The sequence below is a fragment of the Streptomyces sp. NPDC059718 genome, from assembly GCF_042733315.1.
Taxonomy (GTDB): Bacteria; Actinomycetota; Actinomycetes; order Streptomycetales; family Streptomycetaceae; genus Actinacidiphila.
Window position 1 is genome coordinate 175058 of the sequence record NZ_JBHWGA010000004.1, and the last position, 96186, is coordinate 271243.

89 protein-coding genes (1 of these 89 running past the window's edge) are annotated in these 96186 nt (G+C 73.3%); 50 read left to right on the forward strand and 39 right to left on the reverse strand.

Features of this window, described 5'->3' with window-relative positions; genetic code table 11:
- Positions 1–152 carry the 3' portion of an NCS2 family permease gene (locus ACFV3E_RS07365; RefSeq protein ID WP_500533825.1) on the forward strand. The gene continues 1309 nt to the left of window position 1, outside the view, so 152 of the gene's 1461 nt are visible here — the last part of the coding sequence; its start codon lies off the left edge, out of view; its stop codon occupies positions 150–152.
- Here the strand turns inward: ACFV3E_RS07365 and ACFV3E_RS07370 are convergent.
- Positions 122–331, reverse strand: a complete 210-nt coding sequence (locus tag ACFV3E_RS07370) for a ribbon-helix-helix protein, CopG family (protein ID WP_500330345.1) — start codon at positions 329–331, stop codon at positions 122–124. The two genes, ACFV3E_RS07365 and ACFV3E_RS07370, sit on opposite strands and share 31 nt — an antisense overlap.
- Before the next feature lie 205 nt (positions 332–536).
- On the opposite strand from ACFV3E_RS07370, the gene ACFV3E_RS07375 reads away from it, so the two are divergent.
- Both ACFV3E_RS07375 and ACFV3E_RS07380 read left to right on the forward strand, forming a co-directional pair.
- Entirely contained in the window at positions 537–929 is a 393-nt protein-coding gene (locus ACFV3E_RS07375) for a MarR family transcriptional regulator (protein WP_500372716.1), read from the forward strand.
- 18 nt (positions 930–947) lie between these two features.
- The gene (locus ACFV3E_RS07380) at positions 948–2405 is read left to right on the forward strand and encodes an MFS transporter (protein WP_500533827.1); all 1458 of its coding nucleotides are present in this window, start codon (positions 948–950) and stop codon (positions 2403–2405) included.
- A 64-nt stretch (positions 2406–2469) separates the two neighbouring features.
- Here the strand turns inward: ACFV3E_RS07380 and ACFV3E_RS07385 are convergent, their stop codons facing one another.
- Both ACFV3E_RS07385 and ACFV3E_RS07390 read right to left on the reverse strand, forming a co-directional pair.
- Positions 2470–2892: a hypothetical protein gene (locus ACFV3E_RS07385; RefSeq protein ID WP_500533828.1), complete on the reverse strand. Its 423-nt coding sequence runs from the start codon at positions 2890–2892 to the stop codon at positions 2470–2472.
- 115 nt (positions 2893–3007) lie between these two features.
- Positions 3008–3415, reverse strand: a complete 408-nt coding sequence (locus ACFV3E_RS07390; RefSeq protein WP_500533829.1) for a winged helix-turn-helix transcriptional regulator — start codon at positions 3413–3415, stop codon at positions 3008–3010.
- Positions 3416–3551: 136 nt separating this feature from the next.
- Between ACFV3E_RS07390 and ACFV3E_RS07395 the strand changes: the two genes are divergently transcribed.
- The gene (locus ACFV3E_RS07395) at positions 3552–4454 is read left to right on the forward strand and encodes an NADP-dependent oxidoreductase (RefSeq protein WP_500533831.1); all 903 of its coding nucleotides are present in this window, start codon (positions 3552–3554) and stop codon (positions 4452–4454) included.
- Positions 4455–4592: 138 nt separating this feature from the next.
- Positions 4593–5171, forward strand: coding sequence for a Uma2 family endonuclease (locus ACFV3E_RS07400; protein WP_500533833.1), 579 nt, complete (start codon positions 4593–4595; stop codon positions 5169–5171).
- A 28-nt stretch (positions 5172–5199) separates the two neighbouring features.
- On the opposite strand, the gene ACFV3E_RS07405 is transcribed toward ACFV3E_RS07400, so the two are convergent.
- Positions 5200–7980, reverse strand: a complete 2781-nt coding sequence (locus ACFV3E_RS07405) for an FAD-binding and (Fe-S)-binding domain-containing protein (protein WP_500533835.1) — start codon at positions 7978–7980, stop codon at positions 5200–5202.
- Positions 7981–8066: 86 nt separating this feature from the next.
- On the opposite strand from ACFV3E_RS07405, the gene serC reads away from it, so the two are divergent.
- Positions 8067–9185: a phosphoserine transaminase gene (gene serC, locus ACFV3E_RS07410; RefSeq protein ID WP_500368640.1), complete on the forward strand. Its 1119-nt coding sequence runs from the start codon at positions 8067–8069 to the stop codon at positions 9183–9185.
- Between the two features lie 73 nt (positions 9186–9258).
- Here serC and ACFV3E_RS07415 read toward each other — a convergent pair whose 3' ends face one another.
- Positions 9259–10275 (reverse strand): hypothetical protein, encoded by a 1017-nt coding sequence (locus tag ACFV3E_RS07415; protein ID WP_500533837.1) that lies wholly within the window; start codon positions 10273–10275, stop codon positions 9259–9261.
- Between the two features lie 25 nt (positions 10276–10300).
- On the reverse strand, positions 10301–10906 hold the full coding sequence (locus ACFV3E_RS07420; protein ID WP_500533841.1) for a mycothiol-dependent nitroreductase Rv2466c family protein: 606 nt from the start codon (positions 10904–10906) through the stop codon (positions 10301–10303).
- 242 nt (positions 10907–11148) lie between these two features.
- Between ACFV3E_RS07420 and ACFV3E_RS07425 the strand changes: the two genes are divergently transcribed.
- The 3 genes from ACFV3E_RS07425 to ACFV3E_RS07435 all read left to right on the forward strand — a co-directional run bounded on the left by ACFV3E_RS07425 (position 11149) and on the right by ACFV3E_RS07435 (position 13359).
- Entirely contained in the window at positions 11149–11841 is a 693-nt protein-coding gene (locus ACFV3E_RS07425) for a GDSL-type esterase/lipase family protein (RefSeq protein WP_500533930.1), read from the forward strand.
- Positions 11842–11874: 33 nt separating this feature from the next.
- On the forward strand, positions 11875–12870 hold the full coding sequence (locus ACFV3E_RS07430; protein ID WP_500533842.1) for an aldo/keto reductase: 996 nt from the start codon (positions 11875–11877) through the stop codon (positions 12868–12870).
- Between the two features lie 69 nt (positions 12871–12939).
- Entirely contained in the window at positions 12940–13359 is a 420-nt protein-coding gene (locus ACFV3E_RS07435; RefSeq protein ID WP_326575072.1) for a CBS domain-containing protein, read from the forward strand.
- A 141-nt stretch (positions 13360–13500) separates the two neighbouring features.
- Here ACFV3E_RS07435 and thpR read toward each other — a convergent pair whose 3' ends face one another.
- Both thpR and ACFV3E_RS07445 read right to left on the reverse strand, forming a co-directional pair.
- On the reverse strand, positions 13501–14070 hold the full coding sequence (gene thpR / locus ACFV3E_RS07440) for an RNA 2',3'-cyclic phosphodiesterase (protein ID WP_500533843.1): 570 nt from the start codon (positions 14068–14070) through the stop codon (positions 13501–13503).
- Between the two features lie 24 nt (positions 14071–14094).
- Positions 14095–15195, reverse strand: a complete 1101-nt coding sequence (locus ACFV3E_RS07445; RefSeq protein ID WP_500533844.1) for a citrate synthase 2 — start codon at positions 15193–15195, stop codon at positions 14095–14097.
- A gap of 308 nt (positions 15196–15503) precedes the next feature.
- Here ACFV3E_RS07445 and pdxH point away from each other — a divergent pair, with 308 nt between their 5' ends.
- On the forward strand, positions 15504–16103 hold the full coding sequence (gene pdxH, locus ACFV3E_RS07450; protein WP_500533931.1) for a pyridoxamine 5'-phosphate oxidase: 600 nt from the start codon (positions 15504–15506) through the stop codon (positions 16101–16103).
- Positions 16104–16507: 404 nt separating this feature from the next.
- Positions 16508–17839, forward strand: coding sequence for a PAS domain-containing protein (locus tag ACFV3E_RS07455; protein ID WP_500533845.1), 1332 nt, complete (start codon positions 16508–16510; stop codon positions 17837–17839).
- A gap of 20 nt (positions 17840–17859) precedes the next feature.
- Here ACFV3E_RS07455 and ACFV3E_RS07460 read toward each other — a convergent pair whose 3' ends face one another.
- The gene (locus ACFV3E_RS07460) at positions 17860–18609 is read right to left on the reverse strand and encodes an SIS domain-containing protein (protein ID WP_500368651.1); all 750 of its coding nucleotides are present in this window, start codon (positions 18607–18609) and stop codon (positions 17860–17862) included.
- 111 nt (positions 18610–18720) lie between these two features.
- Here ACFV3E_RS07460 and ACFV3E_RS07465 point away from each other — a divergent pair, with 111 nt between their 5' ends.
- Together ACFV3E_RS07465 and ACFV3E_RS07470 are read left to right on the forward strand one after the other, a co-directional pair.
- Complete coding sequence (locus tag ACFV3E_RS07465) at positions 18721–19413, forward strand: iron-dependent transcriptional repressor DtxR (RefSeq protein WP_500368653.1); 693 nt, start codon at positions 18721–18723, stop codon at positions 19411–19413.
- 353 nt (positions 19414–19766) lie between these two features.
- Positions 19767–20660 carry an alpha/beta fold hydrolase gene (locus tag ACFV3E_RS07470; protein ID WP_500533846.1) on the forward strand — a complete coding sequence of 298 codons (894 nt, stop codon included), beginning with the start codon at positions 19767–19769 and terminating at the stop codon, positions 20658–20660.
- Positions 20661–20711: 51 nt separating this feature from the next.
- Here ACFV3E_RS07470 and purU read toward each other — a convergent pair whose 3' ends face one another.
- A complete protein-coding gene (gene purU / locus ACFV3E_RS07475; RefSeq protein ID WP_500368656.1) occupies positions 20712–21590 on the reverse strand; it encodes a formyltetrahydrofolate deformylase in 879 nt (292 codons plus the stop codon).
- Positions 21591–21698: 108 nt separating this feature from the next.
- Positions 21699–22145 carry an SCO4402 family protein gene (locus ACFV3E_RS07480; RefSeq protein ID WP_500372719.1) on the reverse strand — a complete coding sequence of 149 codons (447 nt, stop codon included), beginning with the start codon at positions 22143–22145 and terminating at the stop codon, positions 21699–21701.
- 283 nt (positions 22146–22428) lie between these two features.
- On the opposite strand from ACFV3E_RS07480, the gene ACFV3E_RS07485 reads away from it, so the two are divergent.
- The gene (locus tag ACFV3E_RS07485) at positions 22429–23580 is read left to right on the forward strand and encodes an ABC transporter substrate-binding protein (RefSeq protein WP_500533847.1); all 1152 of its coding nucleotides are present in this window, start codon (positions 22429–22431) and stop codon (positions 23578–23580) included.
- 129 nt (positions 23581–23709) lie between these two features.
- Here the strand turns inward: ACFV3E_RS07485 and ACFV3E_RS07490 are convergent, their stop codons facing one another.
- Entirely contained in the window at positions 23710–24993 is a 1284-nt protein-coding gene (locus tag ACFV3E_RS07490; protein WP_500533848.1) for a hypothetical protein, read from the reverse strand.
- A gap of 204 nt (positions 24994–25197) precedes the next feature.
- Positions 25198–26580 carry an NsdA family TPR-like regulatory protein gene (locus tag ACFV3E_RS07495; protein ID WP_500533849.1) on the reverse strand — a complete coding sequence of 461 codons (1383 nt, stop codon included), beginning with the start codon at positions 26578–26580 and terminating at the stop codon, positions 25198–25200.
- 260 nt (positions 26581–26840) lie between these two features.
- Here ACFV3E_RS07495 and ACFV3E_RS07500 point away from each other — a divergent pair, with 260 nt between their 5' ends.
- The 3 genes from ACFV3E_RS07500 to ACFV3E_RS07510 are packed head-to-tail and all read left to right on the forward strand — an operon-like array spanning position 26841 to position 29975.
- Positions 26841–27506, forward strand: coding sequence for a bifunctional DNA primase/polymerase (locus ACFV3E_RS07500; RefSeq protein ID WP_500533850.1), 666 nt, complete (start codon positions 26841–26843; stop codon positions 27504–27506).
- A gap of 34 nt (positions 27507–27540) precedes the next feature.
- Positions 27541–28410 (forward strand): ABC transporter ATP-binding protein, encoded by an 870-nt coding sequence (locus ACFV3E_RS07505; RefSeq protein WP_500533852.1) that lies wholly within the window; start codon positions 27541–27543, stop codon positions 28408–28410.
- The gene (locus ACFV3E_RS07510) at positions 28407–29975 is read left to right on the forward strand and encodes a transporter (RefSeq protein WP_500533854.1); all 1569 of its coding nucleotides are present in this window, start codon (positions 28407–28409) and stop codon (positions 29973–29975) included. Before ACFV3E_RS07505 ends, ACFV3E_RS07510 begins: the two co-directional genes overlap by 4 nt.
- 52 nt (positions 29976–30027) lie before the next feature.
- Here the strand turns inward: ACFV3E_RS07510 and ACFV3E_RS07515 are convergent, their stop codons facing one another.
- Together ACFV3E_RS07515 and ACFV3E_RS07520 are read right to left on the reverse strand one after the other, a co-directional pair.
- On the reverse strand, positions 30028–31332 hold the full coding sequence (locus tag ACFV3E_RS07515; RefSeq protein WP_500533856.1) for a maleylpyruvate isomerase N-terminal domain-containing protein: 1305 nt from the start codon (positions 31330–31332) through the stop codon (positions 30028–30030).
- Positions 31329–31877, reverse strand: a complete 549-nt coding sequence (locus ACFV3E_RS07520; protein WP_500533858.1) for a sigma-70 family RNA polymerase sigma factor — start codon at positions 31875–31877, stop codon at positions 31329–31331. Before ACFV3E_RS07520 ends, ACFV3E_RS07515 begins: the two co-directional genes overlap by 4 nt.
- Positions 31878–32096: 219 nt before the next feature.
- Here ACFV3E_RS07520 and ACFV3E_RS07525 point away from each other — a divergent pair, with 219 nt between their 5' ends.
- The 3 genes from ACFV3E_RS07525 to ACFV3E_RS07535 all read left to right on the forward strand — a co-directional run bounded on the left by ACFV3E_RS07525 (position 32097) and on the right by ACFV3E_RS07535 (position 35691).
- Positions 32097–32474, forward strand: coding sequence for an STAS domain-containing protein (locus tag ACFV3E_RS07525; RefSeq protein WP_500330306.1), 378 nt, complete (start codon positions 32097–32099; stop codon positions 32472–32474).
- 239 nt (positions 32475–32713) lie between these two features.
- On the forward strand, positions 32714–34126 hold the full coding sequence (locus ACFV3E_RS07530; RefSeq protein ID WP_500533860.1) for a glycosyltransferase: 1413 nt from the start codon (positions 32714–32716) through the stop codon (positions 34124–34126).
- A gap of 92 nt (positions 34127–34218) precedes the next feature.
- Positions 34219–35691, forward strand: coding sequence for a cellulose binding domain-containing protein (locus tag ACFV3E_RS07535; protein ID WP_500533862.1), 1473 nt, complete (start codon positions 34219–34221; stop codon positions 35689–35691).
- Positions 35692–35719: 28 nt separating this feature from the next.
- Here the strand turns inward: ACFV3E_RS07535 and ACFV3E_RS07540 are convergent, their stop codons facing one another.
- Entirely contained in the window at positions 35720–36823 is a 1104-nt protein-coding gene (locus ACFV3E_RS07540; RefSeq protein WP_500533864.1) for a tetratricopeptide repeat protein, read from the reverse strand.
- 62 nt (positions 36824–36885) lie between these two features.
- Positions 36886–38385 carry a class I adenylate-forming enzyme family protein gene (locus tag ACFV3E_RS07545; RefSeq protein ID WP_500533865.1) on the reverse strand — a complete coding sequence of 500 codons (1500 nt, stop codon included), beginning with the start codon at positions 38383–38385 and terminating at the stop codon, positions 36886–36888.
- Positions 38386–38553: 168 nt separating this feature from the next.
- Here ACFV3E_RS07545 and ACFV3E_RS07550 point away from each other — a divergent pair, with 168 nt between their 5' ends.
- The 4 genes from ACFV3E_RS07550 to ACFV3E_RS07565 all read left to right on the forward strand — a co-directional run bounded on the left by ACFV3E_RS07550 (position 38554) and on the right by ACFV3E_RS07565 (position 42626).
- A complete protein-coding gene (locus ACFV3E_RS07550; RefSeq protein ID WP_500533866.1) occupies positions 38554–39750 on the forward strand; it encodes an amidohydrolase family protein in 1197 nt (398 codons plus the stop codon).
- Positions 39741–40862 carry an acyl-CoA dehydrogenase family protein gene (locus ACFV3E_RS07555; RefSeq protein WP_500533868.1) on the forward strand — a complete coding sequence of 374 codons (1122 nt, stop codon included), beginning with the start codon at positions 39741–39743 and terminating at the stop codon, positions 40860–40862. Before ACFV3E_RS07550 ends, ACFV3E_RS07555 begins: the two co-directional genes overlap by 10 nt.
- A gap of 6 nt (positions 40863–40868) precedes the next feature.
- Positions 40869–41774: an acyl-CoA dehydrogenase family protein gene (locus ACFV3E_RS07560; RefSeq protein WP_500533869.1), complete on the forward strand. Its 906-nt coding sequence runs from the start codon at positions 40869–40871 to the stop codon at positions 41772–41774.
- A 378-nt stretch (positions 41775–42152) separates the two neighbouring features.
- A complete protein-coding gene (locus tag ACFV3E_RS07565) occupies positions 42153–42626 on the forward strand; it encodes an ATP-binding protein (protein WP_500330292.1) in 474 nt (157 codons plus the stop codon).
- Positions 42627–42641: 15 nt separating this feature from the next.
- Here the strand turns inward: ACFV3E_RS07565 and ACFV3E_RS07570 are convergent, their stop codons facing one another.
- Positions 42642–43568, reverse strand: a complete 927-nt coding sequence (locus tag ACFV3E_RS07570) for a cyclase family protein (RefSeq protein ID WP_500533871.1) — start codon at positions 43566–43568, stop codon at positions 42642–42644.
- A 95-nt stretch (positions 43569–43663) separates the two neighbouring features.
- Here ACFV3E_RS07570 and ACFV3E_RS07575 point away from each other — a divergent pair, with 95 nt between their 5' ends.
- The 4 genes from ACFV3E_RS07575 to ACFV3E_RS07590 are packed head-to-tail and all read left to right on the forward strand — an operon-like array spanning position 43664 to position 48252.
- On the forward strand, positions 43664–44566 hold the full coding sequence (locus ACFV3E_RS07575; protein WP_500533872.1) for an SDR family oxidoreductase: 903 nt from the start codon (positions 43664–43666) through the stop codon (positions 44564–44566).
- A gap of 28 nt (positions 44567–44594) precedes the next feature.
- Positions 44595–45740 (forward strand): acyl-CoA dehydrogenase family protein, encoded by a 1146-nt coding sequence (locus tag ACFV3E_RS07580; RefSeq protein ID WP_500533873.1) that lies wholly within the window; start codon positions 44595–44597, stop codon positions 45738–45740.
- Positions 45737–47203 carry an aldehyde dehydrogenase family protein gene (locus ACFV3E_RS07585; RefSeq protein WP_500533874.1) on the forward strand — a complete coding sequence of 489 codons (1467 nt, stop codon included), beginning with the start codon at positions 45737–45739 and terminating at the stop codon, positions 47201–47203. The genes ACFV3E_RS07580 and ACFV3E_RS07585 overlap by 4 nt, the downstream gene beginning before the upstream one ends.
- Positions 47203–48252 (forward strand): Zn-dependent alcohol dehydrogenase, encoded by a 1050-nt coding sequence (locus ACFV3E_RS07590; RefSeq protein WP_500533875.1) that lies wholly within the window; start codon positions 47203–47205, stop codon positions 48250–48252. Before ACFV3E_RS07585 ends, ACFV3E_RS07590 begins: the two co-directional genes overlap by 1 nt.
- A 6-nt stretch (positions 48253–48258) precedes the next feature.
- On the opposite strand, the gene ACFV3E_RS07595 is transcribed toward ACFV3E_RS07590, so the two are convergent.
- A complete protein-coding gene (locus ACFV3E_RS07595) occupies positions 48259–49284 on the reverse strand; it encodes a GlxA family transcriptional regulator (RefSeq protein WP_500533876.1) in 1026 nt (341 codons plus the stop codon).
- A gap of 70 nt (positions 49285–49354) precedes the next feature.
- On the opposite strand from ACFV3E_RS07595, the gene ACFV3E_RS07600 reads away from it, so the two are divergent.
- The gene (locus ACFV3E_RS07600; protein ID WP_500533877.1) at positions 49355–50689 is read left to right on the forward strand and encodes an MFS transporter; all 1335 of its coding nucleotides are present in this window, start codon (positions 49355–49357) and stop codon (positions 50687–50689) included.
- Positions 50690–50776: 87 nt separating this feature from the next.
- Positions 50777–51103 carry a hypothetical protein gene (locus ACFV3E_RS07605; protein WP_500533878.1) on the forward strand — a complete coding sequence of 109 codons (327 nt, stop codon included), beginning with the start codon at positions 50777–50779 and terminating at the stop codon, positions 51101–51103.
- A gap of 36 nt (positions 51104–51139) precedes the next feature.
- On the opposite strand, the gene ACFV3E_RS07610 is transcribed toward ACFV3E_RS07605, so the two are convergent.
- Entirely contained in the window at positions 51140–51757 is a 618-nt protein-coding gene (locus tag ACFV3E_RS07610) for a flavin reductase family protein (protein ID WP_500533932.1), read from the reverse strand.
- An 83-nt stretch (positions 51758–51840) separates the two neighbouring features.
- Between ACFV3E_RS07610 and ACFV3E_RS07615 the strand changes: the two genes are divergently transcribed.
- Positions 51841–52467 carry a hypothetical protein gene (locus ACFV3E_RS07615; protein ID WP_500533879.1) on the forward strand — a complete coding sequence of 209 codons (627 nt, stop codon included), beginning with the start codon at positions 51841–51843 and terminating at the stop codon, positions 52465–52467.
- A gap of 12 nt (positions 52468–52479) precedes the next feature.
- Here the strand turns inward: ACFV3E_RS07615 and ACFV3E_RS07620 are convergent, their stop codons facing one another.
- From ACFV3E_RS07620 to ACFV3E_RS07630, 3 genes are all read right to left on the reverse strand, one after another.
- Entirely contained in the window at positions 52480–53316 is an 837-nt protein-coding gene (locus ACFV3E_RS07620) for an enoyl-CoA hydratase/isomerase family protein (protein WP_500533880.1), read from the reverse strand.
- Positions 53309–55516 (reverse strand): acetate--CoA ligase family protein, encoded by a 2208-nt coding sequence (locus ACFV3E_RS07625; RefSeq protein ID WP_500533881.1) that lies wholly within the window; start codon positions 55514–55516, stop codon positions 53309–53311. The genes ACFV3E_RS07620 and ACFV3E_RS07625 overlap by 8 nt, the downstream gene beginning before the upstream one ends.
- Before the next feature lie 280 nt (positions 55517–55796).
- On the reverse strand, positions 55797–56990 hold the full coding sequence (locus ACFV3E_RS07630) for a flavin-containing monooxygenase (RefSeq protein WP_500533882.1): 1194 nt from the start codon (positions 56988–56990) through the stop codon (positions 55797–55799).
- A 132-nt stretch (positions 56991–57122) separates the two neighbouring features.
- Between ACFV3E_RS07630 and ACFV3E_RS07635 the strand changes: the two genes are divergently transcribed.
- The 4 genes from ACFV3E_RS07635 (at position 57123) to ACFV3E_RS07650 (ending at position 59649) form a co-directional block, all read left to right on the forward strand.
- Complete coding sequence (locus tag ACFV3E_RS07635; protein ID WP_500533883.1) at positions 57123–57575, forward strand: DoxX family protein; 453 nt, start codon at positions 57123–57125, stop codon at positions 57573–57575.
- On the forward strand, positions 57572–58003 hold the full coding sequence (locus ACFV3E_RS07640; RefSeq protein WP_500533885.1) for a Zn-ribbon domain-containing OB-fold protein: 432 nt from the start codon (positions 57572–57574) through the stop codon (positions 58001–58003). Before ACFV3E_RS07635 ends, ACFV3E_RS07640 begins: the two co-directional genes overlap by 4 nt.
- An 8-nt stretch (positions 58004–58011) precedes the next feature.
- The gene (locus tag ACFV3E_RS07645) at positions 58012–58563 is read left to right on the forward strand and encodes a GNAT family N-acetyltransferase (protein ID WP_500368711.1); all 552 of its coding nucleotides are present in this window, start codon (positions 58012–58014) and stop codon (positions 58561–58563) included.
- Between the two features lie 255 nt (positions 58564–58818).
- Entirely contained in the window at positions 58819–59649 is an 831-nt protein-coding gene (locus ACFV3E_RS07650) for a glycoside hydrolase domain-containing protein (protein ID WP_500533887.1), read from the forward strand.
- Between the two features lie 60 nt (positions 59650–59709).
- On the opposite strand, the gene ACFV3E_RS07655 is transcribed toward ACFV3E_RS07650, so the two are convergent.
- The gene (locus tag ACFV3E_RS07655) at positions 59710–60876 is read right to left on the reverse strand and encodes a thiolase C-terminal domain-containing protein (RefSeq protein ID WP_500533888.1); all 1167 of its coding nucleotides are present in this window, start codon (positions 60874–60876) and stop codon (positions 59710–59712) included.
- 72 nt (positions 60877–60948) lie between these two features.
- On the opposite strand from ACFV3E_RS07655, the gene ACFV3E_RS07660 reads away from it, so the two are divergent.
- Positions 60949–62205, forward strand: coding sequence for an acyl-CoA dehydrogenase family protein (locus ACFV3E_RS07660; protein ID WP_500533889.1), 1257 nt, complete (start codon positions 60949–60951; stop codon positions 62203–62205).
- Positions 62202–62702 (forward strand): nitroreductase/quinone reductase family protein, encoded by a 501-nt coding sequence (locus ACFV3E_RS07665; RefSeq protein WP_500533890.1) that lies wholly within the window; start codon positions 62202–62204, stop codon positions 62700–62702. The genes ACFV3E_RS07660 and ACFV3E_RS07665 overlap by 4 nt, the downstream gene beginning before the upstream one ends.
- Positions 62703–62854: 152 nt before the next feature.
- On the opposite strand, the gene ACFV3E_RS07670 is transcribed toward ACFV3E_RS07665, so the two are convergent.
- Positions 62855–63502, reverse strand: coding sequence for a TetR/AcrR family transcriptional regulator (locus ACFV3E_RS07670; protein WP_499512412.1), 648 nt, complete (start codon positions 63500–63502; stop codon positions 62855–62857).
- A gap of 193 nt (positions 63503–63695) precedes the next feature.
- Here ACFV3E_RS07670 and ACFV3E_RS07675 point away from each other — a divergent pair, with 193 nt between their 5' ends.
- Together ACFV3E_RS07675 and afsK are read left to right on the forward strand one after the other, a co-directional pair.
- A complete protein-coding gene (locus tag ACFV3E_RS07675) occupies positions 63696–64496 on the forward strand; it encodes a VOC family protein (protein WP_500533891.1) in 801 nt (266 codons plus the stop codon).
- A gap of 135 nt (positions 64497–64631) precedes the next feature.
- Complete coding sequence (afsK, locus tag ACFV3E_RS07680; RefSeq protein ID WP_500533893.1) at positions 64632–67013, forward strand: protein serine/threonine kinase AfsK; 2382 nt, start codon at positions 64632–64634, stop codon at positions 67011–67013.
- Between the two features lie 358 nt (positions 67014–67371).
- Here afsK and ACFV3E_RS07685 read toward each other — a convergent pair whose 3' ends face one another.
- Genes ACFV3E_RS07685 through ACFV3E_RS07695 form a run of 3 tightly spaced genes read right to left on the reverse strand, consistent with a single transcriptional unit; the run spans position 67372 to position 69677 of the window.
- Positions 67372–68151, reverse strand: a complete 780-nt coding sequence (locus ACFV3E_RS07685; protein WP_500533894.1) for an enoyl-CoA hydratase/isomerase family protein — start codon at positions 68149–68151, stop codon at positions 67372–67374.
- Positions 68120–68527 (reverse strand): Zn-ribbon domain-containing OB-fold protein, encoded by a 408-nt coding sequence (locus tag ACFV3E_RS07690; RefSeq protein ID WP_499512408.1) that lies wholly within the window; start codon positions 68525–68527, stop codon positions 68120–68122. The genes ACFV3E_RS07685 and ACFV3E_RS07690 overlap by 32 nt, the downstream gene beginning before the upstream one ends.
- A 1-nt stretch (position 68528) precedes the next feature.
- On the reverse strand, positions 68529–69677 hold the full coding sequence (locus ACFV3E_RS07695) for a lipid-transfer protein (protein ID WP_500533895.1): 1149 nt from the start codon (positions 69675–69677) through the stop codon (positions 68529–68531).
- 57 nt (positions 69678–69734) lie between these two features.
- On the opposite strand from ACFV3E_RS07695, the gene ACFV3E_RS07700 reads away from it, so the two are divergent.
- Entirely contained in the window at positions 69735–71309 is a 1575-nt protein-coding gene (locus tag ACFV3E_RS07700) for a FadD3 family acyl-CoA ligase (protein WP_500533896.1), read from the forward strand.
- Between the two features lie 352 nt (positions 71310–71661).
- Here ACFV3E_RS07700 and ACFV3E_RS07705 read toward each other — a convergent pair whose 3' ends face one another.
- Together ACFV3E_RS07705 and afsR are read right to left on the reverse strand one after the other, a co-directional pair.
- Positions 71662–71796 carry a hypothetical protein gene (locus ACFV3E_RS07705; protein ID WP_500533897.1) on the reverse strand — a complete coding sequence of 45 codons (135 nt, stop codon included), beginning with the start codon at positions 71794–71796 and terminating at the stop codon, positions 71662–71664.
- A gap of 175 nt (positions 71797–71971) precedes the next feature.
- Positions 71972–74908 carry an SARP-family global regulator AfsR gene (gene afsR, locus ACFV3E_RS07710; protein WP_500533898.1) on the reverse strand — a complete coding sequence of 979 codons (2937 nt, stop codon included), beginning with the start codon at positions 74906–74908 and terminating at the stop codon, positions 71972–71974.
- 302 nt (positions 74909–75210) lie between these two features.
- Here afsR and ACFV3E_RS07715 point away from each other — a divergent pair, with 302 nt between their 5' ends.
- The 7 genes from ACFV3E_RS07715 (at position 75211) to ACFV3E_RS07745 (ending at position 83664) form a co-directional block, all read left to right on the forward strand.
- Positions 75211–75924 (forward strand): AMP-binding protein, encoded by a 714-nt coding sequence (locus ACFV3E_RS07715; RefSeq protein ID WP_500533899.1) that lies wholly within the window; start codon positions 75211–75213, stop codon positions 75922–75924.
- Between the two features lie 605 nt (positions 75925–76529).
- Positions 76530–77765, forward strand: a complete 1236-nt coding sequence (locus tag ACFV3E_RS07720; protein WP_500533900.1) for an amidohydrolase family protein — start codon at positions 76530–76532, stop codon at positions 77763–77765.
- Positions 77766–77970: 205 nt separating this feature from the next.
- Positions 77971–78843 carry a TIGR03619 family F420-dependent LLM class oxidoreductase gene (locus tag ACFV3E_RS07725; RefSeq protein ID WP_500533901.1) on the forward strand — a complete coding sequence of 291 codons (873 nt, stop codon included), beginning with the start codon at positions 77971–77973 and terminating at the stop codon, positions 78841–78843.
- A gap of 12 nt (positions 78844–78855) precedes the next feature.
- Positions 78856–79620: an SDR family NAD(P)-dependent oxidoreductase gene (locus ACFV3E_RS07730; RefSeq protein ID WP_500368732.1), complete on the forward strand. Its 765-nt coding sequence runs from the start codon at positions 78856–78858 to the stop codon at positions 79618–79620.
- 92 nt (positions 79621–79712) lie between these two features.
- The gene (locus ACFV3E_RS07735) at positions 79713–80834 is read left to right on the forward strand and encodes an LLM class flavin-dependent oxidoreductase (RefSeq protein WP_500331525.1); all 1122 of its coding nucleotides are present in this window, start codon (positions 79713–79715) and stop codon (positions 80832–80834) included.
- A 159-nt stretch (positions 80835–80993) separates the two neighbouring features.
- A complete protein-coding gene (locus ACFV3E_RS07740; protein ID WP_500533902.1) occupies positions 80994–82733 on the forward strand; it encodes an N-acyl-D-amino-acid deacylase family protein in 1740 nt (579 codons plus the stop codon).
- A 100-nt stretch (positions 82734–82833) separates the two neighbouring features.
- Positions 82834–83664 carry a TIGR03619 family F420-dependent LLM class oxidoreductase gene (locus tag ACFV3E_RS07745; RefSeq protein WP_500533903.1) on the forward strand — a complete coding sequence of 277 codons (831 nt, stop codon included), beginning with the start codon at positions 82834–82836 and terminating at the stop codon, positions 83662–83664.
- 35 nt (positions 83665–83699) lie between these two features.
- Here ACFV3E_RS07745 and ACFV3E_RS07750 read toward each other — a convergent pair whose 3' ends face one another.
- The 4 genes from ACFV3E_RS07750 to ACFV3E_RS07765 form a co-directional block, all read right to left on the reverse strand.
- Positions 83700–84806, reverse strand: coding sequence for an ADP-ribosylglycohydrolase family protein (locus ACFV3E_RS07750; protein WP_500533905.1), 1107 nt, complete (start codon positions 84804–84806; stop codon positions 83700–83702).
- A 151-nt stretch (positions 84807–84957) separates the two neighbouring features.
- On the reverse strand, positions 84958–85440 hold the full coding sequence (locus ACFV3E_RS07755) for a hypothetical protein (RefSeq protein WP_500533906.1): 483 nt from the start codon (positions 85438–85440) through the stop codon (positions 84958–84960).
- A gap of 17 nt (positions 85441–85457) precedes the next feature.
- The gene (locus tag ACFV3E_RS07760) at positions 85458–86198 is read right to left on the reverse strand and encodes an SCO2400 family protein (RefSeq protein ID WP_500533907.1); all 741 of its coding nucleotides are present in this window, start codon (positions 86196–86198) and stop codon (positions 85458–85460) included.
- 204 nt (positions 86199–86402) lie between these two features.
- Positions 86403–88976 carry a bifunctional FO biosynthesis protein CofGH gene (locus ACFV3E_RS07765; RefSeq protein ID WP_500533908.1) on the reverse strand — a complete coding sequence of 858 codons (2574 nt, stop codon included), beginning with the start codon at positions 88974–88976 and terminating at the stop codon, positions 86403–86405.
- Between the two features lie 123 nt (positions 88977–89099).
- Here ACFV3E_RS07765 and ACFV3E_RS07770 point away from each other — a divergent pair, with 123 nt between their 5' ends.
- Positions 89100–89519 carry a MerR family transcriptional regulator gene (locus ACFV3E_RS07770; RefSeq protein ID WP_500533909.1) on the forward strand — a complete coding sequence of 140 codons (420 nt, stop codon included), beginning with the start codon at positions 89100–89102 and terminating at the stop codon, positions 89517–89519.
- Positions 89516–89851 (forward strand): thioredoxin, encoded by a 336-nt coding sequence (trxA, locus tag ACFV3E_RS07775; RefSeq protein ID WP_500533911.1) that lies wholly within the window; start codon positions 89516–89518, stop codon positions 89849–89851. The genes ACFV3E_RS07770 and trxA overlap by 4 nt, the downstream gene beginning before the upstream one ends.
- Positions 89852–89910: 59 nt before the next feature.
- Here trxA and ACFV3E_RS07780 read toward each other — a convergent pair whose 3' ends face one another.
- The 3 genes from ACFV3E_RS07780 to ACFV3E_RS07790 all read right to left on the reverse strand — a co-directional run bounded on the left by ACFV3E_RS07780 (position 89911) and on the right by ACFV3E_RS07790 (position 93754).
- On the reverse strand, positions 89911–91443 hold the full coding sequence (locus ACFV3E_RS07780) for a sodium:solute symporter family protein (protein ID WP_499512392.1): 1533 nt from the start codon (positions 91441–91443) through the stop codon (positions 89911–89913).
- Between the two features lie 280 nt (positions 91444–91723).
- Positions 91724–92509, reverse strand: a complete 786-nt coding sequence (locus ACFV3E_RS07785; RefSeq protein WP_500533912.1) for an SDR family oxidoreductase — start codon at positions 92507–92509, stop codon at positions 91724–91726.
- A gap of 51 nt (positions 92510–92560) precedes the next feature.
- On the reverse strand, positions 92561–93754 hold the full coding sequence (locus ACFV3E_RS07790) for an aminotransferase-like domain-containing protein (RefSeq protein WP_500533913.1): 1194 nt from the start codon (positions 93752–93754) through the stop codon (positions 92561–92563).
- Positions 93755–93860: 106 nt separating this feature from the next.
- On the opposite strand from ACFV3E_RS07790, the gene ACFV3E_RS07795 reads away from it, so the two are divergent.
- Entirely contained in the window at positions 93861–94706 is an 846-nt protein-coding gene (locus ACFV3E_RS07795) for a hypothetical protein (protein WP_500533914.1), read from the forward strand.
- A gap of 79 nt (positions 94707–94785) precedes the next feature.
- On the opposite strand, the gene ACFV3E_RS07800 is transcribed toward ACFV3E_RS07795, so the two are convergent.
- Together ACFV3E_RS07800 and ACFV3E_RS07805 are read right to left on the reverse strand one after the other, a co-directional pair.
- Positions 94786–94995, reverse strand: coding sequence for a DUF397 domain-containing protein (locus ACFV3E_RS07800; RefSeq protein ID WP_499512388.1), 210 nt, complete (start codon positions 94993–94995; stop codon positions 94786–94788).
- A gap of 159 nt (positions 94996–95154) precedes the next feature.
- Positions 95155–96012, reverse strand: coding sequence for a helix-turn-helix domain-containing protein (locus tag ACFV3E_RS07805; RefSeq protein WP_500533915.1), 858 nt, complete (start codon positions 96010–96012; stop codon positions 95155–95157).
- Positions 96013–96186 lie beyond the last annotated feature (174 nt).

Below are 96186 nucleotides of genomic sequence, written 5' to 3' on the forward strand. Positions count from 1 at the left end.
ACTCGATCACCAACGGCATCGGCATCGGGTTCATCACCTTCTGCGTGCTGCGGCTGGTGGCGGGGCGCGGCCGTGAGGTGCCGTCCGCGCTCTACGCGGTGTCGGCGGTCTTCGCCTTCTACTACCTGATGCCGGCGCTCGGCCTGACGTAACCGGCCGTGTAGAACTGCTCGGTCTCGTCGACGGAGGCCTTGAGCCTCTCGTCGAAGTCATCGCGGATGAGCGTCCGGACGATGTAGTCCTGGACGCTCATCCCGCGTTTCGCGGCGTGAGCCTGGAGACGGTCCAGCAGGTCCCCGTCTATGCGCATGCTGAGCACTCTCGAAGCCATGGCCCAAGGGTCCGGCGGGCCCCTCGGGGCATGCGTCGTTTTCGGGGCGGAACTCACCCGGATGGGTGACTTCCTTGACGAATGTGTTTGGACGCGGCACGGTTACGGCAATTTTACTTAGCATAGGTAATGAGCTAATCTAACGAACGTGACCGAACTGTCCGAGGACGACCGCGCAGCGGTGAACACGCTGCGCGGTGCCGTGATGCGGCTCTCCCGCCGACTGCGCCACCACCGGGTCGACGAATCGCTGAGCCCGACGGAGATGTCCGTGCTGGGCACCCTCGCGCGCTGCGGATCCGCCACCCCCGGGGAGCTGGCCCGCAAGGAGCACGTACAGCCGCCGTCCATGACGAGGATCGTCGCCATGCTCGAGTCCAAGGGCCTGGTGCACCGGGACCCGCATCCGGACGACCGGCGCCAGGTCGTCGTCCGGCAGACCGAGCAGGCGGAGGCGATGCTCGAGGAGAGCCGGGCCCGGCGCAACGCGTTCCTGGCCGAACTCATGGCCACCCTCACGGAGGAGGAACGCGCCGTGCTCCGGGAGGCGGCGCCCGTCCTGGAGAAGCTCGCTCACGCCGACACAAGGACCCGATGACGAGGAGGCGAGACCGGATTGAGTTCGGCAGCCGCATCAGACGCCGCACCCGAACCGAACATCCCTGAGGGGGCCGGACCGGGCGGCACCGCCGACCCGGCCGATCTGCCCACCCCGGCGGGCGCCGACGCCGCCGCGGGGGCCGCCGGACCGTCCGGGACCCCCGGCACCGGCCGCCCCGCCGCGCCGCCGGCGCCCGGCGGCATGTTCAGCTCGCTCCGCAACCGCAACTACCGGCTCTTCGCCGGTGGGGCGATCGTCTCCAACACCGGCACCTGGATGTCGCGCATCGCGCAGGACTGGCTGGTGCTGAGCCTCACCGGGTCCTCCTTCGCCGTCGGCATCACGACCGCGCTGCAGTTCCTGCCCATGCTGCTCTTCGGGCTCTACGGCGGCGTCATCGCCGACCGCTACCCCAAGCGCCGCACCCTGCTGGCCACCCAGGCCGCCATGGGCCTGCTGGGCCTCGCCCTGGCCGCGCTGACCCTCAGCGGAGCCGTCCAGGTCTGGCACGTGTACGCCATCGCCTTCGGGCTCGGCATGGTCACCGTCGTCGACAACCCCAGCCGGCAGGCGTTCGTCGTCGAGATGGTCGGCCCGGCCGACGTCCGCAACGCGGTCTCCCTGAACTCCGCCAACTTCCAGAGCGCCCGCCTCATCGGCCCCGCCGTCGCGGGCGCGCTGATCACCGCGGTCGGCAGCGGCTGGGCCTTCCTCTTCAACGGCCTGTCCTTCCTGGCGCCGCTCGCCGGACTGCTGCTCATGCGCCGTTCCGAGCTCTACGAGGTGCCCACCGCGCCGCGCGGCAAGGGCCAGCTGCGCGAGGGCCTGCGCTACGTCGCCGGACGGCCCGAGCTGATCTGGCCCATCGTGCTGGTCGGCTTCATCGGCACCTTCGCGTACAACTTCCCGATCTGGCTCACCGCCTTCGCCGACCATGTCTTCCACGGCGACGCCGGGATGTACGGCCTGTTCAACTCGGTGCTCGCGGTCGGCTCCGTCGTCGGCGCGCTGCTGGCGGCCCGGCGCGGCAGCACCCGGCTGCGGCTGCTGGTCGGCGCGGCGCTCGGGTTCGGCCTGCTGGAGGTCGTGGCGGCGCTGGCGCCGACGTACTGGATCTTCCTGGCGCTCATGCTGCCGATCGGCATCTTCGGCCTGACCTTCAACACCACCGCCAACGCCAGCGTCCAGCTCGCGACCGACCCCGCCATGCGGGGCCGCGTCATGAGCCTGTTCATGATGGTCTTCGTGGGCGGCACGCCGCTGGGCGGCCCGCTCGTCGGCTGGATCACCGACGTCTTCGGGGCCCGGACCGGCTTCCTGGCCGGCGGCCTCGTCGCCGCGGTGGCGGCGGCCTGCGTCGGACTCTTCCTGGCCCGGCTGGGCGGTCTGCGGCTCAAGATCGACCTGCACCGCGGCAAGGACCACAAGCTGATCGAGTTCGTGCCGCGGGAGTCGGAGTCGGTGGCCGCCTGAGCGCGGCGACGGCCCGGGCGAGCGGTCAGGCGGTCCCGGGGACCGGCCCAGGCGGCGGGCACGGTCAGACGACGGCGGGTCGGCGCTGGTTGCGGAACTGCCGCATCAGCTCGGCCCACACCAGCAGGCCGGTCACCGGGGCGGTGGCCGCGAAGAGCATGTGCACGTAGTCCTCGCCGAGGCTCGACGAGGCCCACAGGCTCCACGCCAGCGCGGCCACCACGCCCACCGCGGTCAGGAACCACGAGGGCAGTTCGCGGCGGTCGTCGACGATCGCCGCGGCCGTGCCCAGCCCGCCGCCGATCACCAGTCCCATGACCAGGACGGCGCGGGTCCAGTCCGGGGCACCGATGACGTCCTGCAGCACGGGTTTCGTGTGCAGCTGGCGGTAGGTGATCAGCAGGCTGGCGACGTAGACGGTCACCAGCGTCCCCAGGCTGAGCGCCCTCACCAGCTGACCGAGCGCACCGCGCTCTCCACCGGGCATGATGTCCCCCCGCTGCCGGAAGTAGGCCGAAACGGCCGGTAACGGCTCTACAGAATGCCCGAAAACGGATGAACGGCACAGGGGATCGGTGAAACCGGGGCGACCCCGGGCCGCCTCAGGACGTGCCCGCTCCGGCGTCGTAGCGCTCGCGGGCCTCGACGACCTCCTCGATGTGCTCCTCCGCCCAGTCCTTCACGGCGGAGAACAGCACGGCCAGGCTCTCGCCCAGCGGCGTCAGCGCGTAGTCCACCCGCACGGGGACGGACGGCGTGACGGTCCGCGCGACCAGTCCGTCCCGCTCCAGGGTGCGCAGCGTCTGCGTGAGCATCTTCTGGCTGACGCCCGCGATACGGCGGCCCAGGTCGCTGTAACGCTGCGGGCCGTCCTTGAGTGCGGCCATGAGCAGGCCGGCCCACTTGTCGCTGATCCGGATGAGCAACTGGTTCGTCGGGCAGCCCTTCATGAACGCGTTGTAGGCTGCGCGGGCCTCCTCGCGCCGCTGGGACGCGGTGGTCGTCGCCATGGGGGCTCCCCTCCGGACTCCTCGGTTCGGTACGCACTTCCAGGTACGTACTTACCCGGAGAGAGTAGCTCTCCCTAGGTTTGTGATGACGGCGGGACCAGTCGCCGCACATCCTCAGGAACAGGGAGCTTCTGCCATGCGTGCTGTCGTGATCAGGGAATTCGGCGGGCCCGAGGTGCTGGAGGTCGCCGAGGTGCCGCTGCCCGAGCCGGGCCCGGGCGAGGTCCGGGTGCGGGTGGCCGCGGCCGGGGTCAACCCCGCCGACCTCGCCGTACGGGCCGGTCTGCTCGGGGCCGGGGCACTGGTGCCCGGCGCCTTCCTCGGGCTGGGCTGGGACGTCGCGGGGACCGTGGACGCGGTCGGCGCCGGGCTCTCCGTCCCCGTGCCGGGCACGGCCGTCGTGGGCGCGGTGGGCGGGTTCGGGCAGCGGACCAAGGCGCACGCCGAGTACGTCGTGCTGGGCGCGGACGCCCTCGCCGCGGCCCCCTCGTCCGTCGACCCCGTCCACGCCGCCACCCTCCCGACCAACGCCCTCACCGCCGACGAGGCGCTCGGCCTGCTGGCCGCCCGCCCCGGCGACCGCGTGCTGGTCACCGGCGCCGCGGGCGCGGTCGGGGCCTACGCCGTCCAGCTGGCCCGCCACGCGGGGCTGCACGTCGTCGCACTGGCCCGCCCCGCCGACCTCCCGCTGCTGCGGGAACTGGGCGCCGACGAGGCCGTGTCGTCCCTGGACGGCGTCCGGGCCGACGCCGCCCTCGACGCGGCGGCGCTCGGCGCCCCCGTCCTGGCGGCCGTACCGGACGGCGGCGGCTACGTCACCGTCCGGCCCGACGCGGTGCCCGCCGCCGAGCGCGGCATCCGCGTCGCCGCGGTCCAGGTCCAGCCGGACGGGGCCCGCCTCGCGGAGCTGGTGGCCCTGGTGGACGAGGGCGTGCTCACCACGCGGGTGGCCGACACCTACCCGTTGGCGGAGGTCGCCAAGGCCCACGCCCGCCTCGCGGAGGGGGGCCTGCGGGGGAGGCTCGTGCTGGTGCCGTGACCCTGGCGCCGGCGTCGGTGACCTCGGGGGTGCTTCATCGTTTCGAGTGAATGTGCGATCGGGGCGCCCCGGGCCGGCGGCGGCTGCGTGAGAATCGGGGGAGTCGTCAGTCGCGTGTGCGGAGCCCCTGGAGGACCGATGAGCTCACAGCCCCACTGGGCGCCTCGGGCGGCCGCCGGTTCGTACGCGCCGGACGACCCGGAAACCGCGCTCAAGTACGCGATCCGGCACCACGGGGGGGACCGGGTGCAGATCGTCGAGGGGGTCATCCGGCAAGTGGTGCCACCTACGTGGGGGCATGAGAAGGCCGCGGCCATGATCCGTCGGCAGATCGACGCCGTCGTGCAGAAGATGGGCTGCCTCTCAGGCTCGGGAAATCTGGACCTTCCCGGCAGTGGCAACTGGTACCTGCCGGACCTGGCGGTCGTGCCGGAAGACCTGGCGGAGGCCGACGCTCTCGTCGCCCACCAGACCCTGCTGGTGGTGGAGGTCACCTCGGAGTCCAACGGCGACACCGACCGGATCGTCAAACGCCGCCGCTACGCCGAGTACGGCGCCCCGCTGTACCTCCTCGTCGACCGTCAGGAGCGCAGCTGCACCCTGTATGCGGAGCCGGGGGAGCTCGGCTACCGGGCGGTGGACGGCCCGCATCCCTTCGGCACTCCGCTGCGGCTGCCCGAGCCCTTCGGACTCGAGCTGGACACCGCGGAGTTCTGAGGCCCCGCCCTCCGCACGGGCCGCCGCCTCACAGCCCGTCCGCCAGCAGCTCCGCGAGGTGCCGGGCGCGCACCCCGCCGAGCTGGGCGAGCTGGGTGCGGCAGGAGAAGCCGTCCGCGAGGACGGCCGTACCGGGGCGGGCGGCGCCGACGGCGGGCAGCAGACGCTCCTCGGCGCAGGCGACGGAGACCTCGTAATGGCCGCGCTCGAAGCCGAAGTTCCCGGCCAGGCCGCAGCAGCCGGAGGCCAGGGTGCCGCCGAGCCCGGCGCGGGCGCGCAGCCGGCGCTCGGCGGCGTCTCCCAGGACGGCATGCTGGTGGCAGTGGGTCTGGCCGGTGACCGCCCGGTCGAGGCGGGGCGGCGTCCAGCCGGGGGCCCGCTCCTCCAGCACCTGCGCGAAGGTGCGTACGGAACCGGCCAGGGCCGCCGCCTCGTCGGTGCCCAGGAGTTCGGGCAGATCGGTGCGGAGCGCCGCCGCGCAGCTCGGTTCCAGGACGACGACGGGATGACCGGCGGCCACCACGGGAGCCATCCGCAGGACCGTGCGGCGCATCACCTGCCGCGCCCGGTCGAGGCGGCCGGTCGAGACCCAGGTCAGGCCGCAGCAGACGCGTCCCGGCGGCAGCACGACGCGCAGTCCGGCCGCCCGCAGGACGTGTACGGCGGCGCGGCCGACCTCGGGGGAGAAGCGGTCGGTGAAGGTGTCCGGCCACAGCACCACGGTCCCTCCCGCCTCCGCTGCGGGTTCCTGCCGCCGCCACCAGCGCACGAAGGACTCCTCGGCCAGCGGCGGCAGTTCCCGCTCGGGCGCGACACCCGCCGTCCGCTTGGCCAGGGCGGCCAGCGGCCGTACCCGTGCCAGGGCGTTCACGGTCCCGGCGAGCGGGGTCGCCGCGCGCAGCCACGTCGGCAGCCCGCCCATCAGGTAGTGCGAGGCGGGCCGGGGCCGCCGCCGGTAGTGGTGGTGGAGGAACTCCGCCTTGTAGGTGGCCATGTCGACGCCGACCGGGCAGTCCGAGCGGCAGCCCTTGCAGGACAGGCAGAGGTCCAGGGCGTCCAGGACCTCGGGCGAGCGCCAGCCGCCGGTGACGATCTCGCCGGCGAGCATCTCGTGCAGCAGCCGGGCCCGGCCTCGGGTGGAGTGCCGCTCCTCGCGCGTCGCCCGGTACGAGGGGCACATGACGCCCGCCCCCGGATCCCCGGCCCCCGGACCCCCTCCCGTGTCACGGCACTTGGCGACGCCGACGCAGCGGCGCACCGCCGCCGAGAAGTCCCCGCCGTCGTGGGGGTAGCCGAAGGCGACGGCGACCGGCCGGCGCGGCAGGACGGCGAAGCGCAGATGGGCGTCGAGCGGTTCGGGCCGCACCAGCATGCCGGGGTTGAGGCCGCCCGCCGGGTCCAGCGCGTCCTTGAACCGGCCGAAGAGGGCGACCAGTTCGTCCCCGTACATCCTGGGCAGCAACTCCGCGCGGGCCTGCCCGTCCCCGTGCTCCCCGGACAGCGAGCCGCCGTGCGCGACGACGAGCTGCGCGACGTCCTCGGAGAAGCGGCGGAAGCGGGCCACACCCGCCGCGTCGAGCAGGTCGAAGTCGATGCGCACGTGGATGCAGCCGTCGCCGAAGTGCCCGTACGGCGCCCCGCGCAGTCCGTGCCCGCGCAGCAGTGCGCGGAAGTCGCGCAGGTAGGCGCCGAGCCGTGCGGGCGGCACGGCGCAGTCCTCCCAGCCCGGCCAGGCCTCCGTCCCGTCCGGCATCCGGGTGGCGGTGCCGGCTGCCTCCTCGCGGATCCGCCACAGCGTGCGCTGCGCGACGGGGTCGGTCACGACGACCGAGTCGCCCGCGTCGGCGAGCCGCCGCAGCGCCTCCGCCTCGCCGGTGCCGGGCATCTCGACGAAGAGCCACGCGCCGCCCCGCGGCAGCAGCCCGGCGGCCTCCCCGCCCACCAGATCGGCGGCCATGCCCTCCACCGTCAGCGGACCGTACGGCAGCAGGCCGTTCGCGGCATCGGCGGCGGCCCCTTCGTCCGGGTAGCCGAGGACGACCAGGACGCGCACCGGGGGCGCGGGCACCAGCCGGACCTCGGCCTCCGTGATGACGGCGAGCGTGCCCTCGCTGCCGGTCAGGGCCCGGGCCAGGTCCCGGCCGCGTTCGGGGAGCAGGGCGTCGAGGGCGTAGCCGGAGATGCGGCGGGGGAGCTGCTGCGGGTAGCCGGTGCGCAGCAGGGCGAGATGGCCGTCCACCAGTTCCCGCAGGTCGGCGCGGAGCGGCTCGGCGGTGCGCAGCGGCTCGCCGCCGTAGGTGAGGCACTCCAGGGCCCGGACGTTGTCGGCGGTGGTGCCCCAGGCGACGGAGTGCGGGCCGCACGCGTTGTTGCCGATCATGCCGCCGAGGGTGCAGCGGCTGTGGGTGGACGGATCGGGGCCGAAGGTCAGCCCGTGCGCGGCGGCGGCGCGCCGCAGGTCGTCCAGGACCACTCCCGGCTGCACACGGGCCGTCAACGCCTCGGGGCTGAGTGACACGATCCGGTGCATGTGCCGGGTGAAGTCGAGGACGACCCCGGTGCCCGTCGCCTGCCCGGCGATCGACGTGCCGCCGCCGCGCGGCACCACCGGCACCCCGTGCGCCCGGCACACGGCGAGCGCCGCGGCCACGTCGCCGGCGTCGCGCGGCGCGACCACGGCCACCGGGACGCGCCGGTAGTTGGACGCGTCCATCGTGGTCAGCGCCCTGCTCTGCGGGTCGAAGGAGACCTCGCCCCGCACCGCCCGCTCCAGCTCGCGGCGCAGTCCGTGCCGCAGATCGTCCGCCATGCCCCTCAGCCTGCCCCACCGCGCCGCATGTCTCACCGGATGGACCGGAGCCCGTAACCGGGTCGTCACGCACTACGCTGCGAGACGTGGCCGAGATCCAGATTCCCGCTGACATCAAGCCCGCCGACGGACGATTCGGTTCGGGCCCCTCCAAGGTGCGGCCCGAGGCGCTCAGCGCCCTGGCCGCCACCGGCACCTCGCTGATGGGCACCTCTCACCGGCAGGCGCCGGTGAAGGACCTGGTCGGCCGGGTCCGGGACGGCATCCGTGAGCTCTTCTCGCTTCCCGAGGGCTACGAGGTGGTGCTCGGCAACGGCGGCTCCACCGCCTTCTGGGACATCGCCACCCACGGGCTCATCGAGCGCAAGTCGCAGCACCTCAGCTTCGGCGAGTTCTCCTCCAAGTTCGCCAAGGCGGCCAAGCTGGCGCCGTGGCTGGACGAGCCGACCGTGATCTCCGCCGACCCGGGCACGCACCCCGAGGCGGCCGCCGAGGCCGGCGTGGACGTCTACGCCTTCACCCACAACGAGACCTCCACCGGTGTCGCGATGCCGCTGCGGCGCGTGGCCGGCGCCGACGAGGGCGCCCTCGTCCTGGTCGACGCCACCTCCGGCGCGGGCGGCCTGCCGGTCGACATCGCCGAGACCGACGTCTACTACTTCGCCCCGCAGAAGTCCTTCGCCGCCGACGGCGGGCTGTGGATCGCCGCGTTCTCCCCGGCCGCGCTGGAGCGCGCCGCGCGGATCGCCGCGTCCGGCCGCCACATCCCGGCCTTCTTCGACCTGCCGACCGCGATCGACAACTCGGGCAAGAACCAGACGTACAACACCCCCGCGCTCGCCACCCTGTTCCTGCTGAACGACCAGCTGGAGTGGATCAACGGCCAGGGCGGCCTGGACTGGGCCGTCGCGCGCACCGCCGACTCCTCCTCGCGTCTGTACACCTGGGCCGAGGACTCCAAGTACGCCACCCCGTTCGTCACCGACCCGGCCAAGCGCTCCCAGGTCGTCGGCACGATCGACTTCAACGACGAGGTCGACGCGGCGGTGATCGCCAAGGTGCTGCGCGCCAACGGCGTCGTCGACACCGAGCCGTACCGCAAGCTGGGCCGCAACCAGCTGCGCGTCGCGATGTTCCCGGCCGTGGAGCCGGCGGACGTCGAGGCCCTGACCGCCTGCGTCGACTTCGTCGTCGAGCGGCTCTGAACCCGGGCCCCACGGGGCCACCACCGCCGGCGGGCTGGGCGATCGCCCCGCCCGCCGGTGTTCCCGGGGCGCCTCAGCGCTCCCGGCGCAGCAACCGGCGCACCCCCACCAGCAACGCGGCGACCGCGGCCAGGGTGACGGCGCCCAGCGCGAACTGCCGTGTCGAACCCGCCTCGTCCGCGCGGGAACCGGCGGCGTCCGCCGAGGAACTCCCCGACGGCCCGGGGGAGGAGGAGGCGGCACGGCGGGCCGCGTCGGGCAGGTCGTCCCCGCTCAGCGGCACGCGCCAGACCTCGCTGTCCGCGCCCTCGCTGCCGTACATCAGGGCCCGGCCGTCCGGGGTGAAGGCGACGGACTCGCCCTGCCGCTGCAGCGGCACGTGCATCTGGTCGATCCGGCGCGCCGTGCCGTCGGACCAGCGGTACATCAGGGCGCCGAAGTAGCCGCGCAGCACCAGCCGGCTGCCGTCCGGGGAGAAGGCGCCGTCGGTGATCCACAGCGGGATGGCCGCGACGCGCCGGAAGACGTTGGTGCCGCTCGCGGAGAGCTTCGCCGGGCCCTGGTAGAGGCCGCCGCCGTCCTCGTTCTTGCTCGCGATGTAGACCCGCCCTGACGTGGGGTCGACCATCATCGCCTCGGCGTTGCGCGGGCCGCCGTCGTACTGGACGGTGTACTGCGTCGCGGTCACCGTCCGGTCCGTCAGCCGTTCCGGCTCCGGGAAGCGGTAGATCCACACGTGCGGCCAGGAGCCGTCGAGGTTGTCGCCGATGTCGCCGACGTACAGCGCGCCGTCCGGGCCCATCGAGATCGCCTCGACGTCGCGCGGGCTGCCCACGCCGCGCAGGGTGACGGTGGCGACCGTCTTGCCCGTCGCGGAGTCGACGGCGTAGACGTACGGGCCGTCGTCGCTGTCGTTGTGCGTCCAGTAGACGCCCTTGTGGAGGCGGCTGGCGACCAGGCCGCTCGACTCGGTGATCCGCGGGTCCGACATCGTGAAGGCCGCGGACTCCCCGTCGTCGGCGGCCGCGCTGCCGACGAGGGGACCCATGACGAGGACGGAGGCCGCGGCCGCGGCGAGCAGTGGGCGCATGCGCCAAGCCTGCCAGGTGGACGGCTCAGGCGAAGTCGAGGCCGCCGGTGCGGCTGCGCTTCAGCTCGAAGAAGGTCGGGTGGCCGGCCAGCGCCCGGACTCCGTCGAAGAGCCGCGCCGCCTCCTCGCCGCGCGGGATCGAGGTGAGGACGGGTCCGAAGAAGGCGGCCCCGTCGATGTGCAGGGTGGGCGTGCCGACCTCCTCCCCGACCGGGTCCATGCCCTCGTGGTGGCTCCTGCGCAGCTCCTCGTCGTACGCGGTGCCGCCCGCGGCCTCCGCCAGCTCCGGCGGCAGGCCCGCCTGCGCCAGCGCCTCGCGCAGCACCTCGTCGGAGGCCGGGCGGTCCTGCACGTGCAGCCGGGTGCCGAGCGCCGTGTACAGCTCGCGCAGCACGTGCTCCCCGTGGTGCCGCGCGGCGGCGACGCACACCCGTACCGGGCCCCAGCCGGTGCTCAGCAGCCGCTCGTAGCGCTCGGGCAGGCCCTCGCGGCCCTCGTTGAGCACGGACAGGCTCATCACCCGGAAGCGCAGGCGCAGTTCGCGTTCCCGCTCCACCTCCAGGATCCAGCGGGAGGTGATCCAGGCGAAGGGGCAGATGGGGTCGAAGTAGAAGTCCACCGAGTGCGTCATGCCCGTCACCCTAGGAGCGGAACAGCCCGCTCAGCAGGGCCATTCGAGAGCTTCTCCACTGGGCCAATCGCAGCGGCCGCACGGCCTTCCCGGCCCCGCGGCAGTGACGGTGCCAACACCGCCGTACCCGAGGTCAGGGCCCTGCCGGGGAGCCCGCGGGCCCTAAGATCCCCTCCATGTCCAGTGCACCCCCCGGCCCCGGCGACGGGCCCCGCCGCACGCCCGGACGCCGCACGGCGTGGATGTTCGTCGGCGACTCCATGACGATCGGCAGCGCGGGGGAGCACACCTGGCGCTACCGCATGTGGGAGCACCTGCGGTCGCTGGGGACGGAGGGCGAGGACTTCGAGATCGTCGGCCCGCGGACCGCGCTGCACGACCCCGGTGCCGACGCGGCCGTCTCGCAGCGCTACGCCGACCCCGCCTTCCCCGTCTCCGCGCGCCGCCACCTGGCCGGCTGGGGCGAGGGGTGGCTGCACATGGCGCCGCTCATCGAGGGCGCCGTGCGGGAGCACCGTCCCGACGTGCTGCTGGTCTCCCTGGGGCTGATCGACCTCGGCTTCTACACCAACCCCGAGCAGACCGAGGCCAACGTGCGGCTGTTCGTCGGGCGGGCGCGGGCGGCCAACCCCCGTGTCGCCGCGGTGCTGCTGCCCGTCATACCCAACTCGCGCTGCGACCAGGACCCCGGATTCGGCGCACAGTGCGAGGAGTTCAACACCCGCCTGGCCAAGACCGTCGCCGACCTGGGCACCGCGGTCTCTCCGCTGCTGCTGGCCTCCCGCCCGGCCGGCTACGACATCACCCGGGACACCTACGACGGCACCCACCCCAACGCCTCCGGGGAGCACCGGCTGGCGGCCGCGTTCGCGGACGCCGCGCACCAGGCGTGGGGCCTGGGGGCGCCGTACCGACACCCCCTCAACTCCGCTTGATTCGAGCGCACTCCAAGAGCTTGGCTGGTCCCCATGGAGTACACACAGCTCGGACGCACCGGACTCAAGGTCAGCCGGCTCGTACTGGGAACGATGAACTTCGGCCCGCAGACGGACGAGGCCGACAGCCACGCGATCATGGACGCCGCGCACGACGCGGGCGTCAACTTCTTCGACACGGCCAACGTCTACGGCTGGGGCGAGAACAAGGGCCGCACCGAGGAGATCATCGGCAGCTGGTTCGCCAAGGGCGGCGGCCGCCGCGACAGGACCGTCCTGGCGACCAAGGTCTACGGCAACATGGGCACCGACGGCGCCCCCTGGCCGAACGGCGACAAGCTCTCCGCGCTCAACATCCGCCGTGCCGCCGAGGCGAGCCTGAAGCGCCTGGGCACGGACCACATCGACGTCTACCAGTTCCACCACATCGACCGCGCGACGCCGTGGGAGGAGATCTGGCAGGCGATCGACGTCCTGGTGCAGCAGGGCAAGGTGCTCTACGCCGGATCGTCCAACTTCCCCGGCTGGGGTATCGCCAAGGCCAACGAGGCCGCCGCGCGGCGCCATTCGCTCGGCCTGGTCAGCGAGCAGTGCCTGTACAACCTCGCCGAGCGCCGCGCCGAGATGGAGGTCATCCCGGCCGCGCAGGAGTACGGCCTGGGCGTCATCCCCTGGTCGCCGCTCCACGGCGGCCTGCTGGGCGGCGCGCTGCGCAAGGAGCGCGAGGGCGGCGGCTCCCGCTCCACCTCCGGCCGCAGCGCCGACTCGCTGAAGGACAGCGCCCTGCGCGAGCAGGTCCAGGCGTACGAGGACGCGGTCGACAAGGCCGGCCTGCAGCCCGGTGACGTCGCCCTGGCCTGGCTGCTGGGCCGCCCCGGGATCACCGGCCCGATCGTCGGCCCGCGCACCCGCGAGCAGCTGGACTCCGCGCTGCGCGCGGTCGAACTGGAGCTGCCCGCGGAGCTGCTCGCCGAGCTGGACGAGATCTTCCCGGGCCCGGGCCCGTCGCCGGAGGCCTTCGCCTGGTAGGCGTCCGCGGTGGTCCGCCCCGCCGTGCGCCCGGTCGCAGATTCACCCGGTCGGGCGCACGATGAGGGTATGACCACAGCCAAAGAGATCATGCATCCCGGCGCCCGTGCGATACCGGCGACCGAGACTCTCGACCGGGCGGCGCAGCTCATGCGCGAGCTCAACGTCGGCGCGCTGCCGGTCCACGACGTGAACGACCGGATGTGCGGCATCATCACCGACCGGGACATCGTCACCAAGTGCATCGCCGCGGGGCGCGACCCCTCCAAGGTGACCTGCGGCGACCTGTGCGAGGGCACCCCCCGCTGGATCGACGCGGACGCCGACGTCTCCGACGTCCTGACCGAGATGGAGTCGCACCGCATCAAGCGGCTCCCGGTGGTCGAGGACAAGAAGCTGATCGGCATCATCACCGAGGCCGACCTGGCCCGCCACCTCACCGACGAACAGGTGGCGGAATTCGTCGAGAGGGTCTACGCCGGCGCCTGAGACGGGCCGGCCCCTCCCCTGCGGTCGTCTAGCCGCGCACGACGGTGCCGACGATCACCACGACCACCAGCAGGGCGAGGGCGGCGGTCATTACTCGGGTACGGGTCTTCGGGTCCACACATCGAGGTTAACGGGGCGGCCTCAGTGCCCCAGCGGGCAGGTCCGCACCGTCTCGTAGCGGGGTTGCGCCCCCGGCACCCCGGGTGCGGGCGGATGGCTCCGCACCAGGGAGATCGCCGCCGCCGTCCACGGGGTGCCCGCGAACTGCGCGAGGGCGTCGGTGAAGGGCCTCAGGCCCACCCTGGTGCGCCCGGCGCGCTGCCGGGCCAGCGTCAGGTGGGCGTGGAAGCGGCCGTGCTCGTCCTCGTGGTGGACGCCCGCCCGCCGGGCGGCCGCCTGCGCCGCGGCCGCCGTACGTCCCAGGTCGTCCCCGTCCAGTCCGGCCCAGAGCGTGCGGTCGCCGAAGCGGCCCCCGCCGGTCAGCGCGATCCGGCAGTGCGGATGGCGCCGCGCCGCCCGGTCCAGGCGTTCGGCCAGCCCGGGCAGCAGGGCCTCGTCCACCTCGCCGAGGAACGCCAGCGTCACGTGCCATCCGGCACGCTCCGTCCAGCGCAGCCCGTCCGCGCCCGGCAGGGCGCGGAGCACGTCCACGGCGCCCCCCAGTTCGGCGAGGGCGGACCTGGGGGGCACGACGGCCACGAACAGCCTCATCCCCCCAGGGTGCACCGCACCGGACTAGCGTGCGATGTCCGCGTAACCCTCGACGTCGCGCGGGTCCCGGGAGCCCGGGCCGATGTAGCGGGCCGAGGGGCGCACCAGGCGGCCGGTGCGCTTCTGCTCCAGGATGTGCGCGGACCAGCCGGCGGTGCGGGCGCAGCTGAACATCGACGTGAACATGTGGGCCGGGACCTCGGCGAAGTCCAGGATGATCGCCGCCCAGAACTCCACGTTGGTCGCCAGGACGCGGTCCGGGCGACGGGAGTGCAGCTCCTCCAGGGCCGCCTTCTCCAGCGCCTCCGCGATCTCGAAGCGGGGGGCGCCCAGCTCCCTGGCCGTACGGCGCAGCACCCGCGCCCGCGGGTCCTCGGCGCGGTAGACGCGGTGGCCGAAGCCCATCAGGCGCTCGCCCTTGTCCAGGGCCTGCTTGACGTACGCCTCGGCGTCGCCGGTCCGCTCGATCTCCTCGATCATGCCCAGCACGCGCGAGGGCGCGCCGCCGTGCAGCGGGCCCGACATGGCGCCCACCGCGCCGGACAGCGCGGCGGCCACGTCGGCACCGGTGGAGGCGATCACCCGCGCGGTGAAGGTGGACGCGTTCATGCCGTGCTCGGCGGCGGAGGTCCAGTAGGCGTCCACGGCCTTGACGTGCTTGGGGTCCGGCTCGCCGCGCCAGCGGATCATGAAGCGCTCGACGACCGTCTCCGCCTTGTCGATCTCGCTCTGCGGCACCATCGGCAGCCCCTGGCCGCGCGCCGACTGCGCCACGTACGACAGCGCCATCACGGCCGCGCGCGCCAGGTCCTCGCGGGCCTGCTCGGCGTCGATGTCCAGCAGCGGCTTCAGACCCCACACCGGGGCGAGCATGGCCAGCGCCGACTGGACGTCCACGCGGATGTCACCGGAATGGACGGGGATCGGGAAGGGCTCGGCGGGCGGGAGGCCGGGGTTGAAGGCACCGTCGACCAGCAGGCCCCACACGTTCCCGAAGGAGACGTGGCCCACCAGGTCCTCGATGTCCACTCCGCGGTAGCGCAGGGCGCCGCCTTCCTTGTCGGGTTCGGCGATCTCCGTCTCGAAGGCGACGACTCCCTCGAGGCCGGGTACGAAGTCGGACATCAGGCGGCTCCTCTTGATGCGGTCGACGATCCGGTGGTGCTTGTGGCACGCGGGGTGGTGCAGGGGTGGTGCATGGGGGTTGGCACTGGGTGCCCCGCACGACATCCCCCGATGTCGAGAGGGCACAGATACCCGGCCTGTAAGTCTGTCCCCTCCCGCAGGTGACGTGAAGCGTGAGGTCCGGCACATGTTCCGGCGGGTGCTCCGGCGCAGGTCCCGCACGGGTTCCGGCGCACCGTCCGGCACACGGTGCCGCTGCCGTGCTGCAAGATGTGCGGGTGCAGCACAGCCACCACGACCCCGCCGCCATGCGCAAGCAGTACCGCGCCCACGGACTGACCGAGGACGAACTGGCCGGCGACCCGTACACGCAGTTCGCGCGCTGGTTCGCCGACGCCGTCAACGCCCGCGTCGACGAGCCCAACGCCATGGTGGTCTCCACCGCGGGGGCCGACGGACTGCCCAGCTCGCGCACGGTCCTGCTGAAGAGCTACGACCACCGCGGCTTCGTCTTCTTCACCAACTACGGGTCGAGGAAGGGCCGTGAGCTCACCGAGCGGCCGCACGCCTCGCTGCTCTTCCCCTGGCACCCGATCGCGCGCCAGGTGATCGTGGCAGGCGCCGTCGAGCGTGTCTCGCGCGAGGAGACCGAGGCGTACTTCCGCACCCGTCCGCACGGCTCGCGGATCGGTGCCTGGGCGAGCGAGCAGTCCTCGGTGGTGGGCTCACGGGAGGAGCTGGAGCACCGCTACGAGGAGCTGGCGGCCCGCTACCCCGAGGGCACGGACGTGCCCGTGCCGCCGGACTGGGGAGGCTTCCGGGTGGTCGCGCGCAGCGTGGAGTTCTGGCAGGGACGGGAGAACCGGCTGCACGACCGGCTGGTGTACACCGCCGCCGAGGACGGCTGAACGGTGCGGCGCCTGTCGCCCTGAGGGCCGTGCGACGCCGGGGGCGGGACCGGTCACCGCCCGCAGACGCAGGCGACCCGCGGGCTGCTCCCCGGACGGCGGGCCGTCCGGGCATCGGCCGGACGAATCCGACGAGCCCGCGGGTCGGGTGACTGCGATGGATTTGGCCCGCTACGCACATCGCGCGCAGGCGAGGAGCGCAGGCGTCAGCCCGCAGCCACCTCACGCGTCCGATGGGAACTCATTCTCCGGACCACCTCCCTTCGTGTGTGTACGCCACCTTAGGAAAGGCTCCGGCGGACGACAAGCGGTTTTTTTCCGCCCCGCGGACCACGGGTACCGCCGGCCACCGAATTTCGTGAAGTTCCTGTGTCGTCGGTCACACAGGGGTTGAATGTCCAGACGTGCAGTCATTCGATGCGACGCCGCAACTGCTCGCCGCGCTCCTGGACGGCATGGAGGCAGGCCTCTGTGCCCTGGACCGCGACGGAGTGATCACGCATTGGAACGCGGAGGCCGCCCGCATCCTGGGCTGGACGGCCGAGGAGGCCGTCGGCCGGCGCGGTTTCGCCGGCTGGGCCGCGCGCACCGCCGACGCCGAGGAGGTGCGCGAGCGGCTGCTGGGCGCCATGGCCGCGGACGGCCGCCAGGTCCACGAGTTCGCGCTGCTGACCAAGGACGGCCACCGGGTGCTGGTGCGGACCCAGGCCGCCGCCGTGCACGGCTCCGACGGGCGCCCCGCCGGGGTCTACTGCGCCTTCTCCGAGGTGCACGCCCAGATCGACCTGGAGCGCTCGATAGCCCTCAGCGAGGCGCTCTTCGACGACGCCTCGACCGGGGTCGTCCTCGTCGACGCCGACCTGCGCCCCGTCGTGGTCAACGCGTACGCCGCCCGCGCGCTGCGCACCAGCCGGGACGCGCCGCTCGGGCGGCCGCTGGGCGACTTCCTCGACCAGGGCGTGGAGGAGCTGGAGAGCGCCCTGCAGCACGTGCTCGCCGAGGGCGCGCCCCCCGCGGCCAGCGAGCTGTGGGTGGGTCTGCGGGAGGAGGGCGGCACGCGCTGCTGCTGGCGGAGCGGCTTCGTGCGGCTCGGTTCGCCGCTGGGGGAGGAGCCGGTGCCGCTCGGCGTCGGCTGGCTCTTCCACGACGTCACCGAGGCCAAGCTCGCCGAGCAGGAGGCGGCGCGGCTGCGCTTCCGCAGCAACCAGCTGCACCGGGCCGCGCTGGCCGTCGCCGAGTGCGAGGACCCCATGGAGGCGGCCACCGCTTACGTGGACTTCGCCCTCGCCGGGTTCGCCGAGCACGCGCTGCTCGACGTGCTGGCGCCCGACGGGGCCCGGCTCGTCCGGGTCGCCGCCACGCCCCCCGGCGGCGCGGGGCCCTGCCTGCCGGTGTCCGGCGGCATCCCGGTGCGGTACGGGGAGGGGCACCCGGCCCTGCAGGCGGTCGCCCGTACCGGCTCCGTGCGCGCGGGCTTCGGGGCCGCGGCCGCCGAGCCGGCCTCACGGGCCCAGGTCGCCGGCTGGGCCGCCGCCCGGCGCTGGCCCGACGGCACCGTCCACGGACTGTGCGCCGTGCTCCGCAGCCGCGGCCGCACGCTCGGCGTGCTCACCTTCCTGCGCGGCACGGGCCGCCGTCCCTTCGACCGGGCGGACGCCGCCTTCGCCGAGGACGTCGCGCTGCGGGTGGCGGCCTCCCTCGACCTGCCGCCGCTCGACCTGCCGCCGCGGGCATGACCGTGGGCCTGGTCGTGGGCTCAGTGGCGGTAGAAGATCCGGTCCGCGTACTCCTCGAAGACCTTCGCGTTCCACTCGTGGCCCCCGTCGACGTTGCCCGAGCGGAGCATGGGAGGGGTGACGCCGCGCCCGGCCAGGTCCGCCGCGGCCGTGGCCACGACGGCCTGCATCAGCGCGCTGGTCACCACGGTGGAGGCCGGACCGAACGGCGCCGGGATCCCCGGCACGGACAGTTCCGCGTCGCCCGGCGCGATCTTGCTGTCGATCACGACGTCGCAGTGGTCCTTCAGGAAGGTGCCGCTCGCGTGCCGTGAGTGCGTCTCCTTGGCGTACGCCACCGATGTGACGCCGATCACCTTCATGCCGAGCGCCTTGGCCTCCTGCGCCATCTCCACAGGGAGCGGGTTGCGGCCGGAGAGGGAGATGACCACCAGGAGGTCGCCCGCCCGCGCGGGAGAGCTGCGCAGCACGACCCGGGCCAGACCGCCGACCTGTTCGAGCGCGCTGCCGAGCGTGGCCGGGACGACGTCCACGCCGACCGCGCCGGGCACGGCGAGCAGGTTCACCAGGGCGAGGCCGCCCGCGCGGTAGACGACGTCCTGCGCGGGGAGCGAGGAGTGCCCGGCGCCGTAGGCGAACACCCGTCCCCCGGCCGCCACGGTGTCCGCGAGCGCGGCCGCGGCCGTCTCGATCCCCGCGGACTCCTCGTCCCTCACGCGCCTCAGCAGTGCGATGGCGGCATCGAAATATGTGGCGGCCAGATCGGTCATGTCGAGAACCGTGGTGCCGCGGCGTCCGCCTGTCAACCACAGGGCTCCGGTTGTCGGTCGCATGCGTCAGAATTGGGTGCAGGGCCACGTACGAGCCACCGAGGGGCGCGCATGTCCGGACTGATCGACACGACGGAGATGTATCTCCGCACCATCCTTGAGCTTGAGGAGGAGGGTGTCGTCCCCATGCGCGCCCGAATCGCCGAACGGCTCGACCAGAGCGGACCGACGGTCAGTCAGACCGTCGCGCGCATGGAGCGGGACGGACTGGTGCACGTCGCGGGCGACCGGCATCTGGAGCTGACCTCCGAGGGCCGGCGGATCGCGACGCGCGTGATGCGCAAGCACCGGCTGGCCGAGTGCCTGCTCGTCGACGTCATCGGCCTGGAGTGGGAGCACGTGCACGCCGAGGCGTGCCGCTGGGAGCACGTGATGAGCGAGGCGGTCGAGCGCCGCGTCCTCGAGCTGCTGCGCCACCCGACGGAGTCGCCGTACGGCAACCCGATCCCGGGCCTGGAGGAGCTGGGCGAGAAGGACGGCGCGGACCCGTTCCTGGACGAGGGCATGGTCAGCCTGACCGACCTGGAGACGGGCGTGGCCGGCGCGAGCGTGGTCGTGCGGCGGATCGGCGAGCCGATCCAGACGGACGCGCAGTTGATGTACACGCTGCGGCGGGCCGGCGTGCAGCCGGGCGCGGTGGTGTCGGTGACCCCGTCGGCGGGCGGTGTGCTGGTCGGCAGCGGTGGCGAGGCCGCGGAACTGAGCACGGAGACCGCCTCGCACGTGTTCGTCGCCAAGCGGTAGTCGCGTCACGCGCCGGCGGGATTCCGGCCGGGTCGTGGGCGCCGCCGGTGCCGGGGCCGTTGTTCGAGGGACCCCGGCGCCTCCCCATGCGCCGGAGTCCCTTCCTCCCCCGTCCCCCGTTCCCTCCCCTGGGCCCCCGTGGAGCCCACCCGGATCCCCGAGCTGTCCGGGTGGCTCCCCGCTGCCCGTCTTCCCCGCCGGGCCGCGTCCCGCTGAAGTCCTCCCCTCGGCGCGCGCCGGCAATCCTTGAGCGTTGTCACTCGAAAGAGCGGTGTTGCGCGTGTGAAGACGCATATCGAACAGGATTTCGATAGCGTGGGGGTCTGAACGTCACGTACCAGGGGGTGCGGCACATGGCCAGGCGCGTCGAAGTCACCGGAGCGGGCGGCCTCCCGCTCACGACGTGGGAGTACGCCGACGGGTCCGCCCCCGCCTCCCGGCCCGGGGCGGGGTCCGAGGAGGCGCCGCAGCCCGCCGTCCTGCTGCTGCACGGCCTGATGGGACGGGCCTCGCAGTGGGCCGGCACCGCCCGCCGGCTCGCCGCCCGCCACCGAGTGGTGGCCCTGGACCAGCGCGGCCACGGGCGCAGCGCCAAGCCGGAGGGGCCCTACACCCGTGACGCCTACGTGGCCGACGCCGCCGCAGTCGTCGAGCAGCTGGGGCTCGCCCCGGTCACCGTCGTCGGGCACTCGATGGGCGCCCTCACCGCCTGGCAGCTCGCCGCGCGCCGGCCGTCGCTGGTGCGGGCCGTGGTCCTGTGCGACATGCGCGCGGTGGCCCTCGGGGAGGCGAGCCAGCGCTGCTGGGAGGACTGGTTCAGGGCCTGGCCGCTGCCCTTCTCCGGTCCCGACGCGGTGCGCCGGTGGTTCGGCGAGGAGGATCCCTGGCTGGAGGGCTCCCGCCCGGCCCGCGGGGAGTTCTTCGCCGAGGTGATGGAGGAGCACGCCGACGGCTGGCGCCCGGTGTTCGAACGGCGCCACATGCTGCGCTCCCGGGAGTCCTGGATCCACGACGCCCACTGGGACGAACTGGCCCAGGTGTCCTGCCCCGCCCTCGTCGTGCGCGGCTGGGACGGCGAGCTGGGCCGCGCCGAGGCCCAGGAGATGGTGCGCGTGCTGCCCCGGGGCTCGTACGCGGAGATCCCCGACGCCGGGCACCTCGTCCCCTGGGACCAGCCCGAGACCTGGTACGCGGCGGTCGAGACCTTCCTGGCGGACGTCGCCGGCGTGCCCGTCTGCCAGGCCTGAGGCCCGCCCGGTCCGGCGCCCGGGCCCGCTCCGGGGGCCGCCGGCCGGGTGTCAGGCGAAGACGACCGTGCGGCGGCCGTTGAGCAGGACGCGGTGCTCGCTGTGCCACTTCACGGCGCGTGCCAGGGCCTGGCACTCCACGTCGCGGCCGATGGCGACCAACTGCTCCGGGTTGACCCCGTGGCCCACCCGCTCGACCTCCTGCTCGATGATCGGGCCCTCGTCGAGGTCGGCGGTGACGTAGTGCGCCGTCGCGCCGATCAGCTTCACCCCGCGGGCGTGGGCCTGGTGGTAGGGCCGGGCGCCCTTGAAGCTGGGCAGGAAGGAGTGGTGGATGTTGATGATGCGGCCGGCCAGCTCCTTGCAGAGGTGGTCGGACAGGACCTGCATGTAGCGGGCGAGGACGACCAGTTGGACGTTCTCCTTCTCCACCAGGGAGAGCAGTTCCGCCTCGGCCTCGGCCTTGTTCTCCTTCGTCACCGGGATGTGGTGGAAGGGCACGTCGTAGGAGCCCGCCAGCTCCGCGAAGTCGGTGTGGTTGGAGACCACGGCGGCGATCTCCACCGGCAGCGCTCCGATGCTGGTGCGGAAGAGCAGGTCGTTCAGGCAGTGCCCGAACTTGCTGACCATGAGGATGATGCGCATCCGCTCGGCGGAGGGCGTGATCTGCCAGTCCATGGCGTAGGCGTCGGCGACGGCCGCGAAGCTGGCCCGCAGCTTGTCGGCGGTGACCGGGTGGCCCGCGGAGAAGTGCACCCGCATGAAGAACAGCCCGGTGTCGTGGTCGCCGAACTGCTGGCTGTCCTCGATGTTGCACCCGGTCATGAAGAGGTAGCTCGACACGGCGTGCACGATCCCCGCCTTGTCGGGGCACGACAGGGTGAGGATGTACTGCTGGGACTGCGGCGGCGAATCGTCGGCGGCGTTCACGGGGCTAGGGTCGCACAAAGTCGCCCCGCCGTTCCAAGGCGTCCGCCAGCCGGGCGCCCCGGGTGTCGTCGCAGGTGGCACCCCGCTCGCGTGCCGCGCGCGGACGGCTCAGGCCGTGCGTGTGTAGATCTTGAGGATGTCCAGTGACCGCGGCGGCGTGTCCGGGTCCTCGCCGTCCCCGGTGGCCATCCGTACGTGCGCCTCGCGGGCGGCCCGCACGGCCTCGGGCCACGCGTGGTGCTCCAGGTACGCGGAGACGGGGGCGTCGGCGCCCACCTGGTGCAGTATCTTCAGCACCCGCAGCACGGCCACGTCGACCAGGGCCGCCTCCTGGGAGTCCCGGAAGACGGTGCCCACGTACTTCTCCGCGGACCAGTTGTCGAGCCAGGTGTCCTCGACAAGGCGGTAGACGGCGTCGGTCACGTCGCCGTAGCCCGGTTGCCCGGTGAGCCAGACCTCGCGCTGGAACTCCGGGTCGCTGATCATGTGCAGCGCGGAGCGCACGTTCGTGCGCCAGCGCCACCAGGGCATGTCGTTGAGCGGCATGCCCCCCATCGTGGAGGAGCGGGTGCCGCGGCGGGAAGACTTCTCCGTACTCTGCACAGTGCACGATCGTACGTGCTCCAGGCTCCACACACTCTGTTCACCCGATGGTGACCCTCCGTTCCCTTGCGTTCACCCTGGCGTTGCGACAAACGCGGAATCTTCCCATTCCATGAGTGATTGGCGTACGCGCAGAGCCGTTCCGTTCGCATCCGCGATGGCCGGCGTCGCCCTGCTGGCGGGATGCGGCACGCTCCCGGGGGGGACGGGTGGCACCACGGGCCCGGTCGTCGTCATGACGTGGGCTCCGGAGAACACCAGCGCGACCAACATGCCGGGCATGCCCGGCATGGCCAAGGCCTTCGCCAAGTACGTCAACGCCCGCGGCGGCATCGCCGGCCGGGAGCTGAAGGTCATCACCTGCAACGACCACAACAGCGCTCTCGGCGTCGGGGACTGTGCCCAGCGCGCCGCCGACGAGGGCGCGGTCGCCGTCGTCGGCTCCTACAGCCAGTTCGGCGCCGCCTTCACCTCCACGCTGGAGGCCGAGGGCATCCCGTACCTCGGCGGCTACGGCATCACCCAGGACGAGTTCGAGAGCCCGCTCTCCTACCCCGTCAACGGCGGCCTGCCCGCGCTGATGGCCGGGGCCGGCCGTCAACTGGCGGGCAAGTGCGACAAGGTGAGCCTCATACGCCCCGACACCGCCGCGGGCGACCTCTTCGCACGCTTCCTCGACGCCGGCCTGCGCGACGAGGGCCGCACCAGCGCCACCGACCTGCGCGCCCCCGAGGACGCCACCGACTACAACGGGATCTCCCGGCGGGCGATCGGCAGCAACAAGCCCGGCGACTGCGTGAGCGCCGCGCTCGGCGACAAGACCGCCACCTTCTTCGACGCCTTCCGCCGGACGACCACCACCGACCCGGTCACCGGCCTGGACGACGGCCCCAAGGCGCGGATCGCCTCCGTCCTCGGCAGCGTCCAGCAGTCCACCCTGGACAGCACCGGCGGCAGCAACAGCCCGCTGGAGGGTGCCTTCGTCACCGGCTGGTACCCGCCGGCGTCCGACTCGCGCTGGGCGCTGATGCGGAACACGATCAAGAGGTACGCCTTCGGCGACAACACCATCGACCCGAACGACCCGGGCGTGCAGACCACGTGGATCGCCTACACGGCCCTCGCCGAGGTCATCGAGAAGATGGGCAAGGACCAGGCGGTCACGGCCCCGTCGCTGAAGCAGGCGCTGGACGAGGCGCACGACGTCTCCACCGACGGCCTCACGCCCCCGCTCGGCTGGCGCGAGCAGGACACGGCCTCCATCATCGACCAGCCGCGCCTGGTCAACGGCCGGATCACCTTCCAGAAGGTCGAGAAGGGCCGACTGGTCGCCGCGCGCAAGGGCTTCGTGGACGTGACGAAGACGCTGGAGAACGCCCCGGGCTGACGGGCGCCGGGGGGTTCCGCGGGGGCCGGGGGCCGGGGGTTCGACGCCGGGAGCGGAAGCGCCGGCGGCCACGGCCGTCGGCGCTCCATGTCCCCCGGGGCCGGGATCCGTTCCCGGGGGTCGGTCGTCTCAGAGCTGACCGCCCTGGTGCTGCGTCAGCCCGTACTTCTTCGCGATGGGGTTCCACAGCGCCGCCGCGCGCGACTTCGCCTGCGAGGCGGTCCCGCTCTGGGTGTTGCCCGCCGCGTACTGGCCGGTGTGGCTCGCCTGGCCGTGACGGCAGAGCTTCTTGCCGCCCTTGAGCTGGTCGGCCCAGGCCGCGTAGTGGTTGTCGGCGGCCGCGGAGGCCGTCCACGCCTTGTTGAGGGCGTCGGTGAGGTCCTGGTGGTTGGGGAGCTGGTCCACCGGCAGCGACTTCAGTTGCGTCATCAGGTCGTTGCGCTGCTGCGCGGCGGCCCGCAGATCGGCGGCCGCCCCGTCCAGGTTCCGGCAGCCCTTGATGCCGGCGACCGCGTTGATCACGGAGGTCCGGTTGCTGCCGCTCGTCTTGAGCAGGGCCTCGAGTCCCTTGGCCTGCTCCTCCGCCGCGCCCTCGTCGGCTGCCCCGGAGGAGGCCGGGGACGAGGCGCTCGACGAGGCCGACGGGGACTGGGCCGCGGCGGGGTCGTCGTCCCCGCCGCTCATCAGGGCGCCCGCGAGGAGACCGGCGACGGCGCAGCCGCCGACGACGATGCCGATCAGCGCGGCCGGGGTGAGCTTGCGACGGGCCGGGGCGGGCCGGTCGTAGTCGTAGGACGGCTGCGGCGCGTAGGCGGGCTGCTGACCGTAGGCGGGCTGTGCGTAGTCCGGGGACGCCGCGTAGCCGGGCTGCTGCGGGGGCGGGCCGTCCTGGCGGTACAGGTGCCCGAAGTCGTCATGGGGCTGCTGTGCCGGGAGCAACCCGTCGTGGCCCTGGTGACCCTGGGGGTCGTGCGGATAGCCGTAGCCGGGGGCCTGCTGCGGGGCCGGCGCGTCGTCGAAGCGCGGCAGGTGCTGGGTCGCGTCCGCGTCGGCCGGGGCGCCCGGGCGTACGCCGTACGGGGCGGCCCCGGGCATCGGGTAGGGCGGCAGCACCTGTGTGGCGTCCGCCACGGGACCGGGCTGGAACCGGGGCGCCGGGGGCTGCTGCGGCTCGTGGGCCGGCATGGGCGGCCGGACCTGCGGGTACGGCGGGAAGAGCTGCGTCGCGTCGGTGTCCGGGAGGGACTGATGCGGAGGGCCGTACGCCTGGGGCTGCTCGCCCCACGGCTGCCCGGCCGCGGGGCCGGAACCCCACGCCGCGGTCGCTCCCGGGCCGGGTATGCCCCCGTCCGAGGGCAGCACCACGCCCTCGTGCACCTCCGGATACGCCTCGTCACCGCGTCCGCCGTGCATCACCGGTACCTCTGCCTTCTCCGTCGTTACGGAATCGTCGGCTCACGCTACCGGGTCTGCTTCGGACGTCACCATGCCGCGGTGGGTCCGGCGGGATCCGGGGGGCCGTCCCGTCGCAGAACAGGGTGCCCCTACCGGTGGGTTGATGTCGTTCCTGTAACGATTCGGGGGACGGGGGCGCGCGACGCCCCCGCCCCCGTGCTGTCACGCCGCCAGTTCCTCCTCCTCCAGGCGGGCGTCGAACTCCCGGACGGCGCTCTCCGCCGCGTACGGCTGCAGGCGCAGGCGGAGGTCGTCGAGGTACTCCGCGCCGCGGGTGGTGCGCAGCGTGGAGAGCAGCTCGACGGCCTGGGCGCCGGTGTGGCAGGCCTGCTCGACCTCCCGCTGCTGGACCTGGGCCTGGGCGAGCAGGAGCAGGCCGATCGCGCGGCGGCGGGCCTTGTCCGGGGCGTGTCCGGCCAACGCCTCCTCGGCGCGGCGGACCGCCTGCGGCGCCTGGTTGAGGTCGCGGTGGCAGTGGGCGAGCTCGTCGGCGAGGTAGGCCGGTCCGAAGTGCCGGATCCAGTCGGGGTCGTCGCCGGGTTCGGAGTGCTCCAGCGCCTCCACGGCCTGCCCCGCGACCGCGCCGCAGGCCCGTGCGTCACCCATCAGCGCGTGGCCGCGCGCCTCCGCCGCGTAGAACATGGCCTGCGCGGTGGCGGTGACCTGACCGCGGGCGCCCTCCTGGGCGGCGCGGGCGAGTTGGGCGATCTCGCGCGGGGTGCCGAGCTGCGCGGCGAGGTGGCTCATCCCCGCGGCGAGGACGTAGCCCCCGTACGCGCGGTCCCCCGCCGCCTGGGCCAGCCGCAACGCCTGGATGTAGTAGCGCTGCGCCAGGCCGGGTTGCCCGGTGTCGACGGCCATGTAGCCGGCGAGTTCGGTCAGCCGGGCGACGGCCGAGAAGAGCTGACGGCCCGTCGCCTCCCGGTAGGAGCCGGCGAGGAGCCCGGAGACCACGCTGTTGAGGTAGTGCACCACCACGGGGCGCACATGACCGCTGCCGAAGCGGTGGTCGAGTTCGTTCAGCGCCCGGGTGGTCGCCCGCACCGCCTCGACGTCGGACATGCCGACACGCTGCCCGCCGGCGCGGGCGACCTGGGCGTCGGCCCGGGTGATCAGCCAGTCCCGGCTGGGCTCGACCAGGGCCGAGGCCGCCACGGTGGAGCCGGTGAGGAAGTCCCGGCGGCCGACGTCGCTCCGCCACAGCTCGCAGACCTGCTCGATCGCGCCGAGCACGGTGGGCGAGAAGTGCAGGCCGACACCGGTGGCCAGGTTCTTGCCGTTGGCCATGCCGATCTCGTCGATGGTGACGGTGCGGCCCAGCTTCCGGCCGATGGCCTCGGCGATGATCGCCGGTGCCCTGCCCCGCGGTTGCTGGCCGCGTAGCCAGCGGGCCACGGAAGTCTTGTCGTAACGCAGGTCGAGGCCGTGCTCTGCGCCGCACATGTTGACCCGGCGGGCCAATCCGGCGTTGGAGCAGCCTGCCTCCTGGATCAGTGCCTGCAGCCGTTCGTTCGGCTGGCGTGCGACGAGCGGTCGTGCGGCCATGGGCTCCCCCTCACAGCTGCCGCTTTCGGGACCTCAAGATCCCGTCCCGAAGATCCCTTCCCGGTACGCGCCACTCAAATTCGCCGCAATGGACATAATTTGCGGTGGGATGCATGCCTACACACCCAAGGGTGACTACCCGGATGTCGGACCTCCCCCTACCGCGCGCCCCCACCAGTGCTCCCGTGCGCCCGCCATGAGCCGCGAGGCCGGGACGTCACCGCCCGTAACCCGCGCTGGGCAGCGCAGTTGTGAAGGTCGTGGAAGACACCGTGGAACACACCATCGCAGCCCCGCCGCGGATCGCCGGCCAACTCCTCGAAGCCGCCGTCGGGTACGCGGAGGAGCGGCACTGGGACGTGCTGCCCGGTGCCTGGCTCGTCGAGGACGCCGCCCCCGCCGGCCGCGGCGGCCCGCGCACCCCGCGCTGTTCCTGCGGCGGCACCGCCTGCCCGGCGCCCGGGGCGCACCCGACCGGGCCCGGCTGGGTCGGTGAGGCGAGCGGGAGCGGGGCCACGGTACGCAGGATGTGGCTGCGGCAGCCCCACGCGTCGGTCCTGCTCCCCACCGGACGCACCTTCGACGCCATCGAGGTCCCGGAGGACGCCGGTTGCCTCGCGCTGGCCCGCATGGAGCGCATGGAACTGCCGCTCGGCCCGGTGCTCGGGACCCCGTCCCGCCGGATGATCTTCTTCGTACTGCCCGGTGCCGGCGCGAAGGCGCCGGACCTGCTGCGCCGGCTCGGCTGGGCGCCCTCCTCGCTCGACCTGGTGGTGCGCGGCGACGGCGACTGGGTCCCGGCCCCGCCCACGAGGCTCGGCACGGGCGGCGTCGTCCAGTGGGTGCGCCGGCCCACGGCCCTCAACCGGTGGCTGCCGGACACCGAGGAACTGATCTCCCCCCTCGCCTACGCCTGCGGACGCTAGCCGGGCCCCACCCCCGTCGGCATAGGCTGAGCGGATGCCGAATGCATCCGTCGCGCCCGCCGTACGCGTCCATGGACTGTGGAAACGCTTCGGGCAGCAGATCGCCGTCGCCGGGATCGATCTGACCCTGCCCGCCGGGCACTTCGTGGGGATCGTCGGTCCCAACGGGGCGGGCAAGACCACGACCCTGTCGATGGTGACGGGGCTGCTGCGGCCCGACGACGGCCTCATCGAGGTCGGCGGCGCCGACGTCTGGCGCGACCCGGTCGCCGTGAAGTCCCGCATCGGCGTCCTGCCCGAGGGGCTGCGGCTCTTCGAGCGGCTCACCGGCCGCGAACTGCTGGCGTACACGGGCCGGCTGCGCGGCATCCCGGGCGCGGAGACCGACCGCCGGGCCGCCCAGCTGCTCGACGTCCTCGACCTGGCCGGGGCCGCCAACAAGCTCGTCGTGGACTACTCGACGGGCATGCGCAAGAAGATCGGCCTGGCCGCGGCACTGCTGCACAATCCCGAAGTGCTCTTCCTGGACGAGCCCTTCGAGGGGGTCGACCCCGTCTCCGCCCAGGTCATCCGCGGGGTGCTGGAGCGCTACACCGGCTCGGGGGCGACCGTCGTCTTCTCCTCGCACGTCATGGAGCTGGTGGAGAGCCTGTGCGACTGGGTCGCGGTGATGGCCGCCGGCCGGATCGTGGCCCAGGGCCCGCTCGTCGAGGTGCGCGGGCAGGCGCCGACGCTGCAGGACGCATTCCTGACCCTGGTGGGCGCCCGGGACCGCGGCCCGGGGCAGGACCTGGACTGGCTCGGCGGGGCGAACGCCCCGGCGGCGCGGGGCGCCGGGCAGGGCGGGCACGGCGGGGGCGGCGCGGACGGCGGGGACGGGCCGGCCGGGGCGAGCCGGTCGTGACGGGCACCTTCGTACGGCTCAAGCTGTCGGTCCTCCGCAACGGGTTGCGGCAGTCGACGGGACGCCGGGTCGGCTGGATCATCGGCAGCCTGGTGTCCCTGCTCTACGCGCTGGGCCTGGGCGTGGGGCTGGTCGCCCTGCGCGGGAACGACTACGCGCCCTCGGCGGCCATCGGTGTCGCGGTCGTGCTCGCCGTCGGCTGGGCCGCGATGCCGTTGTTCGTCTTCGGCGGTGACGACACCCTCGACCCGACCCGGCTGGCGATGCTGCCGCTGCGGCCGCGGCCGCTGATCCGGGCGCTCCTGGTGTCCTCGCTGGTCGGCGTCGGGCCGCTGCTCACGTTCCTGGTGGTGGTCGGCGCGGCGGTGTCCGTCGTGGCGGGCGCCGCCTCGGCGGTGGCGGCGGTGATCGCCGTGCCGCTCACCGTGCTGCTGTGCGTGGCCCTGTCGCGGGCCGTCGCCGCGGCCAACACCCGGTTGCTGACCAGCCGCAAGGGACGCGACCTGGCGGTGCTCAGCGGCCTGCTGGTCGCGGTGGGCGCCCAGTTGGTCAGCCTGGGCGCCAACGCGCTCACCTCCGGACACGGCCTGGAGCGGATCGACGCCCTCACCTCGGTGCTGCGCTGGCTGCCGCCGGCGTCGGCGCTGGACGCGGTGCGGTCGGCGGGGGAGGGCGCGTACGGGCTCGCGGTCGCCGAACTCGCCTGGGCCGGGGCCGTGCTGGGGCTGGTGCTCGTGTGGTGGTACCGCAGTCTGGACCGGCTCATGACCCGGCCGGACGCCTCCACCGTGCAGGCGGGCCCGTCGAGGGTCCGGGAGACCCGGTTCCGGCTGCTCCCCGAGGGGCGCACCGGCACCGTCATGGAGCGCCAGTTCCGCTACGCCTGGCGCGATCCGCGGACCAAGGCCGCCTGGGCCACCGCCCTGGCCCTGGGGCTGCTGCTGCCGCTCGTCTCGGCGGTCCAGCACGGCAGCGTCTACACCGCCTGCTGGGCGGCCGCACTGCTCGGGCTGCAGATGTACAACCAGTTCGGCATGGACGGCTCCGCCTTCTGGACGGTCGCCGCGACCGTCTCCTCCCGCACGGACGCGTACGCGGAACTGCGCGGGCGGGCCCTGGCGATCGCGGTGGTGGGCGTCCCGTACGTGGCCGTCGTGACCATCGGCGCGGCCTTCCTGCTGGGGCGGGCCGACGCGGCGGCCGAGACGCTCGGGCTCTCCTTCGCGCTGCTGGGGGCGTTGATCGCCACCGGCGCCTGGGCGAGTGTGCGCTTCCCCTACTCCATGCCGCAGGAGAACCGCTTCGGCAGCGCCGCCGCGCCGGGCCAGGGGAGCCTGGCCTGGCTCAGCCTCGTCGGGGGTGCGGTGACGGGCGCGGTGATCACGCTTCCCGTGCTCGGCGTGCTGATCTGGCTCCACGTCTCGGGGCGGCACGGCGCGCTGTGGCTCGTCCTGCCGCTGGGCGGCCTCTACGGGGCCGCGTTCGCGGTGCTGGGGGTCCGCACGGCGGCGCCCCGCCTGCTGGGCCGGCTGCCGGAGGTGCTGACGGCGGTGAGCAAGGGGTAGCCGCCGCCGGCAGGTTCCGTGCGTCCTGGGGGCGGGCCCCAGGCGACACGGCCTAGAGGCGTGACAACGATGCCGTGGCGTGCAGGACGTCCCGGATCGCCGCGTGGTCCCCGTCGCGCCCGGCGGCGACGCGGCCGGGCGCGATGTGGCCCGCGGCCAGCTGGCAGAAGTCGAGCTGGTCGACGGCGATCTCGGCGACCACCGTCTCCGGGGTGCCGATCGCGCCGGGCGAGTCCAGGGAGATGTACCAGTGGCCGCCGCCGGAGCCCTCGACGTGGAGGTCGAGGGTACGGCCGGGCGCACCGGCCCGCACGAGACGGGCGGTGGACTCGGCCCGCCCCGCCTGGCGGAGCGCGGCCAGGGCGGTGGGCAGCATCCGGGCCGCGAGGTCGATCATGCGGTTGAGGTGCGGCGCCGCCGGCGGCCCGTACTCGGGGTAGTCCAGGGCCTGCGCGATGTCCTCGGCGTGGATCCAGCACTCGAAGGCGCGGTCGATCAGGGCGTCGCGCATCGGCACGACGGCGTCGGTGAAGTCCACGGGCAGCCCGCCGGTCGCGGAGCCGGCGAAGGACAGCGTCCGCACGATGTCCCGGGTCTGGGTGCGCCACTTGTTGCGGACGAAGGCGTGCGTGTGGCGGCGGCAGCGCTCCCCGGCGAGTTCGGTGCGCTCCAGGCGTGTGCGCGGCGCGCCGGGGCCGAGCGGGTCGTCGAGGCCGAGCGCGGTGGCCACGACCCCGTCCACCGAGCCGAGATGGGCGAGGACGCCGCAGAGCGTCAGCACGCGCGACCCGCCCGCCCAGACCAGCTTGACGGGCATGTCCCACTCGGGTTCGCCGAGGTCGGCGAGGAGCGCGTCGAGGCGCGCGGTCTCGGCGTCGTACGGCGCGGCCCACCCGGGGACGGGGATACGGGCCGGGCGGCGGCCCAGACAGCCCTCCAGGACGCGGGCGCGCAGCAGCGGATCGAGGTCGAGGGACTCCTCCTGGTGCAGCAGGCCCACCGCGCGGCGGAGCCGCATGGCCTCCTCGGCGCAGGGCGCGCAGTCGGTGAGGTGGTCCTCGACGGCGCCGGCCTCGTCACGGGAGCAGGCCGACAGTGCCCAGGCGCCGAGCAGGGAGCGCAGCACCCGGTGGTCGTACTCCGGGGGTCCGGGCCGCACGGGCTCCTTCGCCGGTTCTCGCTCCGGCTCGGGCGCCGTCTTCGCCGCGTCGCGCGCGGGCGCGTCCGGCGAGGACGGGGGCGCGGCAGGCACGGCCTCGGGCAGCGGGCCGTCCTCGGCGGCGCCGCGGGGCATCGGCACCCGGGGCAGGTTGGTCCCGGGCGGAGGAGTCTCGCCGTTCTCGGCCGGTCCGTTCACAGGGACCTTCCCCGGGGCGAGGAGTCCTGCGCGGCGGTGGACAGCAGTTGCAGCCCGAGCCGGAGGCGGCGGCGCGCCTCGTCCTCGGTGACCCCGAGGTCGGCGGCGGCCTCGCGGTAGTTCATGCGGCGGCGGTAGGCGAGGTCGAGGGCCAGGCGCAGGGGTTCGGGCATGGAGGTCACGATGTAGTCGGCGCGGGCGGCCGTCGAGGCCTCGCGGACCCTGGCCTCGACCTGCTCCGGGGTGCCGGCGCCGCGGGTCTCCGACTGGCGCAGCCGGTGGACGGCCTGGCGCTGGGTGAGGCCGGCGACCCAGGAGCGCAGCGAACCCTGCTTGGGGTCGTAGGCGTCCGGGTTCTCCCAGATGTAGCCGAAGACCTCACGGGTGATCTGGGCGGCGGCCTCCTCGTCGTCCATGACGCGGTGGGCGAGGCTGTGCACGAGGGAGGCGTAGCGGTCGTACAGCTCGCCGAGCGCGGCCTCCTCCCCGCGAGCGAGCCGCTGTTGCATCTTGCGGTCCCAGCGGGGTGGTGCGGATGCCGCCATCGCGTCTCCCCCTTTGTCGCCGTCGTCCTACTACGGTCGCACTGCCTCGGATCGAATGTATCCGCCGATTGCTGCCACGTACGACGCCTTGAAGCAAGCTTCTGCCATAACTGATCGATTCTGGTAATGCGTTATCCGGGTGTGACCGGAAGATTGCGGGGAAGCGGCTCAGGCGGGGCATAGGGTCTGTACGACCGCTGCCGGGAGAAGGGCCAGACAGTGGCATTGCAGGTGGTGCAGGACGAACGGGACGGTTGGGTGGTCCTGACCGTTTCGGGGGAAATGGATCTCGTGACCGCGCCGGTGGTGCGCCAGCACGTGCACGACGCGGTGGCCGACGGGCGCCACAGTGTGGTGCTGGACCTGGCCGGGGTCCACTTCTGCGACTCCAGCGGTGTGGGTGTGCTGATCGCCGCCCGGCGGCTGATGCGGTCCTGCGCCGGGCAACTGCGGCTGATCCTCCCGCGTAACAGCCCCTCCGACGGTGTCGCGCACGTCAACCGGGTGCTGGCCGCGCTCGGTGTGCGCCGGCTCTTCGAGGTCTTCCCCGATCTCGAGGCCGCCACCGACGACGCGGCCCGGCCGCTGTCGGCCTAGGCCGTCCTTCGGCGCCGCCCAGCGGCGCGGACCCGTCAAGTGCCGTGTGAGCACTCTCACATCCTGTGTCCGCTTCGTCCATGAGGGGCCTGTGGAGGCCTGATTGTGGCGTGCCGGGCGAAATCTGTGGAGGATGCACCTTTCGCCGGACCTCCGCCCGGGTTACCTTCGTGCGCAGAACACGCGTTCAAGGTTCTGTCCGGCGGGTGGGGGCGTTCGTACGGAGGTCTCCACTGCCCATGCTCGATCTCGCGGGTGCTTGGGACCACCTCTCGTGGTCCTTGCGTCATGTGCACTGGTACGGAGTGGCCGTCGGTTCCCTCCTCGCCGTCAAACTGCTGCTCTCCATCCGCCGGCGCCGCCGTCCTGAGCTCGCGTTCGACAAGCCGGTGACCCGGCTGCGCATCCACGGCGTGATCACGGTCTACAACGAGGCCCCGGCGATGCTGCGCGGCTGCCTGGAGTCGGTCCTCGCGCAGACCTTGCTGCCGCACTCCCTCACCCTGGTCGACGACTGCTCCCAGGACCACTCGGCGCGTGCCCTGGTCGAGGAGATGCGCCCGCAGTTCCAGCGCGCGGGGGTCCGCCTGGACTTCGTCCGTTTCCCCGACAACCGCGGCAAGCGCCACGGCCTCGCCGCGGGTTTCCGGCAGGAGCCGCTCGCGGACGTGTACCTGTGCATCGACTCCGACACGCTGCTCGACCGGCACGCCGTCGCGGAGCTCGCCCGGCCCTTCGCCAAGCGCCGGGTCCAGTGCGTCACCGGGCTGGTGCTCGCCCACAACCGCGGCACCAACCTCCTGACCCGCCTCATCGACATGCGCTACGTCAACGCCTTCCTCGGCGAGCGGGTCGCCTACTCCCGCCTCGGCTCGGTGCTCTGCGCCTGCGGGTCGCTGGCCATGTACCGCGGGTGGGTCGTCCGCAAGCACCTCGGCGACTTCCTCGACCAGCGCTTCCTCGGCCGTCCGGCGACCTTCGGGGACGACCGGCGCCTGACGTACTACTGCCTCACCGAGGGGCTCTCCCTGATCCAGCCGTCGGCCGTCGCCTACACCGACGTCCCCGAGCGCCTCGGCCACTACGTGCGCCAGCAGACCCGCTGGGGCAAGTCGTTCATCCGTGAGGGCTTCCTGCTCCTCGCCAAGTTCCGGCTGCACCGCATGTACTGGTGGCTGAACCTCGTCGAGCTGGTCACCTGGGTCGCCTTCACCGCGGGGCTGCTCGCGGCGCTCGTCGCGGTCCTGATGCACCCGCAGGGCTGGACGCTGCTGGCCGGCTACCTCGCCTACATGTGCGTCATGGCCTGGGTCCGGTCCGTCCACTACCTGCGCGGCGCCGCGCAGGTCGGGATCGTCGACCGGGTGCTGACGTTCCTCGCCGCCCCGCTGTACGCCCTGCTCAACATCGGGTTGCTGCTGCCGCTGCGGCTGTGGTCCCTGGCGACGCTGCGGCGCACCAACTGGGGCACCCGGGCCCGGATCGAGGTCGGCGGCGCCCACGACGACATCGCCTTCCAGCCCCATCCGCAGCCCCACCTCCCGCGCCAGCGCCGGGAGACGGCCGGGGACCCGTGGGACCCCTCCGCGCACACCGAGACGGCCCCACCGGCGGTCTGCGCCGTCGTGCCCGTGCGCGACGCCGCCTCGTAGGCGGCGCCTGCGTTCCGCCGCCGGTCCGACCGGATCCCGCCGACCGCATGGCGTGCCCTCGGCATCGCCCCTCCACCGCGCCAGGAGCTTCCGTGGGTTCTGCCCGTCCCTCTGTCCGCCCCTCCGTCCGGTCCGACCGGCTCGTACCCTCGGGGCGCGGGAAGCGGCGCCACCCCGTGTGGAGGGCGGCCGGGTACCTGCTGCTGGCGGTCGCCGTCGGCGCGGGCGTCACGGCGCTGTACCCCGTGTGGCGCGAGGCACATCGGCCGCCCCCGGAGCTCACCGTCCGCTACAAGGCGGGCACGCCGGCGTCCGCCGCCACGGCCCGGCCGTGGCTGGAGGTCGTCAACACCTCTGACCACCCGGTGCGTCTGGCCGACGTGGCGGTCCGGTACTGGTTCACGCAGGACGGCGGCTCCCCGTACGCGTTCAACTGCGTCCAGGCCTCGGTGGGCTGCCCGAACGTCGACGGGAGGACCGTCGCCATGGGCCGTCGGGCCCCGGCCGCCGACCACTACCTCGAGATCACCTTCACGAAGGCCGCGGGCACCCTGGCCCCCGGCGCGAAGAGCGGGGCCATCGGGGTGCAGCTGTACCGTCCCGGCGGGAAGGTGGACCAGCGTGACGACCGGTCGTTCAGCCCCGCCCACGACACCTTCCGGGCGTCCAAGCTGGTGACCGGCTACCTGGACGGCAGGCACGTCTGGGGCGACGAGCCCGGCGGTGACCTCACCACGTCCCCCCAGGGCCCGGCCGCGGGCGCGGCACGGCCCGCACCGCCCTCCGGGATCGTCTTCGACGACTTCCGGTACAGCGGCCCCCGGGACCCGGCGCTGCGCGCCCACGGCTGGCTGGTCCGCACCAGCGGGGGCGGCCCCGGCATCCACGACACGTGGTCGGCGGGAGGCGTCAGCTTCCCCGCGGACGAGGACGCGCTGGGCGGCCAGGTCCTGCAGCTGCGCGCCGCCACCGACGGGACGAAGCGCGGCACCACCCAGGCCGAGGTGCACACCACCGGCACGGAATTCCTGACCGGGACCTTCGCCGCCCGGATCCACTTCACGGACGAACCGGCGAGCGGCCGCAACGGCGACCACATCAACGAGACGTTCTACATGATCTCGCCCCACCACCACGCCGAGTACAGCGAGCTCGACAACGAGTACCAGCCGAACGGGGGCTGGGGCGCCCCCGGCCCGAGGCTCGACACGACGACCTGGCGCAGCGCGAGGGAGGGGGACCGGGTCACCCGGGCCACGACGTCCAGCCTCAAGGGCTGGCACACGCTGGTCACCACGGCCGCGCACGGCGTGGTGACCTACAGCCTCGACGGGCACGAGCTGTTCCGGACCGGGGGCAAGTACTACCCGACCCAGAACATGTCCGTGAACTTCAACGCGTGGTTCGTGGACCTGCCGTTCGCGGGGAAGCGCACCTGGGACATGAAGGTCGACTGGTTCTACCACAACGCCAGGAAGGCCCAGTCCCTGACGGAGGTGGAGAAGACGGTCGACGGCCTCGCCGCGGGCGGCACCGGCTACGTGAACACGGTCCGCAAGCCCTGAGCCGGTACGGCGGCGAGGCCGGGCCGGGTCAGGAGTCGGCCGGAGCCGGGCCCAGCGTGGTGGTGCCGATCGCCGCGCGGTGGCCCAGGCCCGTCCGGTAGGCGTCCAGCGCGGCCTCCACCCGGCCGGACCGGCGCAGCAGGTCGCCCAGCAGCCGGCAGATGTCCGCCAGGTCCCCGGCGGCTCCCGCGCGTTCCAGCAGCGCCAGGGCGGACACGTAGTGCTCCTCCGCGGCCTCCGGGTCACCGCGCTCCTCCGCCAGCAGCCCGAGCAGCCGGTGCGCCCCGCCGGCGTGGACGGCGCCGCGCCACGGGCCCAGCTCGTCCAGCAGCCGGGTCAGCAGCTCCTCGGCCTCGGCGGGCTTGCCGCGCCGCCGGAGCACGTCGGCGAGCTCCACCTCGACCTGCACCGTGAACAGCACGGACCGGCCGGCGGACAGCATGTCGCGGGCGGTGCGCAGCTCGCGCTCGGCCTGCTCCAGGTCGCCGTCCTGGGAGTGGACGTAGCCGCGCATCCAGTGGCAGTGGGCCAGGTCCGTGTGCAGCTCCAGCCGCTGGAACAGCTCCTGCGCCTTCGCCAGGGAGGCCTCGGCCTCGCCGGTGCGTCCCGCGACGATCAGGGTGCGGGCGATGCTGCGGTGCATCTGGGCGACCAGGGCCGGATCGCCGGCCCCGGGGGCGAGGTTGAGCGCCTGCTCGGCGGCGTGGGCGGCCCGGGCGTAGGCGCCCAGGTCGGTGTACGGCCCGATGGCCGCGATGTGCAGCATCAGCAGGGCGTCGGGGTCGGGCCGGGCGCCGTCCGACACGGTCTGCCGTTCGAGCCTGGTGATGCCCTCCTCCAGCAGGTGGGAGGCGTACCGCACCTCGCCCGCCAGCAGGTGGGACACGGCCCTGCCGCGCAGCGCCGCGGCGCGCCGTGCGTCGGGAGCCGTGGGGTCCGCGGCGAGCAGCCGCTCGGCGGTCTCGAAGTGGAGCCGCGCCTGGGTGAGTTCGCCCGCGTCCAGGGCGGCGTCTCCCAGCCGGAGCAGTTCGAGGGGATCCTGCGGGCCGTCCTGCGGGCCGCTTTCCGGACCTGTGCCGGGACCTTCGTCCAGGCCGTCCCGCACCCGGTCCTGGCCGTCCTGTGTGCCCACCGTGAACCTTCCCCTTTGGAACTCTTGCGGAGGAGGGTACGCGGCTTTGCGCCGGACGTGCCTCACGCTTTCGTAAAGCGCTCCCTGAGCTTGTACTTGAGGACCTTGCGCAGGGTCTCGTTCCGGGGCAGCACGTCCACCACCTCGAGTTGTTCGGGCAGTTTGTGGACGGCCAGGCCCGCCTCGCGGAGGAAGGCCGTGACCTCGGCGAGGGTGAGCGGTCCGGCGTCCGGCGGCTGCTCGACGACGGCGCAGACACGTTCCCCGCGCTCGGGGTCGGGCAGGCCGATCACGGCGGCGTCGGCGATGCCGGGGTGGGCGTAGAGGAGTTCCTCGATCTCCTTGGCGGAGACGTTCTCACCCTTACGGATGATGATGTCCTTGAGGCGCCCGGTGAGGACCAGGTAGCCGTCCGGGGTGAGCCTGCCGACGTCCCCGGTACGCAGGAAGCCGTCGGCGTCGAAGGCCTGCTTGGTCAGTTCCGGGTCGGTGTAGCCCTGGCAGACGGCCTCACCGCGCAGCAGCACCTCGCCGACGTCGGCGATGCGTATCTCCATGGAGGCGGGCGGGCGGCCCTCGGTGGTGGCGAGCCGGTCGACGGGGTCGCGCGGCGAGCCCATGGTGATCATGGGGGCCTCGGTCATGCCGTAACCGTGCGCGAGGGCGCAGCCGAGGTCGCGGACCACCTCGTGGTAGAGCTCGGGCGGCTTGGGGGCGCCGCCGCCGGACAGCAGGCGCAGGGTGGGGATGATCCTGCTCCCCGCGGGCTGCTTGCGCTGCTCGGCGAGGAAGAGGGAGTAGAAGGCGGTGCTGCCGCCCGCCATGGTGACCCCGTGCCTGCGGTAGGCCTCCAGGGACCCCGGGAGCGAGAAGTGCTCCAGCAGCAGGGCCGGGAAGCCGCACAGGAGCAGCATGACCAGGTAGTCGGGGCCGCCGATGTGCGCGTACGGGAAGGCGACGGAGCCGACGTCGTCCGGGCCGAGCTCCAGGGCGAGGGCGAGGCAGGAGCCGCCGGCGATGAGGCTGCGGTCGGTGTGCAGCACGCCCTTGGGCTCGGAGGTGGTGCCGGAGGTCCAGTAGATCCAGCGGACCTGAGTGCCGTCGGAGGGCGGGGCGGGGAGGGAGTCCGGGTCGCCCTCCGGCAGGGATTCGTAGGCCTCCAGGACGTCGTGCGCGCCGAGGCGGCGCGCCATCGCGGTGTGGTCGAAGCCGCGCCATACGCCGGGGACGGCGAAGAGGGCGGGGCCGGTCTGGCGCAGGATGTGGCCGACCTCGTGGTCGCGGTAGAAGGGCATGACCGGGGTCTGCACGGTACCCAGCCGGGCGAGGGCCGCGGACAGGACCACGGTCTCGATCCGGGTCGGCAGCTGCCAGGCCACCGCGGTGCCGGGCCGGATGCCGCGGGCCTGCAGCCCGGCGGCGACCCGTTCGGCGCGGTCGTGCAGCTGTCCGAAGGTCAGCCGGCGGTCGTCGGTGTCGAGCAGCGCCGGGGCGTCGGGGGTCAGGGCGGCCCGCCCCGCGATGAGCGCCCAGAGGGTCGGCGAGTCGCCCAGGCTTCGCATCTCTTCTCCTCCCGTCAGCGATCTGACGTCGCGTCAGATTCAGTCGCCCGGAGCGTAGGCCCCCGGCCGGGCGCGGTCCAGGGTCCGCGCGTCGCCGATGGACGCTCCGGGGCGGCGGGCGTACTGTGAATCTGACGATCCATCAGATTCAAGGAAGGGCGGGGAGCGATGGAACTGCCCCGGATCATCAGCGTCGACGACCACGTGATCGAACCCGCACACCTCTTCGAGACCTGGCTGCCGGCGAAGTACCGGGACCGCGGTCCCCAGCCGCTGACCGCCGGAATCGGGGAGCTCGCCTACATCGGCGGGAAGTACCAGATCACGATGGACCCGGACGGCCCGCCGACCGACTGGTGGATCTACGAGGACCTGAAGTTCCCCTACAAGAGGAACATCGCCGCCGTCGGCTTCGACCGGGACGAGATGACCCTGGAGGGCATCACCCGCGAGGAGATGCGGCGTGGCTGCTGGGACCCCAAGGCCCGGCTCGCGGACATGGACCTCAACCACGTCGAGGGCTCGCTCTGCTTCCCCACCTTCCCGCGCTTCTGCGGCCAGACCTTCGCCGAGGCCAAGGACAAGGAGGTCGCCCTCGCCTGCGTCCGCGCCTACAACGACTGGATGGTCGAGGAGTGGTGCGGGGACAGCGGCGGCCGGCTGATCCCCCTCTGCCTGATCCCGCTGTGGGACGTCGGCCTGGCCGTCGCCGAGATCCGCCGCAACGCGGCCCGCGGGGTGCGGGCCGTCACCTTCAGCGAGATCCCGACCCACCTCGGGCTGCCCAGCATCCACTCGGGGTACTGGGACCCCTTCTTCGCCGTCTGCGAGGAGACCGGGACGGTGGTGAACATGCACATCGGCTCGTCCTCGCAGATGCCGGCCGCCTCCCCGGACGCGCCGCCCGCCGTGCAGGCCTCGCTCTCCTTCAACAACGCGATGGCCTCGATGATGGACTTCCTCTTCAGCGGGGTGCTGGTGCGCCACCCCCGGCTCAAGCTCGCCTACAGCGAGGGGCAGATGGGCTGGATCCCCTACGCCTTGGAGCGGGCAGACGACGTCTGGGAGGAGCACCGGGCGTGGGGCGGCGTGCGCGACGTGATCCCCGAGCCGCCCTCCGCCTACTACTACCGGCAGATCTTCTGCTGCTTCTTCCGCGACAAGCACGGCGTCGCCTCGATCGACGTCGTCGGGCGCGACAACGCGACCTTCGAGACCGACTACCCGCACGTCGACTCGACCTTCCCGCACACCAAGGAGGTCGCCCTCGACCATGTGAAGGGCCTCGACGACGAGACGGTGTACAAGCTCATGCGCGGCAACGCCATCCGCATGCTGGGGCTGGAGCCGGACCGGTGGACCTGACGTACACCGAGGCGGAGCAGGCGTACCGGGGCGAGCTGCGCGCCTGGCTCGCCCGGACGCTGCCCACGCTGCCGCCCGCGCCGGACCCCGCCGACTGGCCCGCCCGGCGGGCGTACGACACCGGCTGGCAGCGGCGCCTGCACGAGGCGGGGTACGCCGACGTCCACTGGAACGCCGATCAGACCCGGCGGCTGATCTTCCTGGAGGAGACCGAGCTGGCCGGGGCGCCCTACGTCGGCGCGAACTTCGTCGGTCTGCTGCACGCCGGGCCCACCATCGCCGCCGAGGGGACGGCCGGCCAGCGTGAACGCTGGCTGCCCCCGGTGCTGCGCGGGGACGAGGTGTGGTGCCAGGGGTTCAGCGAGCCGGGGGCGGGCTCGGACCTGGCGTCCCTGCGGACGCGGGCGGTGCGCGACGGCGACGCCTACGTGGTCACCGGTTCGAAGATCTGGACCTCGCACGCCGAGGTCGCCGACTGGTGCGAACTGCTGGTGCGCACCGATCCCGACGCACCGCGGCACCGCGGCATCAGCTGGCTGGCCATGCCGATGGACGTGCCGGGCGTGACGGTGCGGCCGCTGCGGACCCTCGCGGGGACGACGGAGTTCGCCGAGGTCTTCCTGGACGGGGTGCGGGTGCCGGTCGCCAACCGGGTCGGCGCGGAGAACGACGGCTGGCGGGTCACGATGGTGACCCTCTCCTTCGAGCGCGGCACCGCTTTCGCCGGCGAGGTCGTCGCGTGCCGGCGGACCCTGCGCGAACTGGCCCGGACCGCCCGGGAGAAGGGAGCCTGGGACGACCCCGTGCTGCGGCGCCGGCTGGGCCGCCTGGCGGCGGAGTTCGGCGTCCTGTGGCGGCTGGTCCAGTGGAACGTCAGCGCCGGCGCCCCGGGCGTCGGGGGCTCGGTCCTCAAGCTGCGCTACTCGCACGCGCGCCAGGAGCTCTACGACACCGCCGCCGAGCTCCTCGGTCCCTCCGGGGCGCTGGACGCGGACCGCCCGTGGACGGCGGACCGGCTCTCCTCGCTCTCGTACACCATCGCGGCGGGCACGTCGCAGATCCAGCGGAACATCGTCGCCGAGCGGATCCTCGGCCTGCCGAAGGGGGCGTGAGCGGCCGTGGACTTCCGCCTCACCGAGGACCAACGGGCGCTCGCCGACGGGACCCGTGGACTGCTGGCGCGGCTCTACCCGGCGGAGCGCCTGCGGGAGGACGCCGCCGGGGCGGCCGCGGGGACCCCGGTGCCCCTCGACCGCGAGATGTGGCGGGCGCTGGGGGAGGCGGGGTTCTTCGCGCTGCGGCTGCCGGAGGAGCGGGGCGGTCTCGGCCTCGGCCTCGCGGAGGCCGTGCTCGTCTTCGAGGAGGCCGGACGGGTGCTGCTGCCGGGGCCGCTGGTGACGACGTACCTGGCGGCCGGACGGGTGCCGGGGGCGGCAGAGGGCACCACCGTGGTCACCGCGGTCGACGGCGAGCTGGCCGAGTGGCTGGAGGCGTCCGACCATGTGCTGGGCTCCTTCGACAAGGCCGAGCCGGTGCGTTCGGTGGACCCGCTCACCCCGCTGCACCGGGTGGTGGGCGGCGAACCGGCCGGCGGCGGCGGAGCCGGCGAACTGCTGACCTCCGCGCAGCAGACCGGCAGCGCGGCGCGCACCTTGGAGCTCGCCGTGCGGTACGCCGCGACCCGGGAGCAGTTCGGGCGGCCCATCGGCTCCTTCCAGGCGGTCAAGCACCTGTGCGCCGAGATGCTGGTCCGGGTCGAGATGGCACGTACGGCGGTGCGTGCGGCGGCGGTCTCCGGTGATCCGGGCGAGACGGCGGCCGCACGGCTGCTGGCGGACGAGGCGGCCGTCCGCAACGCCCGCGACTGCCTGCAGGTGTTCGGCGGGATGGGTTTCACCTGGGAGGCGGAGGTGCATCTCCACATCAAGCGGTCGTGGATCCTGCGGAGCCGGGGCCGTTCCGTGGCGGAGTGTGAGGAGCAGCTCGCGGAGAGACTCCTCGACGAGACTCTTTGCCGGATTTAGGCAGTTATGGCTTATTCGTCACGGATAAGGAGTCCCCGAGCGTCGATATCGGGTTGTGTCCGAGGTGTGACTCGTCACGCCGTGGAGTCGGAGCCTGCCTCGGGTACGCTCCATCGGGTGCGTGTGGTGGAGAAACGCGACGGATGTGGCAGTGGCGGGGTCTCGGTGCCCGGCGGGCTGCCTGTACCGGGCTGTTCGATTTCGCCCTGTAATGAGCCCCGCACAGTATGCAGCACTCGTGCCCCCTTGCGCTGGAATATGCCCGAAGCGCTTGTTGCGGTCACTGCGGGTCAATCATGCTGGGTTGTGAAGAGGTCACGTACGGTGACCCTGCCGAGGCGCGAGGCGACGTGTCCGCCGGTTCGGATGGTGTGAGCGGTGCAGGTGCTCCAGGTTCAGCTTGAGGTCGGCCCCGACCCCGCGGAGGTGGGCCGGGCCCGCCGGTGGGCCCGCTCGCGTCTCGCGGGCTCCGGCATAGGAGCCGACGAGCCGGTCGCCGAGACGCTGATCCTGCTCATCTCCGAACTGGTCACCAACGCCGTCGTGCACACCGGCTGTCCCGCCGTGCTGCGGATGCTCTTCCGTTCCTCCGGCGCCGCGCAGAGCGGCGAGCAGGAGACCGTGCGCGTCGAGGTGGCCGACACCAGCGACGCGCCGCCACGGCCGCGGCACGCCGACAACGACGAGACCGGCGGCCGGGGACTGGAACTCGTGGACGGCCTCGCGGACCGCTGGGGCTGGCAGCGGGAAGGTGCCGGCAAGCAGATCTGGTGCGAGATCGACCGCAGCGAGCGCCCCGCGATCGTCCCCGCGCAGTCCATGGGCGGGCTGATCCGCCGCCCCGCCTTCTGACCGCACGGACCTCCCTCAGAGCACCGCCACCGGCGCGACCGGACTGCCGACCCCGCCCACGAAGGGCTGCGGGGTGGCGTCCAGCAGGAACGCGTACCGCCCCTCCTCGGCGCAGGCCTCCGACAGCGCCTCGAGATTCCAGTTCTGGCCCTGGGGCATTCCCATCTCCACCAGGTCCAGGGCGTGCACGGCGAGCCACAGGTCCTCGATCTCCGGCGGGAAGATCTCGAAGGTCAGCGTGTCGTTGGCGACCGCCGCGACGTCGCGGGCGTGGAACCACTCGGGGGTGCGCACCGACAACCCCGGTGACGGGAAGGCGTAGGCGTGCTTGTCGCCCGCCAGGTACACACGCATCTGACCGGTGCGGACCAGCACGACGTCCCCGGGGCGGACGGTGGTCCGGGCCAGTTCCTCGGCCGCGTCGAGGTCGTCGGGGGTGACCGCGTGGTCGCCGGGCAGGCGGTCGGTCCCGCGGGCGCGGGCCACGTCGAGCAGGACGCCGCGGGAGAGCAGCGTCGTGATCTTCTCTATGCCGCTGAAGGCGGCGCCGCCGTGGGCGGTGATGGAGCCGGCCGGGCGGCCGTTGTAGATCCGTCCCGAGTGCGAGACATGGGTCAGGGCGTCCCAGTGGGTCGCCGCCTGCAGCCCCATGGTGACGATGTCGTCGCTGGTGGCGACCGTGCCCGGGCCGAACATCTCGTGGTTGAGCATCACCATGGTGCGCAGGGGGTTGACCCGGCCCGGGATCATTCCCGTCTGCACCCCGTCCTGCTGCAGGGGCAGCGCGAGCGGCACACGGCGTCCGCTGCGCACGGTGCCGGCCGCCGCGCGGACGACCTCGTCGGTGACCAGGTTGAGGGTGCCGGTCTCGTCGTCCTCACCCCAGCGGCCCCAGTTGTTGACGCGCTTGGCGATGTCGTGGAACTCGGCGGGGAACGCCATCGCTGCCTCCCGGTCTCAGGGCTTGTGCTGGGGTGTGCCCGTACTCCTAGAATCTAACGGTCCGTCAGAAACTCTGAGAAGGGGCGTGACCGGACGTGGGCAACTTCCTGAACGGAAAGGTCGTCGCGGTCACCGGGGCCGGGCGCGGCATCGGGCGGGCCGTCGCCCTCACATGCGCGGCCGAGGGCGCCAAGGTCGTCGTCAACGACTACGGTGTCGCGGTCGACGGCAGCGAACCGACCGGTGAGGTCGCGGCCGCCGTCGTCAAGGAGATCGAGGCGGCCGGCGGCGAGGCCACCGCGGTGACCGACGACGTCTCGTCGATGGCGGGCGGCGAACGGATCGTCACCACGGCCGTGCAGACCTACGGCCGCGTCGACGGAGTCGTCTGCGTCGCCGGGATCCTGCGCGAACGCATGCTCTTCAACATGGGCGAGGAAGAGTGGGACCCGGTCCTCGCCACCCATCTGAAGGGCACCTTCACCGTCTTCCGCGCCGCCTCGGCCGTGATGCGACGGCAGGGCTCGGGCACCCTCGTCGGCTTCACCAGCGGCAACCACCAGGGCAGCGTCTCCCAGGCCAACTACTCCGCGGCGAAGGGCGGGATCATCTCGCTGGTGCGCAGCGCCGCACTCGGACTGCACCGCTACGGCGTGACCGCCAACTGCGTCGCCCCCGTGGCACGCACCCGCATGTCCGCCAACGTGCCCATGGAGCTCACCGAGATCGGCGAGCCCGAGGACGTCGCCGCCATGGTCGCCTTCCTGCTCAGCGACCACGCCCGCGACATCACCGGACAGGTCTACACGGTCGCCGGACCCAAGATCGCGGTCTGGGCGCAGCCCCGCGAACTGCGCGCCGCCTACGCGGCCGGCGGGGGATGGACGCCGCAGCGCATCGCCGCCGCGCTGCCCGGCTCCGTCGGCACCGACCCCATGCCGATGCTCGCCCAGCTCGAGGCCATGCGCGCCGCCGCGGCCGCCTCCCGAGGGCAGTGACGGCCCCGCACGAAGGAGAGGGCGGACCATGGACTTCACCTTCGGCCCGGAGACGGAGGCCTTCCGCGCGGAGGCCCGGGAGTGGCTGACGGCGCACCCGGACCGCGCACCCGGCAGGGAGTGGGAGCGGGAACTCGGCGCCGCCGGCTGGATCGGCCTCGGCTGGCGCGGCGACTACGGCAACCGGCGTGCCACCCTGCCCCAGCAGGTCGCCTGGGGCGAGGAGTACGCCCGCGCCGAGGCGCCCGCCCGGTCCGGGCACATCGGCGAGAACCTGCTGGCCCCCACCCTGGAGGCGCACGGCACGCCCGACCAGCGCGACCGCTTCCTGCCGCCGGTCGCCCGCGGCGAGGAACTGTGGTGCCAGGGGTACAGCGAGCCCGGTGCGGGCTCCGACCTCGCCGGCGTCCGCACCGCGGCCGCCTCGGACCACGACGCCGAAGGTCCCTGCTACCGTGTGACCGGCCAGAAGATCTGGACCTCCCTCGCCCAGGACGCCGACTGGTGCTTCGTCCTGGCCCGCACCGAACCCGACTCGCGCCGGCACCACGGACTGAGCTTCCTGCTGGTCCCCATGGACCAGCCCGGCAGCGTCGAGGTCCGCCCCATCCGCCAGCTCACCGGGACGGCCGAGTTCAACGAGGTCTTCTTCGACGGGGCCCGCGCCGACGCCGCCCACGTCGTCGGCGGGGAGGGCAACGGCTGGCAGGTCGCCATGTCCCTCCTGGGCTTCGAGCGCGGGGTCTCCACCCTCGTGCAGCAGATCGGCTTCGAACGCGAACTGCGGCATGTCGTCGACCGCGCCGTCGCCACCGGGGCGGTGACCGACCCCGTGCTGCGGGACCGGCTGGTGCGCCAGTGGGCCGAGTTGCGCACCATGCGCTGGAACGCCCTGCGCACGCTGGGCACCGCCGACCCGGCCGCCCCGAGCGTCGCCAAGCTGCTGTGGGGCGGCTGGCACCAGCGGCTCGGCGAACTGGCCGTCGCCGTCCGCGGCGCCCCCGCCGCGACCGGCCCAGCGCCGTGGGAGCCGGAGCGGCCCTACGAACTCGACCAGGCCCAGCGCATGTTCCTCTTCAGCCGCGCCGACACCATCTACGGCGGCTCGGACGAGATCCAGCGCACGATCATCGCCGAGCGGGTGCTCGGCCTCCCGAAGGAGCCTCGCGGATGAACAGCGACGGGACGTACGGCCATTGGATCGGCGGCCGGTGGCACGAACCGGCCGGAGCGCACTATCCAGTTGTCAATCCGGCCACGGAGGAGACCGTCGGGCACGCCCCCGAAGCGGGCCCGGCGGACGTGGAGGCCGCGGTGCGCGCAGCCCGGGAGGCGTACGAGGGCTGGTCCCGTACGAGCCCGGCGGAGCGCGCCGCGATCCTGGAGCGGATCGCGGACGTCCTCGCCTCGCGGTCGGCGGATCTCGTACCGCTGCTCCAGCAGGAGACGGGAGCGACGATCCGTGTCGCGTCGAGCATGCAGATTCCCACGGCGGTGGACCGCTTCCGGCGCTACGCGCGGGGCGCGCTGGAACCGGACACGATGCCCTTCGCGCCGCAGCCCGTGAAGGCCTCGCCGCTCGCCCCCGGCGGGCTGGTCAACGCGGCGGCGGCACGGCGTCCGGTGGGCGTCGTCGCCTGCATCACCTCCTACAACTTCCCCCTGGTCAACCTGGCCGGCAAGGTCGCCCCCGCCCTGGCCATGGGCAACACCGTCGTCGCCAAGCCCGCGCCTCAGGACCCGCTGACCTGCCTGCTGCTCGGCGGGATCATGCGGGAGGCGGGCCTGCCCGACGGGGTGTTCAACGTCATCACCGGCTCGGGCGCCGCGGCCGGTGAGGCACTGGTCGCGCACCCCGGCGTCGACATGATCAGCTTCACCGGCTCGACGGCGGTCGGGCAGGCGATCGCCCGCGTCGCGGGCGCGTCGATGAAGCGGACCCTGATGGAACTGGGCGGCAAGGGCGTGGCGATCATCCTCGAGGACGCCGCACCGGGCGTCCTCAGATCAGCGGTATCTGCTGTCGGTTCAACATGGGCATTCCATTCAGGTCAGATCTGCACGGCACCGACCCGTGTGCTCGTCCCCCGCGGGCGGTACGAGCAGGTGATCACCGCCCTTGAACAGTACGCCCGTTCGCTGACCGTCGGGGACCCTGTGGATAACTCCACCGTCGTCGGCCCGCTGATCACCGCCGCGCACCGCGACCGCGTCGAGGCGTACATCGCGGGCGCCCGCGAGCAGGGCGCCCGCGTCGTCACCGGCGGCGCGCGCCCCGACCTCAAACCCGGCTACTACGCCGCCCCCACGCTCCTCGCGGACGTCACGCCCGCCATGACGGTCGCCCGCGAGGAGATCTTCGGCCCGGTCGTCGCCGCCCTCCCGTACGACACCGAGGACGAGGCCGTCGAGATCGCCAACGGCACCCCGTACGGCCTGTACGACTACGTCTTCGGCAGCGACACCGCGCGCGCCTGGGCCCTGGCCGCCCGCCTGCGCAGCGGCAACGTCGGCATCAACACCGTGCAGCGTCACCCCGAGACGCCCTTCGGCGGCTTCAAGCACAGCGGGATCGGCCGCGACGGCGGCTCCTTCGGACTGCACGCGTACAGCGAGCTCCAGGCGGTGGTGTGGTGATGAGAGGCGTGATCTTCGACGGGACGCAGCCCGCGGTCGTCGACGACCTGGAGGTCCGGGACCCGGGCCCGGGCGAGGTGCTGGTCCGCATCCACGCGGCCGGGCTGTGCCACAGCGACCTGTCCGTCGTCGACGGGGTCATCCCCTTCCCCGTACCGGTCGTGCTCGGCCACGAGGGGGCGGGCGTCGTCGAGGCGACCGGCGCCGGCGTCTCGCACGTCTCGCCGGGCGACCGCGTGGCCCTGTCCACCCTCGCCAACTGCGGCACCTGCCCGGACTGCGACCGGGGCCGCCCGACGATGTGCCGCAAGGCCATCGGCCGTCCCGGCAGGCCCTTCAGCCGCCAGGGCGAGCCGCTGTTCAACTTCGCCTCCAACTCGGCCTTCGCCGAACTGACCGTCGTCAAGGCCGTCCAGGCCGTCCTCCTTCCCGCGGACATCCCCCTCACCTCGGCCGCGCTCATCGGCTGCGGGGTGCTGACCGGGGTCGGCGCCGCCCTCAACCGCGCCCGGGTCGACCGCGGCGACACGGTCGTGGTCATCGGCACCGGCGGCATCGGCCTGAACGTGCTCCAGGGTGCGCGCATCGCGGGCGCCTCCCGGATCGTCGCCGTCGACACCAACCCGGCGAAGGAGGAACCCGCGAGGCTGTTCGGCGCCACCGAGTTCGTGGACTCGGCGGAGGCGGCTCGCGCGCTGCTGCCCACCGGCGCCGACCACGTCTTCGAGTGCGTCGGCCACGTCGGGCTCATCCGCCAGGCCGTCGACCTCCTGGACCGCCATGGCCAGGCCGTCCTGCTGGGCGTGCCGCCGGCCGACGCCGAGGCGTCCTTCCTGGTGTCCTCCATGTACCTCGACAAGTCCATCCTGGGCTGCCGCTACGGCTCGGCACGGCCGCAGCGCGACATCGCGCTCTACGCCGACCTGTACCGGCAGGGCCGGCTCCTGCTGGACGAACTCGTCACCCGCACCTACCCGGTGGAGGACTTCGCCAAGGCGGCGGAGGACGCCCAGGGCGGCCGTGTGGCGCGGGGCGTGCTGACCTTCTGAGGCGGGTCAGAACGCCGCCGTCGCCCGGAAGGTGCGCCGGTAGGCGCTGGGCGAGACGCCGAGGACGGCCTGCAGGTGCTGCCGCATGGAGGCCGCCGTGCCGAACCCGGCCTGCGAGGCGACCTGGTCGACCGACAGGTCGCTGGACTCCAGCAGGTGCCGGGCGCGCTCGACGCGCTGCTGCGTCAGCCACTGCCCGGGGCTGGTGCCCACCTCCTCCCGGAAGCGGCGGGTGAAGGTGCGCACGCTCATCGCCTCGCGCTCGGCCAGCTCGCGCAGCGTCAGCGGCCGGTCGAGCCGGTCCAGCGCCCAGGAGCGCGCCGCGGCCGTGGTGGCCTGCTGGGGCTCGGGGACGGGCCGTTGGATGTACTGGGCCTGTCCGCCCTCCCGGTGCGGCGGCACGACCGTACGGCGCGCGCTGGCGTTGGCCACGGCGGTGCCGTGGTCACGGCGTACGAGGTGCAGGCACAGGTCGATGCCCGAGGCGACGCCCGCGGAGGTGAGGATGGCGCCGTTGTCCACGTACAGGACGTCCGGCTCGACCCGCACCTGGGGGAAGAGCCTTTGGAAGTGGTCCGTGCTCGACCAGTGCGTGGTGGCGCGCAGGCCGTCCAGGTGGCCGGCCGCGGCGAGGAAGTACGAGCCGGTGCAGATGGAGACGAGCCGGGCGCCGGGGCGGATGCGGGCGAAAGCCGCCGCCATCTCCGCGGGCAGCCGGCCCTCGGTGTGCGCGACGGAGCGCTCATGGGCGGCGGGGACGATGACGGTGTCGGCCGTCTCCAGGACCTCGGGGCCGTGGGCGACGTGGATCTCGAAGTCGGCCTCGGCGCGCACCGGCCCGGGACCGTGCGGGGAGCACGTCACCACCTCGTACAGATCGACCCCGTCGGAGTCCCTCGCGCCGCCGAAGATGCGGTGCGGGATGCCCACTTCGAAGGGGATCACACCGTGCTGCACCAGGACGACGACCCGGTGACGCACCGGTGTGCGCGGCGCTGCGGTCGGCGAAGGCGTCTCCATGGATTCGGCCATGGCCCGATCCTTGCACAACATGGCCATCCGGCCACTCGTTCCGTGAAAGACGATGCCGGATGCTGACCTGGTGACGCAGACTCCCGAGCTTCCCGTGCAGCCCCTGGCCGACAGGGGCCCCGACGTTCCCCGGCCGTTCCGCACGCCCCGGATCCACCGCGCGTGGTCGGTGGCGGCCGCCGCCTTCGTCACGCTCATCGGCGCCGCCGGCTTCGCCTCCCTGCCCGGACTGCTGATCGAGCCGCTGCACGGCGAGTTCGGGTGGTCGCGGGGCATGATCGGCCTGGCCGTCTCGGTCAACCTCGCGCTCTACGGCGTGACGGCGCCGTTCGCCGCCGCGCTCATGGACCGCTTCGGCATCCGCCGGGTCGTCGCGGCCGCGCTCGTCACCATCGCGACCGGTGCGAGCCTGACCGTCTTCATGACCGCGAGCTGGCAGCTCGTGCTCCTGTGGGGCGTGCTCGTCGGGCTGGGGAGCGGCTCCATGGCCCTGGCCTTCGCGACCACCGTCACCAACCGGTGGTTCGAGGACCGGCGCGGCCTGGTCACGGGCATCCTGACGGCGGCCGGCGCGGCGGGACAGCTGATCTTCCTCCCCCTGCTCTCCGTCATCATCGAGCACGCGGGCTGGCGCGCCGCGGCCCTCACCGTGGCGGGCGCCGCGGTCGTCGTCGCGCCCCTGGTCTACCTGCTGCTGCGGGACCACCCCGCCGACGTGGGCCTGGCCCCGTACGGTGCCGCGGAGTTCGTGCCGAAGCCGCCTCCGGTGACGGGGGCGGCCAAGCGAGCGGTCAAGGCGCTGTTCAACGCAGCCCGCGGCGGCCCGTTCTGGCTGCTGGCGGGAACCTTCGCGATCTGCGGCGCCTCGACGAACGGCCTGGTCAAGACGCACTTCGTGCCCGCGGCCCATGACCACGGGATGCCGGTGACGGCCGCCGCCTCACTGCTCGCCGTGATCGGCATCTTCGACATCGCGGGCACGGTGGCCTCCGGCTGGTTCACCGACCGCTTCAGCCCGCGGCGGCTGCTGGCCACCTACTACGGGCTGCGCGGACTGTCGCTGATGTTCCTGCCGGTGCTCCTGAACGACGCCGTCCACCCGCCCATGGTGCTGTTCATCGTCTTCTACGGCCTGGACTGGGTCGCCACCGTGCCGCCGACCATCGCCCTGTGCCGTGAGTTCTACGGCGCCGACAGCGCCATCGTCTTCGGCTGGGTACTCGCCTCCCACCAGTTGGGCGCCGCCCTGGTGGCGTTCCTCGGCGGCGTGGCGCGCGACACCTTCGGCTCCTACGACGTGGTCTGGTACTCCTCCGGTGCGCTGTGCGCGGTGGCGGCGCTCATGGCGCTGGTGATCCGGCGGCGGGCGACCCCGGGCGCCGGGGCGCTCCCGCTCGCGGCGTAGCCGGCCGGCCCCGGCGCCGCCGGGTCTCGCGGCTGCCCTGGGGGCGGTACGGGAACCGCGTGCGGCGCCGGGGCGTCCGTCCTGTGCGTGAGGGAAGCGACCAAGGGCCTCACCGGCCTTCTTGTGGCGGGCCTGGGTGCGGCGTCCGCGCTGCTGGCCTGGGCGCCGCTCGCCAGGGTCAACGTCGAGGGCGGCTTCGAGGGACAGCGCAGGGACTTGAGCGTCCTCTACGTGGACCTTCCGCTCATCGCCGCGGGCGGCGCCCTGGTGCCGCTGGCCTTCTGGCTGCTCACGCTGCGAGGGTCGCGCCGCCCCGGGCTCGCGGCCCTGGTGGCGGTGGCCGTGGCCGCCCTCGGGATCTGGGCGCTGACCAGTTGGTGGGCGCCCCACCAGGCGCCGGAGTTCACGGGCTGAGGCGCGTACGGGCTGAGGCGCGTACGGCGGCCGCGGTCAGGGCGCGAGCCGGCCGAAGCGGCCGCGGTGGAAGAGCAGCGGCCCGCCGTCTTCCGCCCCGTGGCCCAGATCCCGGACCCGGCCGATGACGACGAGGTGGTCGCCGCCGGTGTGCACGGCGTGGATCGCGCAGTCGATCCACGCGGCCACGCCGCGCAGCCGGGGCGAGCCCGTCACCGGCGCCGGATCCCACTCCGCGCCCGCGAACTTATCCCCGCCGCTCACGGCGAAGGAGCGGCACAGCTCCTGCTGGCCCGCGCCGAGCACGTTCACGCAGAACACCCCGGCCCGCGCGATGCGCGGCCAGCTGGTGGACGTGCGCGCCACCATGAAGACGACCAGCGGCGGATCGAGCGACAGCGACGCGAACGACTGGCAGGCGAACCCGGCGGGTCCGCCTTCCGCGTCGTCCCCGGGCGCCGCGATCACCGTCACGCCGCTCGCGAAGTTCCCCAGCACCTTCCGGAATTCGGCCTGGTCCACCGGAGCGCGCTCGTCCGGCCGCACGGCCCGCAGTTCGGGCGGCGGCAGCGGGTCCACCCGCCCGGCCGTCGTCACCGCCCCGGCCGACCGGAGGTAGCGCACGACGGCGACCGCCATGCCTGCTTGTCCCATCACGCCTCCCATTGAAACTGACGGATCGTCAGAAGTGAAGGGTCGCAGGCAATCGGAGGAGGAGCGGGCATACCGTGCTTGTCATGGGATGGGGTACGGGATGGGGGTCCCCGGCGCGGCGCGCGGTCGACCCGTGGAGCGATGCCGGACGCGCGGCGGCGGTCACGACGTACTGCGCGGTGGGGGTGATCGCGGCAACGGTCCGTATGGTCGTCCTTCCGTCCCTGAAGTCCTCGGACGGCGCCTTCGAGGAGCCGCTCGCCCTTTGCGTGCTGCCGCTGGCCCTGGTCCCCCTCTGGGCCTTCGCAGTGGCCGCCTCGCTCCTGCACGCCCTGCCGGCGACGGTCCTGGGACTCCGGCTCGCGGCGCGCACCGGGCGCCCCCGTTGGCTCTGCCTGCTGGCGGCGGAGACGGCGACGGCCGCCGTCCTCGCGGTGCCGGTGGTGTGGCTCGGAGGTCCGTACCCGCTCGCGTGGTTGTGCCTCGCGGGTGCCGGTGCGGCGCCGGTGCTGGTCACCGCGTTCTACGCGGGGCGCCGGGACCCGGAGGGCAGGACCGGGTGGGCGCGGCAGCGGCAGGTCGCGTTCCAGATCTCCGTCGTGGCGATCGCGGTGGTCGGGCTCGTCTTCGCGGGCGCTTTGCTGGCGTACGGCACCGGACTGCTGGAGGAGTACCGGCCCCCGCCCGGGGCCGGGGCGCCCGGGGAGTGAGCCTTCGCGGTGTCACCGGCCACGGAAGTCCGGTGGGCGGCGTTCGAGGAAGGCGCGCAGTCCCTCCTGGGCGTCGGCGGCGGTCATGTTCTGCTCCTGCGCGGCCGCCTCGGCGGCGAAGGCCGTCGCGCGGTCGGAGTCCAGGGACGCGTTGACGAGTTGTTTGGTCAGGGCCAGGGCGCGGGTGGGACCGGCGGCGAGTCGCTCGGCGAGCGTGCGGGCGGCCGTGTCGAGTTCCTCGGCGGGGACGACGCGGTTGACCAGGCCGAGGCGTTCGGCGGCGGTGGCGGGGAGGTCGTCGCCGAGGAGGAGGAGTTCCTTCGCGCGGTGCGGGCCGATCAGGCGGGGGAGGAGGTAGGCGCCACCGCCGTCGGGGACGAGGCCGCGGCGGACGAAGACCTCGATGAACTTCGCCGTGTCGGCGGCCAGGACGAGGTCGCAGGCGAGGGCGAGATGGGCACCGAGGCCCGCTGCGGTGCCGTTCACGGCGGCGACCACGGGTTTCTCGCAGTCGAGGACGGCGGCGATGAGGCGCTGGGCCCCGGACCGGATCGTCCGGGCCACGTCGCCCGCGACCCGGTCCGCGGCGGTCGGACCGCCGCGCAGATCAGCCCCCGCGCAGAAGGCCCGGCGGCCGGCGCCGGTCAGGACGACGGCCCGCACGGCCGGGTCCGCGGAGGCCTCCAGAAATTTCTCGATGAGGCGTTCGCGCAGGTCAGGGGTGATGGCGTTCATCGCCTGGGGGCGGTTGAGGGTGAGCCGGGAGACCCCGTTGTCGGTGACGTGGAGTACAACGGATTCCACGGAGTCATCACGCTCCGTGACCACTCCACGGGGGGAGTCAGTCATGTGTGTTCTCCTGACGGCAGACGGCCAGTGCGTCGAGGGCGCAGGCGCCCTGCCCGCGCGGCAGCACCATCAGCGGATTGATGTCGAGTTCGGCGAGGCCGTCGCCGAGTTCCAGGGCCATGCGCTGCACGCGGAGGATGACGTCGACGAGCGCGTCCGCGTCGGCGGGCGGCGCCCCGCGCACGCCGTCGAGCAGGCGGGCGCCGCGCAGTTCCCGCAGCATGTCCCGCGCGGTCCCGGCGTCGAAGGGCGGTACGCGGACGGCCGTGTCCCGCAGGACCTCGACGAGGACCCCGCCGAGGCCGGCGGTGACGGTGGGCCCGAAGAGCGGGTCGTGGCTCATGCCGACGACCATCTCCACGCCTCGCTCCACCATCTGGCAGACGAGGACGCCGTCGAGGTCCAGGTCCTCGCAGCGGGCGATGTCGGCGAGTTCGCGGTAGGCGTCGCGGACCTGGCTGGCGGAAGTGAGGCCGATCTTGACCAGGCCGAGTTCGGTCTTGTGCGCGAGCCGGTCGGCGGACGCCTTCATCACCACGGGGTAGCCGACCTGGGCCGCCGCCCGGACGGCACCGGCGGCGCTGGTGACCAGTTGCTCGCGCGGGACGCGGATGCCGTACGCCCGCAGCAGTTGCTTGGCGGCGTGCTCGCTCAGCCGGCGGCCGGGGTGCAGCAGTGCCCGCGCCTTCCGTGCGGAGGAGGAGGGCGTGCGGGGCGCGTCGTCGAAGGGGGAGCGGTAGCCGGCGGCGAAGCGGTGGTGGTCCAGCCAGGCCCGTACGGCGGTCACGCAGTTGCCGAAGGTGCGGAAGGTGGCGAGCCGGGAGGAGCCGAGCAGGGTGGCCCGGTAGGCCTCCTCGGTGCCCACGGGGGAGCCCCAGATCACGCACACCAGTTTGTCGGTGTCCTCGGCGGCCTCGGCGAGGTCCCGGGCCAGCCGGTCGCTCATCGGAGGGAAGGGGCCGGTGATGGGGCAGACGAGCACGCCGACCGCGGGATCGGCGAGGATCGCGTCGATGATCTTCCGGCCGCGCCAGTCCCCGACGGGATGGCCCCCGCTGTCCACGGGGTTGGAGACGTTCAGGTACTCCGGTATCCACTGGTGGAGTTCGGCCTGCTTCGGCTCCGGGAGGGTGGGCAGCGGCAGCCCGGCGGCGGTGGCCAGGTCCGCGAAGTGCGCCCCGGTGCCGCCGGAGATCGAGTAGACGACCACGCCCTCGGCGGCCGGTGGCCGGGCCCGGGCCAGCAGGGCGGCGGTGTCCTGGAGTTCGTCCAGGGCGTCGACGCGGATCACGCCGAACTGGCGGAAGGCGGCGTCGGCGACCGCGTCGGATCCGGTGAGCTTGCCGGTGTGGGTGGCCGCGGCGCGGGTGCCCGTCTCGGTACGGCCCACCTTGACCATGACCACCGGCACCTTGTTGCGGGCCGCGCGGTCGGCGGCGAGGGCGAACGAGCGTCCGTCCTTGAGGCCTTCGGCGTAGACCGCGATCGCGCCGACCTCGGGCCGCCCGGCGAAGTAGGAGAGGAAGTCGGCGGTCTCCAGGTCGGCCTCGTTGCCGGTCGGCGCCCAGTGGCTGAGCCGGATGCCGAGCTCCTGCAGGGCGTAGACCGGACGGCCCTGGTGGCCGGACTGGGTGATCAGGGCGATCGCCGGCCCGGGGAGGTCCTCACGGAACGCCTGGAAGGCGTTGAGGTTGGTGTTCGGCCCCAGCAGTCGCAGTCCGCTGCCCGCGACGGCCCGGCCGAGCCGCTCCTGGGCGGCGGCGCCCGCCTCCCCGGTCTCGGCGAAGCCGGAGGCGAAGACGACCGCGAACCGTGCCTTGGCCCCGGTGAGCTGTTCGAGGACGGGGAGGGGGTCGGCGACGAGCAGGACGGCGAGGTCGACCGGCTCGGGGAGATCCGCGACGGATGTGTGGCAGGGCAGGCCGAACACGGTGCCGCGGCCGGGATTGACCGGGTGGAGCCGGGCGCCGACCCGCTCGGCCCAGGTGACGAGTTGCCGGGTGATGCCGGTGTTGGGGCGGCCCTCGGCGTCCGAGGCGCCCACAACGGCCAGGGACTCGGGCCGGAAGAAGCGGTCGAGGTCGGGCACGCGGGCGTGCAGCGGGCGCCCGCTGACGTCCACGTCGTCCGTGCCGTGGCCCGGGCCGCCGGCGTCCGCCGCAGGATCGGTGCCGCGTGTGCTGAAGGTCGATCCAAGCATGTGTCTCGCCCGTCCCGCTCGAAGGTCCAGAGAACTGACGTAATGTCAGATTACTGAACTGACGATCCGTCAGGAACGGGGAGGATGCGAGAAACCTGTGCGCCCCGCGGGAAGACGGTCCGGCCGGCCGGAGGGGAGAGGGCCGGCCGGTCCGCCGGACCGGGATGGAGCGGGAGCGGTACGGGGGCAGTGCGGGGGTGCGCAGGGGTGGTACGGAGGCGGTGCGTGAGGCGTCGCGGGTGCTCGTCCGTACCCCCTCGATGCCCACCGCGCGCGTTCGCTACCGCCGCGCCACGGCCTTGGCGATCCGGCGCGCGTCGATGGCCATTTCGCGGAACATGCCGCTGATGGGATTGGTGAAGCCGGTGAAGTACAGACCGGGAGCGTTCTTCGGACTGCGGCCGCCGTGCCGCACGGGCCGGCCCCGCTCGTCCAGGACGTCGAGATGACCGACGAGCGGTTCCAGGCCGCGCCGGTAGCCGGTGGCCGCGACCACCGCGTCCGGGGTGATCCGCGTGCCGTCGGCGAGCAGCACCTCGCGCCCGTCGAAGCCTTCGACGGCGGCGACGGCCTCCACCTTCCCCGACCGGACGGCGTCGATGATGCCGACGTCCTGGACGGGGATGGAGCCCTCCCGCACCCGCGAGTAGAGCCCGTTGTCCGGGCGGGGCAGCCCGTACGCGGACAGGTCCGGCACGGAGACGCGCTCCACGTAGGGCGCGATCTTGTCGACCAGCTTCGTGGGGAGGCGGCGGACCATGATCCCGGTGCGCTGCGCGGGCCACCCGGCGGTGGAGCGGCGCATGATGTGCGGGGGCGTCCGCACCGCCAGCCGGACGCGGGCCGCGCCGGACTCGGCGAGGTCGACGGCGATCTCGGCGCCGGTGTTGCCCACGCCCACGACCAGGACGTCCCGGCCTTCGTAGGGCCGGCCGTTGCGGTAGCGGGAGGCGTGCAGCAGCTCTCCGTCGAAGGTGTCGCGCCCGGGCCAGTCCGGAAGGTGCGGCGAGTGGTTGTAGCCGGTGGCGACGACGACGCTGCGCGCGGTCAGCCGGCGCCCGCCGGTGGCCGGGAGCACCCAGCCCGCCGCCGGGTCCCCGGCGGGCTCGATCCGCCCCACCTCTATGCCGGTGGCGACGTCCAGTCCGTGGAACTCGGCGTACTGCTCCAGGTAGCGGACGACGTCGTCGCGGCCCACCCAGCGGCCGTACGACCGGGGTATCCCGAGGCCCGGGAGCGCGGACAGGCGTCTGGTCGTGTGCAGCCGCAGCCGGTCGTAGTGGCCGCGCCAGGAGGCGCCCACCGCGTCCGACCGCTCGACGACCAGGGTGCGCACGCCCCGGTGCCGCAGCGACGCCGCGACGGCGAGACCGCCGGGACCGGCGCCGACGACGATGGCGTCCGGCGCCGCCGTGTTCGGTAGGGGGGTGGCGGCGGATGCGGAGGTGCCGGCGGATGCCGAGGTGTCGGTCATGGCTGCTCCCGTGCCTGCAGGGTGAGGGTCACTCCGGAAGGTAGCGCGCTTTCGCCCCGCCACCTTGCGGAGGTGCGACCGCATCCGGTCAACTGACATACCGTCAGATACCTTGTCCCGGGGAGGCATACGATGCAGACGATCTGGCTGACCGGCGCCGAATGGCTCGCCGTCCTGCGCATCGGCCTCGGCCTGTGGTGGCTGGAGAGCTGGCGGCACAAGGACAAGAAGGGCTGGTTCGAGCGGGGCACCGGCATCGCCTGGGCCGCCGACGTCGCCGCGAAGCACCGCTGGACCTTCGTCCAGGGCGGATTCACCGCGGTCGTCGCGCCCCGCCCCAAGGTCATGGCCTACGTCGTCGTCTACGCCGAACTGGCCGTCGGGCTCGGTCTCACCGCCGGGCTGCTGACACCGGTCGCGCTGGCCGGCGGCATCGTCCTCAACCTGCTCTACCTCGTCCTCATGATCCACGACTGGGCGGAGCAGGGGCAGAACGCCATGATGCTCCTCGCCTCCGTCGTCCTCCTCTTCGCCATGGGCTGGCAGACCTGGTCCCTCGACAGCGTCTGGGGGCTCTTCCTGTGACCGGTCTGCCCGAGGCCGACGCCTTCACGCGCACCTACTGGAGCGCCGCCGCCGAGGGCCGGCTGCTGATCCGCCGGTGCCTGGCCGCGGGCTGCGGCGCCGCCCACCACTACCCCCGGGAGTTCTGCCCCCACTGCTGGAGCGAGGAGGTCGTCTGGGAGCAGGCCGCGGGCCACGCCACCCTCTACACCTGGTCCGTGGTGCACGCCAACGACCTCCAGCCGTTCGCCGGACGGGTCCCCTACGTCGCCGCCGTCGTCGACCTCGCCGAGGGACCGCGCATGATGACGGAGGTCGTCGGCTGCGCCCACGACGCGCTGCGCGTCGGGATGGACCTCCGCGTCTGCTTCCGCCCCGCGGCCGCGGGCGGGGACATCGCGATCCCCGTCTTCCGTCCGGCCCGGGCGGTCACCGCCTCCTTTGCTTGAATGAGGGCGTGCTGAGGCCGGTGGAGTTGGAAGCGTACGGGCTGCTGCTCAGGCCCTGGGAGGAGACGTCCGGCGACCTCGACGCGGCACTGCGCGGCCTCGCGGACCCGGACTTCCGCCGCTGGAACACCGCGCACGCCCCCGAGCCCGACGAAGCCGGGGTGCGGGCGTTCCTGCGGCGCCGGCGCGACGGCTGGGGGGCCGGCGACCTCGCGTCGTTCGCCGTCACCGAGGCCGGTGTGGTGCTCGGCCAGGCCGGGATAGGGATGATCGACCACGCCATGCGCGGCGCACGCGTCAGCTACTGGATGCTCCCCGAGGCCCGTGGCCGCGGCGTCGCCTCCCGCGCTCTGGAGGCGGTCACCCGGTGGGCCTTCCGCGATCTCGGCCTGCACCGGCTGGAACTGGGCCACGCCGTCGGCAACGAGCCCTCCTGCGGTGTCGCGCGGCGCTGCGGTTACGTCCTCGAAGGGGTCCTGCGCGAGGCGGTCGTCGACCTGTCCGGCGCGCTTCGGGACGTCCACCTGCACAGCCGCCTGGCGACCGATCCACGCCCCTGACCCCGGTGACCGGGCGGAGATTTGCCGTGCCTTGGGGGAATCTTGTGCTGATCGGGACAAGTGCTTTCCCGATCATGGTGTGCGGGTTGGCTAGGGTGCGATCCGCCCCTCGCGCGCCGTGGACCCGTACGCCGGTGCATCCGCGCCCCGCACGGCCGCCGCACGCGTGCCGGACGCGCGCGCCGTGCAGGGGGCCTCAGCAGTCCTGCCAGGCGCACCCGGTGCGGTGCGTCCCGTGTCGTGAATGGGGTGGGGATGTCCGGTCACCGGATGTCGAAGAAGCGTCGTTACATCGCCTGGGCGGTGGCGGCGGCCGCGGTGCTCGTGGGCGGTGGTGTCGCGGCGGGGGCCTCGATGGCGACCACGGTGTCGCGCCCGGCCCCGAAGGTCTACACGGGGCGGGCGTTCGACACCTGCACGGCGCCCTCCGCGTCGGCGATGAAGGCGTGGCACAACGGGTTCTACGGTGCGGCCGCGGTGTACGTCGGCGGCAAGAACCGGGGGTGCGCGCAGCCGAACCTGACCGCGTCCTGGGTCAAGTCGGTCAGCGCCACGGGCTGGAAGCTGATCCCGCTCTACGTGGGCGCGCAACCGCCGTGCCAGACCAGCCGCAACCCGGAGAAGCTGACCGCCTCCACGGCGGCCTCGCTGGGCGCGACGGACGGCGCGGACGCGGTGGCCAAGGCGTCGGCGCTGGGGATGAAGGCCGGCAGCCCCGTGTACCTGGACATGGAGTCGTACGACGTCACCAACACCTCGTGCAACAACGCGGTGCTCGCGTACGTCCGGGCGTGGGACAAGGCCGTGCACGCCAAGGGTTACTGGGCAGGCTTCTACGGCTTCCGCAGCTCCAGCGCGAAGGCCGTCGCCACGGCGGCCAACCGCACCGACCTGCCGGACATCCTCTGGTACGCGCTGTGGGACGAGCACAAGACCACGACCACGGACTGGCCGTTCTCCACGTCGCTGTGGACCGGCCACCGCCGCGGCCACCAGTACATGGTCAACAGCAAGGAGACCCGCGGCGGTTACACCATCACCGTGGACCGCAGCGACTGGGACGCCCCGGTCGCCGTCACCGGCTGACGCCCGAGGGGGCGGTGGAGCCCCGGCGGGGCGTAGGGGCGGGGCAAGGGCCCGTGACCCTCAGTCCCGTCCCAGCACCACCGTCCCCGAGGAGCAGAACCAGCCGCCCGTCCCCGAGGCCACGGCCAGCTCCGGCAGCGCCCCACCGGGCCTGCGCACCTGGCGCTCACCCGCCTCCCCCCGCAACTGCCGTACCGCCTCGACGAGCAGGAACAGCCCCCGCATGCCGGGATGGCAGGCGGACAGCCCGCCGCCGTCGGTGTTGACCGGCAGGGGCGACGCGACGACGAAGGGCCCGCCCTCGCCCTTGGCGCAGAAGCCGAGGTCCTCCAGCGTGACCAGGGTCATGTAGGTGAAGGCGTCGTAGATCTCGGCGAGGTCCATCTCGTCAGGGGTGACGCCCGCGCGGGAGAAGGCCAGCCGCCCAGAGACCGCGGCGGGGGAGACCGTGAAGTCGTCCCACTCCGACATCGTGGCGTGCGAGACGGCGGTGCCGGAGCCGAGCACCCACACCGGCGGCGGCGCAGCGTCCCGCGCGTACTCCGCGGCGGCCAGGAGCACCGCGCAGCCGCCGTCGGAGCGGATGCAGCAGTGCAGTTTGGTGAACGGGTCGGCGATCACCGGCCCGGACAGGACGTCGTCGACGGTGATCGGCGTGCGGTACATCGCGTCGGGGTTGCGGGCCGCGTTCGCCCGGGCCCGGACGGCGACGGTGGCGAGCTGCTCGGCGGTGGTGCCGTACCGGTGCATGTGGCGGCGGGCGGCCATCGCGTACTTGGCGATCAGCGTGTGCCCGTACGGGGCCTCGAACTGCAGGGGCCCGCGCGTCCCGAAGGACAGGTTGGCGGTGCGCCGCCCGGCCTTGAGGTCGGCACGGGCGGTGGAGCCGTAGACCAGGAGCACGACGTCGGCGTGCCCGGCGGCGATCGCGTCGGCTGCGTGCGCGGCCATGACCTCCCAGGTCGCGCCCCCGACGGAGGTCGAGTCGACCCAGCGCGGCCGCAGTCCGAGGTACTCGGCGACCTCGACCGGCGCGAGCGTGCCGAGCCCGGCCGAGGCGAAGCCGTCGACGGCCGACCGCGGCAGCCCGCTGTCGGCGAGCGCGCGGCGCGCCGCCTGGGCGTGGAGCGTGTAGGGGGTGGCGTCGTCGACCCTGCCGCAGTCGGACAACGCGACGCCGAGGACGGCGACTTCGCGGCCGTTGCGAGTACCCTGACCCTGAGCCATGAATCTGACGGTACATCAGATTCGGGGTTTCCGGACGCCGCCGGATCCCCCGAGGTGGGAGGAGAGCTCGCCGTGGACGCCGCCTTCACCGAGGAGCAGGAAGAGATCCGCCGCACCCTGCGCGAACTGCTCCGCAAACGCTGCGGACCGGACGAGGTGAAGTCCGCCGCCCGCACCCCCGAGGGCCACGACGGCGCCCTGTGGCGGCTGCTGGCACGGTCGCTGGGGCTGCCCGGCCTCGCCCTGCCCGCCGCGTACGGGGGCGCCGGCTGCGGCCCGGCGGAACTGGTGCTGGCCTGCGAGGAGACCGGCCGGGCGCTGCTGCCCTCACCGCTGCTGGGCACGACCGTGCTCACCGCCCCCCTGGTCGAGGCGCTCGGCACCGACGCCCAGCGCCGTGCCCTGCTCCCGCGCCTCGCCTCCGGGGAGTCCGCGGCCCTTGCCGCGCCCCTGGTCGCCCTCGGCCTCACCGGCCCCAACACCGGTGACTGGGCGGGCGGCGGCCGCGCGGGCGGCGTACAGGCCCGCAGGGCGGACGGGGTCTGGCGGCTGTACGGGCAGGCCGACCAGGTGCTCGGGGGCCCCGGCGCCGGGCTGCTGCTGGTGGCCGCCCATACGGGTGGCTACGCCCGCAGCCGGATCCGGCTCTTCCTCGTCCCCGGCGACGCCCCGGGCCTGGTCCGCAGGCGGCTGACCGCCCTGGACGAGACCCGCCCGCAGGCCCGCGTCGAGCTGCGCGACGTCCCCGCCGAGCCCCTGGGCGGGGAGGAGGCGGGTGATCCGCGCCCCGCGCTCGCCCGTACGGGTGTCCTGGCCGCCGCCGCACTGGCCGCGGAGGCCGCCGGGGCGGCCTCCCAGGCGCTCGCGGGGACCTTGGAGTACGTCGGGGTCAGGGAGCAGTTCGGGCGGCCCGTGGGCTCCTTCCAGGCCGTCAAGCACCGTCTCGCCGACCTGTACGTCCAGGTCCAGGCCGCCCGCTCGGCCGCCTACTACGCCGCCTGGGCCGTCGGGAGCCCCCCGGAGCAGGCGCCGGACGCCGCGGTGGCGGCGCCGCTCGCGCTCGCCCAGGGCCTGGAGGCGCTGCGCGCCACCGCGGGCCAGGCCGTCCAGTTGCACGGCGGCATCGGCTTCACCTGGGAGCACCACGCGCACCTGTACGTGAAGCGGGCCGCCTCCGACGAGCTGCTCTTCGGCCCCGTGCACGCGCTGCGGGCCCACGCGGCGGAGCGGGCGGGCCTCTTCACACCCACGCCCGCGACCGCGTCCCCACCGACGCCCACGCCCACGCCCACGACCGCTACCACGACCAAGGGGAGGGCGGCGGCATGAGCGTGCTGCGGACCGCCGTGCAGAAGGTGTCGTCGACCCGGGCGTTCGCCAGGGTCGGGCCGCATGTCGTCCCGGCGGTGGACCGGTTCGTGCACCGGCTGACCCGCGGCAGGGTGCTGCTCAGCGCGCGGATGCTGCCCGGGTTGGTGCTCACCGCCACCGGCACGCGCAGCGGGCTGCCCCGGCGCACCCCGCTGGCCTGCATGCCCGAGGAGGGCGGGACCTTCGTGCTGGTCGGCAGCAACTTCGGGCGCACGGACCACCCGGCGTGGACGGGGAACCTGCTGAAGCACCCCGATGCGGAGGTCAGCTGGCGCGGCCGGGACATCCCGGTCCGGGCGGAGTTGCTGACGGGCGGGGAGCGCGAGGCGGTGTGGGCGGCGCTGCTGGAGTTCTGGCCGCCGTACGCGACCTACGCGCGGCGCGTGGAGCGACGGATCCGGTTGTTCCGGCTCGTCCCCGGGGAGCCGGGCGGCGGCAGGGCCGTGGAGCCGTAGAGCCGTAGGGCGGAGCCCCGGAAAGGACAACGCGGGCGCCAGGGCCGGCAACCTCCCCCGAGGACCGGTCGGCGCCCGCGTCGTTGCAGGCAGGACTTCGACGTGAACGTAGATCAAAAATGCCGCCGGAGGCGGGCGTCAGCGCCGCGGCGTCACCGCGTCGGCTTCTTGCCCGTCACACCGAGGTGCACCAGCAGCGAGAGGTTCGGCTTCAGCTCGGCCTGCTTGACGCCCCAGCTCTGGAAGCCCTTCTGGTGCGCGGCGACCGCGGCGAGCATGGCCACCAGGGATCCGGCGACGGCTGCCGGGCTGACATCCTTGTCGACGCGGCCCTTGCCCTGAAGCTCCTTGATCGAGTCGGAAAGGGAGTTGGTGAGGGGGTTGAGGATCTTCATGCGGATCTTGTAGAACCGCTTGTCCCCTTCGGCCGCGCCCAGGTCGACGACGCGCAGGATGGCGTCGTGCTTGCGCCAGAAGGAGAGGAAGCCCTCGACCAGTTCCTCCGCCGCCGTGGCGCCGGACTTGCCGGCCCAGGAGCGGCCGGCGACGAGGTCCGTCAGCGCGGCCCCCTCCTTGGCCATCTCCTCGGCGAGCTCGAGGACGGCGCCCTCGACGTCGGGGAAGTATTGGTAGAACGTTGCGGGGGAGGTACCCGCCATCCGGGCGACGTCGATGACCTTGACGTCCCGGTACGGCGACGTGCTGAGCATTTCGCCGAGGCAGTCGAGCAGCTTCTGCCGCGTCGCCTGTCCCCGGCGCCCTGCCACACGGCCGTCGACGGTGCGAACTTGTCCTGTCATGCCGTCAGTTTACGGGCTGGTGATCAGCGCGCGATTCGGTGCCTGCAAATGGGGAAGGCCATGTGTTCGATTTCTCCTCGGGCGCGGCGGGGGATCCGCCGATAACGTGTCAAGTCAGACACTCCGTCGATCCACGCGAATCCCCACGTGAATCGGGATCGCCAGCCGCATCACCGGACGAATCGAGGACGAGATGGCCGCGCACCCCGACGGCACCCCCTGCTGGGCCGACGCCATGCTCAACGACCTGGAGGCCGGCAAGCGCTTCTACGGCGGACTGCTCGGCTGGACCTTCGGGCAGGGGGAGGAGCAGTACGGCCAGTACACCCAGGCGTACGGCCCGGACGGGAAGAACGTCGCGGCGCTCTCCCCCAAGCCGGACGGCCGGATGCCGACGGTGTGGAACCTCTACCTCGCCTCCTCCGACATCCGGGCCACCGCGGGCAGGATCCGTGACTCGGGCGGTCAACTCATCATGGAACCCATGCCCGTTGGGCCCTTCGGCACGATGCTCATGGCGGCCGACCCGGGCGGCGCGGTGTTCGGGGTGTGGCAGGCCGGCACGCACGGCGGCTTCGAGGCGACCGGCGTCCCGGGCTCCTACATCTGGACCGAGGTCTACACGCGCGAGACCGAGCGGACCGACCCCTTCTACGAGGAGGTCTTCGGCTTCGGCAGCAAGCGGATCGAGGACGAGGCCATCGACTTCCGGATCTTCGTCCCCGAGGGCGAGGAGGTCACCCCCGACAAGGCGGTCCTCGGCCGCTTCCGGATGGGGAAGGGCTTCCCCGAGGAACTGCCCGCCCATTTCGTCGTCTACTTCGCCGTCTCCGACGCCGACCGCGCCGCGGAGGCGGTCGCGCGGCTCGGGGGCCGGGTCACGATGGGTCCGATGGATTCGCCTTTCGGCCGGTTCCTCCTGGCGAGCGACGACCAGGGTGCCCATTTCGCCCTGATCGATCCCGGTACCACGGTCGGTGAGAAGCCGTCCTGAACGCGCGCGGATCCGCAACCGAATCAAAGGTAATCGCGTGTCGACACCGCCCCGGGTTCGCAACTGATACTCATCCCAGGAAGAATCAGGGACGGACCCCGGGATGGGGGGAACCCACGGGGAGGTGGCAGGGCAGTGGTGCAGCAGCTGACGCAGCACGATCCGAGACGGATCGGCCCTTTCGAGGTGCTGGGCAGGCTGGGCGCCGGCGGTATGGGCCTGGTCTATCTCGCCCGCTCGGCGTCCGGCCGGCGCGTGGCGATCAAGACCGTACGGGCGGAGCTCGCCGAGGACCAGTTGTTCCGCGTGCGCTTCGCCCGTGAGGTGGAGGCGGCCCGCGCGGTCAGCGGCTTCTACACGGCGGCGGTCGTCGACGCCGATCCCAGGGCCGCCGTGCCCTGGCTGGCGACGGCCTTCGTGCCGGCGCCCTCGCTCGAGGAGATCGTCAACGAGTCAGGGCCGCTGCCCGTGCAGGCCGTGCGGTGGCTGGCGGCCGGGGTCGCGGAGGCGCTGCAGTCGATCCACGGTGCGGGGCTGGTCCACCGGGACCTGAAGCCCTCCAACGTGCTCGTCGTGGAGGACGGCCCGCGGGTGATCGACTTCGGCATCGCGAGCGGGGTGTCCAACACGCGGCTGACGATGACGAACGTCGCCGTCGGCACGCCCGCGTACATGTCGCCCGAGCAGGCCAAGGACTCGCGCAGCGTCACCGGCTCCAGCGACGTGTTCTCGCTGGGCTCGACGCTGGTGTTCGCCGCGACCGGGCACGCGCCCTTCCACGGGGCGAACCCCGTGGAGACGGTCTTCATGCTGCTCCGTGAGGGCCCGGACCTGGCGGGTCTGCCCGGCGACCTGAGGCCGCTCATCGAGGCGTGCATGCGCATGGAGGCGGACCGCCGGCCGAGTCCGGCGGACCTGCAGGCGCAGTTGGCGCCGCATCTGTTCTCCTCCGCGGGTGACGACACCGGAACGGCCTCCGCGTGGCTGCCGCCCGCGGCGGTGGGCCTGATAGAGGAACGGCGCAGTGGCGGGCGCCCCGGCGCGGGGCCGGGCGCCCCCGGCGGTGGCGCGGGCGCCGGAGCGGCCGGTGGCGGCGGTGCGGGTGCCCCGGTGCCCCCGATGCCCGCACGGCCTCCCGCGCCCCCCGTGGCGCGTCCTCCGGCCGCCGCCGAGGGCCCGGGCGGACCGGTGCAGCTCGCCGGTTCGGCACCGATAGGGCCCGGGATGCGGCTCGCCGAGCGCAAGAACCAGGCCGCGGCCACCGCCGCCGCCGGGGACGGGCTCGGCTGGGCCGGTCGTGGCGGCGCGGCCGGGGGCCCGCCGGCAGCGGTGCCCGGCCAGGGCAACGCCCAGGGCGCGCCCCAGGGCGCCCCGCAGGCACCGGCGGTGCCGCCGGGTGAATGGCGGCCGTGGCGGTTCCGCATGTCGAACGACGTGTGGGGCACGCCGGTCGTGTCCTCGGGACGGCTCTACGTGACCTCCTTCGAGGTGCACGCGCTGGACGTGGCCACCGGACGGCGGCAGTTCAAGACCCGTGACGTGGCGTGGACGATGGCGGTCTCGGGCGGCCGGATCCACGGCTCCGACGGGCCGAGCCTGTACGCGCTGGACGCCGCGGACGGCTCCGAGCACTGGCGCACCGGTGTGGACGGCTGGATCTACTCGCTCCGCGCGGACGCCGGGACCGTGGTCACCGGCACCCGCGGCGGCGGCGTGCAGGTCTGGGACGCCGCGGCCGGACGGCTGCGCTGGGAACGTGGCGGGGCGCAGACGGAGTTCGAGACGCCCGAGTCGGGCCCGAGCGTGGTGGACGGGGTCGTGTACTTCCACGGCGGCGGCCGGCTGCACGCCCTGGACGCGACGAGCGGCGCGGAGCACTGGTCGTACCCGACCGGGGAGGGCGGCGCCATGCCGACCCGTCCGGTCGTCGCCGACGGCGCGGTCTACGTGACCGTGGGGAACCGCGTGCTCGCCCTGGACGCCCGCAGCGGCGCCGAGCGGTGGCGCTTCGACGCCCCCGCGGTGATGTTCGCGCCGCCCGCCTACGTGCCGGGACCGGGTGTCACCGGTGGCGGCGTCTACGTCGCCGACTACCTGGGCACCGTGTACGCCCTGGACCCGGCGGACGGGCGCGACCGCTGGCGGGTCGCGACGGAGCAGCGGCAGAGCGTGGAGCCGGTGCTCGTCGCGGGTGGCTCGGTGATGCTGGGCGCGGGCGGCGCGCTGTACACGCTCGACGCGGTCTCCGGCACCCCGAAGTGGCGCTTCGCCGCGCAGGGCGAGATCGTCGGCTCCCCGGTGGTGGCCGACGGGCGGGTGCACTTCGGCTCGAAGGACCACTGCCTCTACACGGTCGACGCGAGCGGCGGCCAGTTGCGCTGGAAGCTGGAGACCGGCGGGGAGATCACCGGTTCTCCGGTCGTCTCGGAAGGCGTGGTCTACGCGAGCAGCAAGGACCGCTGCGTGTACGCCCTCAACGCCGTGAAGGGCACCGAGGCGGCCACCCGGCGCGCGTGACGTACCCGGCTGACGGCCGTCGTGCCACACACGGAAGGGGCTGACGACGGCCGCCGCCGGCCAACTTACGCGGCGGGGGGCCGGGGCGCCACGCGAGCGGCGTCGGGGTGACCTTCGTCCACCGCGTTCCGGCCACGGCGTCGACGCGGGTTCCGCCGCGCGCCACGACCCGCCCCCGTGCCCGCCGACGTGGCGGTGTCGCCGATGGGGTCCGGGAGCAAGGGCGGCCACGGGAACGCGACGTCGGGCGGCACGCCCGGACGCCTCCGGCGGGCCGCGGCGACACCGGGATGCGGCAGGACGGCCGCACCGCGAGGCCACCGGCGCCCGCCGAACCGGCCCGCGGCCCGGGACACCGTCACCGCACGCGGTGCTCCCGGGTGCGGTGCGCGAACAGCCGGGCCTGGTGCTCGGGCGGGAGGTTTCCGAGGGCGATGAGGTGCGGCGCGTGCGCGAAGGCCTGGGCCCGCGCGGCCTCGTGGGCCGACCAGACGGCGCGGACGGTGCCCTGCACGGCCTCGGTGGGGTGGGCCGCCAGGACCGCCGCCGCGCGCAGGGCCGCGTCGAGCAGCAGCGGGCCGGGCACGACCTCCGAGACCAGCCCGGTCTCGTGGGCCCGCCGGGCGCCGATCCGCTCCGCGGTGCCCATCAGGGCCATGCGCATCACCTCGCCGTAGGGCATGCGCTGCGCCATGGCGATGGCCTCGTACGCGCTGACCATGCCGTAGCTGGTGTGCGGGTCGAAGAAGGTGGCGTGCTCGGCGGCGATGACGAACTCGCACTCGCCGAGCAGGTAGAAGGCGCCGCCGCAGGCCATGCCGTTGACGGCGGCGATGACCGGCTTCCACAGGTCGTTGGCCTTGGGCCCGACCGTCAGCAGCGGGTCGTCGACGGCGTAGGGCGAGGTCGGCTGCGGGACCTGCACCGCGCGGTCCAGGCCGGTGCAGAAGGCGCGGTCGCCGGCTCCGGTGAGGACGACGGCGCGGACCTCGTCGCCGGCGCGGAACTCCCGCCAGAGCGCGCTCAGCCCCGCGGCCGTGGCGAGGTCGATCGCGTTGTGCCGTTCCGGCCGGTCGAGGGTGACGACGGCGACGCCGTCCTTCGTCTCACAGCGCAAGCCAGCGCGGGATGCCGTCATGGAAGACCGCCTTCACGGGGGCGCCGATGCGGATGCGGGCGGGGTCGAAGGAGTCCAGCCGGGCGTCCGGTGCCGTGACCAGGTTGCCCACCAGCCGGATCCGGGGGTCCTCGGCGAGTTCGACGAGGACCACGTTGTACGGGGCCTGCTCGGCGTAGCCGGACAGCAGCGGGGGATGGGGGACGACGTACGACCAGACGCGTCCGCGGCCGCTCACCGGCCGCCACTCGCAGGCGAAGGAGTGGCAGTACGGGCAGCACGGGCGCGGCGGGAAGCGCAGCCGTCCGCAGTCCGCGCAGGCCTGGACGCGCAGTTCGCCGGCGCGCGCGTACTCCCAGAAGGGGGCGCCGTCGTCGTCGGTGACGGGGCTCAGCATGTCAGCTCCTCAGGATCAGGGCGGAGGTCGGGACGCCCTCGCCCGCCGTGACCAGGCAGGTCCGCGCGCCGGGCACCTGGGCGGTGGAGGTGCCGCGCAACTGCCGCACGCCCTCGGTGATGAGGTTGAAGCCGTGGACGTACGCCTCGCTCAGCCCGCCCCCGGAGGTGTTCAGCGGCAGCCGGCCGCCGATCTCCAGGGCGCCGCCCTCGGTGAAGGCGCCCCCCTCCCCGCGGGCGCAGAAGCCGTAGCCCTCCAGGGAGAGCGGGACCAGGGCGGTGAAGGCGTCGTAGATCTGGGCGACGTCGATGTCCTCGGGGGTGAGGTCGGCGTGCTTCCACAGGTGGCGGGCGGCGGTCCAGGCGGGGCCCGTCAGGGGGTCGTCGGTCCAGTAGTTGACCATGCCGTGGTGCTGGGCCGGCAGGCCCTGGGCGACGGAGTGGACGTAGACGGGGCGCTGCCGGCCGTCGCGGGCGCGGTCGGCGGAGACCACGACGCAGGCCAGGGCGCCGTCGGTCTCCAGGCAGTTGTCGTAGAGGCAGAGCGGCTCGCTGATCCAGCGCGAGGTCATGTACATCTCGCGGGTCAGCGGGCGTTCGTACATGATCGCGGCCGGGTTCTGGTTGGCGCGGTTGCGGCAGGCCAGGGCGACGTTGAAGAGGTGGTCGCGGGTGGCGCCGTACTCGTGCAGGTAGCGGCGGGTCAGCATGCCGATCTCGTCGGCGGGCCGCAGCAGGCCGAAGGGCCGGGTCCACTGGGCGGGGGTGGGCAGTTGGACGGTGGTGTTCGTCCACGGGCGCGGACCGCTGCCGCGCTTGCGGGACCGCCAGGCGACGCCCACGGTGGCCTGGCCGGTGGCGACGGCAGCGGCGAGGTGGGCGACGGTGGCGCAGGAACCACCGCCGCCGAAGCCGGCCTTGGAGAAGAAGGTGAGGTCGCCGAGGCCGACGGCCTTCGCCAGCTCGACCTCGTCGGTCTCCTCCATCGTGTACGACGCGAGTCCGTCGACCTCGCGCGGCTCGATCCCGGCGTCGTCGAGCGCCGCCAGGATGGCGCGGCAGGCGAGGGCCTTCTCCGACTCTGGGAGGTGCTTGGCGAAGGGAGTCGCGCCTATGCCGACGATCGCGGTGGCGTCCTTCAATGCTGACATTCCGTCAGGCTATCGCTAATCTGACGGATAGTCAGCTCATGGGGAGGTGCTCGGCGCATGCGCGGTGACCTGGAGTGGGGCAGCGTCCCACGGCTCGTGCGGGAGGCAGCGCGACGCTGGGGGGAGCGCGAGGCGGTCGTGGACGGCCGGACCCGCGTCACGTACGCGGAGCTCGGTGCCCGGGTCGAGCGTGCCGCCGCGGCGGCCGTCGCCTCCGGGATCGCCCCGGGGGACCGGGTCGCCGTCTGGGCGCCCAACACGCTCGACTGGATCACCGCCGCTCTGGGCTCGGTCACCGCCGGCGGGGTGCTCGTCCCGCTCAACACCCGCTTCAAGGGCGCGGAGGCGGCCTACGTGCTGCGCCGCACCCGCGCCCGGCTGCTCTTCGTCACGGGCGCCTTCCTCGGCACCTCCTACGTCGCCTCGCTGCGGCGCGCGACGCAGGAGCACCCGCTGCCGGACCTGGAACAGGTCGTCGTCCTCTCCGACGCGGCGCCGGAAGGCCACGGCTACCGGCGCTGGAAGGACTTCCTGGCCGCGGGCGACCCCGTCACCGGTGCGGCGGTACGGGCCCGTTCCGACGCGATCGACGGCTCCGCGCCTTCGGACATCACCTTCACCTCCGGGACGACCGGCCACCCCAAGGGCGCGGTGGTCACCCACGCCCAGACCCTGCGCGTCTACGACGTCTGGGCGGACCTGGCCGGGCTGGAGGAGGGCGACCGCTACCTGATCGTCAACCCGTTCTTCCACACCTTCGGCTACAAGGCCGGGATCATCGCGTGCCTGATGCGCGGCGCGACGATGATCCCGCAGCCGGTGTTCGACGTCGGCACCGTCCTGGCCAACATCGCCGCCGAACGCGTCACCGTGCTGCCGGGGCCGCCCACCCTCCACCAGTCGGTCCTCGACCACCCGGAACGGGCCCAGCACGACCTGAGCTCGCTGCGGCTGGTCGTGACGGGCGCGTCCGTGATCCCGCTGCAACTGGTGGAACGGCTGCGCAGCGAGCTGAAGATCGCCACGGTGCTGACCGCCTACGGGCTGACGGAGGCGAGCGGCACCGTGACGATGTGCCGGCGCGGCGACCCCGCGGAGGTGGTGGCCGCGACCTCCGGGCGGGCCATCCCCGACACGGAGGTGCGGGTGCTCTCCGAGGGGCCGGGTCGCCCAGGCGAGGTCCTGGTGCGCGGCTACCACGTCATGTCCGGCTACTGGGAGGACCCCGGGGCCACGGCCGAGGCCGTCGACGCGGAGGGCTGGCTGCACACGGGGGACGTGGGCGTGATGGACGCCGACGGCAACCTGCGCATCACCGACCGCATCAAGGACATGTTCATCGTCGGCGGGTTCAACGCGTACCCCGCGGAGATCGAGCAGGCGCTCGCCCGCCACCCGGACGTGGTGGAGGCGGCGGTGGTGGGCGTCCCCGACCCGCGGCTCGGCGAGGTCGGCCGCGCGTACGTCGTGCGGCGGGACGGGGCCGTGGTCACCGCGGACGACCTGATCGCCTGGTCCCGGCGGGAGATGGCCAACTACAAGGTCCCGCGCGAGGTCGCGTTCCTGGCGGAACTGCCGCGCAACGCGAGCGGGAAGGTGCTCAAGACGCAGTTGCGGGGACGGGGACGATGAGGAGCGTGCCCGGGCCCTCCCGCCGGTGAGGGGAGGGCCCAGGGGCGGTGGTGGTGAGGCGGCGCGGGCCGCCCGGGATGCGCGGTGTCGACTCCGCCGGGAGCCTGCCGCGTTGGACCCGCGGGTCCGCAAGCGCCGTGCGCCGGTGGACTTCGGCGCGATCCTGGGCATGACAAAGACCGACTGCGGCGCCCCCTCCGCGCCGCAGTCGGTCCGTGGATCCTTCGTGCTGTTCCCCCCTCGGAGGCGCTCCCCCCTTGGTGCGCCCCCCAGGTCGTGCTGTCCCCCGTGCCCCCGTCGTGCTGTCCCCCGTGCCCCCCCGGGCCAGCCGTTCCCCCGTGTCAGGCGCCGGTCAGGGCGTGTGCCAGTTGTCGGGCTTGACCGTGGTGTCGTCGCCCTTGACCTTGGGCTCCTCGATCTCCTCGGTGGGGACGACTTCCGGCTCTTCCTCGACGGTGGAGCCGGACTCGGGTGCCGTCTCGCTCATGGTGCCTCCCCTGGTGGGTGGAACTGGGCCGATACGAAGCCCGCCTGGCAACGACCCCCGTGCGCTACCAGGCGGGCAGCTCTTGCAGTGATGGAATCGTGGCAGGCGTCGATAATCAACCGATAAACGGAACTGTTGATGTCCTGTATCAGCGGCGTTGCGCAGTGCGGAAGGCCTAGACGGCGATCGCCGGGGCGGCCGGACCGTGCAGCAGGCGGCGCACCTCGTCGGCGTCGGGGGAGCCCAGCGCGACGAAGGCCGCCAGGGCGTCCCGCCAGCAGGCGCGGGCACGGTCGGCCTGGCCCACCTCTGCGAGGGCGCGACCGAGGACGGTGAGCACCTTCGCGCGGTAGAGCTCGCCCCCCAGGTCGCGCAGCGCGTTCAGCGACTGCTCGGCGAGTGCCGCGGATTGACGGTGGGCGCCGGAGGACAGGTGCACCTCCGCCATGCGGAAGAGGGACATGGCCTCCCAGAACTGCTGCCGCGCCGCTCTGAAGACGGGGAGCGCCTCGGAGAGCGCCGCCAGGGCCTCCTCGCGGCGACCGGCCGCCGTCCGTGCGATGGCGAGCGCGTACAGGCCGTTGCCGAGGCGGAATCCGGCCCGCAACTCGCGGTAGATCGACAGGGCCTGCTCCGCCGAGGCCACGGCGGCGGAGACGTCCCCGAGCTCGATCTGGGCGCGGGACAGGTTGCTCAGCGCGGCGGCGCCGCCGTGCCGGTTGCCGTCGGCCACGAAGGCCTCCAGGGCCTGGGAATGGTGGTCCGCGCAGTCCTGGAAGCGCCGCCCCGTGAAGGCCACCATCCCGCGCAGGTTGGGGGCGTAACTGCTGGTCAGAGGGTCGCCGACGGCTCGCCCCAGGACGAGGCTGCGTTCGGCCTCCCGATCTGCCTCCTCGAGTCGTCCGGCCAGGCTGAACTGCTGGCCCAGCAGCACGCGGGCCCGGCCCTCCACGAGCGGCTCGCCGCAGGCGCCGGCGGTGGCGACGATGGCGCGCGTGGCCTGTTCGTACTGGCGCGCGTAGATCCCGGACTCCACCAGGTCCTGGCTCACGAGCAGCAGGTCGACGGCCCGCCGCATCGGGCCCTCGCAGCCGCCGCCCGCGGCCTGCTGGACGGCGGCGAGGAGGCCCGCCGCCTCGGTGAACAGCCAGTCCAAGCCGTCCTCGCGGGAGTCGAAGGGCAGTCCGGGGCGGCCGACGGGGGCGAGGTGCGCGAGCAGGCGGTCGCCGGGGTTCTCCAGCTCGTACGCGCACGCGGCCGACGCCAGGTAGAAGTCCAGCAGCCGGGACAGGGCGGCGCAGCGGGCGTCGTCCCCCTCGTGGCGCTCGGCGCAGTCGCGGGCGTACAGGCGCACCAGGTCGTGGTAGCGGTAGCGGGCGGGCGCGGCGGACTCGATGAGGCTGATGTCGACCAGGGCCTCCAGCAATTCCTCGGCGTCGTAGAGGTCCATGTCGAGGACGGCCGCGGCCGCCTCCAGGGAGATGTCCGGGCCGTCGGCGAGGGCCAGCAGACGGAAGGCACGGGCCTGCTGCGGGGTGAGCTGGCCGTAGCCGAGCTCGAAGGTGGCCTTGACGGCGAGATCGCCGGCCTTCAGCTCGTCCAGGCGGCGGCGTTCGTCGCTGAGCTTGCGGGCGAGGAAGGCGACCGTCCACGTGCGGCGGGTGGCCAGGCGGGATGCGGCGATGCGGATGGCGAGCGGCAGGAAGCCGCAGGCGGCGACGACGTCGAGGGCGGCCTGGCGTTCGGCGGCGACGCGTTCCTCCCCGACGATGCGGGTGAAGAGCAGCAGGGCCTCTTCCGGGCTCATGACGTCGAGGTCGACCAGGTGGGCCCCGGCCAGGTCGACCATGCGGACCCGGCTGGTGATCAGCGCGGCGCACCCGGGTGTGCCCGGCAGGAGGTGACGGACCTGGGCGGCGTCGTGGGCGTTGTCCAGCAGGGTCAGGATCCGGCGGCCCGCGAGGGTGGAGCGGTAGAGCGCGGCGCGGTCGGCGAGGGACTCGGGTATCGCGGAGTCGGTGACGCCGAGGGAGCGCAGGAAGGAGGCGAGCACCGTCTCCGGTTCGGCGGGCCGGGCGTCGGTGCCCTGGAGGTCCACGTAGAGCTGGCCGTCGGGGAAGGTGCCCGCGACGGCGTGGGCGACGTGGACGGCGAGGGTCGTCTTGCCGACGCCGCCGATGCCGGCGACGGCGGAGACCGACATGACCCCGCCGTCCACCGAGGCCGCGCCCAGGCGTTCGGCGAGCTCGCGGACGAAGGCGTCGCGGCCGGTGAAGTCGGCCACGCTGGCGGGCAGCTGGGCCGGCCGCACCGGCTCGGCGACCGCCTCGGCCTGCGGGACGGGCGGCGGCAGCAGCGACGGGTCGGCCTCCAGCACGCGCTGGTGCAGCTCGGTGAGCTCGGTGCCCGGGTCGACGCCCAGCTCGTCGTCGAGGAGACGGCGGGTGTCGGCGTAGACGCCCAGCGCCTCGGCCTGCCGCCCGCTGCGGTACAGCGCGAGCATCAGCAGGGCGCGCGGTCGTTCGCGCAGCGGGTGCTCCGCGGACAGGACGGTGAGTTCGGAGACGACCTCGGCGTGGCAGCCGGCCTGCAGGTCCAGGTCGAGGCAGGTCTCGGTGAGCTGCAGCCGCCATTCCAGCAGGCGGGTGCGCTGGGTCTCGGCGTACGGGCCGGGAAGCCCGGCCAGGGGCTCGCCGTCGAAGAGGGCGAGCGCGCCCCGCAGTTCCTCGCGGGCGGTGGCCAGGTCGCCCGCCGCGCGGGCCTTCTCGGCCGCGGCCTGGTGCCGTTCGGCGAGGAACAGGTCGAAGCCGTCGCCCGGGTGCAGCACGTAGCCGCCGTCGACGGTGGCCAGGGCGTCGGCCCCGAGGGCCTTGCGGAGGCGGAAGGCGTAACTGCGCAGCGCCGCGAGCGCGGTGGGCGGTGGGTCCTCGCCCCAGACGGCGTCCAGCAGTTCCTGCGCGGTGGCCGTGCGGCCGCCGCGCAGCAGCAGCGCGCCGAGCAGTGCCTTCTGCTGTGGCGACCCGGCGGAGATCGGCTCCGTGCCGCGCCAGGCCCGCACCGGGCCGAGGACCGCGAAGCGCAGCGCTCCGCCTCGGTCCTTACCGCTTGCCATGCCTGCCCCCAGGTGCCGCCGTACCTTCGCGACGAGCGCGTATATCGATCGTTCATCACGAGCCGGAACAGTCTTCACGGACGGCGGGACCATCCCGATCGGTTCCGCCGCTTGTGCCAGTTTGCCGCCTCAACCCGTACGCGGTCACCTATGGGTGGCTTTCGGGAGGGGCGTTCCAGGGAGTAGCGGGGAATGTTCGGTCCAGTTTCATGTGAAGTGCGGGCATATGCCGTCGGTCTGACGGGTGTTCCGTCCGGGGAGGTGGAGAGCCGCCCATGTGCTCGCGTTGTGTGCCGCAGGCCGTGAGCGGACCGCGGAGCCGCAGCGGCGGTGCGCCGGCGCCGTCGGTGTACCGGTTGCCCGGTCCCGCGTTGCGCCGCCGGGCCGTCCGGCATCCGGAGGGGCGACCGTACGCGCCGTACGACTGCGACTTCGCCGCGCTGGACCGACGCGCCCGCGCGGTCGCGGCGCGGCTGGGACGGCTGGTGCCGCCGGGCAGCCGGGTGCTGCTCGCCTATCCGCAGGGCGCGGACCTCGCCGGGGCGTTCTACGGGTGCCTGTACGCCGGGATGGCGGCGGTGCCGCTGGTCGGCGGCGGCCCGGACGGGGCGGGGACGGTCGCGGAGGCCGTCGACCGCTGCCGCCCCGCGATGGTGCTCACCGGCGCCGACGCGTGGACCGCGCTCTCGGTGGACCGCTCGCGCACGCAGGTCTTGGAGGCCGACGGGGGCCGGGTGGGCGGCGAGCCGGTCGACCGGCTGGCGGAGCAGTGGCGTCCGGTCGGCGTCCTGCGCACGGCGCCCGGCTACGAGCGTTACGTCGCCGACGGGCTGGGCGGGGGCCGCATGGAGCCCGCGCTGCGGCACGGCGACCTCGCGGACGCGGTGGGTGAGCTGGCGGTCGCGGCGGGCCGGGGGACCCCGGAGGACAGCCTGGGGTGGATCGCCTCCGTGCACGGGTTGGAGGACGCGGTGTGGCGCATGCTTCTGCTTGCGCCGGGTGCCGGGGTGGCGTGACCGCGGGTCCCGTTGCGGCCGGGTGTTGTGTGCGGTGCCGTTGTGGTTGTGGTTGGGGTTTCCCCGCCCGCCCGCCCGATTGCCCGGCGCGGTCAGTGCGGGCCCGCGCTCTGCTTGGTTGGGGTCGGTAGCGCGCCGGCGCACGTCCTCAGCGCTCGCGGTTTACGCCTACATCATTGGGCACCGCGTTCGCCGCTCGTCGCTTCCGGGCGCACCCCGCCACACCCCCTCCCGTTGTGTGGGCGCATGACGGCCGGTGGGGGGTGAGTAAGGCACCTGCGGCAACCCCGGACCGCCTTCTGAACCCCGTCCGGCCGTTAGTCGCCCCCACCGGCAGGAGGGGGTGTGGCGGGGTGCCCCCGCAGGGGACGAGCGGCGGACCCGCCGCCGAACGATGTAGGGGTAAACCGCGAGCCCCGAGGAGGTACCCCGGCGCGGCACCGACCCCACAACGCACGCAGCGAGGCGGTCACTGACCGCGCCGGGCAATCGGGCGGGAGGGCGGGGGAGAAACCGCAACCGCAACACACAACGGCGCCGCACACGACAACCGGGCCGCCCCCACACCTGCTGACGGCCCGTCAGATTCGCGCTACCGTGGGCCCATGGAGACCTTCCCGAGGATCATTTCGGTGGACGACCACACGGTCGAGCCCCCCGGCGTCTGGCGGGACCGGCTCCCGTCGGCGTACCGGGACAGCGCGCCGCGCATCGTGCGCGCGCCCCTGAAGTCGATGACCTTCGTCGGCGGCAGGTTCGCCCCGCGCATGGGCGAGCCCGGCGACGAGGGTCCCGTCGCCGACTGGTGGGTCTACGAGGACCTGCGGCGCCCCCTGACCCGCCTGGACACCGCCGTCGGCTACAGCAGGGACGAGGTGCGCCTCGAGGCGATCACGTACGAGCAGATGCGCCCCGGCTCCTACAGCGTCCCCGAGCGGCTGGCGGACATGGACGTCAACCACGTGCAGTCCGCCCTCTGCTTCCCCACCTTCCCGCGGTTCTGCGGCCAGACGTTCACCGAGGCGAAGGACCGGGAACTGGGGCTGCTGTGCGTGCGCGCCTACAACGACTGGATGGTCGAGGAGTGGTGCGGCCCGCAGGCCGGGGGCCGGCTGATCCCGCTCACCCTCATCCCGTTGTGGGACGCGGAGCTGGCCGCCGCGGAGGTGCGCCGCAACGCCGAGCGCGGGGTGCGGGCCGTCTGCTTCTCCGAGATCCCGCCGCACCTGGGGCTGCCGTCCGTCCACACCGACGCGTGGGACCCCTTCCTGCGCGCCTGCGACGAGACCGGCACCGTCATCGCGATGCACATCGGGTCCTCCTCGCGCATGCCGTCCACCTCCGCCGACGCGCCGCCCGCGGTCGGTTCCACGATCACCTTCGCCAACTGCTGCTTCTCCATGGTCGACTGGCTGATGTCGGGGATCTTCGACCGCTTCCCCTCCTTGCGGATCATGTACGCGGAGGGCCAGATCGGCTGGATCCCGTACATCCTGGAGCGTGCCGACGTCGTCTGGGAGGAGAACCGGGGCTGGGGCGGCGTGGCCGACAAGGTGCTGCGGCCGCCCTCGGAGCTGTTCCGGGAGCACATATACGGGTGCTTCTTCGACGACGCGGTGGGCCTGCGCAACATCGACGCGATCGGTGTCGGGAACGTCCTGTACGAGACCGACTACCCGCACTCCGACTCGACCTGGCCCAAGTCCCGTGAGGTCGGCGAGGCCCAGATGGGCCACCTCGCGGCGGACGTCGTCGAGCGGATCGTGCGCGGCAACGCGATCGAGCTGCTGGGGCTGACCCCGGACGGTTTGTGGCCCGGGCAGGGCGGGGCCGCCGGCTGAGGAAGTCCGCCTGCTGCCGGCGGCCGCGCCGCACGCGGTGCGCGGCCGCCCGGTGGGCTTCTTCCGGCATCCGGGAGGGCGTCGACGGCCCGCGGCCGCCGGTGTCCGGCATCGGCGTGCCCTGCGGCGGGTTCGCCACGCGATGACCGGCGTCGGCCCGACCCGACCCCTTGTCTGACGGATCGTCAGGTCCGACCATGGCGGCATGACCAAGACCGCGTACGGCATGCAGTTGCCGGTGCAATCGCTCAGCACCCTCTACGCGGAGCCGTGGGAGGCCGCGGCGCCGCCGGGCGACCTGGTGGACGTCGCGCGGGCGGCGGACCGGCTCGGCTTCGCGTACATCGGGTGCTGCGACCACGTGGCCATCCCGGCCCGGCTCGCCCCTGCGATGAGCCCCACCTGGTACGACCCCGTCGCCACGCTCGCCTTCCTGGCGGCGGTGACGACGCGGGTGCGGCTGCTGAGCCACGTCGCGGTGATCGGACTGCGGCATCCGCTGCTGACCGCCAAGCAGTACGCGACGCTGGACCACCTCTGCGGCGGCCGGCTGATCCTCGGGGTCGGGGCCGGGCACGTCCGGGAGGAGTTCGAGGCCCTCGGGGTGGACTTCGAGCGGCGCGGGCCGCTGCTGGACGAGGCGATCGACGCGGTGCGGGCGCACTTCGCGGCGGGGGAGCAGAAGCCGGGGCCGGTGCAGCGCCCGGTCCCGGTGTGGGTCGGGGGGTCGTCGCCCGCGGCGGTGCGGCGTGCGGCGCTCAAGGGCGACGGCTGGCTGCCCCAGGGGGACTCCCGGAAGGCCATGCCCGGGCAGATCGCCCGGCTGCGGGAGTTGCGCGGCGGGACGCCGATCACCGTCGGGGTGATCGCGGAGCCGCTGTACGTCGGCGAGCCGGGGTGGCCGGTGGGGCGGCGCACGCTGACCGGGAAGCCGCAGGCGCTGGCCGAGTCGCTGCGGGAGTACGGAGCGATGGGGGTGGACCAGATCCAGGTGAGGTTCCGCGCCCGGGGAGCGGCGGAACTGCTCGACCAGATGGAGGCGTTCGCCGACGGCGTGGCGCCGCACCTCGACGCGTAGGGAGTGACGGACATGGGCAAGCTGGACGACCGGGTCGTGCTGATCACCGGCGCGGCGCGCGGGCAGGGCGAGCAGGAGGCGCTGCTCTTCGCGGCGGAGGGGGCGCGGGTCGTCCTCGGGGACGTGCTGGACGAGCGGGGCGCCGCCGTGGCGGAGGGGATCGGTGCGGACCGGGCGCGCTACGTCCACCTGGACGTGACGAGCGAGGCGGACTGGGCCGCGGCCCTGGACGTCGCGACCGAGGCCTTCGGCCGGCTGGACGGGCTGGTCAACAACGCCGGCATCCTGCGCTTCAACGAGCTCGTCGACACCCCGCTCGCGGAGTTCCAGGAGGTCGTCCTGGTCAACCAGGTCGGCGCCTTCCTGGGGATGCGCACTGTGGCCCCGCTGCTCGCGGCGGCCGGCGGCGGCACCATCGTGAACACCGCCTCCTACGTGGCGCTGGCCGGCATGGCCGGGGTGACCTCGTACGCCGCGACCAAGGCGGCCGTCGTCGGCATGACGCGGGTGGCCGCCGTGGAGCTGGCGCCCAAGGGCATCCGGGTCAACGCGATGTGCCCGGGTGCGATCGACACGCCCATGTCCAACCCCGGGGAGACCGTGCCCGCGGAGGCCCTGGACCAGCTGTACGGCAAGCTCGTGCCGCTCGCGCGGATCGGGCGCCCGGAGGAGGTCGCGCGGCTCGCGCTCTTCCTGACCGGTGACGACTCCTCGTACATCACCGGGCAGCCGTTCGTCATCGACGGCGGCTGGCTGGCCGGGGTCTCGCTCTTCTGACGGCGATCGGGTATTGACCTCCCCCGTCGCCGGTGGAAGAGTCGGAGCGGGAATCTGACGATCCGTCAGAAAAGCTAGGGACGGTGAACCCCTTGGAATTCGGGATCTTCGTACAGGGATATGTGCCCAAGTTCCGCTCGGAGGTCGACCCGCAGGCCGAGCACCACGCGCTGATGGAGGAGACCGAGTACGTCGTCCAGGCGGACCGGTCGGGCTTCAAGTACGCATGGTTCAGCGAGCACCACTTCCTCGAGGAGTACTCGCACCTGTCCGCCAACGACGTCTACATCGGCTACCTCACCCACGCCACCGAGCGGATCCACCTCGGGTCGGGCATCTTCAACCCCCTCCCGCAGGTCAACCACCCGGTGAAGGTCGCGGAGAAGGTCGCCATGCTCGACCACCTCTCCGACGGGCGCTTCGAGTTCGGCACCGGGCGCGGCGCCGGCAGCCACGAGATCCTCGGCTTCCTCCCCGGCGTCACGGACATGAACGCCACCAAGGAGATCTGGGAGGAGACCGTCGGCGAGTTCCCGAAGATGTGGCTCAACGAGGAGTACCCGGGCTTCCAGGGCAAGCACTGGTCCCTGCCGCCCCGCAAGGTGTTCCCCAAGCCGTACGGGACGTCGCACCCGGCGATGTGGTACGCCGCCGGGTCGCCGCCCTCCTACGCCATGGCCGCCCGCAAGGGCCTGGGCGTGCTGGGCTTCAGCGTCCAGAAGGTCTCCGACATGGAGTGGGTGCTGGAGCAGTACAAGACCGCGGTGCGCGACGCCGAGCCCATCGGGGACTTCGTCAACGACAACGTCATGGTGACGACCACCGCGATCGTCGCCGAGACCCGCAAGGAAGCGATCCGCGTCGCCGCGAGCAGCAACCTCAACTACCTGCAGTCGCTGGTCTTCCGCTACCACGACACCTTCCCGCGCCCGGAGTACATCCCGCAGTGGCCCGAGCTGCTGCCGACGTACACCGAGGAGCTCATCGAGATGCTCCTCGACGAGGAGCTGATGATCTGCGGCGACCCCGACGACGCGCTCAAGCAGTGCAAGCGCTGGGAGTCCGCGGGGGCCGACCAGCTGTCGTTCGGGCTGCCGGTGGGCGTCCCCTTCGAGGACACGATGCGCACGATCAAGCTGGTGGGGGAGCACGTCATCCCCAAGATCGACACGGACCCGGTGCACCGGACCACCCGCTTCCGCCGGGCGGCGTGACGCCGCGGGCCACCGACAGGGCGGCGCCTTCCCGGACCGCCGCCCGGCCCCCGTCCGGACCGGCACCGCGGCGGCGGCCCGCCGCGACCGGGGACGGCCGGGGGCCACACCCGCGCGGCGGGCCGCCCGCCCGCGGCCCAGCAGGAGGAGGGACCACGCATGCTCGACCACCTGATCCGCGGCGCGACGCTCGTCGACGGCACCGGTGCCCCGGCCCGCACGGCCGACGTCGGCCTGCGGGACGGCCGCGTCGTCACGGTCACGCCGCCCGGCCGGACCGAGGAGCCCGCACGGACCACCGAGGACGCGACCGGGCTGGTCCTCACCCCGGGCTTCGTCGACCCGCACACCCACTACGACGCCCAGCTGTTCTGGGACCCCTTCGCGACCCCCTCCATGAACCACGGGGTCACCACCGTCGCCGGCGGCAACTGCGGTTTCACCCTGGCGCCGCTCAAGCCGCGGGACGCCGACTACACCCGCCGGATGATGTCCAAGGTCGAGGGCATGTCGCTGAAGGCCCTGGAGTCCGGGGTCGACTGGAACTGGCAGGGCTTCGGCGACTACCTGGACGCCCTGGAGGGCCGGATCGCCGTCAACGCCGGCTTCATGGTGGGCCACTGCGCGCTGCGCCGCTACGTCATGGGGCCCGACGCCGTCGGCGGGCAGCCCTCACCGGACCAGCTCGACCGCATGCTGCGGCTCTTCCACGAGTCCATGCAGGCCGGTGGCTGGGGCCTGTCGACGACCCAGTCCGCCACCCACTCCGACGGCGACGGCCGTCCGGTGGCCTCGCGGCACGCCCGTCCCGCGGAACTGCTCGCGCTCTCCCGGGCCGTCGGGGAGCACGAGGGCACGCAGATCGAGGCGATCGTCGCCGGTTGCCTGGACACCTTCTCCGACGACGAGATCGACCTCTTCGTCGACATGACCGTGGCCGCGGGCCGCCCGCTCAACTGGAACGTGCTGACCGTCGACGCCGCCGTCCCGGACCGTGTGCCCCGCCAGCTGCAGGCCTCCGAGCGGGCCCGCAAGGCCGGGGGCCGCGTCGTCGCGCTGACGATGCCCATCCTGACCCCGATGAACATGTCGCTCGGCACCTTCTGCGCCCTCAACCTCATCCCCGGCTGGGGCGAGATCCTCTCCCTGCCCGTCCCCGAGCGCATCGCCCGGCTCCGCGACCCCGAGGTCCGCGCGGGGATGCTCCGCCGCGCCGGCAGCCCCGAGGCGGGCGTCTTCCGCCGGCTCGCCGACTTCGGGCGGTACGTCATCGGGGACACGTACTCCGAGGAGAACCGGCGGGCCGGCGTCAGCGGCCGGGTCGTGCGGGACATCGCCGCCGAACGGGGCCAGGACCCCTTCCGCACCCTCGTCGAGATCTGCGCGGCCGACGAGTTGCGTACGGTGCTGTGGCCCATGCCCACCGACAACGACCCGGACAGCTGGGAGCTGCGCCGGAACACCTGGGAGCACGAGGACGTGCTGCTCGGCGGCTCCGACGCGGGTGCCCACCTGGACCGCATGTGCGGGGCGCCGTACACCACCCGGTTCCTCGGCGACTGCCTGCGCGGCCGCCGCCTGGTCCCGCTGGAGAAGGCGGTGCGGATGCTCACCGACGACCCCGCGCGGCTGTTCGGGCTCCGCGGGCGCGGCCGGGTCGCCGAGGGGTACCACGCCGACCTGGTGCTGTTCGACCCCGAGCGGATCGACGCGGGCACCGCCACCCTCGTGCACGACCTGCCGGGCGACAGCCCGCGCCTGGACTCCAGGGCCCGGGGCGTGGTCAGCGTGCGGGTGGGCGGCGTGGAGACGATCCGCGACGACGGGATCACCGGGGCCGTCCCCGGCCGGGTCCTGCGTTCCGGACGGGACACCCGCACGGTCCCCACGGGCGTGTGACCCCGGGGCCGCCCCCGTGGCGGGACACCGTGTCGCGGGTGTCCGCGCCGCGCGGCACGGGCATAACGTTGGCCCACAGCACGGGAGGTGCGACGACGCCATGCGGATCGCCACGACGATCTTCCTGACCGACCACTCCGTCCCCGCCGTCCGGCTCGCCCGGGAACTGGAGGAGCGCGGCTTCGACGGCCTCTACCTCCCGGAGCACACGCACATCCCGGTCAGCCGTCGCACCCCCGCGCCGATGGGCGGCCCGCTGCCGCCGGAGTACGGCCGCACGCTCGACCCCTTCGTGGGCCTGTCCGCCGCCGCGGCCGTCACCCACCGGCTGCGGCTCGGCACCGGGATCACGCTGGTCGCGCAGCACGATCCGATCGTGCTGGCCAAACAGGTCGCGAGCCTGGACTTCCTCTCCGGCGGCCGGTTCACCCTCGGCGTCGGCTTCGGCTGGAATGTGGAGGAGGCCGCCGACCACGGAGTCGACTGGCCGCGCCGCCGGGAACTGGTGCGGGAGCGGATGGCCCTCATGCATGCCCTGTGGGCGCCGGAACCGACCGCGTACGAGGGCGGGTCCTGCCGGGTCGCGGCCAGTCACGCCTGGCCCAAGCCCGCTTCGGGCAAGCGGCCCCGCATCCTGTGCGGCGGCGCCGGGGGCCCCACGCTGTTCGCGCACATCGCCGCGTACGCCGACGGCTGGATGCCGATCGGCGGGGGCGGGCTGACGGAGAGCGTGCCGCGGCTGCGCCGGGTGTGGGAGGACGCCGGCCGGGACGCCAAGGCGCTCCAGGTCGTGCCGTACGCGGTGCGCCCCGACCCGGGCAAGCTGGCGTACTACCGGGACCAGGGCCTGGAGGAGGTCGTGCTGCAACTGCCGTCCGCGGGAACGGCGGACGTGCTGCGCACGCTCGACGACTACGCGCAGTACCTCTGACCTCGGCCTGCGCCCGCCGCCGCTCCGGCCTGCGCTCAGGTGCCGGGGTAGCGCTCCAGCCACGCCGCGGAAGCGCCGCCGGGACCGTGCAGTGCGGGGCCCTGCGTCATCTCCATGGCGAAGTCGTCGGCGAGCTGGAGGATGGTGCCCCGGCCCTCCAGTTCCGCGGTCCACGCCGGGGGCAGGGCGGTCTCGCCGTGCTGCACGCCCAGCAGGTTGCCGCAGATCGAACCGGTGGAGTCGCTGTCCCCGGAATGGTTGACCGCGAGCAGCAGTCCGTGCCGGACGTCCTCGGCGACCAGGGCGCAGTAGACGCCGATGGCGAGCGCCTCCTCGGCGGTCCGGCCCGCGCCCAGGGACTCCACGCGCTCCGCGCCGGGCAGCCCCTGGCGTACGGCGCCGAGGGCGGCCTGCAGTGCCACGGAGGTCTCCTCGTGCCCGGGGCGCGCCGCGATCAGGGCCAGCGTGTGCTGCACGGCGCCGTCCAGGGCCTCGCCGCGGGCCAGTCCGTGGACGATGACGGCGAAGGCGCCGGCGGCCAGGACACCGGTGGGATGGCCGTGCGTCTGCGCGGCGCACTCGACGGCGAGCTGGAACACCAGCTGCGGCTCCCAGCCGACCAGCAGGCCGAAGGGCGCGGACCGTACGACCGCGCCGCAGTCCTTGGCGTCCGGGTTCTTGGGGTTGTCGAGGGTGCCCATCCGCTCGTCGCCGAGCCCGGTCAGGCAGGCCCTCCCGGGGTCGCGGCGCGCGTACAGCCACTCCTCGCGGGCCAGCCAGCCGGCGTCCTTGCGGCGCTCGTCGGGCCCCCAGTCGTTCTGCGTGGCCGCCCAGCGCAGGTGGGCCCGGTGCACGTCGGTGGGCGGGTGCCAGGCCCCGGCGTCGCGGCGCACCTGGGCGCGTATCAGGCCCTCGGCGGTGAACAGCGTCATCTGGGTGCCGTCGGTGACGGCCCCCCGCCGCCCGTACGCCGGGACGTAGTCGGTGACCCCGTCCTCGCCGTGCGCCTTCCGCAGGGCGGCCAGGGAGTCGAACCCGACGCCGGCGCCGAGGGCGTCGCCGATCGCACCACCGAGCAGACAACCGCGCACCCGGCTGCGGAAGTCCTGCTGCTCGGCACGCCCCCATATGGCCCCGACCATGACCAACGCCTCTCTGCTCGACCTGACCAAGCACTGTAATCGACCCAGATCGGTCGGCTTCCGGTCACGAACGCAATGTGGTCGGTCACGCATCGGCGAAGGCCCCCGCTGCCGTGGCAACGGGGGCCTTCGAGGGGCTGGGGCGCGGGGGTTACCAGTTGCGGCCCTGCCACGCGGGCCGGGGGGCCCGGATGCCGCGGGTCAGTGCCCAGCGGGCCGCGCCCGCGAGCAGGGAGGTGACGATCAGCCCGATGAAGAGGTTCACCACGCAGGTGGCGAGCATCTCGTTGGAGCGGTGCAGGGCCAGCGGGATCACCACGGCGAAGAGGGTCAGTCCGGCCATGATCCAGCCGAAGAACAGCATGGCGCGGGGCGTCGTCGTGAGGAGGACGCGCAGCAGGAGGGTCGCGGCGAGCGCGACGAGCGCCGCCCCGAGGACGTAGGCGGTGGCGGCGGCGTCGCGCCACAGCCCGTAGCCCTGGGGGGCGAAGAGCGGCAGCAGCAGGAATCTCTGCGCGACCAGGATGCCCGCCTTGGCCAGCAGGCCGGCGAGCACCGCGGTCGCGGCTCCGACTCCCCACAACCGCCAGGCGTGGATGCGGCGGCGGTCGTGGTCTGCGTGGCTGCTTGACACGTGAGGTTCCTTTCCGGTCAGCCGACGCAGAGGACCAGGAGGCACAACTGCATCGGTGACTTCGTTGCCGACGGCGTGGGGGCCGCCGTCGTCGTGGGGGGTGTGGCCGGGACGTCCGCGGGGGAGTGGGGGGCGGACGAGGGCGCGGTGGTGGGCGGGGCGGTGTCCGCGGGCACGGGGACGGCCGTGACCGTGCCGGCCCGGGGACGGGTGTCGCCCTGCGGGGCGGTGTGCGCCGGCGCGGTGGTGCCGGTGGCGGACGGTGCGGCGTGGGGTGCGTCGCCGCGCGGCGCGGTGGTGGCGGGGTGTGCGCGCTGACCGGGGCGGTGCGTGGCGTCGCCGCCCGGCTGCGCGGGGATCGAGGAGAGCGGCACGGTGCGGGCGGTGGCCGGGACCAGGGTCTCCGCGGCCGCCGCCGTGTCGGCCCGGCCCTTGGAGCCGCCGTGCGGCAGCGCCGCGACGGTGAGGCCGCCGCCGACGAGCGCCACGGCCGTGGCCGCCGCGGCACGCCGCCGGTTCTTCTTCCAGCGTTCCATCTGCCGTCGCCGGGCCGCACGACCCTGCAGCGACGGGTCGGCGTCGTCCTGTTCGGTTCCGTCGGGGTCGTCCGGGGAGTCCGTGTCGCGGAGCCTCTCCCATTCGGCGGTCGGGTCCGGGCCCTGCCACATGGGCGGTGCGATGTCGGGTGCGTACGCGCCGCACCCCGGACACACGAGAGCCCCGTTGAGATGCCGACGGCAAGAGGAGCAGTAGTCCATGTCCGAGTCTTTCTCTGCTGACGACGCCGCCGGGGGACGTCGGCGGCAGGTCCGCGCGCACGTTCACCGTGCAGGGCGGGACGGCCAGCAACGCTAACGACACCTCCCGAAGGAGGTGCGCAGCCTGTGTGACGCTTTTGGAGAGTTGCTCGGACTCTTTTGCACAGGTTGCCGGGGGGCGCGGCCCGGGGGCCGCGCCCCGGCTCAGTCCTCGAGGACGGGCAGCAGTTCGGGCAGGTGGCCGTCGGAGGCCAGACCTGCGGCGATGCGCTCGGCGGGTACCTCGCCGTAGGTCGTGGTGCGCTGCCGGGCCGGGCGGCCGGCGGCGTCGGCGATGGCGACCAGGTCGCGGATGGAGCGGTAGGAGCCGTAACCGGAGCCCGCCATGCGGGAGATGGTCTCCTCCATCAGGGTGCCGCCGAGGTCGTTGGCGCCGGAGCGCAGCATCTCGGCGGCGCCCTCGGTCCCGAGCTTGACCCAGCTGGTCTGGATGTTGCGGATGTGGGGGTGGAGCAGGAGGCGGGCCATCGCGGTGACCGCGCGGTTGTCGCGCAGGGTGGGGCCCGGGCGGGCGATGCCGGCCAGGTAGACGGGCGCGTTGGTGTGGATGAACGGCAGCGTCACGAACTCGGTGAAGCCGCCGGTCTCCTGCTGGATCCGGGCGAGCAGCCGCAGGTGGGCGAGCCAGTGGTGGGGCTGGTCGACGTGGCCGTACATCATGGTGGAGGAGGAGGGCAGGCCCAGCTTGTGTGCGGTGGTGATGACCTCGACCCAGGTGGCGGCGGGCAGTTTGCCCTTGGTCAGGACCCAGCGGACCTCGTCGTCGAGGATCTCGGCGGCGGTGCCGGGGACGGAGTCCAGGCCGGCTTCCTTGGCGGCGGTCAGCCATTCGCGGAGGGACAGGCCGGTGCGGGTGGCGCCGTTGACGACCTCCATGGGGGAGAAGGCGTGCACGTGCATGCCGGGTACGCGTTCCTTCACCGCCCGTGCGATGTCGAAGTAGGCGGTGCCGGGCAGGTCGGGGTGGATGCCGCCTTGCATGCAGACTTCGGTGGCGCCGAGCTGCCAGGCCTGTTCCGCCCGGTCGGCGACCTGGGACAGGGACAGGGTGTAGGCGTCGGCGTCGGTGCGGCGCTGGGCGAAGGCGCAGAACCGGCAGCCGGTGTAGCAGACGTTGGTGAAGTTGATGTTCCGTGTGACGACGTAGGTGACCTCGTCGCCCACCGCGTCGCGGCGCACGTCGTCGGCGATCCGGCACAGCGCGTCCAGCGCCGCCCCGTCGGCGTGCAGCAGCGCGAGCGCCTCGGCGTCGGTCAGCTTCGTGGGGTCGTCGGCGGCCACGGACAGCGCGGTGCGCACATCGGCCTCGATGCGGTCCGGGACCAGGCCGGGGGCGGCCTGTTCGCGCAGCGCCTCCCAGTCCCCGTAGACCTCGTCGAAGTCGTCCCGGCGGTCACCGCTGCGTCCCTCGGTGTCGATGGTGCGGTGCAGGTCGGTGCGGCCCGCGGCGGTGAAGACCTCCTCCGGCTCCTGCCACGGACGGCCGGTGACCTCGGCGTCCTCGCGCGCCAGGCCGGTGGCCGGGTCGGCCAGCGCGGTGACGTGCGGCAGCAGCCGCGGGTCCAGCCACGGCTCGCCGCGCCGGACGAACTCCGGGTAGACGCAGAGCCGTTCGCGCAGGCTGAAGCCCACCTCCGCCGAGCGTGCCGCCAGCTCCTCGATCTGCGGCCAGGGCCGCTCGGGGTTGACGTGGTCCGGGGTCAGCGGCGAGACCCCGCCCCAGTCGTCGATGCCTGCCCCGATCAGCCGGGCGTACTCCGCGTCCACCAGGTTCGGCGGCGCCTGGAGGCAGGCCGACGGCCCCATGATGTGCCGGGCGACCGCCACCGTGGCCACCAGGTCGTCCAGTTCCGCGTCCGGCATGCCGCGCATCGCGGTGTCCGGCTTGGCGCGGAAGTTCTGGATGATCAGTTCCTGGATGCCGTGGTACGACCGGGCGACGCGGCGCAGCGCGAACAGCGACTCGGCACGCTCCTCGTACGTCTCCCCGATGCCGATGAGCAGCCCGCTGGTGAACGGCACGGAGCTGCGCCCCGCGTCCTCCAGCACCCGCAGCCGTACGGCCGGTTCCTTGTCGGGGGAGCCGTAGTGCGGGCCGCCGGGCTCGCTCCACAGCCGGGTCGCCGTCGTCTCCAGCATCATGCCCATCGAGGGGGCGACCGGCTTCAGCCGCTGGAAGTCCGTCCAGCTCATGACCCCCGGGTTGAGGTGCGGCAGCAGCCCCGTCTCCTCCAGGATCCGGATGGACATCGCCCGCACGTACGCGATGGTGTCGTCGTAGCCGTGGGCGTCCAGCCACTCCCGCGCCTCGGGCCACCGCTCCTCCGGCTTGTCCCCGAGGGTGATCAGGGCTTCCTTGCAGCCGAGTTCGGCACCGCGCCGGGCGATCTCCAGCACCTCGTCCGGGGACATGAACATCCCGTGCCCGGCCCGCCGCAGCTTGCCGGGGACGGTCACGAAGGTGCAGTAGTGGCATTTGTCCCGGCACAGGCGGGTGAGCGGGATGAAGACGCTCTTGGAGTAGGTGATGATCCCGGGCCGTCCCGCCGCCTCCAGGCCCGCGTCCCGCACCCGGGCCGCGCTCTCCGTCAGGGCGGCGAGGTCCGCCCCCCGCGCCTGGAGCAGCACCGCGGCCTCCGCGGTGTCGAGCGCGACGCCGTCACGGGCACGCCTCAGGGCACGGCGCATGCTGTTGGTGGTGGGCGGAGTGTGGGTCATCCTCCGAGGATAGGCGCGGCGTACGTCAGTCGGCGGTGTCGGGAGGATCACCGGGCCGCCGGGCCCCGACGGGGAATACCCGGGCTGGCCTTGACGTCCGCGTCAAGGTCTACCGTCGGGGGCATGCGGATCGGAGAACTCGCCGAACGGGCCGGGACCACCACCCGCGCCCTGCGCCACTACGAATCGCTCGGCCTGCTGCGGGCCCGGCGCACGGGCAACGGCTACCGGGCCTACGACGAGCAGGACCTGCGACTGCTCCGGCAGATCCAGGCGCTGCGCGCCTTCGGCTTCGAACTGGAGGACACCCGGCCGTTCGTGGACTGCCTGCGGGCCGGCCACCCGGAGGGTGACTCCTGCGCCGCCTCGATCGACGTCTACCGGCGCAAGCTGGCCGAGCTCGACGAGTGCATCGACCGTCTGGGGGAGCTCCGCGAGCGGCTCGGCTCGCAGCTCGTCCGCGCGGAGCTGGCCTCGGCCGGGGGCACCTCCGAACCGCGCTGTGAGTTCAGCTGCGAGGCAAACGAGGGGAGTACGCGATGACGACGCACATCGAGGGCCTGACCGAGGTGACCGACGCGACGTTCGCGGAGGAGGTGCTGGGGGCCAAGGGGCCGGTGCTGGTGGAGTTCACCGCCGACTGGTGCCCGCCCTGCCGCCAGATCGCCCCGGTCCTGGCGGAGGTCGCCCGCGAGGAGGCGGGCCGGCTGAAGGTCGTCCAGCTCGACGTGGACCACAACCCGCGGGTGACGTCGGCGTACGGCGTCCTGTCGATGCCCACCCTGATGGTCTTCCGGTCGGGGGAGCCGGTGAGGTCCCTGGTGGGGGCGCGGCCGAAGCGACGGCTCCTGCAGGAGCTCGCCGACGTCCTGTGAGGGCGCGGGCACCCGGGCGGGTCCCGGGGCGGGTGAAGGCCCGCCCCGGGAACCGGCCGTCAGGCCTTCGCGGGCTCCTCGGGCAGGGTCGCGGCGGCGGCCGCGTCGTCCCCGTCCCCGTCGGAGTTGATCCGCGCCAGGACCGCGTCGCGCTCCGGGGTGTCCTCCGGCTTGACGAAGCCGATGAGCACGTACAGCACGAGGCTGACCGCGAGCGGCGTCACGATCTGGATCTGCAGCTGCACCCCGTCCAGGCCGTAGTTGGTGAGCCAGAAGGCGAACAGGCCCGCCGCCCAGGAGACCAGCGCCGCCGTCGGGCCGGACTTGCGGAACGTCCGCAGCAGGCCGAGCATGAACGGGATCGCGATCGGGCCCATCAGGCCGGCCACCCACTTGATGACGACCGTGATGATGTCCTTGAAGGTCGGCGAGTTGACCTGGGTGGCCACCGCCATCGACAGGGCGAGGAAGGCCACGGTGGTGAGCCGCGCCGCGAGCAGTCCGGCCCGTGCGTTCCAGCCGCGCGCCGCCTTGGACAGCACCGGGGCGATGTCCCGGGTGAAGACGGCGGCGATGGCGTTGGCGTCGGAGGAGCACATGGCCATGGTGTGCGAGAAGAAGCCGACGACCACCAGGCCCAGCAGGCCGTGCGGCAGCAGTTGCTCGGTCAGCAGGGCGTATGAGTCGGAGGCGTCCGGCTTCTGCGCCTTCACCAGCAGCGGGGCGACCCACATCGGGAAGAACAGGATCAGCGGCCAGACGAACCACAGCACGGACGACAGCCGCGCGGAGCGCGTGGCCTCGCGGGCGTTGCTCGTGGCCATGTAGCGCTGGGCCTGGTTCCACATGCCGCCGTTGTACTCGAACGTCTTGATGAACAGGTACGCCAGCAGGAAGGTCAGGGTGTACGGCCCGGCGGTCGGGGCGGTGTGGTTGTCGGGCAGCTTGTCCCAGACCGTCCACAGCCCGCTGATCCCGCCGATCTCGCCCAGCACGGCGACCAGCATGGCGAGGCCGGCCAGCAGCTGGATGACGAACTGGCCCAGCTCGGTGAGGGCGTCCGCCCACAGGCCGCCGACGGTGCAGTAGACGGCCGTGACGGCGCCGGTGATGAGGATGCCCTGGTTGAGGGAGACCCCGGTGAACACCGACAGGAGGGTGGCGATCGCCGCCCACTTGGCGCCCACGTCGACGATCTTGAGCAGCACGCCGGAGACGGCGAGGGCCTGCTGGGTCGGGACGTTGTAGCGGGTCTTCAGGTACTCCAGCGGCGAGGCCACGTGCAGCCGCGAGCGCAGCCGGTTGAGCCGGGGCGCGAAGAGGTTGGCGCCGATGGCGATGCCGATGGCGATGGGGAAGGACCAGGTGACGTACGAGGTGACGCCGTAGGTGTAGGCGATGCCGGCGTACCCGGTGAACATGACCGCGCTGTAGCCGGACATGTGGTGCGAGATGCCGGACAGCCACCAGGGCATGCGACCGCCCGCGGTGAAGAAGTCGCTGACGTCGTCGACGCGTTTGTGGGACCACAGGCCGATGGCGACCATCACGCCGAAGTAGCCGACGAGTACGGCCCAGTCGAGACTGTTCATGCGTTGTTGCCCCTTCCAGGGGTCCGCCTTGTGAACGGGAGCGCACTTCGCCGGTACGTCCGTCGCGGGGCGGCGCCCCAGATTGAACCGCCTGGAAAGGGGATGGTCAAGACCATCGGCGTTCAAGGACATGAACACCGATCAGCGAGTAGAACGATTTTACTTGTTCTTGACCTTACTTCACGTTGTTGTGAACCTGCTCGGCGCCCCACGATGAGCGGGTACTTCGCCGGAACGACCGCACGTCGAGCGGAGCCCGCCCGGGCTCCGACCGTCCCTGTCAGCGCATCAGTTCGCCCGCGTTCACCAGCAGCGACTGCCCGGTGATCGCGCGCGCCCGGTCGGAGGCGAGGAAGACCGCGGCCTCGGCCACGTCGCCGTCCGTGGCCAGCTCCGGCAGAGCCATCCGGTCCGCGAGCCGGTGCAGCACCTCGTCCTCGGGCACGCCCTCGGTGTGCGCGGTGAAGCCGACGTAGGCCTGGACCGGCGGGCCCCACATCCAGCCCGGCAGCACGGTGTTGACCCGGATCCGTTCCGGGCCGAGTTCGCGGGCGAGCGAGTACATCGCCGAGGTCAGCGCGCCCTTGGAGGACGCGTACGCCGCCTGGCGCACCTGGGACGGCGCGGCCACGGCGGACTGGGTGCCGATGAAGACCACCGAGCCGCCGCCGCGCCCGCGCAGGCCGGGCAGGCAGGCCCGGGTCATCCGCAGCGTGCCGAGCAGGTTGACGTCCAGCACCGTCCTCCAGGTCTCGAAGTCGGCGTCGGCCAGACCGCCGAAGTAGCCGTCCATGGCGGCGACGTGGACGACCGCGTCGATCCCGCCGAAACGCTCCTGCGCGAGGGCGGCCAGCGCCTCGCACTGCGCGGCGTCCTTGATGTCCGTGGAGCGCCAGGCGACGTGGGCGCCCCCGGGGTCGATCTCGTCGGCCGCCTTGGCCAGGTGCGCCTCGGTACGGGCCCCGAGCACCGCGTTCCCGCCGTCGCGGACGACGGCCTGGGCGACGCGTTGTCCGAGGCCGGCCCCGACCCCGGACACCACCACGGTCTTGTCGCGCAGCAGCACGGCCCACCACCTCCACCCGGACGGATGAACTGACGGATCGTCAGAATAGGCTCACCCGCCCGCGATGGCCAGGGCCTTGGCGAGCCTGCGCAGCCCCTCCCCGATCTCGTCCGGGGTGTACGTCACGAAGGACAGCCGCAGGGCCGAACGGTCGGGCTCGCCCGCGTAGAAGGGCGCCCCCGGCACGTAGGCCACGTCGTGGGCCACCACCTGGGGCAGCAGCTCGGAGGCGTCGTAACCGGCGGGCAGCCGGGCCCAGACGAACATGCCGCCCTCGGGCCGGTTCCACGAGCTGCCCTCGGGCAGCGCGCCGGGCAGTCCGGCCAGCAGGGCGTCCCGCCGCTCCCGGTAGGCGGCGCGGACCCGGGTCAGATGGGCGTCGAGGTCGGAGTCGGCGAGGTAGCGGGCGGCGGCGGCCTGGTCCACGGTCGAGGTGTGCAGGTCGGCGGACTGCTTGGCGACCACGCACGCCCGGCGCAGGGCGGCCGGGGCGCGCAGCCAGCCGAGCCGCATCCCGGGGGCCATGATCTTGGACAGGCTGCCGAGCAGGACCGTACGGTCGGCGGCCGCCTCGTGGGAGGCGATCCACGGCTCCGCCTCTCCGTCGTAGCGCAGTTCGCCGTAGGGGTCGTCCTCCGCGATCCACAGCCCGTGCCGTTCGGCGATCAGGGCGACCGCCTGCCGGCGCTCGGCGGTCGTCGTGCGGCCCGTGGGGTTCTGGAAGGTCGGCACCAGGTAGAGCAGCTTGGCCTTCTCCCGGACCACGGCCAGCTCCAGGGACATCGGGTCGATGCCGTCCGCGCCGGAGGGGACGGGCACCACGCGGGCGCCCGCGAAGGCGAAGCACTGCAGCGCCGCCAGGTAGCCCGGGTCCTCCACGAGGACGACGTCCCCGGGTTCCAGCAGGGCGGTGGAGATCAGGGTGAGGGCCTGCTGGGAGCCGCCGGTGACGAGCAGGTCGTCGGAGCCGGTGGGCAGTCCCGCCCGGCTGAGCCGGCCGGCGACCGCCGTGCGCAGCGCCGGGTCCCCCTCGGTGGTGGAGTACTGCAGCACCCGCTCGGGCGCCTCGGCGAGGACGCGGTCGTACGCGGCGCGTAGCGCCGCGGCGTCGAAGAGCTCGGGGGCGGGCAGCCCGCCGGCGAAGGAGATCACCTCCGGGCGGGCGGTCAGCGCGAGGATCTCCCGTACCGGCGAGCCGCCGACGGAGGTGGCGCGGGTGGCGAGGCCGGGGACGGCGGCACGCATGACGGGCTCCTTCGCTGTGGGCGGGCGATTTCGCGGACCGTACACAGATGGGCCGGGCGCCGCCGCGGGCTTCCATATCTGACACTTGGTCAGCTACACCGTATGCATGACCGAAGAAGACACCCGCAGCGAGGTCTACGGCGAACTGGCCTCCGTCGGCCCGTACGGCCCGGGCCTCGGCCACGCGCTCATCACCATGGTCGAGCCGCACCCCGGCCACGAGTACGCCTACAACCGCTGGTACGAGGACGACCACTTCATCGCCGGCGCCATGGCCATGCCCTGGATGTACGCCGGGCGTCGCTGGGTGGCCACCCGGGACCTGCAGTTACTGCGCTACCCGGAGAAGTCCGCGGTGGCCCGGCCCGTCACCGAGGGCTGCTACATCACCGTGTACTGGATCACGGCCGGGCGCTACGCGGACCACATGAAGTGGACCGTCGCCATCAACCGGCGCCTCAACCGCGACGCCCGCGTCCACCACGACCGCACCCACGTCTTCACCGCCTTCCAGGACCACGCCGTCACCGTCTACCGCGACGGGCCGGCCGGTCCCCGGGACTTCCACGCGCTCGACCACCCCTACGCGGGGCTGGTCGTCGAGGTGGTCGACACCGACACCCCGCAGGAGTGCGACGCGCTGTTCGGCCTGCTGCGCGACCGCCACCTGCCGCGGCGGCTGGCCGGCTCGCCTTCCGCGATGGTGGCCGTCTTCCGTCCCACACCGCTTCCGCTGGAGCGGGTGTCGTACGTGAAGCAGGTCGAGGGCGTCGGCACCCGGCTCACCCTGCTGTGGTTCCTGCAGCGGGACCCGCGCGAGGTGTGGGAGGAGCACTTCACGGGGCTGGACACCGAGGTGGCCGGCACGGGGCTCGGCCGGGTCGAACTCGTCGCGCCCTTCGTCCCCACGGTGCCCGGGACCGACACCTACGTCGACCGGTTGCGGGGGTAGGGCGCCGGGGTGGCAGTGAGCCCCCTCGGCCAGGACGGCGTGCCGGTCGAGAGGGCCCGTACGGGTACTGCGTCGGTGCTCAGTCGAGGTCGTACGTCCCGTGGCCGACGTCCGCGACGAACGCCGCCCAGGCCTCGGGGGAGAAGGCGAGCGTCGGGCCGTCGGGGTCCTTGGAGTCGCGGACGTCGACGGCCGATGTCGTACGGGAGGCCACCTCGACGCAGGCGCCATTTCCCTGGGAACGGGTGGACTTGGTCCACGCCCTGGTGTTTCCGAGCTGAATAGCCATGATCGCTCCGAGCTTTCTTTTTGTGCAGCTCTGACGTGATCGAAGCTACTCGCCAACATCACTGCCCACAGCGGCTATTACCTCCAACGGGTGGCATATTCCAGGAGGTCTTCCGCCTCACGGGGCGCAGGTGTACTCTGCGGGATTCCCTCCGGAGGGTCAGCGTGCGTACTCCTTCGCGGCGTCCGCGATGAACTGCCGGCTCTGCTCCGCGCTGAGCGCCTGGGCCCGCAGGTGCTCGTACATCACGCTGTAGCCGTGCACGTCCGTCGGCTTCTCCAGGTACAGGTCGCTCGTGACGCCCTCGATGTAGACGACGCTGGAGTCGGTGGCGTCGGCGAACTCCAGGATCGCGAAGTTGCCGGACATGCCGGGGTGGGCGCCGGCGTCGTACGGCAGGACCTGGACCGTGACGTGCGCCTGGGTGCCCATCTGGGCCAGGTACTCCAGCTGTTCGCGCATCACGTCCTTGGTGCCGACGACACGGCGCAGCGCGGACTCGTCCATCACCACCCAGAAGCGCAGCGGCGAGTCCGGGTCGGTGACGCGCTCCTGGCGCCGCAGCCGGATCTCGATCCGCTTCTCGATCTGCTCGGGCGTGGCCTCGGGGAGCGTCCCCTCGATGACGGCCGAGGCGTAGTTGCGGGTCTGCAGCAGCCCCGGCACCACCAGGGAGTCGTAGACGCGCAGGGACTCGGCCTCGGTCTCCAGGCCGATGTAGACGCTGTAGGGGACGTCGCCGAAGGCGTGCCACCAGCCCTGCTGCCGGGACTCGCGCGCCATGTTCATCAGGGAGTCGACGAGGCGGCTGTCCTCGACCCCGTACACGCTGCACAGGTCGCGCACGTCGCGCTGGCTGATGCTCCGGCGCCCGTTCTCCAGCCTGCTGATCTTCGACTGGGAGACCAGCAGCCGGGCGGCGACCTCCTCCGCGGTCATCCCCTTCTGCTCGCGCAGCTTGCGCAGTTCCGAGCCGAGTCGGCGTCGCCTGACGGTGGGATTGACGTTGGCGGCCACGGGATGTGCACCTCCGGATTCCGGACTGGTCCGTGTTCTCTGCAGATATGTACTGCTGGTCAGCAGAGTGCCACTATCGGTCATCCCGCCGCTGGGAATTGGTCATATGCTGCGCTCGTCGAAAGAGCGGACAAACGGCCGCGCGCGGGGCGGCGGCCGGCCGGTGCCGGTCGC

What these genes read in the sequence shown, in the direction of transcription:
- ACFV3E_RS07610 (WP_500533932.1), bottom strand. Translation starts at nt 51,757, where the DNA reads ATGGGACAAGCAGGCATGGCGGTCGCCGTCGTGCGCTACCTCCGGTCG.
- ACFV3E_RS07790 (WP_500533913.1), bottom strand. Translation starts at nt 93,754, where the DNA reads ATGCGTGCCGCCGTCCCCGGCCTCGCCACCCGCGCCACCTCCGTCGGC.
- ACFV3E_RS07545 (WP_500533865.1), bottom strand. Translation starts at nt 38,385, where the DNA reads ATGCGAAGCCTGGGCGACTCGCCGACCCTCTGGGCGCTCATCGCGGGG.
- ACFV3E_RS07445 (WP_500533844.1), bottom strand. Translation starts at nt 15,195, where the DNA reads ATGTCCGACTTCGTACCCGGCCTCGAGGGAGTCGTCGCCTTCGAGACG.
- ACFV3E_RS07520 (WP_500533858.1), bottom strand. Translation starts at nt 31,877, where the DNA reads ATGGCGGCATCCGCACCACCCCGCTGGGACCGCAAGATGCAACAGCGG.
- ACFV3E_RS07620 (WP_500533880.1), bottom strand. Translation starts at nt 53,316, where the DNA reads ATGACTGACTCCCCCCGTGGAGTGGTCACGGAGCGTGATGACTCCGTG.
- ACFV3E_RS07650 (WP_500533887.1), top strand. Translation starts at nt 58,819, where the DNA reads ATGTCCGGTCACCGGATGTCGAAGAAGCGTCGTTACATCGCCTGGGCG.
- ACFV3E_RS07480 (WP_500372719.1), bottom strand. Translation starts at nt 22,145, where the DNA reads ATGGGGGGCATGCCGCTCAACGACATGCCCTGGTGGCGCTGGCGCACG.
- ACFV3E_RS07770 (WP_500533909.1), top strand. Translation starts at nt 89,100, where the DNA reads ATGCGGATCGGAGAACTCGCCGAACGGGCCGGGACCACCACCCGCGCC.
- ACFV3E_RS07760 (WP_500533907.1), bottom strand. Translation starts at nt 86,198, where the DNA reads ATGGACTACTGCTCCTCTTGCCGTCGGCATCTCAACGGGGCTCTCGTG.
- ACFV3E_RS07530 (WP_500533860.1), top strand. Translation starts at nt 32,714, where the DNA reads ATGCTCGATCTCGCGGGTGCTTGGGACCACCTCTCGTGGTCCTTGCGT.
- ACFV3E_RS07665 (WP_500533890.1), top strand. Translation starts at nt 62,202, where the DNA reads ATGAGCGTGCTGCGGACCGCCGTGCAGAAGGTGTCGTCGACCCGGGCG.
- ACFV3E_RS07405 (WP_500533835.1), bottom strand. Translation starts at nt 7,980, where the DNA reads ATGGCGGACGATCTGCGGCACGGACTGCGCCGCGAGCTGGAGCGGGCG.
- ACFV3E_RS07470 (WP_500533846.1), top strand. Translation starts at nt 19,767, where the DNA reads ATGGCCAGGCGCGTCGAAGTCACCGGAGCGGGCGGCCTCCCGCTCACG.
- ACFV3E_RS07435 (WP_326575072.1), top strand. Translation starts at nt 12,940, where the DNA reads ATGACCACAGCCAAAGAGATCATGCATCCCGGCGCCCGTGCGATACCG.
- pdxH (WP_500533931.1), top strand. Translation starts at nt 15,504, where the DNA reads ATGCGCAAGCAGTACCGCGCCCACGGACTGACCGAGGACGAACTGGCC.
- ACFV3E_RS07415 (WP_500533837.1), bottom strand. Translation starts at nt 10,275, where the DNA reads ATGCGCCCACTGCTCGCCGCGGCCGCGGCCTCCGTCCTCGTCATGGGT.
- ACFV3E_RS07745 (WP_500533903.1), top strand. Translation starts at nt 82,834, where the DNA reads ATGCGGATCGCCACGACGATCTTCCTGACCGACCACTCCGTCCCCGCC.
- ACFV3E_RS07630 (WP_500533882.1), bottom strand. Translation starts at nt 56,990, where the DNA reads ATGACCGACACCTCGGCATCCGCCGGCACCTCCGCATCCGCCGCCACC.
- thpR (WP_500533843.1), bottom strand. Translation starts at nt 14,070, where the DNA reads ATGAGGCTGTTCGTGGCCGTCGTGCCCCCCAGGTCCGCCCTCGCCGAA.
- ACFV3E_RS07420 (WP_500533841.1), bottom strand. Translation starts at nt 10,906, where the DNA reads ATGACGCACTCGGTGGACTTCTACTTCGACCCCATCTGCCCCTTCGCC.
- ACFV3E_RS07490 (WP_500533848.1), bottom strand. Translation starts at nt 24,993, where the DNA reads ATGCACGGCGGACGCGGTGACGAGGCGTATCCGGAGGTGCACGAGGGC.
- ACFV3E_RS07425 (WP_500533930.1), top strand. Translation starts at nt 11,149, where the DNA reads ATGTTCGTCGGCGACTCCATGACGATCGGCAGCGCGGGGGAGCACACC.
- ACFV3E_RS07670 (WP_499512412.1), bottom strand. Translation starts at nt 63,502, where the DNA reads ATGACAGGACAAGTTCGCACCGTCGACGGCCGTGTGGCAGGGCGCCGG.
- ACFV3E_RS07690 (WP_499512408.1), bottom strand. Translation starts at nt 68,527, where the DNA reads ATGCTGAGCCCCGTCACCGACGACGACGGCGCCCCCTTCTGGGAGTAC.
- ACFV3E_RS07375 (WP_500372716.1), top strand. Translation starts at nt 537, where the DNA reads ATGCGGCTCTCCCGCCGACTGCGCCACCACCGGGTCGACGAATCGCTG.
- ACFV3E_RS07465 (WP_500368653.1), top strand. Translation starts at nt 18,721, where the DNA reads ATGTCCGGACTGATCGACACGACGGAGATGTATCTCCGCACCATCCTT.
- ACFV3E_RS07580 (WP_500533873.1), top strand. Translation starts at nt 44,595, where the DNA reads ATGGACTTCACCTTCGGCCCGGAGACGGAGGCCTTCCGCGCGGAGGCC.
- ACFV3E_RS07780 (WP_499512392.1), bottom strand. Translation starts at nt 91,443, where the DNA reads ATGAACAGTCTCGACTGGGCCGTACTCGTCGGCTACTTCGGCGTGATG.
- ACFV3E_RS07395 (WP_500533831.1), top strand. Translation starts at nt 3,552, where the DNA reads ATGCGTGCTGTCGTGATCAGGGAATTCGGCGGGCCCGAGGTGCTGGAG.
- ACFV3E_RS07750 (WP_500533905.1), bottom strand. Translation starts at nt 84,806, where the DNA reads ATGGTCGGGGCCATATGGGGGCGTGCCGAGCAGCAGGACTTCCGCAGC.
- ACFV3E_RS07370 (WP_500330345.1), bottom strand. Translation starts at nt 331, where the DNA reads ATGGCTTCGAGAGTGCTCAGCATGCGCATAGACGGGGACCTGCTGGAC.
- ACFV3E_RS07570 (WP_500533871.1), bottom strand. Translation starts at nt 43,568, where the DNA reads ATGGCGTTCCCCGCCGAGTTCCACGACATCGCCAAGCGCGTCAACAAC.
- afsR (WP_500533898.1), bottom strand. Translation starts at nt 74,908, where the DNA reads ATGGCAAGCGGTAAGGACCGAGGCGGAGCGCTGCGCTTCGCGGTCCTC.
- ACFV3E_RS07590 (WP_500533875.1), top strand. Translation starts at nt 47,203, where the DNA reads ATGAGAGGCGTGATCTTCGACGGGACGCAGCCCGCGGTCGTCGACGAC.
- ACFV3E_RS07695 (WP_500533895.1), bottom strand. Translation starts at nt 69,677, where the DNA reads ATGTCAGCATTGAAGGACGCCACCGCGATCGTCGGCATAGGCGCGACT.
- ACFV3E_RS07635 (WP_500533883.1), top strand. Translation starts at nt 57,123, where the DNA reads ATGCAGACGATCTGGCTGACCGGCGCCGAATGGCTCGCCGTCCTGCGC.
- ACFV3E_RS07675 (WP_500533891.1), top strand. Translation starts at nt 63,696, where the DNA reads ATGGCCGCGCACCCCGACGGCACCCCCTGCTGGGCCGACGCCATGCTC.
- ACFV3E_RS07765 (WP_500533908.1), bottom strand. Translation starts at nt 88,976, where the DNA reads ATGACCCACACTCCGCCCACCACCAACAGCATGCGCCGTGCCCTGAGG.
- ACFV3E_RS07400 (WP_500533833.1), top strand. Translation starts at nt 4,593, where the DNA reads ATGAGCTCACAGCCCCACTGGGCGCCTCGGGCGGCCGCCGGTTCGTAC.
- ACFV3E_RS07615 (WP_500533879.1), top strand. Translation starts at nt 51,841, where the DNA reads ATGGGATGGGGTACGGGATGGGGGTCCCCGGCGCGGCGCGCGGTCGAC.
- ACFV3E_RS07390 (WP_500533829.1), bottom strand. Translation starts at nt 3,415, where the DNA reads ATGGCGACGACCACCGCGTCCCAGCGGCGCGAGGAGGCCCGCGCAGCC.
- ACFV3E_RS07685 (WP_500533894.1), bottom strand. Translation starts at nt 68,151, where the DNA reads ATGACGGCATCCCGCGCTGGCTTGCGCTGTGAGACGAAGGACGGCGTC.
- ACFV3E_RS07585 (WP_500533874.1), top strand. Translation starts at nt 45,737, where the DNA reads ATGAACAGCGACGGGACGTACGGCCATTGGATCGGCGGCCGGTGGCAC.
- ACFV3E_RS07730 (WP_500368732.1), top strand. Translation starts at nt 78,856, where the DNA reads ATGGGCAAGCTGGACGACCGGGTCGTGCTGATCACCGGCGCGGCGCGC.
- ACFV3E_RS07460 (WP_500368651.1), bottom strand. Translation starts at nt 18,609, where the DNA reads ATGACCGATCTGGCCGCCACATATTTCGATGCCGCCATCGCACTGCTG.
- ACFV3E_RS07795 (WP_500533914.1), top strand. Translation starts at nt 93,861, where the DNA reads ATGACCGAAGAAGACACCCGCAGCGAGGTCTACGGCGAACTGGCCTCC.
- ACFV3E_RS07725 (WP_500533901.1), top strand. Translation starts at nt 77,971, where the DNA reads ATGACCAAGACCGCGTACGGCATGCAGTTGCCGGTGCAATCGCTCAGC.
- ACFV3E_RS07485 (WP_500533847.1), top strand. Translation starts at nt 22,429, where the DNA reads ATGACGTGGGCTCCGGAGAACACCAGCGCGACCAACATGCCGGGCATG.
- ACFV3E_RS07550 (WP_500533866.1), top strand. Translation starts at nt 38,554, where the DNA reads ATGGAACTGCCCCGGATCATCAGCGTCGACGACCACGTGATCGAACCC.
- ACFV3E_RS07505 (WP_500533852.1), top strand. Translation starts at nt 27,541, where the DNA reads ATGCCGAATGCATCCGTCGCGCCCGCCGTACGCGTCCATGGACTGTGG.
- ACFV3E_RS07740 (WP_500533902.1), top strand. Translation starts at nt 80,994, where the DNA reads ATGCTCGACCACCTGATCCGCGGCGCGACGCTCGTCGACGGCACCGGT.
- ACFV3E_RS07385 (WP_500533828.1), bottom strand. Translation starts at nt 2,892, where the DNA reads ATGCCCGGTGGAGAGCGCGGTGCGCTCGGTCAGCTGGTGAGGGCGCTC.
- ACFV3E_RS07595 (WP_500533876.1), bottom strand. Translation starts at nt 49,284, where the DNA reads ATGGCCGAATCCATGGAGACGCCTTCGCCGACCGCAGCGCCGCGCACA.
- ACFV3E_RS07625 (WP_500533881.1), bottom strand. Translation starts at nt 55,516, where the DNA reads ATGCTTGGATCGACCTTCAGCACACGCGGCACCGATCCTGCGGCGGAC.
- ACFV3E_RS07700 (WP_500533896.1), top strand. Translation starts at nt 69,735, where the DNA reads ATGCGCGGTGACCTGGAGTGGGGCAGCGTCCCACGGCTCGTGCGGGAG.
- ACFV3E_RS07655 (WP_500533888.1), bottom strand. Translation starts at nt 60,876, where the DNA reads ATGGCTCAGGGTCAGGGTACTCGCAACGGCCGCGAAGTCGCCGTCCTC.
- ACFV3E_RS07430 (WP_500533842.1), top strand. Translation starts at nt 11,875, where the DNA reads ATGGAGTACACACAGCTCGGACGCACCGGACTCAAGGTCAGCCGGCTC.
- ACFV3E_RS07800 (WP_499512388.1), bottom strand. Translation starts at nt 94,995, where the DNA reads ATGGCTATTCAGCTCGGAAACACCAGGGCGTGGACCAAGTCCACCCGT.
- ACFV3E_RS07495 (WP_500533849.1), bottom strand. Translation starts at nt 26,580, where the DNA reads ATGGCCGCACGACCGCTCGTCGCACGCCAGCCGAACGAACGGCTGCAG.
- ACFV3E_RS07720 (WP_500533900.1), top strand. Translation starts at nt 76,530, where the DNA reads ATGGAGACCTTCCCGAGGATCATTTCGGTGGACGACCACACGGTCGAG.
- trxA (WP_500533911.1), top strand. Translation starts at nt 89,516, where the DNA reads ATGACGACGCACATCGAGGGCCTGACCGAGGTGACCGACGCGACGTTC.
- ACFV3E_RS07705 (WP_500533897.1), bottom strand. Translation starts at nt 71,796, where the DNA reads ATGAGCGAGACGGCACCCGAGTCCGGCTCCACCGTCGAGGAAGAGCCG.